Annotated in this window: 121 protein-coding genes, 3 tRNA genes, 1 pseudogene and 1 riboswitch (1 of these 126 only partly in view); of the genes and pseudogenes, 102 read left to right on the forward strand and 23 right to left on the reverse strand. The window is 62.7% G+C overall.

Going from position 1 to position 107,082, the window contains the following annotated elements; all coding sequences use genetic code 11:
• Positions 1-366 precede the first annotated feature (366 nt).
• From birA to bfr, 37 genes are all read left to right on the forward strand, one after another.
• Entirely contained in the window at positions 367-1,326 is a 960-nt protein-coding gene (birA, locus tag BVH03_RS03805; protein ID WP_075960124.1) for a bifunctional biotin--[acetyl-CoA-carboxylase] ligase/biotin operon repressor BirA, read from the forward strand.
• On the forward strand, positions 1,316-2,077 hold the full coding sequence (locus BVH03_RS03810) for a pantothenate kinase (protein WP_075959968.1): 762 nt from the start codon (positions 1,316-1,318) through the stop codon (positions 2,075-2,077). Before birA ends, BVH03_RS03810 begins: the two co-directional genes overlap by 11 nt.
• Positions 2,077-2,754 carry an SPOR domain-containing protein gene (locus tag BVH03_RS03815; protein ID WP_075959969.1) on the forward strand — a complete coding sequence of 226 codons (678 nt, stop codon included), beginning with the start codon at positions 2,077-2,079 and terminating at the stop codon, positions 2,752-2,754. Before BVH03_RS03810 ends, BVH03_RS03815 begins: the two co-directional genes overlap by 1 nt.
• Positions 2,755-2,899: 145 nt before the next feature.
• Positions 2,900-2,984 (forward strand) — tRNA-Tyr (locus tag BVH03_RS03820).
• Positions 2,985-3,009: 25 nt separating this feature from the next.
• Positions 3,010-3,083: transfer RNA gene (locus tag BVH03_RS03825), tRNA-Gly, on the forward strand.
• Positions 3,084-3,110: 27 nt separating this feature from the next.
• Positions 3,111-3,186: transfer RNA gene (locus tag BVH03_RS03830), tRNA-Thr, on the forward strand.
• Positions 3,187-3,270: 84 nt separating this feature from the next.
• Positions 3,271-4,464: an elongation factor Tu gene (gene tuf, locus BVH03_RS03835; RefSeq protein ID WP_070887119.1), complete on the forward strand. Its 1,194-nt coding sequence runs from the start codon at positions 3,271-3,273 to the stop codon at positions 4,462-4,464.
• Positions 4,465-4,647: 183 nt separating this feature from the next.
• Positions 4,648-4,959, forward strand: a complete 312-nt coding sequence (gene rpsJ, locus BVH03_RS03840; protein ID WP_013789756.1) for a 30S ribosomal protein S10 — start codon at positions 4,648-4,650, stop codon at positions 4,957-4,959.
• An 82-nt stretch (positions 4,960-5,041) separates the two neighbouring features.
• Positions 5,042-5,677, forward strand: a complete 636-nt coding sequence (gene rplC, locus BVH03_RS03845; protein WP_013789757.1) for a 50S ribosomal protein L3 — start codon at positions 5,042-5,044, stop codon at positions 5,675-5,677.
• A gap of 12 nt (positions 5,678-5,689) precedes the next feature.
• On the forward strand, positions 5,690-6,292 hold the full coding sequence (gene rplD, locus BVH03_RS03850) for a 50S ribosomal protein L4 (protein ID WP_013789758.1): 603 nt from the start codon (positions 5,690-5,692) through the stop codon (positions 6,290-6,292).
• On the forward strand, positions 6,289-6,591 hold the full coding sequence (gene rplW, locus BVH03_RS03855; RefSeq protein ID WP_013789759.1) for a 50S ribosomal protein L23: 303 nt from the start codon (positions 6,289-6,291) through the stop codon (positions 6,589-6,591). Before rplD ends, rplW begins: the two co-directional genes overlap by 4 nt.
• Before the next feature lie 14 nt (positions 6,592-6,605).
• Positions 6,606-7,430: a 50S ribosomal protein L2 gene (gene rplB / locus BVH03_RS03860; RefSeq protein ID WP_013789760.1), complete on the forward strand. Its 825-nt coding sequence runs from the start codon at positions 6,606-6,608 to the stop codon at positions 7,428-7,430.
• 16 nt (positions 7,431-7,446) lie between these two features.
• The gene (gene rpsS, locus BVH03_RS03865; protein WP_013789761.1) at positions 7,447-7,722 is read left to right on the forward strand and encodes a 30S ribosomal protein S19; all 276 of its coding nucleotides are present in this window, start codon (positions 7,447-7,449) and stop codon (positions 7,720-7,722) included.
• An 11-nt stretch (positions 7,723-7,733) separates the two neighbouring features.
• Positions 7,734-8,066 carry a 50S ribosomal protein L22 gene (gene rplV / locus BVH03_RS03870; RefSeq protein ID WP_003103908.1) on the forward strand — a complete coding sequence of 111 codons (333 nt, stop codon included), beginning with the start codon at positions 7,734-7,736 and terminating at the stop codon, positions 8,064-8,066.
• A 13-nt stretch (positions 8,067-8,079) separates the two neighbouring features.
• Complete coding sequence (rpsC, locus tag BVH03_RS03875) at positions 8,080-8,766, forward strand: 30S ribosomal protein S3 (protein ID WP_013789762.1); 687 nt, start codon at positions 8,080-8,082, stop codon at positions 8,764-8,766.
• A 12-nt stretch (positions 8,767-8,778) separates the two neighbouring features.
• On the forward strand, positions 8,779-9,192 hold the full coding sequence (gene rplP / locus BVH03_RS03880) for a 50S ribosomal protein L16 (protein WP_003243901.1): 414 nt from the start codon (positions 8,779-8,781) through the stop codon (positions 9,190-9,192).
• Positions 9,192-9,383, forward strand: a complete 192-nt coding sequence (rpmC, locus tag BVH03_RS03885) for a 50S ribosomal protein L29 (protein ID WP_013789763.1) — start codon at positions 9,192-9,194, stop codon at positions 9,381-9,383. Before rplP ends, rpmC begins: the two co-directional genes overlap by 1 nt.
• 2 nt (positions 9,384-9,385) lie before the next feature.
• On the forward strand, positions 9,386-9,652 hold the full coding sequence (gene rpsQ, locus BVH03_RS03890; protein WP_003243904.1) for a 30S ribosomal protein S17: 267 nt from the start codon (positions 9,386-9,388) through the stop codon (positions 9,650-9,652).
• A gap of 23 nt (positions 9,653-9,675) precedes the next feature.
• Entirely contained in the window at positions 9,676-10,044 is a 369-nt protein-coding gene (gene rplN / locus BVH03_RS03895; protein ID WP_075959970.1) for a 50S ribosomal protein L14, read from the forward strand.
• 11 nt (positions 10,045-10,055) lie between these two features.
• The gene (gene rplX, locus BVH03_RS03900; RefSeq protein ID WP_042552938.1) at positions 10,056-10,370 is read left to right on the forward strand and encodes a 50S ribosomal protein L24; all 315 of its coding nucleotides are present in this window, start codon (positions 10,056-10,058) and stop codon (positions 10,368-10,370) included.
• 19 nt (positions 10,371-10,389) lie between these two features.
• Complete coding sequence (rplE, locus tag BVH03_RS03905; protein ID WP_013789764.1) at positions 10,390-10,929, forward strand: 50S ribosomal protein L5; 540 nt, start codon at positions 10,390-10,392, stop codon at positions 10,927-10,929.
• Between the two features lie 13 nt (positions 10,930-10,942).
• A complete protein-coding gene (rpsN, locus tag BVH03_RS03910) occupies positions 10,943-11,248 on the forward strand; it encodes a 30S ribosomal protein S14 (protein ID WP_013789765.1) in 306 nt (101 codons plus the stop codon).
• 184 nt (positions 11,249-11,432) lie between these two features.
• Complete coding sequence (gene rpsH / locus BVH03_RS03915) at positions 11,433-11,825, forward strand: 30S ribosomal protein S8 (RefSeq protein ID WP_013789766.1); 393 nt, start codon at positions 11,433-11,435, stop codon at positions 11,823-11,825.
• 12 nt (positions 11,826-11,837) lie between these two features.
• Positions 11,838-12,371, forward strand: coding sequence for a 50S ribosomal protein L6 (gene rplF, locus BVH03_RS03920; protein WP_013789767.1), 534 nt, complete (start codon positions 11,838-11,840; stop codon positions 12,369-12,371).
• Positions 12,372-12,382: 11 nt separating this feature from the next.
• Positions 12,383-12,733, forward strand: coding sequence for a 50S ribosomal protein L18 (rplR, locus tag BVH03_RS03925; protein WP_003293038.1), 351 nt, complete (start codon positions 12,383-12,385; stop codon positions 12,731-12,733).
• 3 nt (positions 12,734-12,736) lie between these two features.
• Entirely contained in the window at positions 12,737-13,237 is a 501-nt protein-coding gene (gene rpsE, locus BVH03_RS03930) for a 30S ribosomal protein S5 (protein WP_013789768.1), read from the forward strand.
• Between the two features lie 2 nt (positions 13,238-13,239).
• The gene (gene rpmD, locus BVH03_RS03935) at positions 13,240-13,419 is read left to right on the forward strand and encodes a 50S ribosomal protein L30 (RefSeq protein ID WP_013789769.1); all 180 of its coding nucleotides are present in this window, start codon (positions 13,240-13,242) and stop codon (positions 13,417-13,419) included.
• Positions 13,420-13,422: 3 nt separating this feature from the next.
• Positions 13,423-13,857: a 50S ribosomal protein L15 gene (gene rplO, locus BVH03_RS03940; RefSeq protein ID WP_070887126.1), complete on the forward strand. Its 435-nt coding sequence runs from the start codon at positions 13,423-13,425 to the stop codon at positions 13,855-13,857.
• Positions 13,858-15,186, forward strand: coding sequence for a preprotein translocase subunit SecY (secY, locus tag BVH03_RS03945; protein ID WP_013789771.1), 1,329 nt, complete (start codon positions 13,858-13,860; stop codon positions 15,184-15,186).
• A 28-nt stretch (positions 15,187-15,214) separates the two neighbouring features.
• Complete coding sequence (rpmJ, locus tag BVH03_RS03950) at positions 15,215-15,331, forward strand: 50S ribosomal protein L36 (RefSeq protein ID WP_002555468.1); 117 nt, start codon at positions 15,215-15,217, stop codon at positions 15,329-15,331.
• 131 nt (positions 15,332-15,462) lie between these two features.
• The gene (gene rpsM / locus BVH03_RS03955) at positions 15,463-15,819 is read left to right on the forward strand and encodes a 30S ribosomal protein S13 (RefSeq protein ID WP_070887128.1); all 357 of its coding nucleotides are present in this window, start codon (positions 15,463-15,465) and stop codon (positions 15,817-15,819) included.
• A gap of 30 nt (positions 15,820-15,849) precedes the next feature.
• The gene (gene rpsK / locus BVH03_RS03960; protein ID WP_013789773.1) at positions 15,850-16,239 is read left to right on the forward strand and encodes a 30S ribosomal protein S11; all 390 of its coding nucleotides are present in this window, start codon (positions 15,850-15,852) and stop codon (positions 16,237-16,239) included.
• Between the two features lie 17 nt (positions 16,240-16,256).
• The gene (gene rpsD / locus BVH03_RS03965) at positions 16,257-16,877 is read left to right on the forward strand and encodes a 30S ribosomal protein S4 (RefSeq protein WP_075959971.1); all 621 of its coding nucleotides are present in this window, start codon (positions 16,257-16,259) and stop codon (positions 16,875-16,877) included.
• A 22-nt stretch (positions 16,878-16,899) separates the two neighbouring features.
• Entirely contained in the window at positions 16,900-17,901 is a 1,002-nt protein-coding gene (gene rpoA / locus BVH03_RS03970) for a DNA-directed RNA polymerase subunit alpha (protein ID WP_013789775.1), read from the forward strand.
• A 43-nt stretch (positions 17,902-17,944) separates the two neighbouring features.
• Positions 17,945-18,331, forward strand: coding sequence for a 50S ribosomal protein L17 (gene rplQ / locus BVH03_RS03975; protein ID WP_042552930.1), 387 nt, complete (start codon positions 17,945-17,947; stop codon positions 18,329-18,331).
• A gap of 171 nt (positions 18,332-18,502) precedes the next feature.
• Positions 18,503-20,794, forward strand: coding sequence for a catalase/peroxidase HPI (gene katG, locus BVH03_RS03980; RefSeq protein WP_075959972.1), 2,292 nt, complete (start codon positions 18,503-18,505; stop codon positions 20,792-20,794).
• Between the two features lie 143 nt (positions 20,795-20,937).
• On the forward strand, positions 20,938-21,402 hold the full coding sequence (bfr, locus tag BVH03_RS03985) for a bacterioferritin (protein ID WP_075959973.1): 465 nt from the start codon (positions 20,938-20,940) through the stop codon (positions 21,400-21,402).
• 94 nt (positions 21,403-21,496) lie between these two features.
• Here the strand turns inward: bfr and uvrA are convergent, their stop codons facing one another.
• Positions 21,497-24,331: an excinuclease ABC subunit UvrA gene (gene uvrA, locus BVH03_RS03990; protein ID WP_075959974.1), complete on the reverse strand. Its 2,835-nt coding sequence runs from the start codon at positions 24,329-24,331 to the stop codon at positions 21,497-21,499.
• A gap of 187 nt (positions 24,332-24,518) precedes the next feature.
• Here uvrA and BVH03_RS03995 point away from each other — a divergent pair, with 187 nt between their 5' ends.
• Together BVH03_RS03995 and BVH03_RS04000 are read left to right on the forward strand one after the other, a co-directional pair.
• The gene (locus BVH03_RS03995; RefSeq protein ID WP_075959975.1) at positions 24,519-25,907 is read left to right on the forward strand and encodes an MFS transporter; all 1,389 of its coding nucleotides are present in this window, start codon (positions 24,519-24,521) and stop codon (positions 25,905-25,907) included.
• Positions 25,908-25,922: 15 nt separating this feature from the next.
• A complete protein-coding gene (locus BVH03_RS04000) occupies positions 25,923-26,423 on the forward strand; it encodes a single-stranded DNA-binding protein (RefSeq protein WP_075959976.1) in 501 nt (166 codons plus the stop codon).
• A gap of 60 nt (positions 26,424-26,483) precedes the next feature.
• Here BVH03_RS04000 and BVH03_RS04005 read toward each other — a convergent pair whose 3' ends face one another.
• Complete coding sequence (locus BVH03_RS04005) at positions 26,484-26,831, reverse strand: hypothetical protein (RefSeq protein WP_075959977.1); 348 nt, start codon at positions 26,829-26,831, stop codon at positions 26,484-26,486.
• A 245-nt stretch (positions 26,832-27,076) separates the two neighbouring features.
• Here BVH03_RS04005 and BVH03_RS04010 point away from each other — a divergent pair, with 245 nt between their 5' ends.
• On the forward strand, positions 27,077-27,961 hold the full coding sequence (locus tag BVH03_RS04010) for a sugar nucleotide-binding protein (RefSeq protein WP_075959978.1): 885 nt from the start codon (positions 27,077-27,079) through the stop codon (positions 27,959-27,961).
• Positions 27,954-28,883 (forward strand): NAD-dependent epimerase/dehydratase family protein, encoded by a 930-nt coding sequence (locus BVH03_RS04015; RefSeq protein WP_075959979.1) that lies wholly within the window; start codon positions 27,954-27,956, stop codon positions 28,881-28,883. The genes BVH03_RS04010 and BVH03_RS04015 overlap by 8 nt, the downstream gene beginning before the upstream one ends.
• A gap of 168 nt (positions 28,884-29,051) precedes the next feature.
• Here the strand turns inward: BVH03_RS04015 and BVH03_RS04020 are convergent, their stop codons facing one another.
• From BVH03_RS04020 to BVH03_RS04040, 5 genes are all read right to left on the reverse strand, one after another.
• Entirely contained in the window at positions 29,052-29,744 is a 693-nt protein-coding gene (locus tag BVH03_RS04020) for an OmpW family protein (RefSeq protein WP_075959980.1), read from the reverse strand.
• A gap of 135 nt (positions 29,745-29,879) precedes the next feature.
• Complete coding sequence (locus tag BVH03_RS04025; RefSeq protein WP_075959981.1) at positions 29,880-30,401, reverse strand: DUF3299 domain-containing protein; 522 nt, start codon at positions 30,399-30,401, stop codon at positions 29,880-29,882.
• A gap of 57 nt (positions 30,402-30,458) precedes the next feature.
• Positions 30,459-31,721: an ABC transporter permease gene (locus BVH03_RS04030; protein WP_075959982.1), complete on the reverse strand. Its 1,263-nt coding sequence runs from the start codon at positions 31,719-31,721 to the stop codon at positions 30,459-30,461.
• Position 31,722: 1 nt separating this feature from the next.
• Positions 31,723-32,430, reverse strand: a complete 708-nt coding sequence (locus BVH03_RS04035; RefSeq protein ID WP_027904598.1) for an ABC transporter ATP-binding protein — start codon at positions 32,428-32,430, stop codon at positions 31,723-31,725.
• Between the two features lie 128 nt (positions 32,431-32,558).
• Positions 32,559-33,146: a DUF2796 domain-containing protein gene (locus BVH03_RS04040; protein WP_075959983.1), complete on the reverse strand. Its 588-nt coding sequence runs from the start codon at positions 33,144-33,146 to the stop codon at positions 32,559-32,561.
• A gap of 129 nt (positions 33,147-33,275) precedes the next feature.
• Here BVH03_RS04040 and BVH03_RS04045 point away from each other — a divergent pair, with 129 nt between their 5' ends.
• Positions 33,276-33,635, forward strand: a complete 360-nt coding sequence (locus BVH03_RS04045; protein ID WP_075959984.1) for a hypothetical protein — start codon at positions 33,276-33,278, stop codon at positions 33,633-33,635.
• A gap of 172 nt (positions 33,636-33,807) precedes the next feature.
• Here BVH03_RS04045 and trxA read toward each other — a convergent pair whose 3' ends face one another.
• The 3 genes from trxA to BVH03_RS04060 are packed head-to-tail and all read right to left on the reverse strand — an operon-like array spanning position 33,808 to position 35,827.
• Positions 33,808-34,680, reverse strand: a complete 873-nt coding sequence (gene trxA, locus BVH03_RS04050) for a thioredoxin (protein WP_075959985.1) — start codon at positions 34,678-34,680, stop codon at positions 33,808-33,810.
• 59 nt (positions 34,681-34,739) lie between these two features.
• Positions 34,740-35,393, reverse strand: coding sequence for a 50S ribosomal protein L11 methyltransferase (locus tag BVH03_RS04055; RefSeq protein ID WP_075959986.1), 654 nt, complete (start codon positions 35,391-35,393; stop codon positions 34,740-34,742).
• Entirely contained in the window at positions 35,390-35,827 is a 438-nt protein-coding gene (locus BVH03_RS04060) for a YbaY family lipoprotein (protein WP_075959987.1), read from the reverse strand. The genes BVH03_RS04055 and BVH03_RS04060 overlap by 4 nt, the downstream gene beginning before the upstream one ends.
• Positions 35,828-35,977: 150 nt before the next feature.
• Between BVH03_RS04060 and nrdR the strand changes: the two genes are divergently transcribed.
• The 11 genes from nrdR to BVH03_RS04115 all read left to right on the forward strand — a co-directional run bounded on the left by nrdR (position 35,978) and on the right by BVH03_RS04115 (position 44,735).
• A complete protein-coding gene (gene nrdR, locus BVH03_RS04065; RefSeq protein WP_013789794.1) occupies positions 35,978-36,442 on the forward strand; it encodes a transcriptional regulator NrdR in 465 nt (154 codons plus the stop codon).
• 1 nt (position 36,443) lies between these two features.
• Positions 36,444-37,562: a bifunctional diaminohydroxyphosphoribosylaminopyrimidine deaminase/5-amino-6-(5-phosphoribosylamino)uracil reductase RibD gene (gene ribD, locus BVH03_RS04070; RefSeq protein WP_075959988.1), complete on the forward strand. Its 1,119-nt coding sequence runs from the start codon at positions 36,444-36,446 to the stop codon at positions 37,560-37,562.
• A 599-nt stretch (positions 37,563-38,161) separates the two neighbouring features.
• Positions 38,162-38,456: riboswitch (FMN riboswitch) on the forward strand.
• Between the two features lie 92 nt (positions 38,457-38,548).
• Complete coding sequence (locus BVH03_RS04075; RefSeq protein WP_075959989.1) at positions 38,549-39,010, forward strand: 6,7-dimethyl-8-ribityllumazine synthase; 462 nt, start codon at positions 38,549-38,551, stop codon at positions 39,008-39,010.
• Positions 39,011-39,022: 12 nt separating this feature from the next.
• Positions 39,023-39,685, forward strand: coding sequence for a riboflavin synthase (locus BVH03_RS04080; protein WP_075935372.1), 663 nt, complete (start codon positions 39,023-39,025; stop codon positions 39,683-39,685).
• 13 nt (positions 39,686-39,698) lie between these two features.
• Complete coding sequence (gene ribBA, locus BVH03_RS04085; RefSeq protein ID WP_075959990.1) at positions 39,699-40,790, forward strand: bifunctional 3,4-dihydroxy-2-butanone-4-phosphate synthase/GTP cyclohydrolase II; 1,092 nt, start codon at positions 39,699-39,701, stop codon at positions 40,788-40,790.
• A 98-nt stretch (positions 40,791-40,888) separates the two neighbouring features.
• Entirely contained in the window at positions 40,889-41,365 is a 477-nt protein-coding gene (ribE, locus tag BVH03_RS04090; RefSeq protein ID WP_075931540.1) for a 6,7-dimethyl-8-ribityllumazine synthase, read from the forward strand.
• Positions 41,362-41,841, forward strand: coding sequence for a transcription antitermination factor NusB (nusB, locus tag BVH03_RS04095; protein WP_075931541.1), 480 nt, complete (start codon positions 41,362-41,364; stop codon positions 41,839-41,841). Before ribE ends, nusB begins: the two co-directional genes overlap by 4 nt.
• A gap of 5 nt (positions 41,842-41,846) precedes the next feature.
• Positions 41,847-42,812: a thiamine-phosphate kinase gene (gene thiL, locus BVH03_RS04100; protein WP_075959991.1), complete on the forward strand. Its 966-nt coding sequence runs from the start codon at positions 41,847-41,849 to the stop codon at positions 42,810-42,812.
• Complete coding sequence (locus BVH03_RS04105) at positions 42,805-43,338, forward strand: phosphatidylglycerophosphatase A (protein ID WP_075959992.1); 534 nt, start codon at positions 42,805-42,807, stop codon at positions 43,336-43,338. The genes thiL and BVH03_RS04105 overlap by 8 nt, the downstream gene beginning before the upstream one ends.
• Before the next feature lie 14 nt (positions 43,339-43,352).
• Positions 43,353-44,075, forward strand: a complete 723-nt coding sequence (locus BVH03_RS04110; protein ID WP_075960125.1) for an ABC transporter substrate-binding protein — start codon at positions 43,353-43,355, stop codon at positions 44,073-44,075.
• A 15-nt stretch (positions 44,076-44,090) separates the two neighbouring features.
• The gene (locus tag BVH03_RS04115; protein ID WP_075959993.1) at positions 44,091-44,735 is read left to right on the forward strand and encodes a TIGR02281 family clan AA aspartic protease; all 645 of its coding nucleotides are present in this window, start codon (positions 44,091-44,093) and stop codon (positions 44,733-44,735) included.
• A 33-nt stretch (positions 44,736-44,768) separates the two neighbouring features.
• On the opposite strand, the gene BVH03_RS04120 is transcribed toward BVH03_RS04115, so the two are convergent.
• Positions 44,769-46,043, reverse strand: coding sequence for a sodium:proton antiporter (locus BVH03_RS04120; protein WP_075959994.1), 1,275 nt, complete (start codon positions 46,041-46,043; stop codon positions 44,769-44,771).
• A 309-nt stretch (positions 46,044-46,352) separates the two neighbouring features.
• On the opposite strand from BVH03_RS04120, the gene BVH03_RS04125 reads away from it, so the two are divergent.
• Genes BVH03_RS04125 through BVH03_RS04140 form a run of 4 tightly spaced genes read left to right on the forward strand, consistent with a single transcriptional unit; the run spans position 46,353 to position 49,794 of the window.
• Positions 46,353-47,066, forward strand: coding sequence for an ABC transporter permease (locus BVH03_RS04125; protein ID WP_075959995.1), 714 nt, complete (start codon positions 46,353-46,355; stop codon positions 47,064-47,066).
• Positions 47,067-47,077: 11 nt separating this feature from the next.
• A complete protein-coding gene (locus BVH03_RS04130) occupies positions 47,078-47,968 on the forward strand; it encodes a glycine betaine ABC transporter substrate-binding protein (protein ID WP_075959996.1) in 891 nt (296 codons plus the stop codon).
• 1 nt (position 47,969) lies between these two features.
• Complete coding sequence (locus BVH03_RS04135) at positions 47,970-48,629, forward strand: ABC transporter permease (RefSeq protein WP_070887159.1); 660 nt, start codon at positions 47,970-47,972, stop codon at positions 48,627-48,629.
• Between the two features lie 10 nt (positions 48,630-48,639).
• Positions 48,640-49,794, forward strand: coding sequence for an ABC transporter ATP-binding protein (locus BVH03_RS04140; RefSeq protein WP_075959997.1), 1,155 nt, complete (start codon positions 48,640-48,642; stop codon positions 49,792-49,794).
• 51 nt (positions 49,795-49,845) lie between these two features.
• On the opposite strand, the gene BVH03_RS04145 is transcribed toward BVH03_RS04140, so the two are convergent.
• Entirely contained in the window at positions 49,846-50,205 is a 360-nt protein-coding gene (locus tag BVH03_RS04145; RefSeq protein WP_075959998.1) for a cupin domain-containing protein, read from the reverse strand.
• 248 nt (positions 50,206-50,453) lie between these two features.
• On the opposite strand from BVH03_RS04145, the gene BVH03_RS04150 reads away from it, so the two are divergent.
• Both BVH03_RS04150 and BVH03_RS04155 read left to right on the forward strand, forming a co-directional pair.
• Entirely contained in the window at positions 50,454-51,947 is a 1,494-nt protein-coding gene (locus tag BVH03_RS04150) for an aldehyde dehydrogenase (protein WP_075959999.1), read from the forward strand.
• 425 nt (positions 51,948-52,372) lie between these two features.
• Positions 52,373-53,515 carry an MFS transporter gene (locus BVH03_RS04155; RefSeq protein WP_075960000.1) on the forward strand — a complete coding sequence of 381 codons (1,143 nt, stop codon included), beginning with the start codon at positions 52,373-52,375 and terminating at the stop codon, positions 53,513-53,515.
• Here the strand turns inward: BVH03_RS04155 and BVH03_RS04160 are convergent.
• The gene (locus tag BVH03_RS04160) at positions 53,510-55,078 is read right to left on the reverse strand and encodes a phospholipase D family protein (RefSeq protein ID WP_371915338.1); all 1,569 of its coding nucleotides are present in this window, start codon (positions 55,076-55,078) and stop codon (positions 53,510-53,512) included. The genes BVH03_RS04155 and BVH03_RS04160 overlap by 6 nt on opposite strands.
• 47 nt (positions 55,079-55,125) lie before the next feature.
• A complete protein-coding gene (locus BVH03_RS04165) occupies positions 55,126-56,559 on the reverse strand; it encodes a PLP-dependent aminotransferase family protein (protein WP_075960002.1) in 1,434 nt (477 codons plus the stop codon).
• Positions 56,560-56,735: 176 nt separating this feature from the next.
• On the opposite strand from BVH03_RS04165, the gene BVH03_RS04170 reads away from it, so the two are divergent.
• The gene (locus BVH03_RS04170; protein WP_075960126.1) at positions 56,736-56,975 is read left to right on the forward strand and encodes a DUF1127 domain-containing protein; all 240 of its coding nucleotides are present in this window, start codon (positions 56,736-56,738) and stop codon (positions 56,973-56,975) included.
• A 73-nt stretch (positions 56,976-57,048) separates the two neighbouring features.
• On the opposite strand, the gene BVH03_RS04175 is transcribed toward BVH03_RS04170, so the two are convergent.
• Positions 57,049-58,362, reverse strand: coding sequence for an FAD-binding oxidoreductase (locus BVH03_RS04175; protein ID WP_075960003.1), 1,314 nt, complete (start codon positions 58,360-58,362; stop codon positions 57,049-57,051).
• A 152-nt stretch (positions 58,363-58,514) separates the two neighbouring features.
• Between BVH03_RS04175 and BVH03_RS04180 the strand changes: the two genes are divergently transcribed.
• Positions 58,515-58,868 carry a YkgJ family cysteine cluster protein gene (locus BVH03_RS04180; protein WP_075960004.1) on the forward strand — a complete coding sequence of 118 codons (354 nt, stop codon included), beginning with the start codon at positions 58,515-58,517 and terminating at the stop codon, positions 58,866-58,868.
• A 1-nt stretch (position 58,869) separates the two neighbouring features.
• Here the strand turns inward: BVH03_RS04180 and dadR are convergent, their stop codons facing one another.
• Positions 58,870-59,358 (reverse strand): transcriptional regulator DadR, encoded by a 489-nt coding sequence (gene dadR / locus BVH03_RS04185; protein ID WP_013789818.1) that lies wholly within the window; start codon positions 59,356-59,358, stop codon positions 58,870-58,872.
• A 156-nt stretch (positions 59,359-59,514) separates the two neighbouring features.
• On the opposite strand from dadR, the gene dadA reads away from it, so the two are divergent.
• From dadA to BVH03_RS04215, 6 genes are all read left to right on the forward strand, one after another.
• A complete protein-coding gene (gene dadA, locus BVH03_RS04190; protein ID WP_075960005.1) occupies positions 59,515-60,813 on the forward strand; it encodes a D-amino acid dehydrogenase in 1,299 nt (432 codons plus the stop codon).
• Positions 60,788-61,138: a RidA family protein gene (locus BVH03_RS04195; protein ID WP_075960006.1), complete on the forward strand. Its 351-nt coding sequence runs from the start codon at positions 60,788-60,790 to the stop codon at positions 61,136-61,138. Before dadA ends, BVH03_RS04195 begins: the two co-directional genes overlap by 26 nt.
• 135 nt (positions 61,139-61,273) lie before the next feature.
• On the forward strand, positions 61,274-62,347 hold the full coding sequence (alr, locus tag BVH03_RS04200) for an alanine racemase (RefSeq protein ID WP_075960007.1): 1,074 nt from the start codon (positions 61,274-61,276) through the stop codon (positions 62,345-62,347).
• Positions 62,348-62,443: 96 nt separating this feature from the next.
• A complete protein-coding gene (locus BVH03_RS04205; protein ID WP_075960008.1) occupies positions 62,444-62,992 on the forward strand; it encodes a cupin domain-containing protein in 549 nt (182 codons plus the stop codon).
• 137 nt (positions 62,993-63,129) lie between these two features.
• Positions 63,130-63,552 carry a cytochrome c5 family protein gene (locus BVH03_RS04210; RefSeq protein WP_075960009.1) on the forward strand — a complete coding sequence of 141 codons (423 nt, stop codon included), beginning with the start codon at positions 63,130-63,132 and terminating at the stop codon, positions 63,550-63,552.
• A 334-nt stretch (positions 63,553-63,886) separates the two neighbouring features.
• Positions 63,887-66,019, forward strand: a complete 2,133-nt coding sequence (locus BVH03_RS04215; RefSeq protein WP_075960010.1) for an acetyl-CoA hydrolase/transferase C-terminal domain-containing protein — start codon at positions 63,887-63,889, stop codon at positions 66,017-66,019.
• Here BVH03_RS04215 and BVH03_RS04220 read toward each other — a convergent pair.
• From BVH03_RS04220 to rep, 3 genes are all read right to left on the reverse strand, one after another.
• Positions 66,003-66,575 carry a xanthine phosphoribosyltransferase gene (locus tag BVH03_RS04220; RefSeq protein ID WP_013789825.1) on the reverse strand — a complete coding sequence of 191 codons (573 nt, stop codon included), beginning with the start codon at positions 66,573-66,575 and terminating at the stop codon, positions 66,003-66,005. The genes BVH03_RS04215 and BVH03_RS04220 overlap by 17 nt on opposite strands.
• Before the next feature lie 117 nt (positions 66,576-66,692).
• The gene (locus BVH03_RS04225) at positions 66,693-67,175 is read right to left on the reverse strand and encodes a UPF0158 family protein (RefSeq protein ID WP_075960011.1); all 483 of its coding nucleotides are present in this window, start codon (positions 67,173-67,175) and stop codon (positions 66,693-66,695) included.
• A 290-nt stretch (positions 67,176-67,465) separates the two neighbouring features.
• Positions 67,466-69,475 (reverse strand): DNA helicase Rep, encoded by a 2,010-nt coding sequence (gene rep / locus BVH03_RS04230; RefSeq protein WP_075960012.1) that lies wholly within the window; start codon positions 69,473-69,475, stop codon positions 67,466-67,468.
• A 256-nt stretch (positions 69,476-69,731) separates the two neighbouring features.
• Here rep and BVH03_RS04235 point away from each other — a divergent pair, with 256 nt between their 5' ends.
• Entirely contained in the window at positions 69,732-71,408 is a 1,677-nt protein-coding gene (locus BVH03_RS04235) for a bifunctional diguanylate cyclase/phosphodiesterase (protein ID WP_075960127.1), read from the forward strand.
• A gap of 326 nt (positions 71,409-71,734) precedes the next feature.
• Here BVH03_RS04235 and BVH03_RS04240 read toward each other — a convergent pair whose 3' ends face one another.
• On the reverse strand, positions 71,735-73,117 hold the full coding sequence (locus BVH03_RS04240) for a NorM family multidrug efflux MATE transporter (protein WP_075960013.1): 1,383 nt from the start codon (positions 73,115-73,117) through the stop codon (positions 71,735-71,737).
• 139 nt (positions 73,118-73,256) lie between these two features.
• Here BVH03_RS04240 and BVH03_RS04245 point away from each other — a divergent pair, with 139 nt between their 5' ends.
• From BVH03_RS04245 to BVH03_RS04280, 9 genes and pseudogenes are all read left to right on the forward strand, one after another.
• Complete coding sequence (locus BVH03_RS04245; RefSeq protein WP_075960014.1) at positions 73,257-74,177, forward strand: LysR substrate-binding domain-containing protein; 921 nt, start codon at positions 73,257-73,259, stop codon at positions 74,175-74,177.
• Between the two features lie 240 nt (positions 74,178-74,417).
• Positions 74,418-75,485, forward strand: a pseudogene (locus tag BVH03_RS27155) (Cache 3/Cache 2 fusion domain-containing protein); the annotation flags it as partial.
• A gap of 132 nt (positions 75,486-75,617) precedes the next feature.
• Positions 75,618-76,340, forward strand: a complete 723-nt coding sequence (locus BVH03_RS27160; protein ID WP_371915340.1) for a methyl-accepting chemotaxis protein — start codon at positions 75,618-75,620, stop codon at positions 76,338-76,340.
• A gap of 520 nt (positions 76,341-76,860) precedes the next feature.
• A complete protein-coding gene (locus BVH03_RS04255) occupies positions 76,861-78,024 on the forward strand; it encodes a type III PLP-dependent enzyme (protein WP_075931569.1) in 1,164 nt (387 codons plus the stop codon).
• A 136-nt stretch (positions 78,025-78,160) separates the two neighbouring features.
• Positions 78,161-80,629, forward strand: coding sequence for a Lon protease family protein (locus BVH03_RS04260; RefSeq protein ID WP_075960016.1), 2,469 nt, complete (start codon positions 78,161-78,163; stop codon positions 80,627-80,629).
• Between the two features lie 180 nt (positions 80,630-80,809).
• Entirely contained in the window at positions 80,810-81,151 is a 342-nt protein-coding gene (locus BVH03_RS04265) for a hypothetical protein (protein WP_075960017.1), read from the forward strand.
• 189 nt (positions 81,152-81,340) lie between these two features.
• On the forward strand, positions 81,341-81,829 hold the full coding sequence (locus BVH03_RS04270) for a TIGR00645 family protein (RefSeq protein WP_075931572.1): 489 nt from the start codon (positions 81,341-81,343) through the stop codon (positions 81,827-81,829).
• Positions 81,830-82,121: 292 nt separating this feature from the next.
• On the forward strand, positions 82,122-82,427 hold the full coding sequence (locus BVH03_RS04275) for a DUF6482 family protein (protein ID WP_075931573.1): 306 nt from the start codon (positions 82,122-82,124) through the stop codon (positions 82,425-82,427).
• 66 nt (positions 82,428-82,493) lie between these two features.
• Complete coding sequence (locus BVH03_RS04280; RefSeq protein ID WP_075960018.1) at positions 82,494-83,111, forward strand: FKBP-type peptidyl-prolyl cis-trans isomerase; 618 nt, start codon at positions 82,494-82,496, stop codon at positions 83,109-83,111.
• 69 nt (positions 83,112-83,180) lie between these two features.
• Here BVH03_RS04280 and BVH03_RS04285 read toward each other — a convergent pair whose 3' ends face one another.
• Both BVH03_RS04285 and BVH03_RS04290 read right to left on the reverse strand, forming a co-directional pair.
• Positions 83,181-83,408, reverse strand: a complete 228-nt coding sequence (locus BVH03_RS04285; protein WP_070887188.1) for a hypothetical protein — start codon at positions 83,406-83,408, stop codon at positions 83,181-83,183.
• A gap of 173 nt (positions 83,409-83,581) precedes the next feature.
• The gene (locus tag BVH03_RS04290) at positions 83,582-84,550 is read right to left on the reverse strand and encodes a polyprenyl synthetase family protein (protein ID WP_075960128.1); all 969 of its coding nucleotides are present in this window, start codon (positions 84,548-84,550) and stop codon (positions 83,582-83,584) included.
• Between the two features lie 271 nt (positions 84,551-84,821).
• Here BVH03_RS04290 and rplU point away from each other — a divergent pair, with 271 nt between their 5' ends.
• The 5 genes from rplU (at position 84,822) to BVH03_RS04315 (ending at position 88,616) form a co-directional block, all read left to right on the forward strand.
• A complete protein-coding gene (gene rplU, locus BVH03_RS04295; protein WP_013789840.1) occupies positions 84,822-85,133 on the forward strand; it encodes a 50S ribosomal protein L21 in 312 nt (103 codons plus the stop codon).
• A 38-nt stretch (positions 85,134-85,171) separates the two neighbouring features.
• The gene (gene rpmA, locus BVH03_RS04300) at positions 85,172-85,429 is read left to right on the forward strand and encodes a 50S ribosomal protein L27 (RefSeq protein ID WP_013789841.1); all 258 of its coding nucleotides are present in this window, start codon (positions 85,172-85,174) and stop codon (positions 85,427-85,429) included.
• Positions 85,430-85,641: 212 nt separating this feature from the next.
• On the forward strand, positions 85,642-86,865 hold the full coding sequence (gene cgtA, locus BVH03_RS04305; protein WP_075960019.1) for an Obg family GTPase CgtA: 1,224 nt from the start codon (positions 85,642-85,644) through the stop codon (positions 86,863-86,865).
• Between the two features lie 100 nt (positions 86,866-86,965).
• On the forward strand, positions 86,966-88,084 hold the full coding sequence (gene proB / locus BVH03_RS04310) for a glutamate 5-kinase (protein ID WP_075960129.1): 1,119 nt from the start codon (positions 86,966-86,968) through the stop codon (positions 88,082-88,084).
• Positions 88,085-88,157: 73 nt separating this feature from the next.
• Complete coding sequence (locus tag BVH03_RS04315; protein ID WP_075960020.1) at positions 88,158-88,616, forward strand: CreA family protein; 459 nt, start codon at positions 88,158-88,160, stop codon at positions 88,614-88,616.
• 268 nt (positions 88,617-88,884) lie between these two features.
• Here the strand turns inward: BVH03_RS04315 and rpsT are convergent, their stop codons facing one another.
• On the reverse strand, positions 88,885-89,160 hold the full coding sequence (gene rpsT, locus BVH03_RS04320; RefSeq protein ID WP_075931577.1) for a 30S ribosomal protein S20: 276 nt from the start codon (positions 89,158-89,160) through the stop codon (positions 88,885-88,887).
• 260 nt (positions 89,161-89,420) lie between these two features.
• Between rpsT and murJ the strand changes: the two genes are divergently transcribed.
• From murJ to hrpT, 20 genes are all read left to right on the forward strand, one after another.
• Positions 89,421-90,965 (forward strand): murein biosynthesis integral membrane protein MurJ, encoded by a 1,545-nt coding sequence (gene murJ / locus BVH03_RS04325; RefSeq protein ID WP_075960021.1) that lies wholly within the window; start codon positions 89,421-89,423, stop codon positions 90,963-90,965.
• 106 nt (positions 90,966-91,071) lie between these two features.
• Positions 91,072-92,022, forward strand: a complete 951-nt coding sequence (gene ribF / locus BVH03_RS04330) for a bifunctional riboflavin kinase/FAD synthetase (RefSeq protein WP_075960022.1) — start codon at positions 91,072-91,074, stop codon at positions 92,020-92,022.
• Positions 92,019-94,853, forward strand: a complete 2,835-nt coding sequence (gene ileS, locus BVH03_RS04335) for an isoleucine--tRNA ligase (RefSeq protein ID WP_075960023.1) — start codon at positions 92,019-92,021, stop codon at positions 94,851-94,853. Before ribF ends, ileS begins: the two co-directional genes overlap by 4 nt.
• 30 nt (positions 94,854-94,883) lie before the next feature.
• On the forward strand, positions 94,884-95,390 hold the full coding sequence (gene lspA / locus BVH03_RS04340) for a signal peptidase II (RefSeq protein ID WP_075960024.1): 507 nt from the start codon (positions 94,884-94,886) through the stop codon (positions 95,388-95,390).
• The gene (locus tag BVH03_RS04345; RefSeq protein ID WP_075960025.1) at positions 95,383-95,820 is read left to right on the forward strand and encodes a peptidylprolyl isomerase; all 438 of its coding nucleotides are present in this window, start codon (positions 95,383-95,385) and stop codon (positions 95,818-95,820) included. The genes lspA and BVH03_RS04345 overlap by 8 nt, the downstream gene beginning before the upstream one ends.
• Before the next feature lie 48 nt (positions 95,821-95,868).
• The gene (locus tag BVH03_RS04350) at positions 95,869-96,063 is read left to right on the forward strand and encodes a stability determinant (protein ID WP_075960026.1); all 195 of its coding nucleotides are present in this window, start codon (positions 95,869-95,871) and stop codon (positions 96,061-96,063) included.
• Positions 96,063-96,338, forward strand: a complete 276-nt coding sequence (locus tag BVH03_RS04355; RefSeq protein ID WP_075960027.1) for a type II toxin-antitoxin system RelE/ParE family toxin — start codon at positions 96,063-96,065, stop codon at positions 96,336-96,338. Before BVH03_RS04350 ends, BVH03_RS04355 begins: the two co-directional genes overlap by 1 nt.
• 36 nt (positions 96,339-96,374) lie before the next feature.
• Positions 96,375-97,319, forward strand: coding sequence for a 4-hydroxy-3-methylbut-2-enyl diphosphate reductase (gene ispH / locus BVH03_RS04360; protein ID WP_075960028.1), 945 nt, complete (start codon positions 96,375-96,377; stop codon positions 97,317-97,319).
• Positions 97,320-98,633: 1,314 nt separating this feature from the next.
• On the forward strand, positions 98,634-99,515 hold the full coding sequence (locus tag BVH03_RS04370; RefSeq protein ID WP_075960030.1) for a sigma 54-interacting transcriptional regulator: 882 nt from the start codon (positions 98,634-98,636) through the stop codon (positions 99,513-99,515).
• Between the two features lie 40 nt (positions 99,516-99,555).
• Positions 99,556-100,452, forward strand: a complete 897-nt coding sequence (locus tag BVH03_RS04375; RefSeq protein ID WP_075960031.1) for a sigma 54-interacting transcriptional regulator — start codon at positions 99,556-99,558, stop codon at positions 100,450-100,452.
• Complete coding sequence (locus tag BVH03_RS04380) at positions 100,449-100,868, forward strand: hypothetical protein (RefSeq protein ID WP_143485890.1); 420 nt, start codon at positions 100,449-100,451, stop codon at positions 100,866-100,868. Before BVH03_RS04375 ends, BVH03_RS04380 begins: the two co-directional genes overlap by 4 nt.
• 56 nt (positions 100,869-100,924) lie before the next feature.
• Entirely contained in the window at positions 100,925-101,875 is a 951-nt protein-coding gene (locus tag BVH03_RS04385) for a hypothetical protein (protein WP_075960033.1), read from the forward strand.
• Positions 101,876-101,978: 103 nt separating this feature from the next.
• Positions 101,979-102,344, forward strand: coding sequence for a type III secretion system inner rod subunit SctI (gene sctI, locus BVH03_RS04390; protein WP_143485891.1), 366 nt, complete (start codon positions 101,979-101,981; stop codon positions 102,342-102,344).
• A gap of 8 nt (positions 102,345-102,352) precedes the next feature.
• A complete protein-coding gene (gene sctJ, locus BVH03_RS04395) occupies positions 102,353-103,150 on the forward strand; it encodes a type III secretion system inner membrane ring lipoprotein SctJ (protein WP_075960035.1) in 798 nt (265 codons plus the stop codon).
• Positions 103,150-103,695 carry a type III secretion protein gene (locus BVH03_RS26300; RefSeq protein ID WP_168175597.1) on the forward strand — a complete coding sequence of 182 codons (546 nt, stop codon included), beginning with the start codon at positions 103,150-103,152 and terminating at the stop codon, positions 103,693-103,695. The genes sctJ and BVH03_RS26300 overlap by 1 nt, the downstream gene beginning before the upstream one ends.
• Positions 103,679-104,305, forward strand: a complete 627-nt coding sequence (gene sctL, locus BVH03_RS26305; RefSeq protein WP_075960036.1) for a type III secretion system stator protein SctL — start codon at positions 103,679-103,681, stop codon at positions 104,303-104,305. Before BVH03_RS26300 ends, sctL begins: the two co-directional genes overlap by 17 nt.
• The gene (locus BVH03_RS04410; RefSeq protein WP_075931591.1) at positions 104,302-104,526 is read left to right on the forward strand and encodes a type III secretion protein; all 225 of its coding nucleotides are present in this window, start codon (positions 104,302-104,304) and stop codon (positions 104,524-104,526) included. Before sctL ends, BVH03_RS04410 begins: the two co-directional genes overlap by 4 nt.
• Positions 104,513-104,926, forward strand: coding sequence for a hypothetical protein (locus BVH03_RS04415; RefSeq protein ID WP_075960037.1), 414 nt, complete (start codon positions 104,513-104,515; stop codon positions 104,924-104,926). Before BVH03_RS04410 ends, BVH03_RS04415 begins: the two co-directional genes overlap by 14 nt.
• Before the next feature lie 12 nt (positions 104,927-104,938).
• Complete coding sequence (gene sctC / locus BVH03_RS04420) at positions 104,939-107,038, forward strand: type III secretion system outer membrane ring subunit SctC (protein ID WP_075960038.1); 2,100 nt, start codon at positions 104,939-104,941, stop codon at positions 107,036-107,038.
• Positions 107,038-107,082 carry the 5' portion of an HrpT family type III secretion system protein gene (gene hrpT, locus BVH03_RS04425; protein ID WP_075931594.1) on the forward strand. It continues 165 nt past the right edge of the window, so the window shows 45 of its 210 coding nt (coding positions 1-45); it begins with the start codon at positions 107,038-107,040; the stop codon falls past the right edge of the window. Before sctC ends, hrpT begins: the two co-directional genes overlap by 1 nt.

Genomic DNA, 107,082 nt, shown 5'->3' on the forward strand with positions numbered 1-107,082 from the left:
TCACTTGCTTGACCGCTTCGATTTTGAATTCTTCGGGGTAACGCTGGTTGCTCATGGCACCTCCTAGTGGGCCTCATTATGAGGCTTGGAGGTGTCTACGAAACTAGGGGCGATTCACAGGCTACGGAGGTGCGTTTGTGGTGGAAGGGTGAAGCGTCTTCCAGCTTACGGTGCGTACAGAACTCTCGTAGCCTGGGTTAGCTGTAGACGTAACCCGGGGAGCGCACGGGGAGAATGGGCCGCTCAATCATCTCCTGCCCACGCGCAGCGAATCTCCCCGCTCATCATGATGAATGCGCCCTGGTCTTGTAGGCAGCAGCCGAGTGCATCGTTATCATGCGCTCCTTGAAGCAGGGCAGGTTAGACATGCAATCGTTGTTGCGACTTCTACAGGATGGGCAGTTTCACTCCGGTGAGGAGCTGGGGGCGGCTGTTGGCGTGAGCCGAGCCGCTATCTGGAAGCGTCTGCAGGCGCTCGAGGCCGAGTTCGACCTGCAGATCCACAAGGTTCGCGGCCGTGGCTATCGGCTCGAGACGCCCCTGTCACTGTTAACGGTTGATTCGCTTGCTGCGTCCTCGTCGTTCCCGGTCACTTTGCTGCAGCAAGTCGACTCCACCAACGCAGAAGCGCTTCGTCATCTGGCGTCCGGCGCCGTGCCGCCATTTCTGATCATTGCCGAGCAGCAGACTGCGGGGCGTGGTCGTCGCGGGCGGAGCTGGGCAAGCCCCTTTGGGGAGAACCTTTACTACAGCCTGGTACTGCGGGTCAGTGGTGGGATGCGACGGCTCGAGGGGCTCAGCCTTGTCGTGGGGCTTGCGCTCCTGCAGGCGCTTCGCGAGGTGGGCATCGAGGACGCCGGCTTGAAGTGGCCCAACGACTTGCTGGTCAGTGGCCGCAAGGTGGCCGGGATTCTGCTGGAACTCTCCGGTGACCCCGCCGACATTTGCCACGTGGTGATCGGTATCGGTGTGAACATCAATATGCGGATGGCGCCGCGGGGCGAGACTATCGATCAGCCCTGGACATCGTTGCGCCAGGTGCTGGGCGGTCAGATTGATCGTAACCAGTTCGTTGCCAGCCTTAACCGCCAGTTGGAGCGCTATCTCCAGCTACACCGGGTCGATGGTTTTGCCTCGCTGCGCGAACAGTGGGAGGCCAATCACCTTTGGCAGGGCCGGATGGCAGTGCTCGCGGCCGGAGCGCTGTCCGTTCATGGGCGCGTTCTCGGCGTTGACGATACAGGTGCGCTGCGGCTGGAAGTCGACGGCCAGGAAAAGGTATTCAGCGGCGGTGAGCTCAGTCTGAGGTTGCGTGATGATTCTTGAGCTTGACTGCGGTAACAGTTTCATCAAATGGCGTGTCTTGCCGCGGGTCGGCATTGGTGCAGTGGTCGCCAGTGGCGTAGCTGATAATGGTGAGGAGCTCATTGCTGCATTGGCTGATCGTTTTTCGCAGCAGCTGTCGGCCTGTCGCTTGGTGAGTGTGCGCGCCGATGATGAGACGCGCCTGCTTTGTGCCGCCTTGTCCGAGCGCTTCGCGATCGACTGCCAGTTAGCAGCGCCTGCGCAAGTCCTTGCCGGTGTACAGAACGGCTACCTGGATTATCAGCGCCTGGGTCTCGATCGATGGCTCGCGGTCGTCGGTGCCTACAGCCTGGAGCGGGGAGCTTGTCTGGTCCTGGACCTCGGTACTGCCATCACCTCGGATTTAGTGGGTGCAGATGGTGCTCACCTGGGTGGCTTCATTTGTCCGGGTATGCCGCTGATGCGCAGCCAGTTGCTCACCCATACCCGTCGTATTCGCTATGACAGCGCTGCTGCGGAGCACGCCGGCGACAGCCTGGTGCCGGGACGGTCTACCGCTGAAGCGGTGGAGCGTGGATGCCGGCTGATGCTGCGCGGTTTCGTGAATACCCAGATCGAACTGGCCCGCCAGCAATGTGCAGGTGATGTCGCTGTGTTTCTGACGGGGGGAGATGCGGCGATGGCCGCAGAGTGGGTGCCGGCTGCGCGCGTGGTGCCTGATCTGGTCTTCATCGGCCTGGCGATTGCCTGCCCGGTGGCGGGGGAGAAGTGATGCGCTGGATCTTCATGTTGTTGGTGGTGCTCAACGCCTTCTATTACGTATGGCATCAGCAGCAGGTGCCCATGCAGGCGAAAGAGGTGGCGCCGCTCTCTCTGTATCAGGACAGCAGGCGCGACATCCAGTTGCTCAGCGAGTCCAAGCCGCAAGAACGACGTGCCTCGGCGGTGAAAGAAGAGCAGCCTGAGCAGGCGGTGTGTCTGTTTCTCGGCCGTTTCGACGAGGAGGCTCAGGCGCAGCAGGTAGAGCAGCGATTGTTGAGTCTCGATATTCGTTCGCAGAGTCAGGTTGTCGAGTCGGCAGGCGCTGTCGATTACTGGGTATATCTTCCGCCCCTGGCGTCACGCCAAGCCTCCCTGAGGCAGCTGCGTGAGTTGCAGGCGCGAAAGATCGACAGCTACATCATCAGCCAGGGCGATTTGGCCAATGGTATCTCCCTGGGAATCTTCCCTCGTCACGATTCGGCCGATAGCGTGATCTCTCGCCTGCGCCGTGCAGGCTACGAGCCTCTGCTGCGTGAATTGCCCCGCGCCAATCGCAGTCACTGGGTACGCATCGCTCCGGAAAGCCGGCGTTTGGTCAATGATTCGCTGCTCGAACGTTTGTCTTTGGACTTCAATGGCTTACAACATCAATTAATGCCGTGCGAAGGGGTTGCAAGCGTTCGATAGAATGCATAGAATGGCGCCCGCTTCGCAGGGTGGTCATCTCTAGGGATGAAATGCGAAGTTGCTGTTAGTGACGCTAAGCTCAGGTTTTTAAATGAGAAAGTGCTTGACAGCAGGGTGGCAGATAAAGAGAATGCCGCCTCCCTATGGAGGGATTCCCGAGCGGCCAAAGGGATCAGACTGTAAATCTGACGTCATAGACTTCGAAGGTTCGAATCCTTCTCCCTCCACCAGATTTAAGCGCGAGCTTCAGGCTCCGCGGGCATAGTTCAGTGGTAGAACCTCAGCCTTCCAAGCTGATGATGCGGGTTCGATTCCCGCTGCCCGCTCCAGCTTTTGTTGTTCGTGCAATGTGTTTCGCTCATGTAGCTCAGTTGGTAGAGCACACCCTTGGTAAGGGTGAGGTCAGCGGTTCAAATCCGCTCATGAGCTCCATTTAATAAAGGCAGATATGAAAGTATCTGCCTTTGTTTTAATGGCGGTATCGCTAGCTGAATTCTTCGTTCGGGGACGGTCAAAATGGCTAAAGAAAAGTTTGAACGTAACAAACCGCACGTCAACGTTGGCACCATCGGTCACGTTGACCATGGCAAAACCACTCTGACCGCTGCTCTGACTCGCGTCTGCTCCGAAGTATTCGGTTCGGCCAAGGTCGACTTCGACAAGATCGATAGCGCTCCGGAAGAGAAGGCTCGTGGTATCACCATCAACACTGCACACGTAGAGTACGATTCGTCTGTACGTCACTACGCGCACGTTGACTGCCCGGGTCACGCTGACTACGTCAAGAACATGATCACCGGTGCTGCCCAGATGGACGGCGCGATCCTGGTTTGCTCGGCCGCTGATGGTCCGATGCCGCAAACTCGTGAGCACATCCTGCTGTCCCGTCAGGTAGGCGTTCCGTACATCGTTGTCTTCCTGAACAAGGCTGACATGGTTGACGACGCTGAGTTGCTGGAACTGGTCGAGATGGAAGTTCGCGATCTGCTGAGCACCTACGACTTCCCGGGCGACGACACGCCGATCATCATCGGTTCGGCGCTGATGGCTCTGAACGGCCAGGACGACAACGGCATGGGTACCACTGCTGTTAAGACCCTGGTTGAAACGCTGGACAGCTACATCCCAGAGCCGGTTCGTGCCATCGACCGTCCGTTCCTGATGCCGATCGAAGACGTATTCTCGATCTCCGGCCGCGGTACTGTAGTGACCGGTCGTGTGGAGCGCGGTATCGTCAAGATCCAGGAAGAAATCGAGATCGTTGGTCTGCGTGCTACCACCAAGACCACTTGCACCGGTGTCGAGATGTTCCGCAAGCTGCTCGACGAAGGTCGTGCGGGTGAGAACTGTGGCGTTCTGCTGCGCGGCACCAAGCGTGACGACGTGGAGCGTGGTCAGGTTCTGGCCAAGCCGGGCACCATCAAGCCGCACACCAAGTTCGAAGCTGAAGTGTACGTTCTGTCCAAAGAAGAAGGTGGTCGTCACACCCCGTTCTTCAAGGGCTACCGTCCGCAGTTCTACTTCCGTACCACTGACGTGACCGGTTCGTGCGAACTGCCGGAAGGCGTTGAGATGGTAATGCCGGGCGACAACATCAAAATGGTTGTCACCCTGATCAAGCCGATCGCCATGGAAGACGGCCTGCGCTTCGCCATTCGCGAAGGTGGTCGTACCGTCGGTGCTGGCGTGGTTGCCAAGATCGTCGAGTGATCGACTGATCTGATCCAAAAAAAGCCCCCGCCCAGCGGGGGCTTTTTTATGGGTGGAAGATATCTGCTGGTTATTTTCTAACCGGGTTGACACTCCCAGGGGGCGTCTATAGAATCACGCCTCCTTTTAACGGGCGTATTGCGTCCGTTAACTGGGAATCGCAGCTTGGAATCTGAGGTCAAAATGCAAAACCAACAAATCCGTATACGGTTGAAGGCTTTTGACCATCGCCTGATCGATCAATCAACCCAGGAAATCGTGGAAACCGCGAAACGTACTGGTGCTCAGGTGCGTGGTCCGATTCCTCTGCCAACTCGCAAAGAGCGGTTTACCGTTCTGACTTCGCCACACGTCAACAAAGACGCTCGCGATCAGTACGAAATCCGCACTCATAAGCGTGTACTGGACATCGTCCAGCCAACGGATAAAACCGTTGATGCTCTTATGAAGCTCGATCTTGCGGCTGGCGTGGAAGTGCAGATCAGCCTCGGCTAAAACCTGGCGGTTTTAGTCGTGTAACGCTCTGAAATGGGCGGCCATAGCGGGTGAAAGCCCCGTACACTCATGAGGTTACAACATGACTATTGGTGTAGTCGGTCGTAAGTGCGGCATGACCCGCATTTTCACCGAAGAAGGTGTCTCCATTCCGGTCACGGTCATTGAGATCGAGCCGAATCGCGTCACCCAGTTCAAAACTGAGGAGTCCGATGGCTATCGTGCAGTGCAAGTCACTGTCGGCGAGCGTCGCGTTTCTCGTGTCAGCAAGGCTCAAGCCGGTCACTTCGCCAAGGCGAACGTCGCGGCAGGTCGTACCGTTCTGGAATTCCGTCTTGAAGAAGGCGACTACCAGGCTGGCGATCTGATCAACGCTGAAATTTTCCAAGCTGGTCAACTGGTCGACGTGACCGGTCAGTCCAAAGGTAAAGGCTTCGCCGGTACCATCAAGCGTTGGAACTTCCGCGGCCAAGACAACACCCACGGTAACTCCGTGTCCCACCGCGTTCCGGGTTCGATTGGCCAGTGCCAGACGCCGGGCCGTGTATTCAAGGGCAAGAAAATGTCCGGTCACATGGGTGCTGAGCGCGTGACTGTGCAGTCCCTGGAAGTAGTGCGCGTGGATGCTGAACGCAACCTGCTGCTGGTCAAGGGGGCCGTTCCTGGCGCTACTGGCGGCAACCTGGTTGTGCGTCCGGCTGCCAAGGCTCGCGGTTAAGGGGAAGCTGACATGCAATTAAATGTAAATGGCGCTCAAGCGATCGAAGTCTCCGATGCGACTTTCGGTGGCGACTACAACGAGACCCTGGTTCACCAAGCTGTCGTCGCCTACATGGCTGGCGGCCGTCAGGGCAGCAAGCAGCAGAAGACTCGTTCCGACGTTTCCGGTGGCGGCAAGCGCCCGTGGCGTCAGAAGGGTACTGGCCGCGCGCGTGCCGGTACTTCCCGTGGTCCGATCTGGCGTGGCGGTGGTGTGACCTTCGCAGCACGTCCGCAGAACCATGATCAGAAGCTGAACAAGAAGATGTATCGCGCTGCGATCCGTTCGATTCTTGCTGAGCTGGTCCGTAGCGACCGTCTGGTAGTGGTTGAAGACTTCGCTGTCGAAGCTCCGAAAACCAAAGAGCTGCTGGGCAAGCTGAATGGTCTGGGTCTGAGCGACGTTCTGATCGTCTCCGACGCCGTAGATCAAAATCTGTACCTGGCTGCTCGCAACCTGCCACACGTCGACGTTCGTGATGTGCAGGGTTCCGATCCGGTCAGTCTGATCGCGTATGAAAAGGTACTGGTTACCGTTTCTGCCGTGAAGAAATTCGAGGAGCTGCTGGGATGAACCAGGAACGCGTATTCAAAGTGCTGCTTGGCCCGCACATCTCCGAGAAGGCCACGACTCTGGCAGACAAGAAAAGCCAGTTCGTTTTCAAAGTTGCGACTGACGCAACCAAGCTGGAAATCAAGAAGGCCGTCGAAAGCCTGTTCAGCGTGAAGGTTCAGCATGTCACTACCCAGAACGTTCTGGGCAAGAGCAAGCGCACCGCTCGCGGTCTGGGCAAGCGTAACGACTGGAAGAAGGCGATCATCTCCCTTCAGCCAGGCCAGGATCTCGATTTCGCCACCAGCAGTGCTGAGTAAGGAAGGGGTGCATCATGGCAATCGTTAAATGCAAACCGACTTCCGCGGGCCGCCGTTTTGTGGTCAAGGTGGTCAATCAGGAGCTGCACAAAGGCGCTCCTCATGCTCCACTGCTCGAGAAGAAGTCGAAGTCTGGCGGTCGTAACAACAACGGCCGTATCACCACCCGTCATATCGGTGGTGGTCACAAGCAGCACTACCGTCTGGTCGATTTTCGTCGCAACGACAAAGATGGCATTCCTGCCACTGTCGAGCGCGTTGAATATGACCCGAACCGTACCGCACACATCGCTCTGCTGAAATACGCCGACGGTGAGCGTCGTTACATCATCGCACCGAAGGGTGTGAGCGCCGGCGATCAGCTGGTTGCAGGTTCGATGGCGCCGATCAAGGCCGGCAACAGCCTGCCGCTGCGTAACATTCCGGTGGGTTCGACCGTTCACGGTATCGAGCTGAAGCCGGGCAAAGGTGCTCAAATCGCTCGTTCCGCTGGCGCTTCGGCTCAGCTGATCGCACGTGAAGGCGTCTACGTCACCCTGCGTCTGCGCAGCGGTGAAATGCGTAAAGTGCTGGCCGAATGCCGCGCGACCCTGGGTGAGGTCTCGAACTCCGAGCACAGCCTGCGTTCGCTGGGTAAAGCTGGTGCCAAGCGCTGGCGTGGCGTTCGCCCGACCGTTCGTGGTGTTGCCATGAACCCGGTCGACCACCCACACGGTGGTGGTGAAGGTCGTACCTCTGGTGGTCGTCATCCGGTGTCTCCATGGGGCTTCCCGACGAAGGGCGCGAAGACTCGTGGTAACAAACGCACCGACAACATGATCGTCCGTCGTCGCAAGTAACTAGAGGGATACGACAGTGCCACGTTCTCTGAAAAAAGGTCCTTTTATCGATCTTCACCTACTGAAGAAGGTCGAAGTGGCAGCAGAAAAGAACGATCGCAAACCGGTTAAAACCTGGTCGCGTCGTTCGATGATTCTGCCGCAGATGGTCGGTCTGACCATCGCCGTGCATAACGGTCGCCAACACGTCCCCGTTCTCGTGAACGAAGACATGGTCGGCCACAAACTGGGCGAATTTGCCGGCACCCGTACCTATCGTGGGCACGTGGCTGACAAGAAAGCCAAGCGTTAAGGGGTAAGGAAATGGAAGTAGCCGCTAAGTTGTCGGGCGCTCGCATCTCCGCCCAGAAAGCCCGCTTGGTCGCCGACCAGATCCGCGGGAAGAAGGTGGGCGAAGCGCTCAACCTGCTGGCTTTCAGCAGTAAGAAAGCCGCGGAAATCATGAAGAAAGTGCTGGAGTCGGCCGTGGCCAACGCCGAGCACAACGAAGGCGCCGACGTTGATGACCTGAAGGTCAGCACCGTTTTCGTCAACGAAGGGCGTTCGCTGAAGCGCATCATGCCGCGTGCCAAAGGCCGCGCTGATCGCATCGTCAAGCGGTCTTGCCATATCACTGTCAAGGTTGCGGACAAGTAACGGAGTCGATCAGATGGGTCAGAAAGTACATCCCACTGGCATTCGCCTGGGAATCGTCAAGGATCACACCTCCGTCTGGTACGCAGACGGCCGGACTTATGCGGACTACCTGTTCGCTGATCTGAAGGTGCGTGAGTATCTCCTCGACAAACTAAAAAGCGCGTCCGTAAGCCGTGTCGACATCGCTCGTCCGGCCCAAACCGCACGCATCACCATCCACACCGCTCGTCCCGGTATCGTGATCGGCAAGAAAGGTGAAGATGTTGAGAAGCTGCGTCAGGACCTGACCAAGCAAATGGGTGTGCCCGTGCACATCAATATCGAAGAGATCCGCAAGCCGGAGCTCGACGGTATGCTGGTTGCGCAGAGCGTAGCTCAGCAGCTGGAGCGTCGCGTTATGTTCCGTCGCGCCATGAAGCGCGCTGTACAGAACGCCATGCGTATTGGTGCCAAGGGCATCAAGATCCAGGTGAGTGGTCGTCTCGGCGGTGCGGAAATCGCACGTACCGAGTGGTACCGCGAAGGCCGTGTGCCGTTGCACACCCTGCGCGCTGACATTGACTATGCCACCTACGAAGCGCACACCACTTACGGTGTGATCGGTGTGAAGGTTTGGATCTTCAAGGGTGAGGTCATCGGTGGCCGCCATGAAGAGCTGAAGCCGCAAGCACCTGCGCCTCGTAAAGCTGCTAAGAAATAAGGAGTACGCATCATGTTGCAACCAAAGCGTACGAAGTTCCGCAAGCAGATGACCGGCCACAACCGTGGTCTGGCTCAGCGCGGTAGCAAGGTCAGCTTCGGCGAGTTCGCGCTGAAGTCCGTTGCCCGCGGTCGTCTCACCGCCCGTCAGATCGAGTCCGCTCGTCGTGCTCTGACTCGTCACGTCAAGCGTGGCGGGAAGATCTGGATTCGCGTTTTCCCGGACAAGCCGGTTACCAAGAAGCCTCTCGAGGTGCGTATGGGTAAAGGTAAGGGTGGCGTTGAATATTGGGTAGCCCAGATCCAGCCAGGCAAAGTCCTGTACGAGATCGAAGGCGTTTCCGAAGAGCTGGCGCGTGAGGCTTTCGCCCTGGCTGCTGCAAAGCTGCCGCTCGCCACCACCTTTGTTAAACGGACGGTGATGTGATGAAAGCGAAAGAACTTCGTGAAAAAAACGCAGAGCAGCTGAACGAGCAACTGCTCGGCCTGCTGCGCGACCAGTTCAATCTGCGCATGCAGAAAGCAACTGGCCAGTTGGGGCAGTCTCACCTGCTCTCGCAAGTTAAGCGCGACATCGCTCGTGTGAAAACTGTGCTCAACCAGCAGGCAGGTAAGTGATCATGGCTGAAGTTGAAAAAACAGTCCGTACGCTGACCGGCCGTGTCGTCAGCGACAAGATGGACAAGACCATCACCGTTCTGATCGAGCGTCGCGTAAAGCACCCGATCTACGGTAAATACGTCAAGCGTTCGACCAAGCTGCACGCTCACGACGAATCCAACCAGTGCAAGATCGGCGACAAGGTTTCCATCCGCGAAACCCGTCCGCAGTCCAAGACCAAGTCCTGGGCTCTGGTTGAAGTCGTCGAACGCGCCGTCGAAGTCTAAGAGCTAAGGGTCGGAGAAATTTTATGATTCAGACTCAATCCATGCTCGATGTGGCTGACAACAGCGGTGCACGTCGCGTCATGTGCATCAAGGTGTTGGGCGGTTCGCATCGTCGCTACGCCGGCATCGGCGACATCATCAAGGTCACCGTCAAGGAAGCAATTCCGCGCGGCAAAGTGAAGAAAGGTCAGGTCATGACCGCAGTGGTCGTTCGTATTCGTCACGGCGTTCGCCGTGCCGACGGTTCGATCATCCGCTTCGACGGCAACGCTGCTGTTCTGCTGAACAACAAGCAAGAGCCGATCGGTACCCGCATCTTCGGGCCAGTAACCCGTGAACTGCGTACCGAGAAGTTCATGAAGATCGTCTCGCTCGCCCCTGAAGTGCTTTAAGGAGATCCGACATGCAAAAGATTCGTCGTGACGACGAGATCATCGTGATCGCCGGCAAAGACAAAGGTAAGCGCGGTAAGGTGCTCAAGGTTCTCGCTGACGACCGTCTGGTCGTCGGTGGCATCAACCTGGTCAAGCGTCATACCAAGCCGAACCCGATGTCGGGCGTTCAAGGCGGTATCGTCGAGAAAGAAGCGCCACTGCACGCTTCCAACGTTGCCATTTTCAACGGCGAAACCAACAAGGCTGATCGCGTTGGTTTCAAAGTCGAAGACGGCAAGAAAATTCGTGTCTTCAAGTCCACCCAGAAGCCGGTTGGCGCTTGAGAATCATAGGTAAAACACCATGGCACGACTGAAAGAGATTTACCGGAAGGAAATCGCGCCCAAGCTGAAGGAAGAACTGAAGCTGGCGAACGTGATGGAAGTTCCGCGCATCACCAAGATCACCCTGAACATGGGCCTGGGCGAAGCGATCGGTGACAAGAAAGTCATCGAGAACGCCGTTGCCGACCTCGAGAAGATCACCGGTCAGAAAGTCGTTGTGACTCATGCCCGTAAGTCGATCGCAGGTTTCAAGGTTCGTGAAGGTTGGCCGATTGGCGTCAAGGTCACTCTGCGTCGCGAGCGTATGTACGAGTTCCTGGATCGTCTGCTGTCCATCTCCCTGCCGCGCGTGCGTGACTTCCGCGGCCTGAATGCCAAATCCTTCGACGGCCGCGGCAACTACAGCATGGGCGTGAAAGAGCAGATCATCTTCCCGGAAATCGATTACGACAAGATCGATGCGCTGCGTGGTCTGGACATCACCCTGACCACCACTGCCCGTACGGATGATGAAGGTCGCGCTCTGCTGCGTGCTTTCAAATTCCCGTTCCGCAACTGATTGGAGTAGGAACATGGCCAAGACGAGCATGAAAAACCGCGAGCTGAAGCGTCAGCGCACGGTTGCCAAGTACGCCAAAAAGCGTGCCGAGCTGAAAGCCATCATCGTGGATCAGAACGCAACTCCAGAAGCACGTTGGGAAGCCAGCGTCGCCCTGCAGAAGCAGCCACGTGATGCCAGCGCTTCGCGCCTGCGCAACCGCTGCCGCATCACCGGCCGTCCGCACGGTGTATTCCGTAAGTTCGGTCTGTCGCGTATCAAACTGCGTGAAGCAGCCATGCGCGGCGACGTACCAGGTCTGGTCAAAGCCAGCTGGTAAGCCGACGCGGCAAACGCCGGAGCTAGCTCCGGCGTGCAAGCAATATGAATCAAGCCCCTTTTGGGGCTTGATTCATTTTTGATCAGTCTCTAGAATGTCCGGCTCGCCTGAGCCCGGATTTCCGTGAGTTCTGGTGATTCTTAGCCGAGAGGCTAATTCTTTTTGTATCAGGAGCGTCTAGCCCATGAGTATGCAGGACCCGTTAGCGGACATGCTAACTCGTATCCGTAATGCCCAGATGGCTGAAAAGTCCGTCGTAAGCATGCCTTCTTCTACCCTGAAGGTGGCTGTAGCCAAAGTTCTGAAAGACGAAGGTTATATTGCGGGTTATCAGATCAGCGGCGAAGCAAAGCCGCAGCTGTCCATCGAGCTGAAGTACTTCGAAGGCCGTCCGGTCATCGAAGAAGTCAAGCGCGTCAGCCGTCCCGGCCTTCGCCAGTACAAATCCGTCGATGATCTGCCGAAAGTTCGCGGCGGTCTCGGTGTTTCCATCGTCTCCACCAACAAGGGTGTGATGACGGACCGCGCTGCGCGCGCTGCCGGTGTCGGCGGCGAAGTGCTTTGCACTGTGTTCTAAGGGGGGATAAGCATGTCTCGCGTTGCTAAGAACCCCGTCAAGCTGCCTGCTGGTGTAGAGATCAAACTCGCCGGTCAGCAGCTTTCGGTGAAGGGTGCCAAGGGCACTCTGGAACTGAACGTTCACTCGTCCGTTGAAGTGCTGCAGGAATCCGGTGAGCTGCGTTTCGCTGCTCGCAACGGCGACCAGCAGACTCGTGCGATGGCCGGTACTACCCGCGCTCTGGTCAACAACATGGTCATCGGCGTAAGCCAAGGCTTCGAGCGCAAGCTCCAGCTGATCGGTGTTGGTTACAAGGCGCAGGCCAAGGGTCAGGTGCTGAACCTGGCGTTGGGCTTCTCTCACCCTATCGACTACCAACTGCCGGAAGGCGTTGTGGCCGAAACCCCGAACCAGACCGAGATCCTGATCAAGGGTGTCGACAAGCAGCTGGTTGGTCAGGTTGCCGCGGAGATTCGTGACTTCCGCCGTCCTGAACCTTACAAGGGCAAAGGTGTTCGTTACGCTGACGAAGTCGTCCGCCGTAAAGAAGCCAAGAAGAAGTAAGGGGCTAGGAAATGACCGACAAAAAAGTTACTCGTCTGCGTCGCGCTCGCAAAGCACGCCTGAAAATGCACGAGCTCGAAGCCGTGCGTCTGTGCGTGTACCGCTCTTCGCAGCACATCTATGCCCAGGTCATCTCGGCCGACGGCAGCAAGGTTCTGGCCAGCGCCTCTACCTTGGACAAAGCACTGCGTGACGGCGCCACCGGCAACGTCGACGCGGCCAAGAAAGTTGGTGAGCTGGTTGCCGAGCGTGCGAAAGCCGCTGGTGTGACCCAGGTTGCATTCGACCGTTCTGGCTTCAAGTACCACGGCCGCGTCAAGGCGCTGGCTGATGCTGCTCGTGAAGGCGGGCTGGAGTTCTAAGTTATGGCAAATAACGACCAAAAGCGCGACGAAGGCTATATCGAGAAGCTGGTTCAGGTGAACCGCGTTGCCAAGACCGTTAAAGGCGGCCGTATCTTCACCTTCACCGCGCTGACCGTGGTAGGTGATGGTAAGGGCCGTGTAGGTTTCGGCCGTGGCAAATCCCGTGAAGTACCGGCTGCCATCCAGAAGGCGATGGAAGCTGCTCGTCGCAACATGATCCAAGTTGATCTGAACGGCACCACCCTGCAGTACGCCATGAAGTCCGCCCACGGCGCTTCGAAGGTTTACATGCAGCCTGCTTCCGAAGGTACCGGCATCATCGCTGGTGGCGCCATGCGTGCCGTCCTGGAAGTCGCTGGTGTTCAGAACGTTCTGGCCAAGTGCTACGGCTCTACCAACCCCGTGAACGTGGTTCATGCCACTTTCAAAGGTCTGAAGGCTATGCAGTCTCCGGATTCGGTTGCAGCCAAGCGTGGCAAGAGTGTCGAGGAGATTCTCTAACCATGGCTAACACCGTCAAAGTGACTCTGATCAAGAGCACCAATGGCCGTCTGGCCAATCACAAAGCCTGCGTCAAAGGCCTCGGCCTGCGTCGCATCAATCATACCGTCGAAGTTCTGGATACTCCGGAAAACCGCGGCATGATCAACAAGGCTTATTACCTTCTCCGTGTGGAGGGTTGATCCATGTACCTGAACGATTTGAGTCCAGCGCCGGGTTCCCGTCGCGAGAAGCACCGTCCGGGCCGTGGTATCGGTAGTGGTTTGGGCAAGACCGGTGGCCGTGGTCACAAAGGTCAGACCTCCCGCTCCGGTGGCACCATTGCTCCGGGTTTCGAAGGCGGCCAGCAGCCTCTGCACCGTCGTCTTCCCAAGTTCGGTTTCGTGTCTCTGAAGGCTATGGATCGCGCGCAAGTGCGTACTTCCGAGCTGAACAAGATCGAAGGCGACGTAGTTACTCTGCAGGCGCTGAAGGATGCCAACCTGATTAATCAAAACGTACAGCGTGTGAAAGTCATGCTGTCCGGTGAGATTACTCGTGCGGTCACCCTCAAAGGTATCGCCGCCACCAAAGGTGCGCGTGCGGCTATCGAAGCAGCTGGCGGTAAGTTCGAGGAATAAATGGCTAAGCAAGGTGCTCTCTCTGCTCTGGCTGGTGGCGGGTTGTCCGAACTCTGGGCTCGTCTGCGCTTTCTGTTCATGGCGATCATCGTCTATCGAATCGGCGCGCATATCCCAGTTCCCGGTATAAACCCTGACCGTCTGGCCGATCTGTTTCGACAGAATGAGGGGACCATTCTTAGCTTGTTCAACATGTTTTCCGGCGGCGCGCTGGAGCGGATGAGCATCTTTGCACTGGGGATCATGCCGTACATCTCGGCATCGATCATCATGCAGCTGATGACCGCCGTCAGCCCGCAGCTGGAGCAGTTGAAGAAGGAAGGTGAGGCTGGTCGTCGCAAGATCAGCCAGTACACCCGCTACGGCACCTTGGTTCTGGCTTTCGTCCAGGCTATCGGCATGTCCGTTGGTCTGGCGAGCCAGGGCGTAGCGTTCTCGGTCGATTTCGGCTTCCACTTCGTCGCAGTCACCACGTTCGTGGCGGGTGCGATGTTCATGATGTGGCTGGGCGAGCAGATCACCGAGCGCGGTGTTGGCAACGGTATTTCGATGCTGATTTTTGCGGGCATCGTAGCCGGTCTGCCGTCGGCGATCGGGCAGTCTTTCGAGTCTGCACGTCAGGGCGATATCAACATCTTCGCTCTCATCGCCATCGGTTTGCTGGCAGTAGCGATCATCGGTTTCGTGGTGTTCATTGAGCGTGGCCAGCGTCGCATCGCGGTGCACTACGCCAAGCGTCAGCAGGGCCGCAAGGTCTTCGCTGCGCAGACCAGCCACCTGCCGTTGAAGGTGAACATGGCGGGCGTAATCCCGGCCATCTTCGCCAGCAGCCTTCTGTTGTTCCCGGCCTCGCTGGGTGCCTGGTTTGGTCAGTCCGAAGGTATGGGCTGGCTGCAGGATATTTCACAGGCTATCGCTCCTGGTCAGCCGTTGAACATTTTGCTGTTTAGTGCAGGGATCATTTTCTTCTGCTTCTTCTATACAGCGCTGATGTTCAACCCGAAAGACGTAGCGGAAAACCTGAAGAAGTCCGGTGCCTTTATTCCGGGTATCCGTCCCGGTGAGCAGTCCGCACGCTATATCGATGGCGTTCTGACTCGCTTGACCATGTTCGGTGCTCTGTACATGACGGCCGTATGCTTGTTGCCCCAGTTCCTGGTGGTGGCGGCCAACGTACCGTTCTACCTTGGCGGGACCTCGTTGCTGATCGTGGTGGTGGTTGTGATGGACTTCATGTCGCAAGTACAATCGCACCTCGTTTCGCACCAGTACGAATCCCTGATGAAGAAAGCCAACCTGAAGGGCTACGGCAGCGGCATGCTCCGCTGAAGTGTCCATAAGGTTCGAGGAGTTGGTGATGAAAGTTCGTGCATCGGTGAAAAAGCTGTGCCGCAACTGCAAAATTATTCGCCGTGAAGGTGTAGTGCGAGTGATTTGCAGCGCGGAACCGCGTCACAAACAGCGCCAAGGCTGAATGTGATCGACGCTATAAGCCCGGCAGCTAGTGCGCTGCCGGGTTGATTATTTGTTTTTACAGCGATAATATCTCGCGCCCCATTTCTTGGCTTCCGGGGCGTAGGTAGCTGTCAATTGGAGTTCCACTGAATGGCCCGTATTGCAGGCGTTAACATTCCGGATAACAAGCACGCTGTTATCTCGCTGACCTACATCTTTGGTGTTGGTCGCACTACTGCACAGAAGATCTGTGCCGCTACCGGTATTAATCCGGCAGCAAAGATCAAGGATCTCTCTGACGAGCAGATCGAGCAGCTGCGTGGTGAAGTCGCCAAGGTGAATACCGAGGGTGATCTGCGCCGTGAAGTGAACATGAAAATCAAACGCTTGATGGATCTGGGTTGCTACCGCGGCCTGCGTCATCGTAAAGGTCTGCCGGTTCGCGGTCAGCGCACCAAGACCAACGCACGCACCCGTAAGGGCCCGCGTAAGCCGATCCGCAAGTAATCGCGTTCGCGAATCGACAGGAATTTAGTCATGGCAAAACCTGCTGCTCGTACTCGTAAGAAAGTCAAAAAGACGGTGGTTGATGGCATCGCCCACATCCACGCTTCTTTCAACAACACCATCGTGACCATTACCGACCGTCAAGGTAACGCCCTGTCCTGGGCTACTTCCGGTGGCTCGGGTTTCCGCGGTTCTCGCAAGTCCACCCCGTTCGCTGCCCAGGTGGCTGCTGAGCGTGCTGGTCAAGCTGCGCTGGAATACGGCCTGAAGAACCTCGACGTCAACGTCAAGGGCCCAGGTCCGGGTCGTGAGTCCGCTGTCCGTGCTCTTAACGGCTGCGGTTACAAGATCGCCAGCATCACCGATGTGACGCCAATCCCGCATAACGGGTGCCGTCCTTCGAAGAAGCGTCGCGTGTAATCAGGAGACAGTGAGAAATGGCTCGTTACATTGGTCCCAAATGCAAACTGTCTCGTCGTGAAGGCACTGATCTGTTCCTGAAGAGTGGCGTCCGCGCTCTGGAATCGAAGTGCAACATCGAAGCAGCCCCAGGTATCCACGGTCAGCGCCGTGGCCGTCAGTCCGACTACGGCACCCAGCTGCGTGAGAAGCAAAAAGTTCGTCGTATCTACGGTGTACTGGAGCGTCAGTTCAGCGGTTACTACAAGCAGGCAGCCAGCCAGAAAGGCGCTACCGGCGAAAACCTGCTGCAACTGCTCGAGTGCCGTCTGGATAACGTCGTTTACCGTATGGGTTTCGGCGCTACGCGTGCCGAGTCCCGTCAGCTGGTTTCGCACAAAGCGATCAGCGTGAACGGCAAGACTGTCAACGTACCGTCCTACCAGGTCAAAGCTGGTGACGTGGTTGCAGTTCGCGAGAAGTCGAAGAATCAGCTGCGCATCGTTCAGGCTCTTGAGCTGTGTGCTCAGCGTGGCCGTGTTGAGTGGGTAGATGTAGACACCGAGAAGAAATCCGGCGTGTTCAAAAGCGTTCCGATTCGTGGTGATCTCTCCGCTGACATCAACGAGAGCCTGATTGTCGAGCTCTACTCCAAGTAAGGGCTAGAAAATAGGTGCATCCATGCAGATTTCGGTAAATGAGTTCCTGACCCCCCGCCATATCGATGTGCAGGTGGTCAGTCAGACCCGCGCCAAGATCACTCTCGAGCCTCTCGAGCGTGGTTTCGGCCATACCCTGGGCAACGCGCTGCGTCGCATCCTGTTGTCCTCCATGCCTGGCTGTGCAGTAGTCGAGGCCGAGATTGACGGTGTACTCCATGAGTACAGCGCCATAGAAGGTGTTCAGGAAGACGTCATTGAAATCCTGCTCAACCTCAAAGGTCTGGCCATCAAACTGCACGGTCGAGACGAAGTTACACTGACTCTGGCGAAGAAGGGCTCTGGCGTCGTAACCGCTGCCGACATTCAGCTGGATCATGATGTTGAAATCGTCAACGGCGACCACGTAATCGCCAATCTGGCCGCTAATGGCGCGCTGAACATGAAGCTCGTCGTAGCTCGTGGTCGCGGCTACGAGCCGGCCGATTCGCGCCAGAGCGATGAGGATGAAAGCCGCAGCATTGGTCGCTTGCAGCTCGACTCTTCCTTCAGCCCGGTGCGTCGTGTGTCTTACGTGGTGGAAAACGCTCGCGTCGAGCAGCGCACCAACTTGGACAAGCTGGTTATCGATCTCGAAACCAACGGTACCCTGGATCCTGAAGAGGCCATCCGTCGTGCCGCTACCATCCTGCAACAGCAGCTGGCTGCATTCGTTGACCTGAAGGGCGACAGCGAGCCGGTTGTTATCGAGCAGGAAGACGAGATCGACCCGATCCTGCTGCGTCCGGTTGATGACCTTGAACTGACCGTCCGTTCGGCCAACTGCCTCAAGGCAGAGAACATCTACTACATTGGTGACCTGATCCAGCGCACCGAAGTAGAGCTGCTCAAAACGCCGAACTTGGGCAAGAAGTCCCTGACCGAAATCAAGGACGTTCTGGCTTCCCGTGGTCTGTCCCTCGGTATGCGCCTCGACAACTGGCCGCCGGCAAGTCTGAAGAAAGACGACAAGGCCACTGCCTGATCGTCATCATCACCGAACGTATAGTTTGGTAAGGAATTGAACCATGCGTCATCGTAAAAGTGGCCGTCACCTCAGCCGCACCAGCGCTCACCGCAAGGCCATGTTTCAGAACATGGCGGTATCGCTGTTCGAGCATGAGCTGATCAAAACTACTCTGCCGAAAGCCAAGGAACTGCGCCGCGTTGCCGAGCCGCTGATCACCCTGGCTAAGGAAGACAGCGTTGCTAACCGTCGTCTGGCTTTCGACCGTACGCGTTCGAAAGCTATCGTTGGCAAGCTGTTCAACGATCTGGGCAAGCGCTACGCCACCCGTCAGGGCGGTTACCTGCGCATCCTCAAGTGCGGCTTCCGCGCTGGCGACAATGCCCCGATGGCTTATGTTGAGCTGGTCGACCGTCCGGTCGGCGGCGCGGTAGAAGCTGCCGAGTAAGGCATCGTTGCAACAAGAACCGGGCTTAGGCCCGGTTTTTTATGTGTGCTTTTTAGTAAAAAACTATCGTGCTGAAAGTTCTTATTCATTTGTCGCCCCGCCTGTGCTCGTCGATACTCAAGGTTAATCCCGCCCAGTCGGGAACGATCAGGCCAGATAAGGAGATAGACGATGAGTGACAAGGCCGAGAGCAAATGCCCCTTCTCAGGGAAAGCCTCTGCGGAAAAGCCGAAACACGCCGCTGGTGGCGGTACCGGCAATCGTGATTGGTGGCCCAATCAGCTGCGCGTCGACCTGCTGCACCAGCATTCTTCCAAATCCAACCCGCTGGGTGAGGACTTCAACTATGCTGAAGCCTTCAACTCGCTGGACTACGAGGCGCTGAAGAAAGACCTGCGTGCCCTGATGACCGATTCGCAGGAGTGGTGGCCCGCCGACTTCGGCCATTACGGCCCGCAATTCATCCGCATGGCCTGGCACGCTGCCGGTACCTACCGCACGGGTGACGGTCGCGGCGGCGCTGGCCGTGGTCAGCAACGCTTCGCGCCTCTCAACAGCTGGCCGGACAACGTCAACATCGACAAGTCGCGCCGCCTGCTGTGGCCGATCAAGCAGAAGTACGGGCAGAAGATTTCCTGGGCCGATCTACTGGTACTGACCGGCAATGTTGCCCTGGAAACCATGGGCTTCCGCACCTTCGGCTTCGCCGGTGGCCGCGCAGATACCTGGGAGCCGGATCAGGACGTTTACTGGGGTACCGAAAAGACCTGGCTGGGCGGCGACGAACGCTACGGCAAGGGCGCGGCCGGCCATGAGGACGACCAGGGCGTCTTGGTTGCCGACGCAGAGCTGCATGGCCAGGAGCAGGATCGTACCGACAGCCAGGGCCGCCACCTGGAAAATCCGCTCGCTGCCGTGCAGATGGGCCTCATCTATGTGAACCCGGAAGGCCCCGAAGGCAATCCCGATCCGCTCGCTGCCGCCCACGACATCCGCGAAACCTTCGCGCGCATGGCGATGAACGACGAAGAAACCGTGGCGCTGATCGCTGGCGGTCATACCTTTGGCAAGACCCACGGTGCCGGCCCGGCCGATCACGTTGGCGCCGAGCCGGAAGCGGCTGGCCTGGAAGAGCAGGGCCTGGGCTGGAGCAGCTCGTTCGGTAGCGGCAAGGCCGGCGATGCGATCACCAGCGGCCTGGAAGTGACCTGGACCAGCACGCCCGCGCAGTGGGGTAACGAGTTCTTCGAGAACCTGCTCAAGTTCGAGTGGGAATTGACCAAGAGCCCGGCCGGCGCCCATCAGTGGGTGGCCAAGAACGCCGAGGCGATCATCCCCGATGCCCATGACCCGTCGAAGAAGCGCCTGCCGACGATGCTGACCACCGACTTGTCGCTGCGTTTCGACCCCGCCTACGAGAAGATCTCGCGGCGCTTCCTGGATAATCCGCAAGCCTTCGCCGAAGCGTTCGCCCGCGCCTGGTTCAAGCTGACCCACCGTGATCTCGGGCCGAGGTCGCGTTACCTGGGCCCCGAAGTGCCGAAAGAAGAGCTGCTGTGGCAAGACCCGCTGCCGGCTGTTCATCATCCGCTGATCGACGACGCGGACGTGGCGACCCTCAAGGCACAGGTGCTGGCTTCTGGCCTGTCGGTGGCCGAGCTGGTCGGCACTGCCTGGGCTTCGGCTTCGACCTTCCGTGGGTCCGACAAGCGCGGTGGTGCCAATGGCGCCCGTATTCGCCTGGCACCACAGAAGGATTGGGCGGCCAACCAGCCCGAGCAGCTGGCCAAAGTGCTGGCGAGGCTGGAAGGCATTCGCGGCGAGTTCAACCGCTCCGCTATCGGCGGCAAGCAGGTGAGCCTGGCCGACCTTATCGTACTGGCCGGTAATGCCGGTATCGAGCAGGCCGCCAGCAAGGCGGGTCGTACCGTGAAGGTGCCGTTTTCGCCAGGCCGCAGCGATGCGTCCCAGGCGCAGACCGATGTCGAGTCCTTCGCGGTGCTCGAACCGATCGCCGATGGCTTCCGCAACTACCTCAAAGGCCGCTACAGCGTGCCAGCCGAGGCGCTGCTGATCGACAAGGCGCAACTGCTGACCCTGACGGCGCCGGAACTGACGGTACTGGTCGGCGGCCTGCGAGCGATAAACATCAACGTGGAGGGTACGAGCCACGGTGTATTGACCGACAAGCCTGGCGCGCTGACCAACGACTTCTTTGTCAACCTGCTCGACATGGGCACTGCTTGGAAGGCAGCGGCCGGTGACGGCAATCTGTTCGAGGGGCGTGACCGCAAGAGCGGCGAACTGAAGTGGACGGGCACCCGGGTGGATCTGGTGTTCGGCTCCAACGCCATTCTGCGTGCCCAGGCCGAAGTCTATGCCAGCGCCGACGCGCGTTTCATTGACGACTTCGTGGCCGCCTGGACCAAGGTCATGAACCTCGACCGCTTCGACCTCGCCTGATCCATGGCCGGGCGCATGCGCCCGGCTCGGTGAGCGGCTCAAGCCAACGCCTCCTTTCGGAGGCGTTGTGCTTTTTGCTTGACCCCGACGGGTGATGGGCCGAGCATTCACCTATTCCATTCGCTGCACCAAGGATTCCGCGCATGAAGGGCCACATCGAAGTCATCGACTACCTCAAAATCCTGCTCAAAGGGGAGCTGGCCGCGCGCGATCAGTATTTCATCCACTCGCGTCAGTACGAAGACTGGGGCTTCAGCAAGCTCTACGAACGCATCAACCACGAGATGGAGGAGGAGACCCAGCACGCCGATGCCCTGCTCAAGCGGATTCTGTTCCTGGAAGGCGTTCCGGACATGGTGCCGGATGCCTTCACCTTCGGGCAGACCGTGCCGGATGCCCTGAAACTGGATCTGGCTCTCGAGTATCAAGTGCGTGCGGCCCTGAGCAAGGGCATCGAACTGTGCGAGCGCCATCAGGATTATCAGACCCGCGATATCCTGCTGCTGCAACTCAAGGATACCGAGGAAGACCATGCTTACTGGCTGGAGATCCAGCTGCAGCTGATCGACAAGCTGGGCCTGGAGAAATACCTGCAGAGCCAGATGTAAGGCGCTGGCTACAGGCTCTGGGTCTCAGGCTGCAGGCCGTCTATGCTCAGCCTGTAGCCTGTAGCCTGTAGCCTGTAGCCTGTAGCCTGTAGCCTCAAGCCCTATCTCGTTCCAGCAGCGGCTTGAGGAAGTGCCCCGTGTGGGACTGCGGCATCTCGGCCACTTCTTCCGGCGTGCCGACGGCGATGATCTGTCCGCCTTTGGAGCCCCCTTCGGGCCCCAGATCCACCAGCCAGTCGGCGGTCTTGATCACGTCCAGGTTGTGCTCGATCACCACCACGGTGTTGCCGTGGTCGCGCAAGCGGTGCAGAACGTCGAGCAATTGCTGGATATCCGCGAAGTGCAGGCCGGTGGTCGGTTCGTCGAGGATGTACAGGGTCTTGCCGGTGTCACGCTTGGAGAGCTCGCGGGACAACTTGACCCGCTGCGCCTCGCCACCGGACAGAGTGGTCGCCGACTGGCCGAGCTTGATGTACGAAAGGCCCACGTCCATCAGCGTCTGCAGCTTGCGCGCAAGGGCCGGTACGGCATCGAAGAACGCGCGGGCGTCCTCGATGGTCATTTCCAGCACCTCGTGGATGCTCTTGCCCTTGTATTTGATCTCCAGGGTTTCGCGGTTGTAACGCTTGCTCTTGCACACGTCGCAGGGCACGTAGATGTCCGGCAGGAAGTGCATCTCCACCTTGATCAGGCCATCGCCCTGGCACGCCTCGCAGCGCCCGCCCTTGACGTTGAACGAGAAGCGCCCCGGGCCATAGCCGCGTGAGCGTGCTTCCGGCACGCCGGCGAACAGCTCGCGGATCGGCGTGAACAGGCCGGTGTAGGTCGCCGGGTTGGAGCGCGGCGTACGGCCGATGGGGCTCTGGTCGATGTCCACCACTTTGTCCAAGTGCTGCAGGCCGTCGATGCTGTCGTGGGCAGCGGCTTCCAGCGTAGTGGCGCCGTTCAGTGCGGTGGCACTGAGCGGGAACAGGGTGTTGTTGATCAGCGTCGACTTGCCCGAGCCGGAGACCCCGGTCACGCAGGTCAGCAGGCCGATGGGGATTTCCAGGTTGACGTTCTGCAGGTTGTTGCCACGAGCACCCTTGATCTTCAGCGACAGCTTCTTGTTGCGCGGTGTGCGCTTGGCCGGCGCGACGATCTTGGTGCGGCCGGACAGATACTTGCCGGTGACCGAGTCCGGGTGCGCCATGACTTCCTCAGCCGTGCCCTCGGCGACGATCTGCCCGCCGTGTACGCCAGCACCCGGGCCGATGTCGACCACGTAGTCGGCCATGCGGATGGCGTCTTCGTCGTGCTCGACCACGATCACCGTGTTGCCAATGTCGCGCAGGTGGCGCAGGGTGCCGAGCAGGCGCTCGTTGTCACGCTGATGCAGGCCGATGGACGGCTCGTCGAGGATGTACATGACGCCCACCAAGCCGGCGCCGATCTGGCTCGCCAGGCGGATGCGCTGGGCCTCGCCGCCGGACAGCGTGTCGGCGCTGCGGTCCAGGGTCAGGTAGTCGAGGCCGACGTTGACCAGGAACTGCAGACGTTCGCAGATTTCCTTGAGGATCTTGCTGGCGATCTCGCCACGACGACCGTCCAGAGTCAGGCTGCCAAAGTAGTCGGTGGCCGCGCCAATCGGCAGGCCAGTGACGGCCGGCAGGGTTTTCTCGCCTACCCACACATGGCGTGCTTCGCGACGCAGGCGGGTGCCGCGGCAGTCGGGGCAGGGCTGAGTGCTGAGAAACTTGGCCAGCTCCTCGCGCACGCTGGTCGACTCGGTTTCGCGGTAACGGCGCTCGAGGTTGGGCACGATGCCTTCGAACGGGTGCGAGCGCTTGACGATATCGCCACGGTCGTTGAGGTACTTGAAGTCGACGTTCTGGGAACCGCTGCCGCCGAGAATGACCTTCTGGTGCTCGGCGTCGAGTTCGGCGAACGGCTTGTCCAGGCTGAAGCCATAGTGCGACGACAGTGAGCCGAGCATCTGGAAGTAGTAGACGTTGCGCCGGTCCCAGCCGCGTATGGCGCCTTCGGCCAGGGTCAGCTCGCCGTTGACCAGGCGCTTGGCGTCGAAATACTGCTTCACGCCCAGGCCGTCGCAGGTCGGGCAGGCGCCAGCCGGGTTGTTGAAGGAGAACAGCTTGGGCTCCAGCTCACTGATCGAATGGCCGCACACGGGGCAGGCGAAGCGCGCGGAGAAGATGATCTCTTCGCCTTCTTCGCCATCCATGGGCGCGATCAGCGCCAGGCCGTCGGCCAGCTTGAGCGCCGTCTCGAAGGATTCGGCCAGACGCTGCTGCAGGTCGCCGCGGGCCTTGAAGCGGTCGACCACGGCGTCGATGCTGTGCTTCTTCTGCTTGTCGAGCTTGGGCAGTTCGTCCAGCTCGTACAACTTGCCGTCCACCCGCACGCGCACGAAGCCCTGGGCGCGCAGCTCGTCGAACACCGCCAGGTGCTCACCCTTGCGCTCGCGAATCACCGGGGCCAGCAGCATCAGTTTGCTGCCTTCGGGCATGGCCAGTACCTGGTCGACCATCTGGCTGACCGTCTGGGCTTCCAGTGGCAGGTCGTGATCGGGGCAGCGCGGTGTACCGGCGCGGGCATAGAGCAGGCGCAGGTAATCGTAGATCTCGGTGATGGTACCGACCGTCGAACGCGGGTTGTGCGAGGTGGACTTCTGCTCGATGGAGATGGCCGGCGACAGGCCTTCGATGGTGTCGACATCGGGCTTTTCCATCATCGACAGGAACTGCCGGGCATAGGCCGACAGCGACTCCACGTAGCGACGCTGACCTTCGGCGTACAGCGTGTCGAAGGCCAGGGACGACTTGCCCGAACCGGACAGGCCGGTGATCACGATCAGCTTGTCGCGTGGCAGCGTCAGGTCGATATTCTTCAGGTTGTGGGTACGGGCCCCACGAATCAGGATCTTGTCCAAAAGGAACCTCTAAGCTGACTGGGTTTTCGTCGCTGTCTTTACCGGAGGCCCTTGTCACAGCCTCGCTTGGCGGGCGAATAAACCGCCGAGTATACGGGCGGCAACAAGCGTGCGGCAAAGCGCCGCTGCTGTGCCAGTAGGGTTTTGACTGGTAGAATCGCCGGCTTGTTTCAACAGGTTATCGACGATGCGCGATTCGCACAGCGAACGCATGAGTGGCGCGGAAACTTGTGCAGCCGGTGGGCTGGCGTTGGTGTTCGCATTCCGCATGCTGGGCATGTTCATGGTGTTGCCGGTATTGGCTACTTATGGGCAGGAGCTCGCCGGTTCAACCCCGGCCCTGATCGGCCTGGCGATCGGTGCCTACGGCCTGACCCAGGCCTTTCTGCAGATTCCCTTCGGGGTCATCTCCGATCGCATCGGTCGGCGCCCGGTGATCTACTTCGGCCTGGTGATCTTTGCCGCCGGCAGCCTGCTGGCGGCCAATGCCGACTCCATCTGGGGTGTGATCGCCGGGCGCGTGCTGCAGGGCGCCGGGGCGATTTCCGCGGCGGTGATGGCGTTGCTCTCCGACCTTACCCGCGAGCAGCATCGCACCAAGGCCATGGCCATGATCGGCATGAGCATCGGCCTGTCGTTCGCTGTGGCGATGGTGGTCGGCCCCTTGCTGACCCGCGCCTTTGGCCTGTCCGGCTTGTTCCTGGTTACTGGTGCCATGGCGCTGCTGGGCATCGTCATCGTCGCTGGTCTGGTGCCTTCGAGTGCCGGCCCGCTGCAGCATCGCGAATCCGGCGTCGCCAGGCAGGCCCTGTGGCCGACTCTCAAGCACCCGGACCTGCTGCGCCTGGACTTCGCCATCTTCGCCCTGCACGCCATCCTCATGGCCAGCTTCATCGCCCTGCCGCTGGCCCTGGTGGAACAGGGCGGCCTGCCCAAGGAGCAGCACTGGTGGGTGTACCTGACTGCGCTGCTCGGCGGCTTCTTCCTAATGGTGCCATTCATCATCTATGGCGAGAAAAAGCGCCAGATGCGCCGTGTACTGGTCGGCTCGATCCTCGTGCTGCTCGGCTGCGAGCTGTTCTTCTGGGCGTTCGGCCATGGCCTGCGCAACCTGGTGCTGGGTATCGTGGTGTTCTTCACCGCGTTCAACCTGCTGGAGGCCTCGCTGCCCTCGCTGATCAGCAAGGTGGCGCCAGCGGGCGGCAAAGGCACGGCCATGGGCGTGTATTCGACCAGCCAGTTCCTCGGCTCGGCCTTGGGTGGCATTCTCGGCGGCTGGCTGTATCAGCATTACGGGCTGGCCGGTGTGTTCGGCGGCTGTGCACTGTTGACGGTTCTCTGGCTGGCCTTTGCTGTTACTATGCGTGAACCGCCGTACGTGACCAGCTTGCGGTTGCCGCTTTCCAGCGCGGCGTTGCAGGAAGCGGGGCTGGCGGAGCGAATTCAGGCAGCGCCGGGAGTGGCAGATGCCGTAGTGGTGGTCGAAGAGGCCGCCCTCTATGTGAAAGTGGATACCCAACAATTGGATCGCACGTCGCTGCAGCGCTTGATCGAAGCGGCGCCGGTGACGTGCTGAAAGTAGGAGAGCGTTATGGCCCGTGGGGTTAACAAAGTCATTCTGGTCGGTACCTGCGGACAGGATCCGGAAACGCGCTATCTGCCCAGCGGCAATGCCGTGACCAACCTGAGCCTGGCTACCAGCGAACAGTGGACGGACAAGCAGAGCGGTCAGCGTGTCGAGAAAACCGAGTGGCACCGTGTGTCGCTGTTCGGCAAGGTCGCCGAGATCGCTGGTGAGTACCTGCGCAAGGGCTCCCAGGTGTATATCGAGGGCAAGCTGCAGACCCGTGAGTGGGAAAAGGATGGCGTGAAGCGCTATACCACCGAGATCATCGTCGACATGCAGGGCACCATGCAGCTGCTCGGCGGTCGTCCGGACAACGCCGGCGGCGGTGATTCCGCTCCGCGTCAGTCGCGCCCGGCACCGCAGCGCGAGCCGCAGCAGCAAGCGCCGCGCCAGTCCGCGCCACAGCAGCAGAAGCCGCAGCCTGCCCAGGACTACGACAGCTTCGACGACGACATTCCGTTCTGATCGTCAGCTGACAGCAAGAGGCCCCGCACTGCGGGGCCTTTTCATTTCTGCCGACGCGGCTCAGGCCGGCTTGAAGAAATGCTTGCGCAGCAGGCCCTGGCAGATCCACAGCACCAGCGCCAGGCTGATGCCGCAGAGGTTGGCCAGTACGTCCAGCGGGCTGAACTCGCGTACCGGCTGGATCACATGCTGCAACCATTCCAGCAGCGGCGCCTGGATGTACAGCAGCGGCCATAGCAGCCAGCCGGGCGTGCTGGGAAAGGCGATACGGGTAACCAGAGACAGGCCGCCAAAGGCGATCAGATGGAGGAATTTGTCCGACTCGTCGAACAGGTCGGGTGGTGGCTCAGGGCGGAACAGGCCGTAGGCGAGTACCGCACAGCAGGCCAGGAACAGCAGTTTTCTCACGTTTCTCTTCCTTCGCTTCTCTATCGGCTCGCCATTGAGACCCGCATCGCGCCGCAGGGTTGCCCACTGCGTGCCTTCGCCGGGCGCTGGTGCGTCAAGATGAAGCCCGGTGGTGACGCCGCGGGGTAAAAACAGCAAAATGCAGGCCATGGGGCTGAACCGTTCGGGCTCTGCCAAGAGTCGACTACCCAGGCACCGTTGCCGGGTGTCGGCTCAAATCTGATTGTGGAGCTTCTAGTTTCGTTATGCGCATGCGCCTGTTGTTGCTGGGTGGTGGCAGTACGCTGGGTCGGGCGTTGATTCGCCTGGGGGCCGAAGAAGATATCGGTTTCCTCGCCCCGCGCCCGCCTGCCCAGGGTTGGGATGCCGCCAGCCTCACTCAGTTGGTCGACGATACCCGCCCTGATGCGGTGATCAACCTCGCCTATTATTTCGACTGGTTTCAGGCCTCCAAGGTCAGCGAAGAGCGTTTCGCCGCCCAGGAGCGCGCTGTCGAGCGCCTGGCCGAGCTCTGCCAGCACCACGACATTCGCCTGCTGCAGCCGTCCAGTTACCGGGTGTTCGATGGCGCGCGGGCGACCGCCTACAACGAGAAGGACGAAACCCAGCCGCTGAGCATGCGCGGCCAGGTGCTGGTGCGCATGGAGCAGAGCGTGCGTGCCCTGTGCCCGCGTCACGTGCTGCTGCGCTTCGGCTGGATCCTCGACGACAGCCCGGACGGCCTGCTGGCACGCTTTCTGGTGCGCGCCGAGCGTGACAAGGCGCTGTACCTGGCCGATGACCGACGTGGCAACCCGACGCCGGTGGACGATGCCGCACGGGTGATTCTCGCCGTGCTCAAGCAGCTCGACTGCGCCGCGCCGTTGTGGGGCACCTATCACTACGGCGGCCACGAGGCGACCACGGCGCTGGCGCTGGGCCAGGCGATGCTCAGCGAGGCCCGGCACCTGCGCCAGAACCTGCTGGAAGAGATCTGCGGGCAGGCCCACGCCGCCAGGGGCGATGCCTCGGAAGAGCCGCAGCACGGCGTACTGGCGTGCAAGAAGATCCTTCACACCTTCGGCGTCAAGCCGCGCGCCTGGCGTGCTGGCCTGCCGAGCCTGCTGGAGCAATATTACCGCCATGTCTGATCAACCCATTCTCGTCACCGGCGGTGCCGGTTTCATTGGTTCCAACCTGGTCGATGCCCTGCTGGCGCGCGGGCACAGCGTGCGTGTGCTGGACAACCTGTCCATGGGCAAGCTGAGCAACCTGCCGCTCGATGATGCTCGCCTGACCTTCATCGAAGGCGACGTAGCCGATGCGGCACTGGTCAGTCGCTCGGTGGCTGGCTGCAGCGCCGTTGTGCACCTGGCCGCCGTGGCGTCGGTACAGGCTTCGGTGGACGATCCGGTCAGCACCCACCAGAGCAACTTCATCGGCACCCTGAACATTTGTGAAGCCATGCGCGAGCACGGCGTGCGTCGCGTGGTGTTCGCTTCCAGCGCCGCGGTGTATGGCAACAATGGCGAAGGCGTGGCCATCGACGAAGCCACCGCCAAGGCACCTTTGACGCCTTACGCGTCGGACAAGCTGGCCAGCGAGCACTACCTGGAGTTCTATGCGCGTCAGCATGGTCTGGAGCCGGCGATTTTTCGTTTCTTCAACGTGTTCGGCCCACGCCAGGATCCATCCTCGCCCTATTCGGGGGTGATCAGCATCTTCACCCAGCGCGCCCAGCAGGGCCTGCCGATCAGCGTGTTCGGTGACGGTGAGCAGACCCGGGATTTCTTCTACGTCGCCGATCTGGTCGCACTGCTGCTGCAGGCGCTGGATGCCAAGCAGCCGCCTGCTGGCGCGGTGAACGTCGGTTGGAACGAGTCGGTAAGCCTCAAGCAGTTGCTGACGCAGATCGGTGAGCTGCTCGGCGGCCTGCCGCCGGTGACGCATCTGGACGCACGAGCCGGCGATATCCGCCATTCCCGTGCCGACAATGGCCACCTGGCGAACGAGTACCGGCTGCCGGTGCAGACGTCGCTGCGTGATGGGCTGGCGGCACTGCTCAACAGTTGAGGCGCTAATTGCAGAACAGCAAAAAGCCGGCAATGCCGGCTTTTTTCGCTCGTGTGGCCCGCAGACTGAACGCTGTTCCTGTGGGAGCGGGCCATGCCCGCCAATTCGCGGGCATGGCCCGCTCCCACAAAAAGCTGATCGCTGTCAGCCCGCACCTTCGAGCGGTCCTTAGAACTTGTAACCCAGCCCCACCATGTACACGAACGGATCCACATCCACGTCGACCTTGGCGCGCACGCCCAGGGCGGTGTTGTCCACATAGGCGGTGGTGTCGATGTCGATGTAGCGAGCCTGGGCGTTGATCATCAGGTTGTCGGTGAGCATGTAGTCGGCACCGATCTGCCAGGCCAGGCCCCAGGAGTTCTTGGCGCGGAAGTTGTCGAAACCGGCTGACGAGGCGCCGCTGCCCACGTGTTCGTCGTAGATCCAGGTGTAGTTGATGCCGCCGCCGACGTAGGGCTGGAAGGCCGACTTGGCGTTGAGCGGGTAGTACACCAGGCTCAGGGTCGGTGGCAGGTGCTTGAGGGTACCGAGTTTGCCGTTGGCAGCGTCCAGCACGGTGCCCTTGATCTTCACGTCATGCTCGAACGGCGTGGCGGCGAGCAGTTCGACGCCCAGATGGTCGGTCAGCATGTAGGCGAAGTTGAGGCCCAGCTGGGTGTCGCTGCTCATGGTCGCCTTGCCGCCCAGATCGGTGCCCGCCAGGCCGCCGCGGTCGACCTTGACCGAGGAGCTGTCCGCATCGGGATTGACGGTGATGGCGCCGGCGCGCACGAGGATGTCACCGGCCTGGTGCGCCTGGGCAACGGGAGCCGCCAGCGCCAGGGCGATCAGCGAGGCAGAGAACAGCGACTTGTACATGGTGAACTCCTAACGGTCATTCGAATCATCTCGGATGGCGTCAGGGTAAGGCGGTGGGCGCAGCGCCTGTTGACTCAGCTCAATGGCTGGCTAAGCAAGGGTGCGACGGTTTGTCACGATACGCGTCAACAGACCCTAATTGGCCGGTAGTTCGTAGGAATAGATTTTGTCCGCCGCCAGCTGATAGCCGACCTCGGCCAGTTCGCTGCTGCTGTGCTCGACCTTGAGCGGGCCTTCGACCCAGAAGGGCTGGTACAGCGCGTCGAGCAACACGCCCAGTTCGGTGTTGACGTGGATGATCTGGTTGGACGGCGGTGGCGGCACGTGGATGCACGCGCCGAAGTAGGGCACCAGCAGGAACTCGGTTACGCGGCCTTCTTCGGTGACGTCCAGCGGTACGATGTAACCGGGGATCTTGACGTTCTGGCCGTCCATCTCCTTGACCACCGGCGCCGACGGGAACTGTTGCAACGAGGCGGCACCGCCCTCGGACAACGCGTCGCCCAACTGCGACATGTCGTGCATCGGCGTCATCTGCGGCACCTGTGGCGGTGCGTCCTTGGGGATCAGCTCCTGCCAGTTCAGGGTACGCAATTCGGCAGCCCAGAGCGGCGAAACCAGGGTGAGGAGCAGAGCGGTAAGCAGGGCGCGACGCATGACACTACCTTTGAATTGGAAAACGAAGCCGGGCTGATCAGGCCCGGCTTCGCGCAGTCACAGCCGAATGGAAAGCCCATCGGCCAGCGACTGCCGATACGCACGCCAGGCCGGCACGCAGCCCATCAGCAGGGCGGCCGCCAGAATAGCGCCGAGCAGCTTCCACTCATAGGGCGTTGGTGCGCTGAGCGGCAAATACAGGCCATAGTTGGCCTGCACGTAGCCTTGCGCAGCGGCGATGCCGGCATACAGCAGCGCCGTGCCGGCCACCACGCCAGCCACCGCCAGCGAGAATGCCTCGAGTACCAGCAGGCTGGCGACGTGCCAGGGCCGCGCGCCGACCGAACGGAGGATGGCCATTTCCCGGCGCCGCTCATTGAGGCTGGTGAGAATCGCCGTGAGCATGCCGATCAGCCCGGTCAGCACCACGAACAGCGAGACCACGAACAGCGCCTTTTCAGCCGTGCCCATCAGGCTCCACAGCTCCTGCAGGGCGACACCGGGGAGAATCGCCAGCAGCGGCTCGCCGCGGTATTCGTTGACCTCGCGCTGCACGGCGAAAGTGGCGATCTTGCTCTTCAAACCGAGCATCGCCGCGGTGATCGCCTTGGGCTGCAGGTCCATATGCCGCGCCTGCTCGGCGCTGACCTTGCCGGCGCCGCGAGCGGGAACGCCGTTCTGCCAGTCGACGTGCAGCGCTTCCATGCCTTCCAGGGAAATGTGCAGGGTGCGATCCACCGGCGTGCCGGTGCGGGCGAGGATGCCGCTGACCACGAACGGCTTGTCGTCGTGCTGCTGCAGGCTGACCGTCGCCACGCCGTGGGACAGCACCAGCTGGTCGCCCAGCTTGTAGTTCAGTGCCCGGGCTACCTCGGCGCCGAGCACCACGTCGAACAGGTCGTGGAAGCGTTCGCCCTGGGCCAGCTGCAGGGATTGCCCACGGCCGTAATGGTAGTGGTCGAAGTAGCCCTCGTCGGTGCCCATCACTCGATAGCCGCGGTGCGAGTCGCCTAGGGAAATGGGGATCGCCCAGTCGACCTGGCGGTGCGCGGCGAGCTTCTCGAAGCTGTCCCAGCGGATGTTGTTGGTGGCGTTGCCGATGCGGAACACCGAGTAGAGCAGCAGGTTGACGCTGCCGGAGCGGGCGCCGACGATCAGGTCGGTGCCGCTGATGGTGTTGGCGAAGCTGGCGCGCGCTTCGGTGCGCACCCGCTCCACCGCGAGCAGCAGGCACACCGACAGGGCGATGGCGAATACCGTGAGCAGGGCGGTGAAACGGCGGTTGGTCAGGCTGGCCAGGGCGAGTCGTAACAGGAACACTTCAGACCTCCTGGGGCTTGCTGGCGCGGTTGAGTTCACCCAGCGACAGGCTGCGGTCGAACAGTGCGGCCAGGCTCTGGTCATGGCTGACGAACAACAGGCTGGCGCCGACGTCGCGGCATTCGCCGAACAGCAGCTCGAGAAATGCCTGGCGGGCATCGGCATCCAGCGCCGAGGTCGGCTCGTCGGCGATCACCAGCTCCGGTTGGCCGATCAGCGCGCGGGCGGCAGCGACGCGTTGCTGCTGGCCGATGGACAGCGAGTCGGCGCGGCGTTCGAGCAACTCCGGGCGCAGGCCCAGGTGCTCCAGCAGCTTGCCGGCGGCCTGGTCGACGCTGCCGTAGCGCTGGGCGGCACGCTCGGCCCGCAGGCGTGAAAAGCGGCACGGCAGCTCGACGTTGTCGCGCACGCTCAAGAATGGCAGCAGGTTGAACTGCTGGAAGATGTAGCCGGTGTGGTCGACGCGAAAGCGATCCCGACGCGCCGCCGAGAGCGTGGCGAGGTCTTCGCCGAGCAGGCGGATGGTGCCACGGCCAGGTTTCTGCACGCCACCGAGCAGGCCGAGCAGGGTGGTCTTGCCGCTGCCGCTGGGGCCCTTGAGAAACAGGGTCTCACCGCGTTGCAGGTGAAAATGGGGGATGTCCAGAAGCTCGTCCTGGCCGGGCCAGGCGAAGCCGAGGTCAGTGAGTTCGATCAGTGCTGTGGTCATGGGGACTGCTGGCGCTGGAGGGAAAGGCAGCAAGTGTGCCAGTCATGGCCACGAAATGCTGAGCCAGAGGGTGTTGCCGAACGTGTGTAACGGCGGATGCCGCCTTGTGGCGGCATCCCCGTGGTCGCTCAGAATGTCAGGCGCGGGTTGGCTGGGGTCGACTCGACGCCCTGCTGGCCGCTCGGACCGATCAGCTGCACGTTGATCTTCTCGGTGGCCGGGAATTGCTTGTAGAACGCCGACAGGTCGAGGGTTTTCAGCTCACCCGGCTGTTTGCAGGTGAAGCTGTAGTCGGCATCGATATCGCTGTGCTCATGGTGATGGTCGTCGCCGTCAGCATGCTTGCCGTGGTCATGGCCATGGTCGTGGTCGGCTTTGGCGTTGCCGAACAGCGGGCTGCGTACTTCGTGTTCGCTCAGAGTACAGCCGGCAGCGGAGGGCAGGCCGAACAGGGCCAAGGGTTTTTCAAGCAGCGCACGGGCGGCGGCGAGGGTCTTCTTGTCGGCATCGCTGGTGGCTGCATGCTCGAAGCCGACGATGTTCATGGCCGGGCTTTCCAGTTCGATTTCCAGGGTGCTGCCTTCCAGCGCCACGTTCAGCGTGGCGACGCCGTGTTCGTGTTTGCCAAGGCTGCCGTGATCATGATCATGATCGTGGGCCTGAGCAGCAGCCAGGGGCAACAGGGCGAAGGGCAGGGCGAGCAGCAGGTGGCGCATGGGAGGCTCCGGTCGGGTGAGTGCTGGAATGGATTGATACGTTATAACAAATTTATGTGGGGTGGTAGAGCAGCTTGGTTTGCCTGGCCGCCCGTGGGAGCATGGTGCATCGATTGGATGGAGAAAGGCATGGTGCGTATTCGCGGGCGGATCGGCGATTGGCCGGTGGATCTGACAGTGGACCTTGATCCGCAGGATTGGGCGCAGTTGGCGGCGGCAGTGACGGTGCCTCCAGGGCAGGTACCGACTGCAGTGGCGCCAGCCCCGGCGCAGGCGGATCAAGATGGCCAATGGCAGACGGTACTGGAGCTGTTACGCCGCGCCGGGCGTATCGAAGGGCCCCAGCTCATGGCGCAACTGGCGGCGCTGGCCGGCGGTGAAGTGGCGGGCAAGCGCCTGCTGGTCCGCTTGCGCCATTGTGACCAGGTGCGCATGGAAACCGGCGCCGATGCGCCGGTTTACTGCTGGGTTGGGCAGCCAGAAGCCTAGGGTTGAGGCGGGCAAGTAGCGTATTCACGCACGGCACGGGGCGCACCTGTAGTCCGCAGTTGAGCGCAGCGATACCCGGGAAAATGGCTCTCGCCCAGGCTACGTGCTGATGGGTGCCCTGGGTATCGCTGCGCTCAACGCCAGGCTACGTCAGCGGGCACGCTTGAAAGACTCAATACAGCGCCTGGTAGACCCGACGACGGTAGGTGGTGACCAGCGGGTTATCGTTGCCGAGCAGGTCGAATACCTGCAGCAGGGTCTTGTGTGGCAGGCCGTCGGCGTAATTGCGATTGCGCACGAACAGCTTCAGCAGCCCGTCCAGCGCCGGCTCGTATTGCTGGCGAGCGAGCTGCTGGATGGCCAGTTGATAAGCCGCTTCGTCGTCCTCGCCGTTCTGCGCCAGGCGGCTTTTCAGGGTGGCAGCGTCCGGCAGGTCGGCAGCCTGGCGCAGGAAGGTGATCTGCGCCCGGGCACCGGCGAGTGCCTGCTTGTGCTCATCACCTTTCACGGCGCCCAGCACCTGCTCGGCCTCGCTCAGCTCGCCCCGTTCTGCCACGCAGCGGGCGTAGAGAATCAGCGCGGCGGCGTTCTCGTTGTTTTCCGTCAGCAATTCCTTGAGCGCGGCTTCGGCTTCACCGATGCGGCCGTCGGCGAAGGCCGTCTGGGCCACTTCCAGCAAATCGGCCTGGGGCGCCGGTGGTTCGGCGACATGGGGCTGCAGCAGGGCGCGAATCGCCGACTCCGGCTGGGCGCCCTGGAAGCCGTCGACCGGCTGGCCGTTCTTGAACAGCACCACGGTCGGCAGGCTGCGAATGCCGAAGCGCGCGACGATATCCTGCTCGATGTCGCAGTTGACCTTGGCCAGCAGCAGCTCGCCCGCGTAACCCTCGGTGATCTGCGCCAGTACCGGCATCAGCGCCTTGCAGGGGGCGCACCACTCGGCCCAGAAGTCGACGAGCACCGGCTTGCTGAACGAATTCTCGATCACCAGTTGCTCGAATTGGGCGGCGCCATTGATATCGAAGATGTAGGGGGTGTCGCTCATGGTCGGTCTCTGTCCGCGCGAAAAGTGGTGTGACTATAAATGTGGTCGCCGCCGCAAGGCTACAAGGCCCCGCGATACAGGCTGACGTAGCGGAAGGCTTCCGGTTCGGCCAGGTCGGGCCAGGTGCAGCCCTCCAGAGCGGCGATGCGCTGGTAGCGCGGGTGGTTGAAGTCGCGCACTCGTGAATCGGCGACCAGAACCTCGCGGGCGTGCTCGAGCACCCGGTCGAGCAGCGGCAGGTTGCTGCGGTCGTAGAGCACATCGGCGACGATCGCCAGATCATAGTCGCGGGGTTCGCTGAGCAGGTCGCTCGAGTAGGCCAGCGCCACTTCATTGAGTGCAGCGTTGGCGCGGCAGGCCGCCAGCGCCTGGGGATCCAGGTCGCAGGCCACCACCTGCGCAGCGCCCGCGCGGGCGGCCGCGATGGCCGCCACGCCGGAGCCGGTGCCCAGGTCGAGCACGCGCTTGCCGCGCACCCACTCGGGATGGCGCGCCAGCCAGTCGACCAGCACCAGGCCACTGGCCCAGCAGAAGCACCAGTACGGCGGTTCTTCGAGAATGCGCCGGGTCTCTTCGGGGCTGAAGCAGCGGTCCATGTTCGCCGGGTCGATCAGCCACAGGCGCAGGTCGGTGCCTGGCAGCGTGGTGACGGTCAGCCGAGCATCGCCGAGCAATTCGTCCAGAGCGGTCTGCAGGTGCGACGGTGGCGTCACAGCGCTGGGGTCACGCGGACTTCACCGAGGGTTTGGCTTTGCGGCTCGCGGATCAGCTGGCTCGGCATGTGCAGCACCAGCTTGCCGGATTGATGCACCCGGCCGCGTAGCTCGACGCGAATGCCCTGGTGGAAATTCTCCGGGTTGAACTGCAGGCGAAACGGCAGGGGCGCGCCGGTGCCACGCAACTGGATGTTGCCGAGCAGCTTGTGCGGCAGACCGCGGTCGCTGATGGTTAGCAGCGCCAGTTCCACATCGGCGCCGGCAGGTACGTCGAGCAGGGTGCCGGTGAGTTCGCGCAGATGAGCCGGCGTCGGTGCCGGTTGCTCGCTCTTGACCGCAGGCGGGGCGGGCGGAGCGGGTGGCGGCGTTTCCCCGGCGCAGGCGGCGAGCAGGGCGACTAGGCAGAGCGGGGCAAGCGGGCGCAATGGCATCGGATGATCCTGGCAGACGGGCAATGCTCGGATTCTCGCCATAGCCGGCGGTTAATGCAAAGGAAAGCGCCGCCTGCGTCCGCGCGCTTGGCGCCGGGCCGCGCGGATGCGCTACCATGCGGGCTTTATCGCCTGCGACCGTTTTCAGCCATGCATTGCCCGTTCTGCTCCGCCAACGACACCAAAGTCATCGATTCGCGTCTGGTCGCCGAGGGTGATCAGGTGCGCCGTCGCCGCGAATGCCTGGCCTGTGGCGAGCGCTTCACCACCTTCGAAACCGCCGAGCTGGTGATGCCGCGCCTGATCAAGCAGGACGGCAGTCGTCAGCCTTTCGACGAGGACAAGCTACGGGCCGGCATGCAGCGCGCGCTGGAAAAGCGTCCGGTCAGCGTCGAGCGGCTGGAAGCGGCCATCGCTCACATCAAGCATCGGTTACGCGCCACCGGCGAGCGCGAGGTCAAGTCCTTGGTGCTCGGTGAGCTGGTGATGACCGAGCTGCAGAAGCTCGACGAGGTGGCCTACATTCGTTTCGCCTCGGTGTACCGCCGATTCCAGGATCTCAACGAATTCCGTGAGGAAATCGACCGCCTTTCCCGCGAGCCGAACCAGGACTGAGATGAGCAGCAACGATCACGCATTCATGGCGCGGGCCCTCGAGCTGGCGCGCAAGGGCCTGTATTCCACCCATCCCAATCCGCGTGTCGGCTGCGTGATCGTGCGTGACGGCAAGGTCGTCGGCGAAGGCTGGCACGCCAAGGCCGGCGAACCCCACGCCGAGGTGCACGCGTTGCGCCAGGCCGGTGACAAGGCCCGTGGCGCCACCGCCTACGTCACGCTGGAGCCATGCAGCCACCATGGTCGTACACCGCCTTGCGCCGATGCACTGGTCACGGCTGGTGTGACGCGAGTGGTCGCGGCCATGCAGGATCCCAATCCCCAGGTAGCCGGACGCGGTTTGCTGCGCCTGATGAACGCCGGTATTTCCGTACAGGGCGGCGTGCTAGAGGCTGAGGCGCGAGCGCTCAACGCGGGCTTCATCAAACGCATGGAAAGCGGCCTGCCGCTGGTGCGTGTGAAATTGGCGATGAGCCTGGACGGGCGCACCGCCATGGCCAGTGGCGAAAGCCAATGGATCACCGGGCCGGCGGCGCGTGCCGCAGTGCAACGCCTGCGTGCGCGCTCCAGCGTGGTGCTCAGTGGCGCCGATACGCTGCTGGCCGATGGCGCGCGCCTCACCGTCCGCCCCGACGAGCTGGGCCTGGGTGCCGAGCTGACTGCCCTGGCTCAAGCGCGGTCGCCGCTGCGCGTGCTGGTCGATGGGCGCCTGCGGGTGCCACTCAGCGCACCCTTCTTCCAGGCCGGCCCGGCGCTGGTCGCCACCTGCGCGGCGGCCACCTCGCGCTGTCGTTATCTGGATGACGGCCACGAATTGCTGGCCATACCCGGTAGCAACGGCCATGTCGACCTGCGCAAATTGCTGCTGGAGCTGGCCTCGCGTGGCGCCAATGAGGTGCTGGTCGAGGCCGGGCCGAAACTGGCGGGTGCCTTTGCCCGGCTGGGGCTGGTGGACGAGTATCAACTGTTCGTCGCGCCCAAGTTCCTCGGCTCCAGCGCGCGGCCGCTGCTCGACCTGCCGCTGGCGCGCATGGCCGAAGCGCCAGCCCTGAAGATCGTCGACATGCGCGCCGTTGGCGACGACTGGCGCATCATCGCCGTGCCCGATCGTTCTAGCTGAATGCGCATCGCCTGGAGTCCGTTCTCGATCTTTCTGGGCATGTGTACGGGCAGCTACAAGGCAGAAGCGGACACTCAGCGATTGGGTAGGAGAGGCTTTAGCCGCGAACTCTTTGCGCCCCACATGCGATACGTGAGCTGTGGTTTTCCATCGTTATCGCGTTGCTCATACGTCCGGTTCCGCTCTGCCGAGCGGGTTTCTTTTGGCATCGCCCGGATGGCCGGCCCCGCCAAAAGAAACCAAAAGGTCTAGCCCCAGCATACGGCCCCAGCTTCGCTGGGGTTCCCTCGCTCCATCATCGCTCCGAGGGCACGCCTCGAAGGGCCATCCCTGGCCCATCGCGGCTCTCGCGGCATCCATGCCGCTCAACCCTTTCCACGACGATTACGATCGGCCTCCTGAAGGGGCGATTGGTGTCGCCTGCCAATTTTGTGGCATGAGGAGCACCAAAAGGCAAAGCGGCCGATCGGCCGCTCCCGTCACGCTGCAGTCAAATAACTGAAGCCCGGCACGAAGATCGTGAACATGCTCTTGGGCAGAGCCGCCGTGCGCTGGCGCGGCAAGTGTGGTAAAACGCCTGTCGGCTGCGACAAGCAGCCACACGTTCTCAGGGCGGGGTGTAATTCCCCACCGGCGGTAATGGTGTCAAGAACCTGTTTTAGATCTGCTGCGCGTCGGCCATACGGCGTTGAAATTGGGCTCGGGCTGCTCATTTACAGCCTGTAAACTCCGCGCCCTCGCCCAATTTCGCCTTGTCTGGCGCTAGTTCGCGAGATCTAAACTCAGGTTCTACCTAGCCCGCGAGCGCCCGGTACGGCACCAGCCGCCCGGGGACGAGCAGACCCGGTGCGATTCCGGGGCCGACGGTATAGTCCGGATGAAGAGAGAGCGGGATTGCCTGGTCAGGCAGCCCTCGTGCTGCTGCATGTCCGTACCATCCCTATCGATCCAAGCTGCCCTGTTTTAACCATAAACAGGAGTCGAACATGTCCATCTCTAACAGCGTACGTCGGGTCGCCTTCGTGCAGGCCTGCTGGCACCGCGAAATCGTCGATCAGTCGCGTCACGCCTTCATCGAAGAAATGCAGCGCCAGGGTTATGCGGCCAGCGAAATCGATTGTTTCGAAGTCGGCGGCGCCTTCGAGATCCCCCTGCACGCCAAGCGCCTGGCCAACAGCGGCCGCTACGCCGGCATCGTCGCTGCCGGGCTGGTGGTCGATGGCGGTATCTATCGCCACGAGTTCGTTGCCCAGGCGGTGATCGAGGGCCTGATGCAGGTGCAACTGGACACCGACGTGCCGGTGTTCTCGGCGGTGCTCACGCCCCATCATTTCCATGCCGGCGAAGAGCATCAGACGTTCTTCCGCGAGCATTTTCTGGTCAAGGGCGCCGAAGCGGCGCGCACTTGCGCCGACACGCTGCGCAAACTCAAAGAATTGCCGGTCTGACGAGGAGTTCTCATGTTCACCGGAATCATCGCATCCATCGGCAGCATCGCCGCCATCACGCCCAAGGGCGGTGATGTGCGGGTCTACGTGAAGACCGGCAAGCTGGATCTGGGCGACGTCGTCCTGGGCGACAGCATTGCGGTCAACGGCGTGTGCCTGACCGCCGTCGAACTGCCGGGTGACGGCTTCTGGGCCGACGTCAGCCGTGAAACCCTGGCGCGTACCGCCTTCATCGACCTGAAGAGCGGCAGCCGGGTCAACCTGGAAAAGGCCCTGACGCCGACCACGCGCCTGGGCGGCCACCTGGTCAGCGGGCACGTCGACGGCGTTGGCGAGATCGTCTCCCGCGAAGAGAATGCCCGCGCCATCCAGTTCAAGGTGCGCGCGCCGCGCGAGCTGGCCAAGTACATCGCCCACAAGGGCTCGATCACCGTCGATGGCACCAGCCTGACGGTCAACGCCGTCGACGGCGCCGAGTTCGAACTGACCATCGTGCCGCACACCCTGGCCGAAACCATCATGGCCGACTACCGCCCCGGGCGTCGCGTCAACCTCGAGGTCGACCTGCTGGCCCGTTACCTGGAGCGCCTGCTGCTCGGTGACAAGGCCGCCGAGCCAAGCAGCTCCGGGCTGACCGAAGGTTTTCTCGCCGAACACGGCTACTTGAAGCATTAAGGACACCGCCACCATGGCACTCAACAGTATCGAAGAGCTGGTCGAGGACATCCGCGCCGGCAAGATGGTCATCCTCATGGATGACGAAGACCGCGAGAACGAAGGTGACCTGATCATCGCCTCCGAATGCGTGACCGCCGAGCACATCAATTTCATGGCCCGCTTCGCCCGCGGCCTGATCTGCATGCCGATGACCCGCGAGCGCTGCGAAACCCTCAAGCTGCCGCTGATGGCGCCGCGCAATGGCTCCGGTTTCGGCACCAAGTTCACCGTGTCCATCGAGGCGGCCGAAGGCGTCACCACCGGCATTTCCGCTGCCGACCGCGCACGTACCGTGCAGGCCGCGGCGGCCAGGCACGCGGTGGCCGAAGACATCGTCAGCCCTGGCCACATCTTCCCGCTGATGGCCCAGCCCGGCGGCGTGCTGGCCCGGGCCGGCCATACCGAGGCGGCCTGCGATCTGGCGCGCATGGGCGGCTTCGAGCCGAGCGGGGTGATCTGCGAGATCATGAACGACGACGGCACCATGGCCCGTCGCCCGGAGCTGGAAGAATTCGCCGCCAAGCACGGCATCAAGATCGGCACCATCGCCGACCTGATCCACTACCGCATGCTCCACGAGCGCACCGTGCAGCGCATCACCGAGCAGCCGCTGGACAGCGAAGTGGGCCAGTTCAACCTGGTGACCTACCGCGACTCGGTGGAAGGCGACGTGCACATGGCCGTAACCCTGGGCACCATCTGCGCCGAAGAACCGACCCTGGTGCGCGTGCACAACATGGACCCCATGCGCGACCTGCTGATGGTGCGTCAGCCGGGGCGCTGGAGCCTGCGCGCGGCGATGACCGAAGTGGCCGAGGCCGGCAGCGGCGTGGTGCTGCTGCTCGGCCATTCGCTGGGCGGCGACGAGGTGTTGGCGCATATCCGCGAAGCGGACGGCGCCAGCACCAGCAAGATGCCGAGCACCTACAGCACGGTCGGTGCCGGTTCGCAGATCCTGCGTGACCTCGGCGTGCGCAAGATGCGCCTGATGAGCGCGCCGATGAAGTTCAACGCGATATCCGGTTTCGACCTGGAAGTTGTAGAATACCTGCCGCCCAAATAAGCGCGGCGACCGCGATGGAGCCTCGGCTCCCATCGCCTATATTTTCGGGGCCTGCCATGGCAGGCCCTGGCTCTTTAAAGACAGCTCGAGAACTCGCTATGACACTCAAGACCATCGAAGGTACTTTCATCGCTCCCAAGGGCCGCTTCGCCCTGGTGGTCGGCCGCTTCAACAGCTTCGTGGTCGAAAGCCTGGTCAGCGGCGCGGTCGATGCCCTGGTTCGCCACGGCATCAGCGAAGACGACATCACCATCATCCGCGCTCCGGGTGCCTTCGAGATTCCCCTGGTCGCCCAGAAAGTCGCCCAGCGCGGCGAGTACAGCGCCATCATCGCCCTCGGCGCAGTGATCCGTGGCGGCACCCCGCACTTCGAATACGTGGCCGGTGAGTGCACCAAGGGCCTGTCCCAGGTCTCCATGGAGTTCGGCGTGCCGGTCGCCTTTGGCGTGCTGACCGTCGACTCCATCGAGCAGGCCATCGAGCGTTCCGGCACCAAGGCCGGCAACAAGGGCGCCGAAGCTGCCCTGTCCGCTCTGGAAATGGTCAGCCTGCTGGCGCAGTTGGAGGCCAAGTGAGCCAGAACGACAACAAGCCAGCCAAGAAAGGCCCGAGCCCCAAGCTGCTGGCTCGCCGTCAGGCACGCACCCTGGCCATGCAGGCCCTGTATTCCTGGCACATCGCGGGCCAGGCGCTCAACGAGATCGAGGCGCAGTTCCGCGTCGACAACGATTTCAGTGCGGTCGACGGCGCCTACTTCCACGAGATCCTGCACGGCGTGCCGCGCCAGAAGAGCGAGATCGACGGCCTGTTCGAACCGCTGCTCGACCGCCCGCTGGACGAGATCGACCCGGTCGAGCTGTCCATCCTGCGCCTGTCCACCTACGAGCTGCGTAACCGCATCGACGTGCCGTACCGCGTGGTGATCAACGAAGGCATCGAACTCGCCAAGGTGTTCGGCGCCACCGACGGTCACAAGTTCGTCAACGGCGTGCTCGACAAGCTGGCGCCGACCCTGCGCGCCGACGAAGTCCGCGACTTCAACAAGCGCTGAGTGTTTTGGGCGAGTTCGAGCTGATTCGTCATTACTTCGCCGCAGCCGCCTGTGCACAGGTGGGCGATGGTGTAGTGCTGGGAATCGGCGACGACTGCGCCCTGCTCGAGGTGCCCGCTGGCGAACAACTGGCGGTGTCCACCGACACCCTGGTCGCTGGCGTGCATTTTCCGGCCAACGCGCCGGGACGCCTGCTCGGCCAGCGCGCCCTGGCCGTTTCGGTCAGTGACCTGGCCGCCATGGGCGCTGCGCCCCTGGCGTTCACTCTGGCGCTGACCCTTCCCGAGGTTTCCCCCGACTGGCTGGCCGAATTCACGGCCGGGCTGGAAAGCATGGCGCGTCAATGTGGCGTGCGTCTGGTCGGTGGCGATACCACCCGCGGGCCGCTAAGCCTGACCCTCACCGTCTTTGGCCGCGTTCCGGCTGGCCAGGCGCTGACCCGCGCGGGTGCCCGCCCGGGCGACTTGCTGTGCGTCGGCGGCCCGTTGGGCAATGCGGCCGGCGCGCTGCCGTTCGTGCTGGGCGAGCGGGCCGAGCAGCCGGGCACTGCCGAGCTGCTGGCGCATTACTGGTCACCGGCACCGCAACTGCAGTTGGGACAGGCCCTGCGTGGCATGGCCACGGCTGCGCTGGACATCTCCGACGGCCTGCTCGCCGACTGCGGGCACATCGCCCGGGCGTCCGGCGTCGCGCTGTTCGTCGAGCAGCAGCGCCTGCCGCTGTCGGCCGCTCTGCTGGCCTGCGTGGATGATGAAAGCGCACGTCAGCTGGCGCTTGGGGGTGGCGACGACTACGTGCTTGCCTTTACCCTGCCCGTCGAGAAACTGGACGCGCTGCGCACCATGGGCCAGCCTGTACAGGTGATCGGTCGGGTCGAGGCCGGACAGGGCGTGCACCTGCTGGACGCCAGCGGCCACGCCATCGAGCCACGGTACAGTGGCTACCAACATTTCGGAATGCACCGTGACTGATCATCCCAAGCAAGTCCCCGCCGAGTTCGTGCCACCTTCCGTGTGGCGCAACCCGTGGCATTTTCTGGCCTTCGGCTTCGGCACCGGCACCATCGCCAAGGCGCCGGGTACCTGGGGCTCGCTGGCCGCCGTGCCGTTCATCCCGCTGTGGCAGATGCTGCCGGACTGGGGCTACTGGCTGCTGCTGGGTGTGACGATGGTGTTCGGCGTATGGCTGTGCGGCAAGGTTGCCGACGACCTGCGCGTGCATGACCATGAAGGCATCGTCTGGGACGAGATGGTCGGCATGTGGATCACCCTGTGGCTGGTACCCGAGGGCTGGGGCTGGGTGCTGGTGGGGTTCCTGATGTTCCGCTTCTTCGACATTCTCAAGCCGTGGCCGATCCGCTGGATCGATCGCCACGTGCACGGCGGTTTCGGCATCATGCTCGACGACGTTTTGGCCGGAGTCTTCGCCTGGCTGGCCATGCAGCTGCTCGTCTGGGGCTGGGCCAATGGCCTGGCCACCAGCCTGGGCTTTGGCTGATCGGGAGACACATGATGCGTGCGCTATGGCTGGCTCTGTTGTTGTCCTTCGGTGTCTGCGCTCAGGCGAGCAGTGACGTACCGGCTAGCATCCGTATGGCCAGCGACGTGTGGGTCGATCGCATCAACCCCGACGGTACCGGTATGTCCTGGGACATCCTGCGCATGGTCTTCGAGCCCGCTGGCGTCAAGCTGGAGATGCAGATCGTGCCCTACACCCGCTCCATCGGCCTGGTGAAGCGCGGTGAGGCGGACGCCTGGGTCGCTTCCTACCAGAACGAGGTCAGCGGCGGGGTGGTGTACCCGAGCTGGCACTACGATTCCGACCTGATCAGCGCCCTGAGCCTGGCGGCCAAGGCCGCGCCGGATCAGGCCGAGTTGCGTCGCTCGCGTCTGGTGTGGATGCGCGGTTACGAGTACCAGCGCTACATCCCCGGGCTCACCCACTACAACGAGCTGCAGCGGCGCAGCGGTATCCTGTCGATGCTCGATCAGGGCCATGCCGATTACTACATCGATGCCCGTCCCGAGGTCGAACAGACCCTCGCCGGCGCCACCGATCCCGGCAAGTACCGGGTGACCGACCTGCTGCGCCTGCCGCTTTACATCGGCTTTTCCGACACGCCGCGTGGACGCGCGCTGGCCAAGCTGTTCGATCAGCGCATGGCCGAGCTGGTCGAAAAAGACGAGTTGCGCGCGGTTTTCGAGCGCTGGGGCCAGCATTATCCTTTCGAATAGCCGGGAGAGGCACGGATGCGTCGAGTGATGATGGTCATGGCAGGCTTGTTGGCTGCGCCGCTATTGCTGGCAGCCACACCGGTTCAGGTGGTCGGCCTGTTTCCCGGCGCGGCGGTGGTTTCGGTCGACGGTCAGCGCAAGCTGGTACGCGTCGGTCAGACCGGCCCCGGCGGCGTGCAGGTTGTCAGCGTCGACAGCCGCAGCGCGGTGCTGCGCGTCGATGGCGTGGAACGCAGCTACGGCCTGAGCCGCGAATACAACACCGAGGGTTTTGCGGCGCCTCAGAAACAGACTCTCAGCATCGCCCGCAGCAATGGCGGCCACTATTGGGCCGAAGGCGCGATCAATGGCCGCGCCCAGCAATTTCTGGTCGATACTGGCGCCACATCGGTGGCTCTCAATGAAAATCACGCCCGCCGCCTGGGCATCGACTACCGCACCAGCGGCCAGCCGATCCAGGTCAGTACTGCCAGCGGCACGGCTCGGGGCTGGCGGGTGACCCTCGACAAGGTCAGCGTCGGCTCCCTGCAGGTCATGGGCGTCGAGGCAGTGGTGCTCGAGGGCGCCTCGCCCACCGAAGCGCTGCTGGGTATGAGCTTTCTCAATCGCGTTGGCTGGCGGGTGGAGAACAACCTGCTGGTGCTCGAGTCGCGCATCTGAATCGCGGCGCCCGGAGCGGGCACCGCAGCTTTCTCAATGCGAGTCGTCGCTGGTGGTTTGTGGCGTACCGCGGTATAGCCGGCTGACCAGCGGGCCGATGGACAAGCCCTGTAGCAGGATCGAGGTGAGCACGACGATGTAGGTCAGGCTCAGCAGCAGGTCGCGTTCCTCGCCGAGTGGCAATGACAGCGCCAGCGCTACCGACACGCCACCGCGCAGCCCACCCCAGGTGAGGATGCGGATCGCCCCGTGGGACACCTGGCGGCGTCCACCGGCACGCCGGCGCATCACCAACACCGCTGGGGCCACCGTCAGCAGGCGCGCTACCAGCACTGCGCCGCCAAGCACGAAAGCGGCGATGATGTGCAGCCAGGAGAACGGCAGGAGCAGCAGCTCCAGGCCGATCAGGGCGAACAGCAGGGCGTTGAGGATCTCGTCGATCAGCTCCCAGAACCCATCCACGTAGCGGCGCGATTCGTCCGACATGGCGTGCTTGCGGCCCAGGTTGCCGATGATCAGGCCGGCCACCACCATGGCGATCGGCCCGGAAACGTGCAGCCGCGCCGCCAGTGCCGCGCCACCGAATACCAGCGCCAGGGTCAGCATCACCTCGACCTGATACTGGTCGATGCTGCGCAGCATCAGCAGCACGCCATAGCCCAGCGCGGCGCCGAACAGCAGGCCGCCCACCGCTTCGTGGACGAACAGCCAGCTCACCGTACCCAGGGTCGGCGTGCTGCCCAGTTGCAGAATGCCGAGCAGGATGGTGAACACCACCACCGCGGTGCCGTCGTTGAACAGCGACTCGCCGACGATGGTGGTGGCCAGCGGTTTCGGCGCGCCGGACGACTTGAGAATCCCCATCACCGCGATCGGGTCGGTCGGCGAGATCAGCGCGCCGAACAGCAGGCAGTAGATGAAGTCCACGTGCCAGCCGAACAGGGCGAAGATGTAGAACGCCAACGTGCCGATCACGCTGGTGGCGATCAGCACGCCGAAGGTGGCCAACAGGCCGATGGGCCATTTGTAGCTGCGCAAGTCGTGCAGGTCGACGTGCAAGGCGCCAGCGAACAGCAGGGCCGGCAGGAACCAGGTCATCAGGATGTCGGAGAAGTCGATGCGGCGGATGATTTCCTGCGCCTCGATCTCGATCAGTGGATAACCGAGCTGGCTCAGGCCCTGGGCGATCAGCGAGAAGATCAGCGCGGTGGCCATTACGCCGATGGTTGGCGGCAGGCGGATGAAGCGGTAGTTGACGTAGGTGAGCAGGGTGGTGAGGACGATGAAGGCGGCAACGAGGTCGAGCACGGGGTCTCCTTTGGCGGCTGATGTTCGCCATCCTGACGAACACCCTGGAGCCCTGATGATACCTGGCTTGTAACTGAATGTGTGACGCCATGGGCCTGGCGGGCCATGGCAGAACGATGGCAAAAAAGCGGAACCGAAGCGGCAAGGCAGGGTCGAGTAGGACATGGGTCGGAAGGCTGCAGGGCATATGTGTCCTGGCAAGAGGGGCGTCGCGTAGCGATGTTCCAGCCCCCCGGCATTGGAGGGCCGATGCGCAATGTATCCGGCCAGCTCGACACGCCAACGGCGGTCGTAAACTGGAGTCGAAATATGCTGAAGAGCTTCGGCAAGGTGCTGCTGGGCGCTGTTGCGCTGATCGCGGTACTGGCCTTGCTGGTCCATTGGATCACCCCGGCGGTGCTCACGCAGCACCGCGAAGACCTCATCTACTACCTGCAGGCGCATCTGTTCCTGGTGTTCGTGTCGATGCTGGCGGCCCTAGCAGTTGGCATTCCGGCCGGCATCCTGCTCAGCCGCCCCGGCCGCGAGCACAACGCCGAGCGCTTCATGCAGGTGTTCAACGTGGGCAATACCGTGCCGCCGCTGGCCGTGCTGGCCATTGCGCTGTCAGTGGTCGGCATCGGCAACGGTCCAGCGATCCTCGCCCTGTTCCTCGCCTCGCTGTTGCCCATCGTGCGCAATACCTACGAAGGCCTGCGCAATGTGCCGGGTTCGCTGAAAGAGGCCGCCACCGGTATTGGTATGACGCCACGGCAGGCGCTGTGGCGGGTCGAGCTGCCCAACGCGGTGCCGATCATCGTCGGTGGCATCCGCGTGGCGCTGGCGCTGAACGTCGGTACGGCGCCCCTGGTGTTTCTGATCGGCGCCAACAGCCTTGGCAGTCTGATCTTTCCCGCCATTGCCCTGGAAAACCAACCGCTGTTGATTCTTGGCGCCGCTGCCACGGCTTTGCTGGCGTTGCTGCTCGATGGCCTGGTGGCTGCCACCAGTCGTTTCTGGTTCGAGCGTGGGGTGGCCCGTTGAAGGAAACAATGATGAAGTCTCTTGTTCTGTGCCTCGGTCTGCTGCTGGCTGCGACCAGCCAGGCTGCGCAAATCCGTATCGGTGCCAAGGTATTCACCGAGCAGGTGATCCTCTCCGAGCTCACTGCTCAGTACCTGCGCCCCCATGGTTATCAGGCGCGCATCGTTGGCAACCTGGGCAGCACCATCGCCTGGAACGCCATGAAGAGCGGCCAGCTGGACCTGACCTGGGAGTACACCGGCACCTCCCTGGTGGCCTATAACAAGGTCACCGAGCGCCTCGACAAAGAGGCCGCCTACCAGCGCGTCAAGGAGCTGGATGCCAAGAACGGTGCGATCTGGCTGACGCCCTCGCGTTTCAACAACACCTACGCCCTAGCGCTGCCGGAAGAGGTCGCTGAAGAGCATCCGAACATCCATACCATCAGCGATCTCGCCCAGGCCCTGAAAACGCCGGGCAAGGGCAACCGCCTGCTGGCGTTGGACATCGAATTCGCCAATCGCTCCGATGGCCTGGCCGGGCTGGTCAAGGAATACGGCCTGACCTTTACCCGCAACGAAGTCCGCCAGATGGACCCGGGCCTGGTCTACACCGCACTGCGCAACGGCCAGGTGTTCGTCGGCCTGGTGTACACCACCGACGGCCGCCTGGATTCCTTCGGCCTGCGCCTGCTCGAGGACGACCGCAAGTACTTCCCGGATTACACCGCTGCGCCGGTGGTCAATGCCGACTACCTCAAGCAGCACCCGGAACTCGAAGCGCTGCTCAAGCCGCTCGCCGAGCGCCTTGACGACGCCACCATGCGTCGCCTCAACGCCCGCGTCGATGTGGATCGCGAAACGCCCGCTGCAGTGGCCGCCGACTTCCTGCGTCAGGAAAAACTGATCGGGGAGGGCAACTGACATGGATTTCATGACCGCTTTCCAGCATATCGACTGGAGCCAAGTGCTCAGCCTGACCGTCGAGCACATCGCCCTGGTCGGCATCGCCGTGGGCCTGGCAATCCTCATCGGCGTGCCGCTGGGCATCCTGATGACTCGCTTCCCCTGGCTCGCCGGGCCGCTGCAGGGCCTGGCCACCGTGGTGCTGACGCTGCCGGCCATCGCCCTGTTCGGCCTGCTGTTGCCGTTCTACTCACAGTTCGGCCAGGGCCTGGGGCCATTACCGGCGGTGACCGCAGTATTCCTGTACTCGCTGCTGCCCATCCTGCGCAACACCTACCTGGCGCTGACCAGCGTGGAACCGGGTATTCGCGAGGCCGGCAAAGGCATCGGCATGAGTTTCTGGCAGCGCCTGCGCATGGTCGATCTGCCGATCGCCGTGCCGGTGATCCTGGCGGGCGTGCGCACCGCCGTGGTGATGAACATCGGCGTGATGACCATCGCCGCCACCATCGGTGCCGGCGGCCTCGGCGTACTGATTCTCACCGCCATCAGCCGTAGCGACATGGCGACCCTTTTCGTTGGTGCGGTGCTGGTGAGCCTGCTCGCCATCGTCGCCGATCTGTTTTTGCAGTGGCTGCAGAAAACGCTCACTCCCCGTGGCCTGAAAGCCGCCCACTGAGGACTCGAACATGATTCAACTCGACAAACTGACCAAGAAATTCCACCAAAAAGGCAAGGACGTCATCGCCGTCAACGAAGTCAGCCTGACTGTCGACGAAGGCCATATCTGCGTGTTCCTCGGCCCCTCCGGCTGCGGCAAGAGCACCACCCTTAAGATGATCAACCGGCTGATCGAGCCGACCTCCGGGCGCGTGCTGATCAACGGCGAAGACACCACCGGCATCGACGAAGTGACCCTGCGTCGCAACATCGGTTACGTGATCCAGCAGATCGGTCTGTTCCCCAACATGACCATCGAGGAGAACATCACCGTGGTGCCCAAGTTGCTCGGTTGGGACAAGAAGCGCTGTCATGAGCGCGCCGTGGAGCTGATGAGCATGGTGCAATTGGAGCCCAAACAATATCTGTCGCGTTATCCCCGCGAACTCTCCGGCGGCCAACAGCAGCGTATCGGCGTGATCCGCGCCCTTGCCGCCGATGCACCGGTGTTGCTGATGGACGAACCCTTCGGTGCGGTCGACCCGGTCAACCGCGACGCGATCCAGAACGAGTTCTTCCAGATGCAGCGCGCGCTGAACAAGACCGTGATCATGGTCAGTCACGATATCGACGAGGCCATCAAACTGGGTGACAAGATCGCCATCTTCAAGGACGGCACACTGCTGCAGTTCGATCACCCGGACACCCTGTTGGCGCACCCGGCCGACGATTTCGTCAGCGGTTTCGTCGGCCAGGACAGTACCCTCAAGCGCCTGCTGCTGATTCGCGCCGAGGACGCCGCCGACGATGCACCCTCGATACTGGCCGAGACCAGCATCGCCGATGCCGTGGAACTGATGGAGGAGCATGACCGCCGTCATCTGGTGGTCACCGATGCCGGCAAGAAGGCCCTGGGCTACGTTCGCCGTCGCGATATGCGTGGGCAGGGCGGCTCGGTACAACCCTTCGTGCAACCCTTCAACGCCACCGCCGCCCACGACGAACACCTGCGCATCCTGCTGTCGCGCATGTACGAGTTCAATCGCTCGTGGCTGCCCGTGCTCAGCGCGGAGAACGACTTCCTCGGCGAAGTCACTCAGGAGTCCATCGCCGACTACCTCAGCTCCGGTCGCTCGCGGGGCAAGAGCAATATCGTTTCGCCGGCGGAGCAGGTCGCCAGCTGAGGCGTCGCCCCGAGCCGCTCATATCGATCGGCTCGGGGGTGGCTGGTGCCCTCAGGCCTGCTCGAAGATCACGTAGACCTTACGGCACGGCTCCAGCACTTCCCAGGTGCCGGTGAAGCCGGCCGGAATCACGAAGCGGTCGCCGGCGCGCACGGTCTTGGCATTGCCGTCGCCGTCACGCAGCACCGAGACGCCCTGGAGGATCTCGCAGTATTCGTGCTCGGTGTAGTTCACCGTCCACTGGCCAACCTCGCTCTCCCAGATACCGGTGTTGAATTGCCCACAGGGGCTGGCGTAGTGGTTGCGCACCTGCTGCTGCGGGTCGCCCTTGAGGATCTTTTCGGCAGCGGGGCGGTAGCTTTCGGTGCTGCCGGTGCTTTGCGCGAAATCGACGATCTGCTGGATATTCATACTCGCTTCCCTGGTCAACGTGAACGTACGTCGATCTTCCCATGGTCACTGCAGGCCAGGGGCGGCGCGGCGTAACGATTTGTTCGAGTCTATGTTTAAAAAAATGAACGCGGCAAGAGCGTTTGCCCACCAAGTGTCAAGAATATTGAAAATGCTGCGAGCGCTGGTTTAGTGTGGCTCGCAGTTTTCGGCCCATGGCGGCCACCGTAGGCGCCCACGCGCTTCCACCGACGAAAGAGGATGATCAGATGACCCGTTTGACCCGTACCGACTGGGACCAGCGTGCAAAGGATCTGAAAATCGAGACCCGCGCCTTCGTGCAGGGCGAATACCAGGCTGCACAGAGCGGTGAAACCTTCGAATGCATCAGCCCGGTCGACGGCCGGGTACTCGGCCAGGTCGCCAGTTGCGACCTGGCGGACGCCGAGCTGGCGGTGAAGTCGGCGCGCGCCGCCTTCGATTCCGGCGTGTGGTCGCGCATCGCGCCGGCCAAACGCAAGGCCAAGATGATCCGCTTCGCCGAGCTGCTGATGGCCAACGCCGAGGAGCTGGCGCTGCTGGAAACCCTCGACATGGGCAAGCCGATCAGCGATTCGCTGGGCATCGACATTTCCGCTGCGGCCAACGCCATTCGCTGGAGCGCCGAGGCGATCGACAAGGTCTACGATGAAGTCGCGCCGACGCCCCACGACCAGCTTGGCCTGGTCACCCGCGAGCCGGTCGGGGTGGTGGCGGCCATCGTGCCGTGGAACTTCCCGCTGCTGATGTCCAGCTGGAAGCTCGGCCCGGCCCTGGCCACCGGTAATTCGGTGATTCTCAAACCGTCCGAGAAATCGCCGCTGACCGCCATTCGCGTCGCCGCCCTGGCCGTGGAGGCCGGTATTCCGGCTGGCGTATTCAACGTGCTGCCCGGCCATGGCCATACCGTGGGCAAGGCCCTGGCCCTGCACATGGACGTCGACACCCTAGTATTCACTGGCTCCACCAAGATCGCCAAGCAGCTGATGATCTATGCCGGCGAATCGAACATGAAGCGCGTGTGGCTGGAGGCAGGCGGCAAGAGCCCCAATATCGTCTTCGCCGATGCGCCAGACCTCAAGGCCGCCGCCGAATCCGCCGCCAGCGCCATCGCCTTCAACCAGGGCGAGGTGTGCACCGCGGGCTCGCGCCTGCTGGTGGAGAACGCCATCAAGGAGCGCTTCCTGCCCATGGTGGTCGAGGCCCTGAAAGGCTGGAAGGCCGGCAACCCGCTGGACCCGGACACCAACGTCGGCGCGCTGGTCGATACCCAGCAGATGAATACCGTGCTGCGCTACATCGAAGCCGGCCACAAGGATGGCGCCAAGCTGCTGATCGGCGGCAAGCGCACCTTGGAGGAGAGCGGCGGCACCTACGTCGAGCCGACCATCTTCGACGGCGTGACCAATGCCATGACCATCGCCCGCGAGGAAATCTTCGGGCCGGTACTCTCGGTGATCGGCTTCGACAGCGCCGAGCAGGCCGTGCAGATCGCCAACGACACCGTGTACGGCCTGGCCGCCGCGGTGTGGACGGCGGATATCTCCAAGGCGCACCTCACCGCCCGCGCCCTGCGCGCCGGCAGCGTGTGGGTCAACCAGTACGACGGCGGCGACATGACCGCGCCGTTCGGTGGCTTCAAGCAGTCGGGCAATGGCCGTGACAAGTCGCTGCACGCCTTCGACAAATACACCGAACTGAAAGCCACCTGGATCAAACTCTGATCCAGCACGGATGAGGCTCGTCGGTCGGCGAGCCAGAGCAGACCGGCGGCCGGGCTCCTAGGGTCTGTTGCCATTTCAACGCGAGCCGCGTTGCCGCGATAAATCCCGCCAGGCGAGGCGGAGGACGCAGGGAATGGTATTCCCTTTTCAAGTCCTCCAACGACGCCTGGTGAGATTTATCGCACAGCCTAGGCGGCCCCACCCTAAGGGCCGGGCCCATTTTGCCGCGATACTGCGTTTCTCGCCGGCTCATTTAACCCATTAAACTTCGCGGCGGTGTGACCCACATGGATGTGGGAAATGCCGCAAGCCCGCAGGGAGCGGGCGCGGCCCTTGCCTCGCGGCAAAACGGGCTCCGGCGCGGCCGTGCGTGAAACGGCAACAGACCCTAGAGTCCGGCCGTTGTGCTTTTACTGGAGTCAGTGATGCGTTGGGGAACCTACTTCGCCGTTTGTGCGGCGGTGATCAGTATCGGCCTGGCCATGGGCGTGACCATGCCGCTGGTGTCGCTGCGCCTGGAGAGCTGGGGCTATGGCTCGTTCGCCATCGGCATCATGGCGGCCACGCCGGCCATCGGCGTGCTGCTCGGCGCCTCGTTGGCCGGTGGGCTGGCCTCGCGCTGCCCGACGCCGCGGCTGATGCAGTTCTGCCTGCTGGCCGGCGCGCTGTCGGTCAGCGGCCTGGCGCTGCTGCAGAGTTACCCGGTGTGGATCGTGCTGCGTCTGTTGCTGGGCGTGACCCTGACCGTGGTGTTCATCCTGGGTGAAAGCTGGATCAACCAGCTGGCCGTCGAGAAGTGGCGCGGCCGTCTGGTGGCGCTGTATGGCACGGGCTACGCGCTGAGCCAGTTGTGCGGGCCGCTACTGCTCAGCGTACTGGGTACCGATACCGACCTCGGCTTCTGGTTTGGCGTATCGTTGCTGATCGGCGGATCACTGCTGTTGATCGGGCGCACCGGCGCGCCGGTGGTCGATGCCCACAGCGCTTCCGGGCGTGGCCTGCTGGTGTTCTGCCAGCGTATGCCGGCAATCGCCTGGGCGGTGATGCTGTTCGCGGCCTTCGAAGCCATGATGCTCACGCTGCTGCCGATCTACGGCCTGCGTCAGGGCTTTACCCAGGAAGTGGCGTTGTTCATGGCCAGCGTCGTGGTGGTCGGTGATGCCGCGTTGCAATTGCCCATCGGCCTGCTGGCCGATCGTATTTCGCGGTTCACGTTGTTCCGGGCCTGTGGCGTGGTGCTGCTGTTCTCCAGCCTCGGTATCCCGCTGCTGTTGCACACGCCGATGATCTGGCCGGTGCTGGTGCTGTTCGGCGCCAGCGCGGGCGGCCTGTTCACCTTGTCGCTGATTCTCGTCGGCGAGCGCTTTCGTGACGACCAGTTGGTGCGCGCCAATGCCCACGTGGCGCAGCTGTGGGGCATCGGTTGTCTGATCGGGCCACTGGCCACTGGCGCGGTGAGCCAATGGGTCAGCGGGCATGCGCTGCCGATGTTGATGGCAGTCGGCGCTGCGGTGTTCATCTGGCTGGCCTGGCGGCCCCGTGCCTTCGACGAACAGGTGGCGCTATAGCATCTTCTCCAGACCGATGGCCCGGGCGAACCAGGCGTTGAAGCGCCGCCAGCGATTGCCAGGCTCTTCGGTCAGCACGAATTCCTTGCCGTCTTCCTCGCCGACCCAGACCATGCGCGTCGCGCCGTTGGCGTCGTGCTGCAGACGCACTTCGTAGCTGACCGATGGCTTCATGCCCTGCAACGCCAGTTCGCGCAGGTAGGCAGCGAGCTTGGGGCTGTCGACCAGCACGCCGACCTCGGTATTCCACAGCACCGAACGGGGGTCGACGTTAAAGGAACCGACGAAGGATTTCTGCTTGTCGATGACGATGGCCTTGCTGTGCAGGCTGGAGTTGGAGCTGCCGCTGAAGCTGTAGGCCGGTGGTGAGTCCGCACCCGGCTGGCTGCGTAGCTCGTACAGGCGCATGCCGTGCTCGAGCATCTCCTGGCGATAGGGCGCGTAGCCACCGTGCACGGCGGGCACATCGGTGGCTTCCAGAGCATTGGTGAGCAGGCGGATCTCCACGCCGTTGTCGGCCAGGCCGATCAGGTACTGCAGGCCGGCGGGGGCGGGTACGAAGTAGGCGGAGACCATCACCAGATCGTGCTTGGCGCCCTGCAGGTGCGGCGCCAGCTGGGTGGTGAGCAGCAGCTGTGGGTCCGGTTTGCCGCTGGCCAGCACCTTGCTCGGCGCATCCCACAGGGCGATGCCTGGCGCCCAGATCAGCTCGTCGAGCCACACCTTGAGCTTGGGGTCGTGCTGATAGGCGAGCAGGCGATCGTACAGCTCCGGCTGTTCGACGCGGGCGGCGTCCAGGTAGCCGCGCAGGCCCTTGCGCGCCTTGTCGAGTTCTTTGCGCGAGGGCTGACGCCAGACGAATTCCTCGATGGGTTTGCTCAGCCGGCTGTTCCAGTACTGGTCGAAACTCTGCGCCAGGTCGCGGGCGACCGGGCCGATGGCGAGCATGTCGATGTCGGTGAAATTCATGTTCGGCTCGGCATCGAAGTACTCGTCGCCCAGGTTGCGCCCGCCGACGATGGCCGCGGCGCTGTCGGCCAGCCACAGCTTGTTGTGCATGCGTCGGTGTTGTTGCGAGAGATTCAGGCCGCGGCCGATCACCCGGGTGACCCCCGTCAGGCGGCCCAGGTGCAGCGGGTTGAACACGCGAATCTGGATGTTCGGGTGGGCAGCCAGCCGGGCGATCCTGTAGTCCTCGCCGTCGCTGGTGGTGTCGTCGAGCAGAATGCGGATGCGCACGCCGCGATCGGCGGCCTGCAGCAGCTCCTTGACCAGTGCGCGGGTGCTCAGGCCGTCATGCACGATGTAGTACTGCAAATCGAGGCTGTGCTGCGCTGCGCGAATCAGCTCGGCGCGGGCAGCGAAGGCTTCGTTGCTGGCCGGCAGCAGGCGAAAGCCGGAGTGGCCCTGATGCTCGGCGGCGCGCGCTTCGAGCCCGGCGCCGAACGCTGACTTGGCGGCTGGAATTGCCTGGCTGGGCACGATTGGCACCTGGTTGGTACAGCCGCCAAGAATCAGCAGGGCGATAAAAAGCACGCGCAAGGGCACAGTTGCAGCCTCCAATCGGCTGTCCGGATGTGCTGATAGGACGCCGCTGTGCTGGGAAAGATTCAGTTTCTCGGCGGCGGTGACTCTTGCAGCATGGCCGCCACGGTTTCACCCACCTTGCGCACCGCAGCCTCGATGATCGGGCTGGGGCGCGAGGCGTAGTTCATGCGCAGGCAATTACGGTATTTGCCAGCGGCAGAAAAGATGCTGCCCGGTGCGACCTGGATCTTGTGCGCGGCCAGTTCGCGGTTCAGGCGCTGGCTGTCGAAGCCTTCGGGCATCTCCACCCATAGCATGAAGCTGCCCTGGGGGCGGCTGACCCGCACCGAAGGTGGGAAGTAACGGCTGACCCAGTCGCTCATCTGTTCCAGATTGCGCGCGTACTGGCCGCGCATGCGGCGTAGGTGCGGCTCGTAATGACCGCCTTCGATGTACTCGGCCAGCGCCAGTTGCGGCAACTGTGCGGTGGCGCCGGTGCCCATGTATTTCATGTGCAGCACTTGGTCGAGATAGCGGCCGGGCGCGATCCAGCCAACGCGAAAACCGGGCGCCAGGGTCTTGGAAAACGAGCTGCACAACAGCACCCGACCGTCGTCATCGTAGGATTTGATGGTGCGCGGGCGCGGATAGTGAAAGGCCAGCTCGCCGTACACGTCGTCTTCGATGATCGCCACGTCGTGGCGCTGGGCCAGGGCCAGCAGGGCGCGCTTGTTGGCCTCGGGCATGATGTAGCCCAGCGGGTTGTTGCAGTTGGGGGTGAGCTGGATGGCCTTGATCGGCCACTGTTCCAGAGCCAGCTCCAGCGCCTCGAGGCTGATGCCGGTGAGCGGGTCGGTGGGCAGCTCCAGAGCCTTCATGCCGAAGCCCTTGAGCGCCTGCATCACGCCGTGGAAACTCGGCGAATCGACGGCAACGATATCGCCCGGCACGCAGATCGCCCGGATCGCCGCTGACAGCGCCTCGTGGCAGCCGGTGGTGATGACGATGTCCTCGTCGGTCAGCTGGCAGCCGGAGTCCAGGGTCAGGCGGGCGACCTGCTCGCGCAGGCGGGGGTCGCCGTAGATGCTGCCGTAGGTGAGGGTGTGCAGATCCTGCTTGCGGCTCAGCCGTGACAGCGCGCGTAACAGGGGCTTGAGCGTCGGGCTGTCGATGTCCGGGCGGCCGCGACCGAGCTGGACGAAATCATTGCGTGGTGAAGGGGCGATCTGTTCCAGCACCTGGTCCCACTGCGAGACGTCCACGGGGCGTTGCGGCGCCCGGCTGATCTTCGGCAGCGCCGGCTTGTCCCGCCCCTGCGGCACGAAATAGCCGGATTTCGGTTTTGGCAGCGCCAGGCCACGGTCTTCCAGATGGCGATAGGCCTGCTGCACGGTGCTCAGGCTGACTCCGTGCTCCTGGCTCAGGGCGCGCACCGAGGGCAGGCGGTCGCCCGGTCGGTAAAGGCCCTGCTCGATGCGTTCGCCGAGCAGGTCGGCCAGATTGGTGTAAAGAGTCATGTTTGCACGCCGGTACGAAAGAGAACAGCTGAACCATACAGATGGCCTTGGCAGGGATCATTCAGTTCAGCGTGGGGTGGATCTGTATGAATTTAATTCCCTTTCTTTGCATCTGTCATGCTTTTTTGCCAGCCGCCATCATGATCTCCCGTGACCTGAATGCGCAGGAGAGCGACATGAACGGGCTGAGCGATGTGCGATTGACCTTGAGAGGCAGCGAACTGGAAGGTGGTAGCGGGGGGCGACTGGCCGTGGTGCCGGCGCACATCGCGATGACGCATCGCTGGCAGCGTTTCATCCGTCGCCTTACCACCCGGCGCGCGTTGCTCGAGCTCAGCGACGCGCAACTGCAGGACATCGGCTTGAGCCGCGAACAGGCGCAGTGCGAAGCCACGCTGCCGTTCTGGAAACTCTAGACAGGTAGCGCAGCGATACCCGGGACTCATTTCCCTGGGTATCGCTGCGCTTAACCGCAGGCTACCGGCGCTATCAGGCCAGTTCCTTGAGGCGGTGCCAGAGCATGCCCAGCGCCAGCAGGGGCGAGCGCAGGTGGCGACCGCCGGGAAAGGTCATGTGCGGCACCTTGGCGAACAACTCGAAGCCGCCGCCAGCTTGCCCGGCGATGGCTTCGGCGAGCAGCTTGCCGGCCAGGTGCGTGGCATTCACGCCATGGCCCGCGTAGGCCTGGGCGTAGAACACGTTGGGATGATCCTTGAGTTGACCGATCTGCGGCAGGCGGTTGGCGCCGATGCCGATCATCCCGCCCCACTGATAGTCGATGCGCACGTCCTGCAACTGCGGGAACACCGCGAGCATTTTCGGGCGCATGTAGGCGGCGATATCGGCAGGGTCGGTGCCGGAGTAGCGACAGGCTCCGCCGAACAGCAGGCGGCGGTCGGCGGAAAGCCGGTAGTAGTCGACGGCCACCCGTTGGTCGCAAAGCGCCATGTTCTGCGGGATCAGCCCGCCGGCCTGCGCTTCGCTCAACGGCTCGGTGGCGATGATGTAGCTGCCCGCCGGCAGCACCTTGCCGCCCAGGTTCGGGTTCAGGTCGCGGATGTAAGCGTTGCAGGCCAGCACCAGTTGCGCGGCGCGTACCACGCCCTGGGCGGTGTGCACGCGGATCTCGCTGCCATAGTCGATGCGCGTGGCCGGCGAATGCTCGAACAGGCGCACGCCCAGGCTGCGTGCGGCAGCAGCCTCGCCGAGTGCCAGGTTGAGGGGGTGCAGATGCCCGGAGCCCATATCGATCATGCCGCCGACATAGCGGCTCGAACCGACCACTTCATGCATCTGTTCCGGTTGCAGCAGGCGCAGCTCGTGGCGATAACCGAGGCTCTGCAGTTCGGCGGCATCCTCGGCGAAACCGGCCAGGTCGCGCGGCTTGTTGGCCAGGTCGCAGTAGCCCCAGGTCAGGTCACAGGCGATCTCGAACTGGGCGACTCGCCGGCGTACCAGCTCCACCGCTTCCAGGCCCATCAGTTTCAGCTCGCGCACGCCCTCCTTGCCGATCACCGATTCGAACTGCTCGACGCCATGGCCGACCCCGCGAATCAGTTGCCCGCCGTTGCGCCCGCTAGCGCCCCAACCGATGCGATGCGCTTCGAGCAGCACCACCGACAGACCTTTCTGGGCCAGCTCGATGGCCGTGTTCAGGCCCGAGAAACCGCCGCCGACGATGCATACGTCGGCGCGCTGCTCGCCTTGCAGAGCCGGCAGGTCGAACTGCTGGTTGACGCTGGCGGCGTAGTAGGAGGGCGCATGCTCGGCGCTATTAACCGGCGGGTGGGCACGGGCGGTCATGTGCGAAATCCTGATTTCGGTGTGGGTAAAAATTGACGAAGCATAAGCGCGCAATCCGCTGTGAGCCAACCGCCGATTGCCGAGCAGGCCGAGCTTTGCCTGGCCTGGGCTCGGCTGTACCATGCCCGCCTGCCGTTCCAGAGCCACTGACCATGAGTTGTATCAGCCGCAAGATCGACCTGTTGCGCCGCCAGATTCCGCGCTTCGAGTGTGTGCCGGGCTGTCACGATTGCTGCGGCCCGGTGACCGCCTCCTCCGAGGAAATGGCGCGCCTGCCGCGCAAGACTCGCGCCGAGCAGGACGCCGCCCTGACCGCGTACGATTGCGTGCACCTGGGGCCGAACGGCTGCCAGGTGTACGATCAGCGCCCGCTGATCTGCCGGCTGTTCGGCACCACGCCGACCCTGCCGTGCCCCCATGGGCGCGGGCCCGAGCAGCCCGTCGAGGCACATGTCGAACGGCAGGTGCACCAACTGATCGCCTCGACGCGGCAGGTGCTCGTCTAGGTCACTCCGGTACGGGCAGCGCCAGGCTCTCCTTGACCTCTTCCATCACGATGTAGCTCTTCGACTCGCGCACGTGGGGCAGCTTGAGCAGGATGTCGCCGAGCAGCTTGCGGTAGCTGGCCATCTCGTTGATGCGCGCTTTCACCAGGTAGTCGAAGTCGCCGGACACCAGGTGGCATTCCAGCACGTGTGGCAGTTTGAGTACGGCGCGGCGAAAATCCTCGAAGGTGTCGCCGGACTTGTAGTCCAGGCTGATCTCCACGAACACCAGCAGGCTGGCCTTGAGGTTCTGCGGGTTGAGGCGGGCGTGATAGCCCATGATGATGCCCTCGCGCTCCAGGCGGCGGACCCGCTCGGTGCACGGCGTGGTCGACAGCCCGACCCGTTCGCCCAGCTCGGTGAAGGAGATGCGGCCATCCTCCTGGAGGATGCGCAGGATGTTGCGGTCGATCTTGTCCAGCTCGCGGCGGCTCTGGTGTTGCGTACGCATGCTCGGCACCTCTCCGTGAAAGGCTGATAAAGCCAGAATTCCCTTCGAATATACGAGTGTATACAGTGAAAAGCACTGCCATCCACTTTCTATACTGTATGCATCGACTTCTCAAATCGTAATACGCCAGTGCATCGTCGCGGCGAGGAGAACATCATGCGGGTTCTGGTGCTTGGTAGCGGTGTGATCGGTACGGCCAGTGCGTATTACCTGGCCCGCCAAGGCTTCGAGGTGGTCGTCGTGGATCGCCAGAGCGGCCCGGCCATGGAAACCAGCTTCGCCAATGCCGGCCAGGTATCGCCGGGTTATGCCTCGCCCTGGGCGGCGCCGGGCATCCCACTGAAGGCGATGAAGTGGCTGCTGCAAAAGCATGCGCCGCTGGCCATCAAGCTGACCGGCGATATCGACCAGTACCTGTGGATGGCGCAGATGCTGCGCAACTGTACCGCTGCACGCTATGCGGTAAACAAGGAGCGCATGGTGCGCCTGTCCGAGTACAGCCGTGATTGCCTCGACGAGCTGCGGGCGGAAACCGGCATTGGCTATGAAGCCCGCCAGCTCGGCACCACCCAGTTGTTCCGTACCCAGGCACAACTGGACAACGCCGCCAAGGACATCGCCGTGCTCGAGCGGTCCGGCGTGCCCTACGAGTTGCTCGACCGTGCCGGCATCGCCAAGGTCGAACCGGCCCTGGCCAGCGTTACCGACAAGTTGGCGGGCGCCCTGCGTCTGCCCAACGACCAGACCGGCGATTGCCAGTTGTTCACCCGCAAGCTGGCCGAGATGGCCACCGCGCTGGGCGTGCAATTTCGTTTCGGCAAGAACATTCAGCGCCTGGACGTCGCCGGTGACCGCATCAACGGCGTATGGATCGACGGCAAACTGGAAACCGCCGACCGCTATGTGCTCGCCCTGGGCAGCTACAGTCCGCATCTGCTCAAGCCACTGGGCATTCGTGCGCCGGTCTATCCGCTCAAGGGTTACTCGCTGACCGTGCCGATCACCAACCCGCACATGGCGCCGACCTCGACCATCCTCGATGAAACCTACAAGGTCGCCATCACCCGCTTCGACCAGCGTATCCGCGTGGGCGGCATGGCCGAGATCGCTGGCTTCGACCTGAGCCTCAACCCGCGTCGTCGCGAAACCCTGGAGATGATCGTCGGTGATCTGTATCCCCAGGGCGGTGACCTGAGCCAGGCGGATTTCTGGACCGGTCTGCGCCCGGCGACCCCCGATGGCACGCCCATCGTTGGCGCCACCCCCTATCGAAACCTGTTTCTGAACACCGGACACGGTACCCTTGGCTGGACCATGGCCTGCGGCTCCGGTCGCCTGCTGGCTGATCTGATCGCCAGGAAGCGCCCGCAGATCAGCAGCGAAGGCCTGGATATTTCCCGTTACGGTAGCCCCAAGGAGTTGAACAACCATGTCCATACAGCGCCTGCGAACTGAGCCGCGCCTGAGCGAAATCGTCATTCACAACGGTACCGTCTACCTGGCTGGCCAGTTGGACGAAAACCACAGCGACGGCATCGAAGCGCAGACCAAGGCAACCCTGGACAGCATCGATGCCTTCCTGGCCGAGGCGGGCACCGACAAGACGCGCATCCTGTCGATCACCATTTTTCTCAAAGACATCGATGATCGCGATGGCCTGAACAAGGTCTGGGATGCCTGGGTGCCAGCTGGCCACTCGCCGGCGCGCGCTTGCGTCGAGGCCAAGCTGTATTCGCCTGATGTGCTGGTGGAAATGACGGTGATCGCTGCGCTGCCTTGAGCTGAAGGTTTAGTCATTCCCCTGTGGGAGCGCGCCACGCGCGCGAAAAATCGCGGGCATGGCCCGCTCCCACAGATAGGAGTCAGCTTGGCATCTTCACCAGATGTATGTCTTCTTTCGCCCTTCGAGATAACCATGCGCCCCGCCCGTGCCCTGATCGATCTGCAAGCCCTGCGTCACAACTACCAACTGGCCCGTGAACTGGCTGGCGCCCGCGCGCTGGCGGTGGTCAAGGCCGACGCCTACGGGCACGGCGCGGTACGTTGTGCCCAGGCGCTGCAAGCGGAAGCCGACGGCTTCGCCGTGGCCTGTATCGAAGAGGCGCTGCAACTGCGCGCGGCGGGCATCAGCGGGCCCATTCTGTTGCTCGAAGGGTTCTTCGAGGCCAGCGAGCTGGCGCTGATCGATGAGCATGACCTGTGGTGCGTGGTTCACGCTGATTGGCAGTTGGAGGCCATCGATCGGGCAGACCTCAAGCGCCCGTTGAACGTCTGGCTCAAGCTGGACAGCGGCATGCACCGCGTCGGTTTCCACCCGTCCGACTATCAGGCCGCCTACCGGCGCCTGCTGGCCAGCGGCAAGGTGGTGAAGATCGTGCTGATGAGCCACTTGTCCCGCGCCGACGAACTGGGCTGCAGCCGCAGCGACGAGCAACTGGCGGTGTTCCAGCAGGCCCGCGAAGGCCTGGTCGCCGAGGTCAGCCTGCGCAATTCGCCGGCCCTGCTGGGTTGGCCGAGGATTCCCAGTGACTGGTCGCGGCCCGGCATCATGCTCTACGGCGCCACGCCGTTCGAACAGGCCCAGGACGTCGCCGCCCGGCTGCAGCCGGTGATGACCCTGGAGTCGCGCGTCATCAGCGTACGTGATCTGCCAGCCGGCGAGCCGGTCGGCTACGGCGCGCGCTTCGTCAGTGAGCGTGCGACGCGGGTCGGCGTGGTCGCCATGGGCTATGCCGACGGCTATCCGCGTCACGCGCCGACCGGCACGCCGGTGCTGATCGACGGCCAGCCATCGCGCATCATCGGTCGCGTGTCGATGGACATGCTCACCGTCGACCTCAGCGACCTGCCAGGCGCTGGCCTGGGCAGCCGCGTCGAGTTCTGGGGCCGTGGCGTGCTGGCCAGCGATGTCGCCATCGCCGCCGGCACCATTCCCTATCAGCTGTTCTGCAATGTACGGCGGGTGCCGCTGATCTACAGCGAAGCCTAGGCGCGCTGCGACCTCAAGTGTTCGGACTGTTGTAAATACTGAACACTGTCGCCATGATAAGACCACTTTCCATGGCTTCATTGAGGGTATCCAACATTGGACGTCGGTCTTCGCCTGCAATCGATCCGCAAGCAAAAGGGACTCTCCCAGCGTGAACTCGCCAAGCGGGCGGGGGTTACCAACAGCACCATCTCGATGATCGAGAAGAACAGCGTAAGCCCGTCGATCAGCTCACTGAAAAAGGTACTGGCCGGTATTCCGATGTCGCTGGTGGAGTTCTTTTCCCTGGAAGCCGAACAGGACAGCCAGGTGCAGGTGGTTTACCGCGCCAGCGAGCTGACCGACATCCACAGCGGCGCGATCACCATGAAGCTGATCGGCAAGGCCCATCCCAGCCGCGCCATTTCCTTTCTCGACGAAACCTATCCGCCGCACAGCGACACCGGCCTGGAGATGTACGCACACGAGGGCGAGGAGACCGGCATGCTGGTCGAAGGGCGCCTGGAGCTGACCGTCGGTGACGAGGTATTCGTTCTCGAGAGCGGCGACAGCTACTACTTCGAGAGCAGCAAACCGCACCGCTTCCGCAATCCCTTCGATCAGCCGGCCAGGTTGATCAGCGCCACCACGCCCGCCAATTTCTAAACCGGCGCGGGCAATCTGCGCCGCCGTTGATCTGCGTCATGGGTCCGCTGATCCCGCCGTTTCAGCCAGTCGGTATACTTTGCCGGCTTGCGAAACCGTGGCCGCGAGCGTGATTAGCCATTCATGAGGGCATCTGAGTGAACCCAATTAGCAGCATGCTGGTAGCGCCGGCCATCGCCCTAGCGCTATGGGCCGTGACGGCTCAGGCGAACACCGACGAGGCGATCGCCGAGCGGATCAAGCCCGTCGGGCAGGTGTGCATCGCCGGTCAGGAATGCAAGGGTGTGGAGGCCGTGACAACCGCAGCCGTGGGTGCCGCGCGCAGCGCCGACGACATCATCGCCAGGCACTGTACCGCCTGCCATACCACGGGCCTGTTGGGCGCGCCGAAAATCGGCGACACCGCGGCCTGGAAGGACCGTGCCGATCACCAGGGCGGGCTGGACGGCATTCTCGCCGCGGCCATCAACGGCATCAATGCCATGCCGCCGAAGGGCACCTGTGGCGACTGCTCGGACGACGAGTTGCGCGCTGCCATCGAAAAGATGTCCGGCCTCTGAGGCGAGACATTCTTTGCTCTAAGAGTTTGTGCAAAGTCTTGTATGCGCATGTGGCGGCAATTACAAGGCAGAAGCGGTCGTCCCCGGTCACTGTGGGAGCGCGCCATGCGCGCGAAAAAACGCGGGCATGGCCTAGGCGTCCCCGCCCGCTCCCATAGGTACTGCGCCCTACCTAGCTGTCAAATCGCCGAACTTCGGCTTGAAGACGTTGAACAGGTTCTAAAAACGCCGCCGCCAGGCGGCTTTGTTGTTTCAGGCTGATGACGACATGCAGCAAAAGGCGCAGCGGGGGAGTCCAACAGGGACGATCCCGACCGTTGGCCTGGAGAACCGCATGCCCCAATCCCGTACCCTCGAGCAAGCTGTCGACCATGTGCTGAGCACCATCGAAGGGCCGATTCATCTCGGTTTGCCCCTCGGCCTTGGCAAGCCCAACCGCTGGGTCAACGCGCTGTATGCGCGGCTGCGTGAGATGCCCGAACGGCAGCTGACCATCTACACGGCGCTGTGCCTGGGGCGCCCGCGAGCTGATCAGGAGCTGCAGCAGCGCTTTCTCGACCCCTTCGTCGAGCGGGTCTACGGCGATTACCTGGAGCTGGATTTTCTCGCCGACCTGCAGGCCGACAGGCTGCCGCCCAACGTGCGTATCGAGCAGTTCTTCCTGCAGCCCGGCAGCCTGCTCGACAGCGCGCCGACCCAGCAGGACTACACCAGCAGCAACTACAGCCACGCTGCCCGCGACCTGAACGCCAAGGGCGTCAACGTGGTGGCCCAACTGGTCGCGGTTGACGCCGCGCGCCCCCAGCACTTCAGCCTCAGCTGCAACCCGGACATCACCCTCGACCTGCTGCCGATGCTGCAGGAGCGGCGTGCCCGCGGCGAAACCATCCTCTGCGTGGCCCAGGTTCACGAGCAGTTGCCGTACATGGCGGGCGATGCCGAGCTGCCCCGCGAGGTCTTCGATATCCATCTGCAGGAGAGCGAAGCCAGCACGCTGTTTTCCACGCCTAACATGCCGGTCACCGTGCAGGATCATTGCATCGGCCTCTATGCCAGCACCCTGGTACGCGATGGCGGCAGCCTGCAGATCGGCATTGGCGCGATGGGCGATGCGGTCAGCGCCGCGCTGCTGCAACGCCATGGCGATAACCCGGCGTACCGCGCGGCGCTCGATGACCTGCAGAGCGGTCAGATGCACCCGCTCTGCACTACGTTGGGTGATCTGCAGCCGTTTCGAACCGGGCTGTACGGCTGCAGCGAAATGTTCGTCAACGGCCTGCTGGACCTGACCGAGGCCGGGGTGATTCGTCGTGTCGTCTACCCGGACGTACGCGTGCAGCGCCTGGCCAGTGCCGGCGCGCTGGATGCCAGTGGCCAGCCGCGCAGTATTCAAGCGATGCTCGATGCCGGCCTGCCCACGCGCCTGGACGATGCCGCGCTGGCCTGGATGCAGGAGGGCGGCCTGCTGGATGCCAACCTGAAGATGCAGGGCGAGAACCTGCTGCTGCCCACCGATCAGCAGTGCTCGACCGACCTGGCCGATCCGCTCAGCCAGTCAGCCCTGCGTGATTACCTGGCGCCCGCTCGGCATGGCGTGGTGGTCCATGGCGGCTTCTTTCTCGGGCCGCAATCCTTCTACGAGCGCCTCAATGCCATGACGCCGGAGCAGCGCAGCCGTTTCGGCATGACCGGTATCGGCTTCATCAACGAGCTGTACGGGCAGGAAGAACTCAAGCGGCTGCAGCGCGTGGATGCCCGCTTCATCAACAGCGCCTTTACCGTCACCCTGCTCGGCGCGGCGGTGGCCGATCAGCTGGAGGATGGCCGTGTGCTCAGTGGCGTTGGCGGGCAGTACAACTTCGTCGCCCAGGGCCATGCGCTGCCCGGCGCCCGCTCGGTCCTGCTGCTGCGTAGCTGGCGCGAATCGGCCGGTGAGGTCAGCTCCAACATCGTCTGGGAATACGGCCACGTGACCATTCCCCGCCACCTGCGTGACGTGGTGATCACCGAGTACGGTATTGCCGACCTGCGCGGCAAGACCGACTCGCAAGTGATCGAGGCGCTGCTGGCCGTGAGTGATTCACGCTTCCAGGACGAGCTGATGGAGCAGGCCATCGATGCCGGCAAGTTGCCGAAGGATTTTCGCCTCGACGCACGCTACGCCGACAACACGCCCGAGCGCCTCGAACGGATCGCCGTGGATCATCGGCCGGTGTTCGCCCAGTACCCGCTGGGCAGCGATTTCAGCGAGGAGGAGCAAGCACTGTTGCGCGCGCTGACGTGGTTGAAGGGCAAGTTTCGCTTGAGCGAAGTGCTGGAGTTGGGCAAGGCGGCGTTCGACGCGCCGCCTGCCGAGGCATTTGCAGAGGCCCTTCGCCGCATGGGCCTGGAGCAGCCCGAGGGGTTGCGCGAAGAACTGTACCAGCGCCTGGTACTGACCGGGCTGCAGGCTACTCGAGAAAGGTGACCTTGCCGCCTTCCAGGGACTTGATGCGCGCCAGGGATTCGATCCGGTAGCCCTGGGCGTCCAGGGTGCTACGGCCACTCTGGAACGACTTCTCGATCACCACGCCGATACCGGCGATGCTGGCACCGGCCTGGCCGACCAGGTCGATCAGCGCCTTGGCGGCATGGCCGTTGGCCAGGAAGTCGTCGACCAGCAGCACGTGATCATTGGCGTTCAGGTGCTTGGAGGAAATCGCCAGGGTGCTCTCGGTCTGCTTGGTGAAGGAGAACACCTTGGAAATGTACAGGTTGTCCTTCAGCGTCAGTGACTGGTACTTGCGGGCGAAGATCACCGGCACGCCCAGTTCCAGGCCGGCCATCACCGCCGGTGCGATACCCGAGGCCTCGATGGTGACGATCTTGGTGATGCCCTGACCCTTGAAGCGCTCGGCGAACTCGTGGCCGATCTCCTGCATCAGCTTGGGATCGATCTGGTGATTGAGAAAGGCATCGACCTTGAGCACCTGCTCGGAGAGGACGGTACCTTCACTGCATATCTTTTGTTTCAACGACTCCACGATCGATCCTCTGGGCTCTAGAGCAAAGCGGCGGATTTTCGCTCAAATTGCCGATCATTTGTAGCGAAAACACAGTGCGCGCCATCCGCTCGTCCATTGCCGGGCCGCGCCGGGCGCTCAGGCGCTGCGGGTCAGCCGGCGCAGGATGTCCCGCGGAATGCCACGTGGGTCCAGCGGCAGCTTGTCCGGTGCCGGCTCCAGGCCCAGCTCGAACAGCCAGTTGAGGGCGTATTCGCGCAGTTGCTTCTGCTCGTATTCCTGCCATTGCTGGCGCAGAACCGGGAAGTAGTCGATCTCGTAATCGAAGGCCTTGAGCGGCTTACGACCGGTCAGTGCGGCGCTGAGCAGCGGGTGCGCGTTGAGGTCGTTGAGGGTGAACAGAAAGGATTCGCGCATCGCCACGCGTTGGGCCACGTCGAGGTTGGGCACGTGGGCGTAGCGGTCGGGGTTGAGCTGCACCTGCTGGCGCTCATCGCTGCCCTGGTCTTCCGGCGACAGGGTCAGCAGCGTGCCGGCTTCCATGTCGAGCCAGTGTTCGAGGGTTTCGCGGCCGTTGATCAACTGGGTCAGGGTGTCGAGGTCGAGAGTGAGCGTGCGCATGGTGCCGGGCCTCTGCAAGGGGAGCTGACGATGACGGAGCCGGCTGCTGGAGCCGGCCTTTCACTCTGACTACGAAATGTTGCACTGGTGCCCGTCGGGATGGTGGGCTCGGTGAAAAGGTCGCCTGGGCTGAACCGCGCCATACCTATGTCAATTTCCCGGGTGGCGCTACGCTCGACCCGGGCTACGGATCGCACGCTTTACCAAGGGTAGCCTGGGTTGAGCTGGGCGATACCCAGGTCGATTTCCCGGGTGTCGCTGCGCTCGGCCCGGGCTACCGATTCATGCTTTCAGCGCTTGAGCATCGCCCGCATGCTGGCCAGAGCGTCGTTGCCGCGAGCCGCCTTGACCTCCACCGGCGCCTCTTCCTGGCCCTCCCAGACCAGATCCTCCGGCGGCAGCTCGTCGAGGAAACGGCTTGGCGTGCAGTCGATGATCTCACCGTACTGCTTGCGTTTGGCGGCGAAGGTCAGCGCCAGGTTGCGCTTGGCGCGGGTGATGCCCACATAGGCCAGGCGGCGCTCTTCCTCGATGGTGTCAGATTCGATGCTGGAACGGTGCGGCAGGATTTCCTCTTCGAAGCCGATGATGTATACCGATGGAAACTCCAGGCCCTTGGAGGCGTGCATGGTCATCATCTGCACGCCGTCGGCGCCTTCCTCCTCCTCCTGCTGGCGTTCGAGCATGTCGCGCAGCACCAGTTTGCCGATGGCATCCTCGATGGTCATGTCACCCTCTTCGTCCTTGTCGAGGGTGTTCTTCAGGGCATCGACCAGAAACCACACGTTGCCCATGCGCGCGTCGGCGACCTTGTCGCTGGAGGCGTTCTGGCGCAGCCAGTTCTCGTAGTCGATATCCATGACCATGCTGCGAATCGCGGCGATCGGCTCGTTGACCACGCACTGCTCGCGCACGCCGTCCATCCAGCGCTTGAAGCGCGCCAGGCGCTCGGTATAACGGCTGTCCAGGTGCTCGCCGAGGCCGATCTCGTCGCTGGCCGCGTACATGCTGATCTTGCGCTCGTTGGCGTAGTTGCCGAGTTTTTCCAGGGTCGTGGAACCGATCTCGCGGCGCGGCACGTTGATCACCCGCAGGAAGGCGTTGTCGTCGTCCGGGTTGACCAGCAGGCGGAAGTAGCTCATCAGATCCTTCACTTCCTGGCGGGCGAAGAAGCTGGTGCCGCCGGACAGGCGATAGGGAATCTGGTGGTGCTGCAACTTCAGCTCCATCAGCTTGGCCTGGTAGTTACCGCGGTAGAGGATGGCGAAATCGCTGTAGGGCCGCTGGGTGCGCAGGTGCTCGGTGAGAATCTCCAGGGCCACGCGTTCGCACTCGGCGTCTTCGTTGCGGGTGCGGATCACGCGGATCTCGTCGCCCATGCCCATCTCGCTCCACAGCTGCTTCTCGAAGGCGTGGGGGTTGTTGGCGATCAGCACGTTGGCGCACTTGAGGATGCGGCTGGTGGAGCGGTAGTTCTGCTCGAGCATCACCACCTTGAGCGACGGGTAGTCTTCCTTGAGCAGGTTGAGGTTCTCCGGCCGCGCACCGCGCCAGGCGTAGATCGACTGATCGTCGTCGCCGACCACGGTGATCTGGTTGCGCATGCCCACCAACAGCTTCACCAGCAGGTATTGGCTGGAGTTGGTGTCCTGGTATTCGTCGACGAGCAGGTAGCGGATGCGGTTCTGCCACTTTTCCAGAATGTCCTGATGCTCCTGGAACAGCTTGACCGGCAGCAGGATCAGGTCGTTGAAGTCCACCGCGTTGTACGCCTTGAGCGTGCGCTGGTAATGCAGGTAGACGATCGCCGCGGTCTGCTCCTTCGGCCCGCGGGCGTTGGCCAGGGCTTCGTCGGGCAGGATCAGGTCGTTCTTCCAGCTGTCGATGTAGTTTTTCACCTCATCGGCGCCATCGTCGCCGGCGTACTCCTTCTGCATGATGTCGGTGAGCAGGGCCTTGATGTCACCATCGTCGAAGATCGAGAAACCAGGCTTGTAGCCCAGGCGCGCATACTCCTTGCGGATGATGTTCATGCCCAGGTTGTGGAAGGTCGACACCGTCAGGCCGCGTGCTTCGGCGCCCTTGAGCAGGGTGCCGACGCGCTCCTTCATCTCGCGCGCGGCCTTGTTGGTGAAGGTCATGGCGACGATGTGCTGGGCGCGAATGCCGCAGTTCTGCACCAGATGGGCGATCTTGCGGGTAATCACGCTGGTCTTGCCGGAGCCTGCGCCGGCGAGCACCAAAAGAGGGCCGCCGACGTAGTTCACGGCTTCCTGTTGCCGGGGGTTGAGTCGGGACATCGTGTCTATCGCAGAAGAAAATGGCCGCGCATTTTAGCTGAAAGTCGGCGGCCATTTCGTGGCTTTGCTGCAGCAGCCGACAACCGTGCTCGAAAGCACGTTCACGGCGCCTGTTTGTGCCGGTGGGCTTGTCGTTTACCGGGTTTTTGTCGCAGGATGTTCGCCGATTTACACGGAAGTGATTGATTTGACGCCGGATATGGCGCACTCAGAAGCGCCGCGGGCGCTCATCTTTTCGTGCATCGGGGGACTTTTCTTGAGCGCATTCGTCGAGCCGTTGCGCCTGGTACTGCTGGCGGAAACGCCGCAGTGGAGCGAGCTGCTGCGCGAGCGCCTGGATGCCGTGAGCGGGCCGATGCCCCTGAGCTGCGCCGCCAACTGGCCGGATGCCCGACAACTGCTCGACGCCGGCGCCGATGCGGTATTGCTGACCACCCCGGCACACCTGCCGGACTTGCGGCGCTGCACGGCGCCAATCATCCTGTTGCTGGAACAGGAGCCGGCCGACACGCCGCCCCAGGTCTGCGACTGGCTGGTGCGCGATCAACTGAGCCCCGATGTGCTGCGCCGCAGCCTGCGTTACGTGCGCGAGCAGGGCCGTCTGCGCCTGACCGTGCAGCGCCTGGCCGAACAGGACGCGCTCACCGGCATCGCCAACCGGCAGGGCTTTCACACCCTGCTGGCGGCGCGCCTGGCCGAACAAGGCCGTCGCGGCGTGGCGCTGATCCAGCTGGACCTGGACAACTTTCGCCAGGCCAACGACGCCCTTGGTCATCGCGCTGGTGACCAGCTGATCCAGCAGGTGGTGGCGCGGCTCAAGCAGTACCTGCATCGCGGTGATCAGATGGCGCGCCTCGGTGGCGACGAATTCGCCCTGCTGCTCGACAGCCACGATGATATCGAACGCCTGCACGGCCGCGTGCAGCATCTGCTCGAAGCGCTGGGCGAGCCGTACTGGCTGGAGGGCGAGAGCCTGCTGCTTGGTTGCAGCCTCGGCGTGGCCCTGGCCAAGCCGGCGAGCACCGCCGATAGGCTGATGTGGCACGCCCACGTCGCCATGCAGCAAGCCAAGAGCCGCCATGGCTGCACCTACCATCTGTACGACGAACGCCTGGACCACGGCATGCGCAGCCAGGTCGACTTGCAGCGCGAGCTGCGTCGGGCACTGCGCAAGGGAGAGTTGCAACTGCATTATCAGCCCAGGTACTGCCTGCGCAGTGGCCGCATCGTTGGTCTGGAAGCCCTGGTGCGCTGGCAGCACGAACGGCATGGGCTGTTGATGCCCGGCGAGTTCGTGCCGCTGGCCGAGGAATGCGGGCTGATCGTGCCGCTCGGCTACTGGGTGATCGACCGCGCGATGCGCGACATGCAGTGGCTGCGCGAGCGTGGCCATCCGCCGTTGCACATGGCGGTCAACCTGTCGTTTCGCCAGTTCCAGGACGGCCAGCTGTTGCCGACCCTGGAGCGACTCATCGACAGCTGCGGCATCGACAGTCACTGGCTGGAGTTCGAGCTGACCGAAACCGCGGTGATGCGCCGCAGCGAATACGTGCTGCAGACCATGCGCCGCCTGGGCCACCTGGGCGTGCGCTTCTCCCTGGACGACTTCGGCACCGGATTCTCGTCGTTCGAGCACCTGAGCAATCTGCCCATCGCCCTGCTGAAGATCGACCGCAGTTTCGTCACCGGCATGGAGCAGCGCCCGCAGAGCCAGCGGCTGGTGCAGGCAATGATCAGCCTGGCCCACAACCTTGACCTGCAGGTGGTCGCCGAAGGGGTGGAAAACCAGGAGCAACTGCGCCTGCTGCGCGAGTTCGGCTGCGATCAGGTGCAGGGGTACCTGATCAGCCGCGCCGTGCCCCGCGCCGAGCTGGACGGCGTGCTGACCCAGGCGCAGGTGTCGCCGCCCGGTTCACGGCAACGCGACGGCTGACTTTACGCTAGGGTCTGTTCCCGTTTCACGCACGGCCGCGCCGGAGCCAGTTTTTGTGCGAGGCAAGGACCGCGCCCGCTCCAGGCGGGCTTGCGGCATTTCCCACATCCATGTGGGGCACACAGATGTGAAGTTTGGCGGGCCAAATGAGCCATCGAGTAACGCCGCATCGCACAAAAAACTGGCCCGGCCCTTGGGGTTGCGCGGGAAATGGCCTCCGCTGTCGTTGCAGGACTTGGCAAGGGAGCAACCATTCCCTGCGTCCTGCGCCTAACCGGAGGCCATTTCTCGCAGCAACGCGGCTCGCGCTGAAACGGGAACAGACCCTAGGTCAGGCAGGGTGCTGCGCCGGCACTTTGCACCCGCTGCAGGCGTGTGGTCTTCCAGCGAAAGCCCAGTACCAGGCCGGTCGCCGTCACGGCCAGCCCGGCGGCCAAGCCCCACCACACGCCATGGGCGCCCCAGCCGAGAGGGAAGGCCAGCAGCCAGGCCAGCGGCGCGCCGACGCACCAGTAGCCGGTCAGGCCGATCACCAGGGTCAGGCGGCCGTCGTTGAGGCCGCGAATCGCGCCCATGGCGACGCTCTGCAGGCCATCGAACAGCTCGAACCAGGCGGCGATCGCCAGCAGGCTCACCGCCAGGGTGACGATATCGGCGAACGCCGGATCGTGGCGGTCGAGGAACAGGGCGATGATAAACTCCGGCAGCAACCAGAACGCCAGGGCGAACATCAGCATCAGCGCGGCGCCCATGCCCATGCCCAGATGACCGGCCAGGCGTGACAGGTGCAGGCGACCCGCGCCGTAGTGCATGCCGACGCGGAAGGTCACCGCATAGGACAGGCCATGGGGCACGATGAAGGCCAGGGCGACCGACTGCATGGCAATCTGGTGCGCCGCCAACTGCACGCTGCCCAGGGCACCCATGCACAGCGTGGCGAAGGTGAACAGCCCTTGCTCGGCGGCGTAGGTGCCACCGATCGGCAGGCCGAGGCGGAGCAGGTCGCGGATTTCGGCGCGTTGTGGGCGACCCAGCCCGCCGCGCAGCCGATAGCGCTGATAGGTTGGCGAAATGAGGATGTGCAGCCCCAGGGCCAGGGCCATGGCGCTGCTGACCAGCGCGGTGGTCAGGCCGATACCGCTCAGGCCCAGGTCCACGCCCAACCAGCCCTTGATCAGCGCATAATTGATGACGAAGTTGGCAAGGGTGCCGACGATGCTGATGGTCATCACCGGGCCGGGATGGCCGATGGCGCTGGTGAAACCGCGCAGGGCCATGAAACAGAGGTAGGCGGGCAGGCCCAGCGATAGGGGACGCAGGAACGTCATGGCCTCGCTGGCAGCGGCCGGGTCCTGCCCCAGGTGCGGCAATAGCGGGCCCAGGCCATTGAGGCACAAGGCACTGACCACGCCGAGCAGCATGGCCAGCCACAGGCCATTGCGGAGCAGGCGGGTCACGCCGCTCACGTCACCGGCGCCATGGCGGATGGCGGCCAGGCTGCCGACCGCTGCGATCACGCCCGTGCAGAAAATCGAGAAGATGAAGTAGCAGGTCGCGCCCAATGCACCGCCGGCCAGCTGGCCAGGGCCGAGCATGGCCATCATCAGCGTGTCGGTGAAAATCATCAGTGCGTGGGCCAGCTGCGCGGAGATCAGCGGGCCGGCTAGGCGCAACAGGGCGCCCAGCTCGTGACCAAGTGGATTCTTCATGATGAGTAAAACTTCGGCAGGGTAGGCATCCCCGGTCTTTCGGGGAAAGCGCGATAACGGCTATTCTCCGGTTTGTAACGAGTGGCCACAAAAGGAAAATAGCCATGTCAGGCATGAGTAAGACTCATGGGGCGGTGCGGTGAGCCGTCGCCTGCCACCGCTCTATGCACTACGCGCCTTCGAGGCCGCTGCGCGTCATCTGTCCTTTACCCGCGCCGCCGATGAGCTGGCGATCACTCAGAGTGCCGTCAGTCGGCACATTCGCACCCTGGAAGAGCATTTCGCCTGCCGACTGTTCGAGCGCCGCGGACGGGCGCTACACCTGACCGAGCCGGCGAGCATGCTGCTGCCCGGGGTACACGAGGGGTTCGAGTCACTGGAACGAGCCTGTGCGACCCTGCGTGTGGAGGATGGCACCCTGCGCCTCAAGGCACCTTCGACCCTGACCATGCGCTGGTTGCTGGCGCGCCTGTCGCTGTTTCGCGCCCGGCAGGCCGATCTCGAGGTGCAACTCACCAGCGCCTGGATGGATCTCGACCGTGTGGATTTCCTGCACGAGCCCTTCGACTGTGCCGTGCTGCTGGGCGTCGGTTCTTTCAGTGACGAGTGGCACAGCGTGCGGCTGTTCGAGGAATGGCTGATCCCGGTTTGCGCGCCTGGCGCCTCCGGCGAGCCTCCTTGGGATGTCGGCCGGCTGCAACGGGCCGAGCTGGTGCATCCCACACCCGATCGTCGCGACTGGCGGCGCTGGCTGCAGGCCATGGGCCTGGCCGATCAGGTGTCGCTCAGGGGCGGCCAGGTGTTCGACACCCTGGAGCTGGGCATCGTCGCCGCCGCCCGGGGTTACGGCGTGTCGATCGGCGATCTCGCAATGGTCGCCGAGGACGTGCTGCTGGGCCGTCTGGCGCTGCCCTGGCCGACCGCCGTGTCCAGCGGCGAAAGCTATTACCTGGTGTGGCCCAAGGCGCGCCGCGGCCAGGAGCGTTTCGAGCGGTTGGCCGAGTTTCTGCTCGCGGAAGTCGCGGCCATGCAGTTGCCCGACGTACAACTCAGGCGCTAGAAAATCGCTGAAAACGTGCACCTGCGAGACGTTTTTCGTTACTTAGGGTAAAAATTGGAGTGATAGCGTCACGATGGCCATTGACGCACTAAAACTCTCAAGTATTCTCCGCGCTCGCCGACCTACAGGCTGATCATTATTTATTCAATCCCTCCATACAGGGACGATGGAGCTCGGAGATGTTTCATGAACCAACCTCGTTCCCGTATCGCCTGGCAACTGGCGACGGCCCTGGCCGCCATGCTGGTGCTGCTGATCAGTGTGAGTACCGTATTCGCCCTGCGCTCGCTGAGCAGCGCCAACCTGGTGACGCGCGAGGAGCACCTGGGCAGCGAAGCACGCTTGCTGGCCGATCAGCTGAGCACCTTCCACGAGAGCCTGCGCGAAAGCACGCAGCGCCTGGCCGGCCTGTTCGAGCGCCGCTTCAGCAGCGGCCTGCGCGTCAGCCCGGACGAGCGAGTGAGCGTCGGCGGCCTGCAAGCGCCCGCCCTGTACCTGGGCAGCACCCAACTGAACAACGATTTCAGCGAAGTCGATGAATTTCGCCGCCTGACCGCCGGTGTGGCGACCATCTTCGTGCGTGATGGCGAAGATTTCGTGCGCGTTACCACCTCGCTGACCAAGCAGGACGGCGGCCGTGCCATCGGCACCGTACTCGATCGCAAGCACCCGGCTTATGTACGCCTGCTGGCCGGCGAAAGCTATGTGGGCCGCGCGCTGCTGTTCGAGCGCTTTTACATGACCCAGTACACGCCGGTACGCGACAGCGCCGGGCGGGTCATCGCCGTGCTGTTCGTCGGCTTCGACTACACCGATGCGCAGAACGCCCAGTTCGCCAACCTGGAGCGCTTCCGCATCGGCAGCACCGGTTCCCTGGCCCTGCTCGACGACCAGAACAAATGGCTGGTGGCACCCTATGGTGCGCAACGTCCCGAGCAACTGACCGCCAACATGACCAATGTGCTCGGCACCCCGGGCAAGGGTGGTTTCTGGAGCGACGGCGCCCAGGAGTTCTACAGCGTCGCCGTGCCGTTCGCTGGCGGGCCGTGGACCGTGGTGGCGAGCATGCCGGAAGAAGAGATCCAGGCCGTAACCTGGCGCGTTGGCAGCCAACTGGCGATCGGCAGCCTGGTGACCCTGGTGCTGGCCGTGCTGGCGGTGATCTGGCTGCTGCGTCGCAAGCTGCGTCCGCTCGGCGACCTGGTACGTCAGGCCCAGGCCCTGGGTGCCGGCGACCTCAGCGTACGCCTGCAGGTCAGCAGCCATGACGAGATCGGCGAGCTGTCGCGCAGCTTCAACCAGATGAGCGAAGCGCTGTCGACCATGGTCGCGCGCATTCGCAGCGCTGCCGGCAACGTCAGCCAGCGCGCCGAGGCGCTGTCCGGCCTGTCGCGTGGTGCCTATGACGGTATCGAGCAGCAGTCCGGCGAGATCAGCAGCATGGCTGGCGCGGTGGAAGAGTTCAGCGCCACTTCGCTGAACATCGCCGACAACATGCGCAGCACCGAGCGCATGGCCAGCGAGAACGCCAGCCAGACGCGCATCGGCCGCACCTCGATGGAAGAGGCGTCCAATGCGCTGGAGCAGATATCCACCTCGCTGAACAGTGCGGCCAAGGTCATCGATAGCCTGGGCCAGCGTTCCCAGGAGATCGGCGGCATTCTCAGCGTGATCACCTCGATCGCCGACCAGACCAACCTGCTGGCACTCAACGCGGCCATCGAAGCAGCACGCGCGGGTGAGCAGGGTCGCGGCTTCGCCGTGGTTGCCGATGAAGTGCGCAGCCTGGCCGGTCGCACCCGTGAAGCGACCACCGAGATTTCCAGCATGATCGGCAGCATCCAGGGGGAGACCAGCAGCGCGATCAGCACCATGGAGCAGGGCCGCCAGCTGATGCAGAACGGCCTGGAGCTCAACGCCAAGGTCGCTGCGGCGCTGACCCAGATCGCCGAGCAGACCAGCGCCGCTGGCGAGCAGTTCGCCGCCATCACCACCGCTACCAGCGAGCAGAGCAGCACCGCCACGGTGCTGAGCAGCAACCTGCAGAGCATCGCCCTGGCCAACGGCGAACAGCGTGAAGTGATCGCCAACCTGGCGCACACCTCCAGGGAGCTGGAAACCCTGGCCACCGACCTGCACCGCGAAGTCGAGCGCTTCCGCTAAGCCCGCCCTCTACGGCTGGCGCTACCTACTGGCGCCAGCCGCCTTGCGAGCCCCGATTCCGGGGCTCGTCTACGCTTGAAGTCATCATCCTGAAAAGCCTCGCTGCCAGGCTGTCGCCCCGGTGTGGTGAGTGCTCGTGCAGCCCGCGGCCGTGCAGCATTTCGCCGCGCTTCGTGTGGAATCCGAAACGCCTGGAAAATCAGTTTCCGTCACGGGCAATTTTTGATTGATCTGAGCGAGTCATGGTCTTAAAGTCCGCGCCCGAACGTCCATGCTGGCAACGATCCATTCGGCTCAAGTACTGACGACGAGAGGTTGTCCGGCCTGTTTCAGGCCATGCAATTCTCGGCGACATGCCTTGGGAAGTAGGCGAACCAAAGTGGGGAAACTGATCAGACGTTCCTGGCCTGGCAGCAGGCTTTCCGGTCGATTGCGAAATCGACCGCCCCCGATGTTGAACCTGTGCCCGGTTCAACTGCCCGAATCCTAGTGTTCATGGTTTAGCCATTTGGAGACCCGCATGTCGATCAAGGTCGAAGACTACTACCCACGCGAAACCTTCAACAAAATGAAGGCCTTCGCCGACCAGCAGGAAACCCCGTTCGTGGTGATCGACACCGCGATCATCAGCCAGGCCTACGACGACCTGCGCGCCGGTTTCGAATTCGCCAAGGTGTACTACGCCGTCAAGGCCAACCCGGCGATCGAGATCATCGAGCTGCTGCGCGACAAGGGCTCGAGCTTCGACATCGCCTCGATCTACGAGCTCGACAAGGTGCTGTCCGCTGGCGTCGGCCCGGAGCGCATCAGCTACGGCAACACCATCAAGAAAGCCCGCGACGTTCGCTACTTCTATGAAAAGGGCGTGCGCCTGTTCGCCACCGACTCCGAAGCCGACCTGCGCAACATCGCCAAGGCGGCGCCGGGCTCGAAGATCTACGTGCGCATCCTCACCGAGGGCTCGACCTCGGCCGACTGGCCGCTGAGCCGCAAGTTCGGCTGCCAGCCGGACATGGCCCTGGATCTGCTGATCCTCGCCAAGCAACTGGGTCTGGTGCCCTACGGCATTTCCTTCCACGTCGGTTCGCAGCAGCGTGACATCGACGTATGGGATGCGGCCATCGCCAAGGTCAAGGTGATCTTCGAGCGCCTCAAGGAAGAAGACGGCATCGAGCTGCAGATGATCAACATGGGTGGCGGCTTCCCGGCCAACTACATCACCCGTACCAACAGCCTGGAAACCTACGCCGAGGAAATCATCCGTTTCCTCAAGGAAGACTTCGGCGACCAACTGCCGGAAATCATCCTCGAGCCTGGCCGTTCGCTGATCGCCAATGCCGGCGTGCTGGTCAGTGAAGTGGTGCTGGTGGCGCGTAAGTCGCGCACCGCCGTCGAGCGCTGGGTGTACACCGATGTGGGCAAGTTCAGCGGCCTGATCGAAACCATGGACGAGTCCATCAAATTCCCGATCTGGACCGAGAAGAAGGGCGAGATGGAAGAGGTGGTGATCGCCGGCCCGACCTGCGACAGCGCCGACATCATGTACGAGCACTACAAGTACGGCCTGCCCCTGAACCTGGCCAGTGGCGACCGCCTGTACTGGTTCTCCACCGGTGCCTACACCACCAGCTACAGCGCCGTGGAATTCAATGGCTTCCCGCCGCTGAAAGCCTTCTACCTGTAAGCCCTGCTGCATCGCCAAGCGCCCGCACCCGTTGCGGGCGTTTTGCTTTCTGCGCCAGTCGGCACTGGTGCCTTGCCAGCGGGAAGTGGGCAGCGCGAGAATGCAGGCAACTCTCCGCGGTATTTAAGGATCCCCGATGCCCGATCCCGTTGCAGCCGGCCTGCGCCTGGCGCCCGATGCACTCACCCGTCCCTTCTCGCCCACGCAGTTCGCCTTCACCACCACCGATGACCTGGAGCCCTTCCGCGGTGTGCTCGGTCAGGAACGCGCCGTGCAGGCGCTGCAGTTCGGCGTGGCGATGCCGCGCCCCGGATACAACGTGTTCGTCATGGGCGAGCCGGGCACCGGCCGCTTCTCGTTCGTCAAACGCTACCTGCAGGCCGAAGGCAAGCGCCTGGAGACGCCGCCGGATCGAGTCTACGTCAACCACTTCGACGAACCCCGCGAGCCACGTGCCGTGGAGCTGGTGCCCGGTACGGCGGGCGAGTTCATCGCCGACATCAACGCGCTGATCGACAACCTGCTGGCGACCTTCCCGGCGGTGTTCGAGCACCCGTCCTTCCAGCAGAAGAAGAGTGCCATCGACCGCGCCTTCAACAAGCGCTACGACCAGGCGCTGGACGTCATCGAGCGCCTGTCCCTGGAGCGCGGCATCGCCCTGTACCGCGACAGCACCAACATCGCCTTCACGCCGATGCTCGACGGCAAGGCCCTGGACGAGGCCGAGTTCGCCCAACTGCCGGAAACCGATCGCGAGCGTTTCCACGCCGATATCGCCGCCCTGGAGGAGCGCCTCAACGAGGAGCTGGCCAGCCTGCCGCAGTGGAAGCGCGAGTCCAGCAACCAGTTGCGTCAGCTCAACGAAGAAACCATCACCGTCGCCCTGCAGCCGCTGCTGGCGCCACTGTCGGAGAAGTACGCCGAGAACGCTGGCGTGTGTGCCTACCTGCAGGCCATGCAGGTGGACCTGCTGAAAAGCGTGATCGACCTGCTGACCGAGGTGGAAAAGCCCGACGCCCAGACCCGCAAGCTGCTCGAAGAGCTGTACTGTCCGAGCCTGATCGTCGGCCACCATGTCGATGGCGGCGCGCCAGTGGTGTTCGAGCCGCACCCGACCTACGACAACCTGTTCGGCCGCATCGAGTACAACACCGATCAAGGCGCGCTCTACACCAGTTATCGGCAACTGCGCCCCGGTGCGCTGCATCGCGCCAACGGCGGTTTCCTGATCCTCGAGGCGGAGAAATTCCTCAGCGAACCGTTCGTCTGGGAGGCGCTCAAGCGCGCCCTGCAGTCGCGCAAGCTGAAGATGGAGTCGCCGCTGGCCGACCTGGGGCGCATCGCCACCGTGACCCTGAATCCGGAAACCGTACCGCTGCAGCTCAAGGTGGTGATCATCGGTTCGCGCCAGCTGTATTACGCGCTGCAGGACGCCGATCCGGACTTCCAGGAGATGTTCCGGGTGCTGGTCGACTTCGACGAGGACATCCCGCTGGCCGACGACAGCCTGGAACAGTTCGCCCAACTGATGAAGACCCGCACCACCGAGGAGGGCATGGCGCCGCTCACCGCTGCCGCGGTCGCGCGTCTGGCCACCTACAGTGCGCGCCTGGCCGAACACCAGGGGCGCCTGTCGGCACGCATCGGCGACCTGTTCCAGCTGGTCAGCGAGGCGGACTTCATCCGCAACCTGGCCGGTGAAGCGGTGACCGACGCCGATCATATCGAGCGTGCGCTGAAGGCCAAGGCCACCCGCACCGGGCGCGTCTCGGCGCGGATCATCGACGACATGCTCGCCGGCATCATCCTCATCGATACCGTCGGCGCGGCCATCGGCAAGTGCAACGGCCTGACCGTGCTGGAAGTGGGCGACTCGGCGTTCGGCGTGCCGGCGCGCATCTCCGCCACCGTTTATCCGGGCGGCTCGGGCATCGTCGACATCGAACGTGAGGTCAACCTCGGCCAGCCGATCCATTCCAAGGGCGTGATGATCCTTACCGGTTTTCTCGGCAGCCGCTACGCTCAGGAATTTCCCCTGGAAATCTCGGCGAGCATCGCCCTGGAGCAATCCTACGGCTACGTCGATGGCGACAGCGCCTCGCTCGGCGAGGTGTGTACGTTGATCTCGGCACTGTCGCGCACGCCGCTCAAGCAGTGCTTCGCCATTACCGGGTCGATCAACCAGTTCGGTGAGGTGCAGGCGGTCGGTGGCGTCAACGAGAAGATCGAAGGCTTCTTCCGCCTCTGCGAGGCCCGCGGGCTGACCGGTGAGCAGGGGGCGATCATCCCGCATTCCAACGTGTCCACCCTGATGCTCGACGAGCGTGTGCTGCAGGCCGTGCGCGCCGGGCATTTCCATATCTACGCCGTGCGCCATGTGGATGAGGCGTTGAGCCTGCTGGTCGGTGAGGATGCCGGCACGCCAAACGACAAGGGTCACTTCCCCAAGGGCAGCGTCAACGCACGGGTGGTCGAGCGCCTGCGCGAGATCGCCGAGATCGGCATGGGTGAGGAAGAAAAGCCCGAACAGGCCAAGGAAGCGCTCACCGCGGCGCTGCCGGAGAAGCCCAACAAGCCCCGGGCGAAAAAGCCGACGGCGGAGTAGGGCAGCAGGCGAGCTGATCAATCGCTGATCGGCTCGCCTGTCACCCTTGGGTCGGCAGCATACAGGTGCTTGCGCACCTGTCATGCACAAGGTTATCCACAGCTTGTGTGTATAAACCTGCCTTTGCCGGCAGGCGTTACGGGTGTAGGCTGCAGGTCTGTCTCTGCGAGGATCGCCGCCATGTCGCGTAGCCTCTGCCTGACCCGTGATTGTCTCGGCGTGACCACCCGCATCGAATGCACGGTGCTACCCCTGGCGGGGGAGCAAGGGCTGTGGACGCTGATCTGCGTTGCTGGCCTGTCTGCCCGTCAACCCTCCGCCGTCAAGGCGCAAGGCCCATTCCACGGGCCTCTGGTGGTCGAGCAACTGATCGACGACATCGCCGAAAGCCTGGCCGGCCAGGGTTACGGCACCTGCCACGAGCCCATGATCTGGCGCCTGCACGCTCAGGCGCAATTGCGCCGCTTGAACAGCGCGCGTAGCGCCTCTCGCGGCGTATCCCTGTCGTTGCCCGATAGTTGAGTGGGCTGGCCCGACGCGCCCGCGGCGCGATCCATCGATTAGCCTGCGACCCCTGGCCGCAGATCTTATCCACAATCGCCCAGGCACCGCATTCGGCCTGTTTCAGCGCTGCCGTCGACGAACCCGCCGGCTTGCCTGCGGTCGGACGCTGGGTATACTCGCTCGCCTGTTCATTACCTGTGAGAGTCCATGGAACGCTTTATCGAGAACGCGATGTACGCATCGCGCTGGCTGCTGGCCCCCATCTATTTCGGTCTGTCGCTGGGCCTGTTGGCGTTGGCCCTGAAGTTCTTCCAGGAAATCTTCCACATCCTGCCCAATATCTTCTCCATGGCCGAGGCGGATCTGATTCTGGTGCTGCTGTCGCTGGTCGACATGGCGCTGGTCGGCGGCCTGCTGGTGATGGTGATGATGTCCGGCTACGAGAACTTCGTTTCGCAGCTGGATATCGACGACAACAAGGAAAAGCTCGCCTGGCTCGGCAAGATGGACTCCAGCTCGCTGAAGATGAAGGTAGCGGCTTCCATCGTGGCGATTTCCTCGATCCACCTGCTGCGGGTGTTCATGGATGCCCGCAACCATGATCCCGAGCACCTGAAGTGGTACGTGATCATCCACATGACCTTCGTGATCTCGGCTTTCGCCATGGGTTACCTGGACAAGCTGACCAAGCACTGAGAGCCTGTTCAAGGTCTGCTGCGCGTCGGCACTGCGGCGTTAAAACAGGCTGGATTGCCAGCCCAGTCGGACTGCTCATTTACAGCTCGTAAAGTCGGGCGCGACCCCGACCGGTCCTCGCCTGTTTTTGCGGGGGCGCCTAACCCTTGCATTGCTCTAGCTCGCGAGACTTTGAACAGGCTCTGAGTCCGGCGCCCTGTGAACGCCCGGCCCTCCCCGAGAAGCGCCGGGCGTTTTGTTATCTGCGCAGCGACAATCGTATAGTGGTACCTCTTGCCTGCGAGGACATGCCATGACCTTACCCGAATTGCTGCGAGCGGCTCGCGATGGTGCGGTGAGCGAGCTCGAACTGATTTCTCTGGAAGGCGGCATCTACCTGCTGCAGATCCTCGGCGCCGAGCAGCGCGCCTACCTGCGTGACGACGCAGGGCGCAACCTGCACCTGCGCTCGGTTGAGCATGCTCGCGATCTGCTCGAAGAACTGCCGGACGTGCCGCTGTTTCTGGTGCATGCCTCGGCCTACGACGAGATGTGCGGTTTGCCGAGCGGCACCCGCGACGCCCTGCGTGTACCGGTCGGCCTGCGCAGCCGCTGGTAAGGCACGGGCGGCGGATGGAACCGTGATAGGCTAGCCGGCCTTTTTTCCTGCTAGCGGAGCGGCGACATGTCCGAACTCGATCTTTCCACTGACGAAGCGCGCGTCAGCTACGGTATTGGCCGTCAACTGGGTGGCCAACTGCGTGAAAACCCGCCACCAGGCGTGAGCCTGGATGCCGTTCTGGCTGGCCTGGCCGATGCGTTCGCCGGTCAGCAGAGCCGTGTCAGCGAAGCCGAGTTGTCGGCCAGCTTCAAGGTCATCCGCGATGTCATGCAGGCCGAAGCCAAGGCCAAGGCCGACGCGGCCGCCGGTGCCGGCCTGGCCTTCCTGGCCGAGAACGCCAAGCGCGATGGTGTCACCGTGCTGGCCTCCGGCCTGCAATACGAAGTGCTGACCGCGGGCGAGGGCGCCAAGCCATCGCGCGACGACAGTGTGCGTACTCACTACCACGGCACCCTGATCGACGGCAGCGTGTTCGACAGCTCCTACGAGCGCGGCCAACCGGCCGAATTCCCGGTGGGCGGCGTGATCGCCGGCTGGACCGAGGCCCTGCAGCTGATGGGCACCGGCAGCAAATGGCGCCTGTACGTGCCGAGCGAGCTGGCCTATGGCGCCCAGGGCGTTGGCAGCATCCCGCCGCACAGCGTGCTGGTGTTTGATGTCGAGCTGCTGGACATCCTGTAAGCGCTAAAGCTTGGGCCCTGAGGAGTCAAAAACTCCCAGGGTTCGAGCTCGCGAGCCTTCGGATAAGTGTCACGGGCGCAAGGCTCGGGCATAGCAGTACAGGAACAGGCTGCGCACCAGTTCCTTGAGGATCAGCGGCTCGCTCGAGCTCAGTTCGTGCAGATCCAGGTCACCCTGCTTACGCAGTTCGTCCAGCGCCTCTTCTTCGAGTACGGCGCAGACTTCGCCGGTTTCGCGGTGCAGGATGCGCAGGTAGGGATGAGGGCGGTCCAGCCAGGCGTCTATTAGATAAGTCATGCTCGCATCTCCCTGAGTGATTGGTAGATATGAGAATAATTCTTATTACGTTAATAGCAAGTATTAATCGCGCTTTTCGTCGAATGGTTGCCGCTACGCCTGGCTCGGAGATGTGACGGGCATGAAAAAGCCCGTCGCGGGGACGGGCTTCGGGTCATGCGGCTTTCGCTGAATCAGTGCGTGCGCGCCACGGCGAAATGGCTCAGCTCGACCAGGGCGTTGCGGTAGGCGCTGGCGGGCAGCACTTCCAGGCAGGCGATGGCGCGTTCCGCGTATTCACGGGCCAGGTTGGCGGTGTAATCCAGGGCGCCTGCCGCCTGCACGGCTTCGCGGATGCTTTCCAGGTCTTCCAGGCCGCCTTTCTGAATGGCCTTGCGTACCAGAGCGGCCTGCTCGGCGCTGCCTTCACGCATGGTATAGATCAGCGGCAGGGTCGGCTTGCCCTCGGCCAGGTCGTCACCGACGTTCTTGCCCAGCGTGGCGGCGTCACCCTTGTAGTCGAGCAGGTCATCGACCAGCTGGAAGGCAACGCCCAGATGGTCACCGAACAGGCGCAGTGCCTCGTTCTGCTCGGCGCTCGCTTCGGCCAGGGCGGCGGCGCTCTGGGTCGAAGCCTCGAAGAGCATGGCAGTCTTGCCGCGGATGACTTCCATGTAGGTTTCCTCCGTGGTGCTGGCGTCGCGAATCTTCGACAACTGCAGCACCTCGCCCTCGGCAATCACCCGGGTAGCCTTGGAGAGGATCTTCATCACCGGCATCGAGCCAAGCTCGACCATCATTTCGAACGAGCGCGAATAAAGGAAATCGCCGACCAACACGCTGGGCGCGTTGCCCCACTGCGCGTTGGCCGTGCTGCGGCCACGGCGCATGTCGGACATGTCGACCACATCGTCGTGCAGCAGGGTGGCGGTGTGCAGGAACTCGATGGTGGCAGCCAGCAGGCGCAGGCGCTCGTCGTTCAGACCCAGGGCCTTGCCACTGAGCAGAACCAACAGCGGGCGCAGGCGCTTGCCGCCAGCGGAGATGATGTAGTCGCCGATCTTCTCGACCAGCGGGACGCGGGATACCAGTTGCTGACGGATAATGCCGTCAACAGCGGTGAAATCATCCGCCACCACACTGTAAAAAGCCTGAGGTTGCATCAGCGACATATGCTCCTTTAGTAGGGACTATTGACGTTAATAGACCCTATTGGCGCGGCATGCTAGGGGGCAGGGTGGGGGCTGTCAAGGCGATGGCAGGCGGCGCTTGCGCTGTCCCGGTGGCTTGCGTACAATCGCGCACCCTGAACTTCCCCCTGGGTATTTCCCTGCCTTACGCAATTGCAAGGGTGTCCATCCGGCCCCGAGCAGCCATGCCAGCCGATACTATTCCCATAAAGCGCTGGGTGAGCAGGATCAACGGAGATTTACCATGTACGCAGTAATTGTTACTGGTGGCAAGCAATACAAAGTCACCGAAGGCGAATTCCTCAAGGTCGAGAAACTGGAGCTGGCCGCTGGCGAAGCGCTGACTTTCGACCGCGTGTTGCTGGTTGGCAACGGTGATGACGTCACCATCGGCGCTCCTGTCGTCGAAGGCGCCAAGGTATCGGCTGAAGTCGTTTCGCAAGGTCGTCACGATAAAGTCACCATCATCAAGTTCCGTCGTCGTAAGCACCACATGAAGCGTCAGGGCCACCGTCAGTGGTTCACTGAGATCAAAATCACCGGTATTCAGGCCTGATTCATTTCGCTTGAACCCTTTATAGGAGTATTGAACTCATGGCACACAAAAAAGCTGGCGGTAGTACCCGCAACGGTCGCGACTCAGAAGCCAAACGCCTTGGCGTGAAGATGTATGGCGGCCAGAAAATCGTTCCTGGCAACATCATCGTGCGTCAGCGCGGCACCCAGTTCCACGCTGGTTACGGCGTTGGCATGGGCAAGGATCACACCCTGTTCGCCAAGATCGAAGGCGTGATCAAGTTCGAAGTAAAAGGTGCCTTCGGTCGCCGTTACGTAAGCGTCGTCGCGGCCTAATCGCGAAGTTGCTGGAAAAGCCCCGTCCTGCGACGGGGCTTTTTTGTTTCTGTATCCTGTTGCGCTCGCTTCGTCCGATTCGAATGCCGCACGCGCACCGTGTGGGTTCTTGCCAAACTGTCCTGGGTTGACGCGGGTGGTTTCAGGGCAATTTCGCAAGCACCCGGTGTTTCCTGTTTCAGTGACCCGCGATTATGGCGGGAGGTGTACCCATGAAATTCGTCGATGAAGTATCGATTTCTGTAAAGGCCGGCGATGGTGGCAACGGCATGATGAGCTTCCGTCGCGAGAAGTTCATCGAAAACGGTGGCCCCAACGGTGGTGATGGTGGCGACGGTGGCTCGATCTACATCGAGGCCATGGCCAACCTCAATACCCTGGTGGACTACCGCTACACCCGGCGTTTCCAGGCGCCCAATGGGGAGAAGGGCGGCAGCACCGACTGCACCGGGGCCAAGGGCGAAGACCTGGTCCTGCCGGTACCGATCGGCACCACGGTCATCGATGCCGGTACCCAGGAAGTGATTGGCGACCTGACCAAGGCTGGGCAGCGCCTGATGGTGGCCCAGGGGGGCTGGCATGGCCTGGGCAATACCCGCTTCAAATCCAGTACCAACCGTGCGCCACGCCAGACTACCCCCGGCAAGCCGGGTGAGGCGCGTGACCTCAAGCTCGAATTGAAGGTACTGGCGGACGTCGGTCTGCTCGGTTTGCCGAACGCGGGCAAGAGCACCTTCATTCGCTCGGTGTCGGCGGCCAAGCCGAAGGTCGCCGATTACCCGTTCACCACGCTGGTGCCGAATCTGGGTGTGGTCAGCGTCGACCGCTACAAGAGTTTCGTGGTCGCCGACATTCCCGGGCTGATCGAAGGTGCCTCCGAAGGTGCTGGGCTGGGGATTCGCTTCCTCAAGCACCTGGCGCGTACGCGCTTGCTGCTGCACCTCGTCGACATGGCGCCGCTGGATCTGACCGATCCGGCCGAGGCCGCGGCCACCATCGTCGCCGAGCTGACCAAGTTCAGCCCGGCACTGGCTGATCGTGAGCGCTGGCTGGTGCTCAACAAGGCCGACCAGATCCTCGATGAGGAGAAGGCGCAGCGCGTCGCCGAGATCGTTGCGTGCCTCGACTGGGAAGGCCCCGTCTACGTGGTTTCCGCCCTGGCGCGCGAAGGCACCGAGCAGCTCTGCTACGACATCATGGATTTCCTCGAGGCACGCGCCGAGCGCATCCAGGAGAACCCCGAGTATGCCGCCGAGCTTGCCGAGCTCGATCAGCGCATCGAAGATGAAGCGCGTGCTCAGCTGCAGGCGCTGGACGACAAGCGTGCGCTACGCCGCTCTGGCGTGCGGGCCGTGGGCGACGTCGATGAGGACGACAGCTTCTGGGACGAGGAAGACGAAGAGGACGGCCCGGAGATCATTTACGTCCGGGATTGATGGGACGACAGACGCCGCTTTTTAGCGGCGTTTTTGTAGGTTTGGCCGTTGCTGCTGGTGATGGCTTGCGAAAATGTGCTTCTGGCTGGGGTTGGAAAACATGCGTGACAAGGTGAGTGGTGCGCAGCGCTGGGTAGTGAAGATCGGCAGTGCCTTGCTGACCGCCGATGGCAAGGGGCTGGATCGCGGCGCCATGGCGGTGTGGGTCGAGCAGATGGTGGCGCTGCGGGCGCAGGGCGTCGAGCTGGTGCTGGTATCGTCCGGCGCGGTGGCGGCGGGGATGAGCCGCCTTGGCTGGACGGCGCGGCCGAGCGCCATCCACGAGCTGCAGGCGGCTGCGGCGATCGGCCAGATGGGCCTGGTGCAGGCCTGGGAGTCGAGCTTCGGCGAGCATGGTCGGCGCACCGCGCAGATCCTGCTCACTCACGATGACCTGTCAGACCGCAAGCGTTACCTGAATGCGCGCAGCACCCTGCGTACCCTGGTCGAGCTCGACGTGGTGCCGGTGATCAACGAGAACGACACCGTGGTCACCGACGGTATCCGTTTCGGCGACAACGACACTCTGGCCGCGCTGGTGGCCAATCTGGTCGAGGCGGATCTGCTGGTGATCCTCACCGACCGTGACGGCATGTTCGATGCCGATCCGCGCAACAACCCTGACGCCCAGCTGATTCACGAAGCGCGCGCTGACGATCCGGCTCTGGATGCGGTGGCCGGTGGTGTGGGTGGCGCGCTTGGTCGCGGTGGCATGCAGACCAAACTGCGCGCAGCGCGCCTGGCGGCCCGTTCCGGGGCACACACGGTGATCGTTGGTGGCGCCATCGAGCAGGTGCTGGCGCGCCTCAAGGCGGGTGAGCTGCTCGGCACCCTGCTGGTGCCCGAGCGCGGCATGCTGGCAGCGCGCAAGCAATGGCTGGCCGGCCACCTGCAGACCCGCGGCACCCTGGTGCTGGACGATGGTGCGGTGAAGGCGCTGGTTTCCGATCGCAAGAGCCTGCTGCCGGTCGGCGTCAAGGCCGTGCAAGGCAGCTTCCGTCGCGGCGAAATGGTGGTCTGCGTGGCGGCGGATGGTCGAGAAGTGGCCCGCGGTCTGGTCAACTACAGTGCCCTGGAGGCGCAGAAGATCATCGGTCGTCCGTCGGACGAGATCGAGCGACTGCTCGGTTACGTCGACGAGCCGGAGCTGGTGCACCGCGATAATCTGATTCTGGTTTAGGGGCCGCTGCAGGCTGCAGGCTGCAAGCGAAAAGCGAAGAGCGGTTCTGTCGGTATCCATCGAAGGGGGGCGTATGAAGGCAAGATGGCTGGGCTTGCTGTGTCTTTTGCCGCTGTGGGTGTCTGCCGAGGAAATCGGCCAGGTCTCCACGGTATTCAAGTGGCTCGGCCCGAACGACAAGATCGTCGTCGAGGCCTTCGACGATCCCAAGGTGGCAGGCGTGACCTGCTACCTGTCGCGCGCCAAGACCGGTGGCGTGAAGGGCGGCCTCGGCCTGGCCGAAGACCGCGCCGAAGCCTCGATCGCCTGCCGCCAGGTCGGGCCGATCAGCTTTGCCGGCGACCTGAAGGATGGCGAGGAAGTATTCCGCGAGCGTACCTCGCTGGTGTTCAAGACCATGCAGGTCGTGCGCTTCTTCGATCGGAAGCGCAACACCCTGGTTTACCTCGTATACAGCGACCGCATCATCGAGGGCAGCCCACAGAATGCGGTGACAGCCATCCCGATTCTGCCCTGGCCGCAGGGTAACTGAGGCGGCGGTCGCTGTTCGGGCAGGCTCGTCAGTGGGGCTGCTTCGCTGTGCCTGGGCAATTCGGGAAGCGTATTTGTGTGGCTCCGCTGGTTTGATGTCGCCTTTGCAGCTTTGTGAAGCCTGTAGGCGTTCAGGCAGACTGGCTCGTGTGTGGATTGTCGGCTGGGGCATCAGTGCTCGCGCGGAGAAGGGTTGATGCGAAGGCCGGTACTTTTCTCCGGGCAATAAAAAACCGGCCCTGGGGCCGGTTTTTCATGAAGCGGTACGCTTAGGCAGCAGCTTGGCTGAGTGCCTTGACGTGACCGTTCAGGCGGCTCTTGTGGCGAGCGGCCTTGTTCTTGTGGATGATGCCCTTGTCGGCCATACGGTCGATGACAGGCACAGCCAGCGTGTAAGCAGCTTGTGCTTTCTCGTGGTCCTTGGCGTCGATAGCCTTGACTACGTTCTTGATGTAGGTACGAACCATGGAGCGCAGGCTGGCGTTATGGCTACGACGCTTCTCAGCCTGTTTTGCGCGTTTTTTGGCAGAAGGTGTATTGGCCACCGTCAAGCTCCTCGAAAACTATGGGGTTACTGACAAATAAGGCCGCGAATCATGAAGGCGAGCGCGGCACTTGTCAAGGTCGATACTGCGTCAGTCGTCGCAGGGCGGATAACACGAAGGATGCTTTATCGCGCCAGCGATTCTACACTCCCGGCCGCACTGGCGCCTTCGCACCTTCACGGGCTGGCGCGGTCTGTTGCTGGCGCGTGACGCGCGCGCCGAAAACGATCCAGTAAACGCCGATTGAGCATCCCTGCCGAATGAATCTTCTCAAGTCGCTGGCCGCGGTCAGTTCCATCACCATGTTGTCGCGGGTTCTGGGTTTCGTGCGCGACACCATCATGGCCCGGATCTTCGGTGCGGGTATCGCCTCGGATGCCTTCGTGGTGGCCTTCAAACTGCCCAACCTGCTGCGCCGCATCTTCGCCGAGGGGGCGTTCTCCCAGGCCTTCGTGCCGATCCTGGCAGAATACAAGACGCAGAAGGGCGAGGAGGCGACGCGTACCTTCGTCGCCTACGTGGCCGGACAGCTGACGCTGATCCTGGCGCTGGTGACCCTGCTCGGCGTACTGGCTGCGCCCTGGATCGTCTGGGCCTCGGCGCCGGGTTTCAGCGATAACCCGGAGCGCTTCGAGCTGACCAGCGATCTGCTGCGGGTGACCTTTCCTTATATTCTGCTGATCTCCCTGTCGTCCTTCGCCAGCGCGCTGCTCAATACCTGGAACCGTTTTGCAGTACCGGCTTTCGTGCCGACCCTGCTCAACGTCAGCATGATCATCTTCGCGCTGTTCCTGACCCCGTATTTCGACCCGCCGATCATGGCCATGGGCTGGGCGGTGCTGGTTGGCGGCCTGTTGCAGCTGCTCTATCAATTGCCGCACCTGCGCAAGATCGGCCTGCTGGTGCTGCCGCGCCTGAACCTGCGCGACAGTGGCGTGTGGCGTGTGCTGCGGCAGATGGGCCCGGCGATTCTCGGCGTATCGGTGGCGCAGATCTCGCTGATCATCAACACCATCTTCGCCTCCTTTCTGGTCGCAGGCTCCGTGTCATGGATGTACTACGCCGACCGTCTGATGGAACTGCCGTCCGGCGTTCTGGGGGTCGCCCTGGGCACCATTCTGCTGCCATCGCTGGCCAAGACTCATGCCGCCGAGGACCCGGCCGCCTACTCGAAACTGCTCGACTGGGGGCTACGCCTGTGCGTCCTGTTGGCGCTGCCCTGCGCCCTGGCGCTGGCGCTGCTGGCCGAGCCGCTGGTGGTGTCGCTGTTCCAGTACGGTAACTTCACTGCCACCGACGCCGAGATGACTCAGCGTGCCTTGCTGGCCTATTCACTGGGGCTGTTGGGCATGCTGCTGGTCAAGGTGCTGGCGCCGGCCTTCTATGCGCGCCAGGACATTCGCACGCCAGTACGCATCGCCATGTTCACCCTGCTGATGACCCAGGTGATGAACGTGCTGTTCATCTTCGTCATCCCCTTGGCCCATGCCGGCCTTGCCCTGTCCATCGGCCTGGCTGCCTGCCTGAATGCCGGGATGCTGTTCTGGAAGCTGCGCGCCCGCGGTTTCTACCAGCCGCAACCGGGTTGGGGGATGTTCGCCAGCAAGCTGCTGGCGGCGCTGCTGGTGATGATCGTGGTGCTGACCGGCATGCTCTGGCTGATGCCGGCGTGGAGCGACGGCAACATGCTGGCTCGCCTGCTGCGCCTGGGCGCGTTGGTGGCCGCTGGTGCGCTGAGCTATTTCGCGGTGCTGGGCATCCTTGGTTTCCGCCTGCGCGACTTCTCCCGGCGCTCGGTGGCCTGAGCCGCCGCCGTGTTGACGACCGGCGCCTGTAACAGAGCGCCGTATCCGCTACCCGGCGCCAGCCGCTGTGCGTATAATTGGCCACTTTGTGAGCAAGAAGCGCGTTATGCAGCTGGTTCGAGGCCTTCATAATCTGCGGCCCCAGCATCGGGGCTGTGTCGCCACCATCGGTAATTTCGACGGCGTTCACCGTGGCCACCAGGCGATTCTGGCGCGTTTGCGTGAGCGTGCGGCAGAGCTGGGCGTGCCGAGCTGCGTAGTGCTGTTCGAGCCGCAGCCGCGTGAATACTTCGACCCCGAAGGCGCGCCGGCACGTCTCAGCCGCCTGCGTGACAAGCTCGCCCTGCTGGCTGCCGAAGGCGTCGACCGGGTGCTGTGCCTGACCTTCAACCCGCGTTTGCGTGAGTTGAGCGCCGCTGAGTTCGTGCAGCACGTGCTGGTCGACGGGCTCGGCGTGCTGCATCTGGAGGTGGGCGACGATTTTCGTTTCGGTTGCGACCGCGCCGGTGACTTCGCCTTTCTGGCCGAGGCCGCGCAGCGTGAAGGCTTCAGCGTTGAAGCGGCCAAGACCGTGGTGATCGACGGGCAGCGGGTGAGCAGCACGCGAGTACGCGAGGCCCTGGCCAGCGGTGACTTCACCGTCGCCGAAGGCATGCTCGGCCGGCCCTTCCGCATCGTCGGGCGAGTGCTGCATGGCCAGAAACTGGGCCGTCAGCTCAATGCACCGACCGCCAACGTGCAGCTCAAACGCAAGCGTGCACCGCTGACCGGGGTGTATCTGGTCAGCGTCGAGATAGATGGCCAGCCATGGCCGGGCGTCGCCAACATTGGTGTGCGCCCCAGCGTGGCCGGTGACGGAAGCGCCCACCTCGAGGTGCACCTGCTGGATTTTGCCGGTGACCTGTATGGCCGGCGTTTGACGGTGGCTTTCCACCACAAGCTGCGCGATGAGCAGCGTTTCGCCTCGCTCGAGGCATTGAAGACGGCCATTGCGGCCGACATTGCCGCTGCCCGCGACCATTGGCAGCGCCAACCGCTGATGAAGAGCCCGACATGACCGATTACAAAGCCACGCTGAACCTGCCCGATACTCCCTTCCCGATGAAGGCTGGCCTGCCGCAACGCGAGCCGCAGACCCTGCAGCGCTGGATTGATATTGGTCTGTACGAAAAGCTGCGCAAGGCCGGTGAAGGCCGCCCGAAATTCGTGCTGCACGACGGCCCGCCCTATGCCAACGGCAGCATCCATATCGGTCACGCGCTGAACAAGATCCTCAAGGACATCATCACCCGTTCCAAGACCCTGGCCGGCTATGACGCGCCGTATGTGCCGGGTTGGGATTGCCATGGCCTGCCGATCGAGCACAAGGTCGAGACCACCTTTGGCAAGAACCAGCCGGCCGACCTGACCCGCGAGCGTTGCCGCACTTACGCGGCCGAGCAGGTCGAGGAGCAGAAGGCCAACTTCATTCGCCTCGGTGTGCTGGGTGACTGGAACAATCCGTACCTGACCATGAATTTCGCCAACGAGGCCGGCGAGATCCGCGCCCTGGCAGAAATGGTCAAGAACGGCTTCGTGTTCAAGGGCCTCAAGCCGGTCAACTTCTGCTTCGACTGTGGCTCGGCCCTGGCCGAGGCCGAGGTCGAGTACCAGGACAAGAAGTCCGAAGCCATCGACGTGGCGTTCCCGGTCGAGGAAGCCGACAAGCTGGCCGCCGCCTTCGGTCTGGCCAGCCTGAGCAAGCCGACCGCCATCGTCATCTGGACCACCACGCCGTGGACCATTCCGGCCAACCAGGCACTGAACGTGCACCCGGAATTCACCTACGCGCTGGTGGACGTGGGCGATCGCCTGCTGCTGCTCGCCGAGGAAATGGTCGAGAGCTGCCTGCAGCGCTTCGGCCTCGAAGGCCAGGTCGTCGCCACCGCCCAGGGCTCGGCGCTGGAACTGATCAACTTCCGTCATCCGTTCTATGACCGCCTGTCGCCGCTGTACCTGGCCGAGTACGTCGAGCTGGGCGCCGGTACCGGTGTCGTCCACTCCGCGCCGGCCTACGGCGAGGACGACTTCCAGAGCTGCAAACGCTACGGCATGAGCAACGACGAAATCCTCAACCCGGTGCAGAGCAACGGCGTGTACGTCGACTCGCTGCCGTTCTTCGGCGGCCAGTTCATCTGGAAGGCCACGCCGGCCATCGTCGCCAAGCTCGAAGAAGTGGGGGCGCTGCTCAAGCACGCCACCATCAGCCACAGCTACATGCACTGCTGGCGCCACAAGACGCCGTTGATCTACCGCGCCACCGCGCAGTGGTTCGTTGGCATGGATAGCAAACCGAAGGAGGGCGGCACCCTGCGTGAGCGCTCCCTGGCAGCCATCGAAGACACCAAGTTCGTTCCGGCCTGGGGGCAGGCGCGCCTGCACAGCATGATCGCCGGGCGTCCGGACTGGTGCATCTCGCGTCAGCGCAACTGGGGCGTGCCGATCCCGTTCTTCACCCATAAGGAGAGCGGCGAGCTGCACCCGCGCACCGTCGAGCTGATGGAAGAAGTCGCCAAGCGCGTCGAGCAAGAGGGCATCGAAGCCTGGTTCAAGCTGGACGCCGCCGAGCTGCTCGGTGCCGAAGCCGACCAGTACGACAAGAGCCGCGACACCCTGGACGTGTGGTTCGACTCCGGCACCACCCACTGGCACGTGCTGCGCGGCTCCCATGCCGAGCTGGCGCACACCAGCGGCCCGGTTGCCGATCTGTACCTGGAAGGCTCCGACCAGCACCGCGGCTGGTTCCATTCCTCGCTGCTGACCGGCTGCGCCATCGATGGCCATGCACCGTACAAGGAGCTGCTGACCCACGGCTTCACCGTCGACGAGCAGGGCCGCAAGCAGTCCAAATCCCTCGGCAATGTGGTCGCGCCGCAGAAGGTCATCGACAGCATGGGCGCCGACATCCTGCGCCTGTGGGTCGCCTCCACCGACTACTCTGGCGAGATGGCGGTTTCCGACCAGATCCTGCAGCGCAGCGCCGATGCCTACCGGCGCATCCGCAACACCGCGCGCTTCATGCTGGCCAACCTCAATGGCTTCAATCCCGCCACCGACCTGCTGCCGGCCGAGCAGATGCTCGATCTGGATCGCTGGGCCGTCGATGCCGCTGCGCGCCTGCAGGACGAGCTGACCGAGGCCTACGGTGAGTACCGTTTCTGGAACGTGTATTCCAAGGTGCACAACTTCTGCGTGCAGGAGCTGGGCGGCTTCTACCTGGACATCATCAAGGACCGTCAGTACACCACCGCGCCGGACAGCGTTGCCCGCCGTTCCTGCCAGAGCGCGCTGTTCCACATCTGCGAGGCGCTGGTGCGCTGGATCGCCCCGGTGCTGGCTTTCACCGCCGAGGAAATCTGGCAATTCCTGCCGGGCGAGCGCGCCGAGTCAGTGATGCTGGCAACCTGGTACGAGAACCTGGCCCGCCTGCCGGAAAGCTTCGAACTGGACAACGCCTATTGGGAGCGCGTCATGGCGGTCAAGGGCGCGGTCAACAAGGAGTTGGAAAACCTGCGCGCGAGCAAGGCCATCGGTGCCAGCCTGCAGGCCGAAGTCACGCTGTTCGGTGACGACGCCCTGCGTTATGACCTGGCCAAGCTCGGTGACGAACTGCGCTTCGCGCTGATCACCTCCGCTGCCGCCACCGCACCGCTGAGCGATGCACCGGCCGATGCCGTGGTCACCGAGGTCGAAGGCCTGAAGCTGAAGATCGTCAAGTCTGCCCACGCCAAGTGCGGCCGTTGCTGGCACCTGCGCGCCGATGTCGGTACGCACGCCGAGCATCCGGAACTTTGCGGCCGCTGCATCAGCAACATCGAAGGTTCGGGCGAGGTGCGCCACCATGCGTAAGGCTTTTGTCCGCTGCCTGGAGATGCAGCCATGAGCGCGCGTTTCGGCAAACTCGGCTGGGTGTGGCTCAGCATCGTGGTGTTTGTGGTCGATCAGGTCACCAAGTACTGGTTCGACAACAACCTGCAGATGTACGAGCGCATCACCGTCATTCCCGACTACTTCAGCTGGACGCTGGCCTACAACACCGGCGCTGCCTTCAGCTTCCTGGCCGGCGCGTCCGGCTGGCAGCGCTGGCTGTTCACCCTGATCGCCGTGGTGGTCAGCGTGATTTTGGTGGTGTGGATGAAGCGCCTGAAGTCCGACGAAACCTGGCTGGCCGTCGGCCTGGCCCTGGTGCTCGGCGGCGCCCTGGGCAACCTGGTGGACCGCGTGGTGTTCGGCCACGTCGTCGACTTCATCCTGGTGCACTGGGAGAACCGCTGGTACTTCCCGGCCTTCAACCTGGCCGACAGCGCGATCACCGTCGGTGCCGTGTTGCTGGCGCTGGACATGTTCAAGAGCAAGAAGCCTGAAGAAGAGGTGGCACGTGACTGACGTACGTATCGGCCCGGACCGGCAGGTGACCCTGCATTTCGCGCTGAAGCTGGATAACGGCGATGTGGTCGACAGCACCGAAGGCAAAGCTCCGGCCACCTTCAAGGTCGGCGACGGTAACCTGCTACCGGGGTTCGAGGCGGCCCTGTATGGCTTCAAGGCCGGCGACAAGCGCAGCCTGGCCGTCGAGCCCGAGCAGGGCTTCGGCCAGCACAACCCGCAAAACGTGCAGGTGATGCCGCGCTCCCAGTTTCAGGACATGGAGTTGTCGGAAGGGCTGCTGGTGATCTTCAACGACGCCGCCAATACCGAGCTGCCAGGCGTGGTCAAGGCGTTCGACGACACCCAGGTGACCATCGATTTCAACCACCCGCTGGCCGGCAAGACGCTGACCTTCGATGTCGAGATCATTGAGGTCAAAGCCGTCTAGGCAGTGTAGGATGAGGGCCTTGTCGCCCGCTAAAACGGAGGCCGCACCATGAGCGTACAGCGTTCCCCCATCGTGTCGGAGTTCGAGACTCAGGAATTGGCGGACAGCCACGACGGCTGGTTTCGCCGCAAGGTCGCGGAATCTCTCGCGGACTCTCGCGGTGTGGTTGCTCATGATCAGGTGATGGCCGATGTCGAGGCCGTCATCAGCGAGGCAGAGGCACGGCGGCGGAGTAAGGGTTGATGCTGCCGATCGTCTGGCGCGCCACTGCCAGGGACGATCTTTTGCAGATCATTCGCTACATCGCCGATGAAGACCCCAAGGCTGCCAGGCAGCTAAAAGAGCGACTGGAGTCGGTTGTGCTGCCGTTGGCCGAGCATCCCTATCTGTATCGTTTTGGTCGGGTGCCCGGAACACGCGAGCTGATCGCTCATCCAAACTACATTCTGGTTTACCGAGTAGCCGCTGACGCTGTGGAAGTGGTGAATGTTCTTCATGCTCGCCAACAGTATCCTTGAGCCCCTGTTCGGCGCCGCGCAATCGAGACCACCATCATGCATATCAAACTCGCCAATCCCCGCGGTTTCTGCGCCGGTGTCGACCGCGCCATCGAGATCGTCAATCGCGCCCTCGAGGTGTTCGGCCCGCCGATCTACGTGCGCCATGAAGTGGTGCACAACAAGTTCGTGGTCGAGGACCTGCGCAACCGTGGCGCGGTGTTCGTCGAAGAACTGGACCAGGTGCCCGATGACGTGATCGTCATCTTCAGCGCCCACGGCGTGTCCCAGGCGGTGCGCAACGAAGCCGCCAACCGCGGCCTGAAAGTGTTCGACGCCACCTGCCCGCTGGTCACCAAGGTACACCTGGAAGTGGTGCGCTACAGCCGCGATGGCCGCGAGTGCATTCTCATCGGCCATGAAGGCCACCCGGAAGTCGAAGGCACCATGGGCCAATACGACGCCAGCAATGGCGGCGCGATCTACTTGGTCGAAGACGAAGAAGACGTCGCCACGCTGCAGGTACGCGATCCCGACAACCTGGCCTTCGTCACCCAGACCACCTTGTCGATGGACGACACCAGCAAGGTCATCGACGCCCTGCGCGCGCGCTTCCCGAACATCGGCGGGCCGCGCAAGGACGACATCTGCTACGCCACCCAGAACCGCCAGGATGCGGTCAAGCAACTGGCCGACGAGTGCGACGTCCTGCTGGTGGTCGGCAGCCCGAACAGTTCCAACTCCAATCGCCTGCGTGAGCTGGCCGAGCGCATGGGCACTCCGGCCTACCTGATAGACGGCGCCGAAGACCTCAAGCGCGAGTGGTTCGAGGGAGCCAAGGGCGTCGGCATCACGGCCGGCGCCTCGGCTCCGGAAGTACTGGTGCGTGGCGTGATCGACAAGCTCGGCGAGTGGGGCGCCAGCAACGTCCAGGAGCTGGACGGCCGGCCGGAGAATGTAACGTTCTCCATGCCCAAGGAGCTGCGGCTCAAAGCGGTTTAGCACGGCTGTCGACTGCGTCCTGCGGGTTGGCGCCAGACGCAGATCGGGGCTCGGCGTACTCAGTGGGGCGTAGCGTCGAGACAGTGGATCGCCAGCTTGTGCATGGCCGCCAGCCAGTTTGAATGACTCGGGCCACTGCCCTGTCGGACCTGCGTCGCTCATCGAGTGCTTTCTAGCAAGATTCCACCAGCTTGCGGCTCTGGCAGGCAATTTTCCGCTAGCTGATTGCGTTCGTGGGCGGCTTCTGATGCTCTACATAGGGCTCTTGGCTTGCTGGCACAGCATCTGCAAAGGAATGCACTCAGTGCCCGTCGTGGCGTACAACTATAATGACAAGCGTGAGGTTCCGTCATGGAAAGCACCAGCACGTGGTCTGCCTCTGTGCCTACAGGCACTGCATCCCGGCGCATTTACTCGATCTTCAACGTCATGGTCAGGCAAGCTGGCTGGACGGTGCGACCGTTCTCTCCCTGCAATCAGCCTATGATCAGGTGCTCGCCCACCGACATGATCGCGTACATAAATCCGATGACCATTTATAGATGCTGATTGCATCGGCGCACAGGTATCGCTCAGGGAAGGGCGTCTGTAGGTACATGTATCAATTTGTTTCAATTAAGGGATGGCAGTCCATCTGCGTACTTCGATAGTCGCGAAATATATACTTTTTTGCTTTTCTGCCGCTTGAAATCAAGGTGAAACAGTAATTCTCCAAACTGCAATGTGTATTTAATTGACTGGGGAGGCGCGGACGTCTGGCTATTCAAACGATTTGCTAGTGGAATTAATAATTATCCGAATTAAGTGTTTTTTTACCGGTTTATTTCTTGCTGAAGCGAGCGTTACACTGTTGGCGTCAATATCCGGTCTTCGTCGGAGGCCTTGCAGCAGAGCGCGTGGAGCTTGTTTAAGTGGTATCGCATAGTTCGGTTTTTCGGGGCCATTCGTATCGGGTGAATGGATTAAAAAGACCAGCGGTATGGCATTACGTCGGAGCGCTATTTTTTTAAACCCCCATTGAACTGATCCTTTTAGGAGTAGTCATTACTTCGGGTAAAAGCAAAAGCGTTCCAAAGGTGGTTATCGATTGCAGCCGCGCGTTGCGAGATTCCCGCCGAAAAAATAATCATAATGTCGATACTGTTCGCTCTTCGAAAGTTAGCGGCTGAGAGGCGTATTGTCTGTTCGACCTGCCTCTTGAGAATGTGCCGCGTATCGGCGGGAACTGTGAGAGGCTTTTTGATGATCGAAACAATCTCCCATTGCCAGGAGCCATGCAGGTGTCTAAGTGACACTCTGAAATTGGGCGTTTCCATGCCGGCCATCAGTCAGAATGTCGATATTCTCGTTTGCGGGGAAACCGGCACGGGAAAAGACATGCTGGCGCAACTCATCCATAAACACTCTGGACGCTCTGGTGCCTTTGTAGGACTCAACTGCGCAGCCATCCCGGAATCGCTCGCTGAAAGCCAGCTCTTCGGTGCCGCCAGCGGTGCCTATACCGGGGCTTTGCGCGCGCGGTCGGGTTATATAGAGGCCTCCGACAAGGGCACCTTGTACCTGGATGAGATCGACAGCATGCCCCTGGCGCTGCAGGCCAAGCTCCTGCGTGTTCTGGAAGAGCGCGGCGTGGGTCGGCTAGGCAGTACGGACTCCATTGCCCTCGATCTGAGAGTCATCGCCTCCGCCCAGCGGCCATTGGCGAAGTTGGTGAAACAAGGACGTTTCCGCAGTGATCTGTTCTTTCGTCTTAATGCCGTGACTGTTCGACTTCCCCCATTGCGCGAGCGGCGCGGCGAAATATTGCCATTGTTCGAAAGTTTCGCGCGCAAGGCTGCAACCCGACTTAAGCGAGAGGTGCCCGTTCTCGAGGCTCCCGTTGCGATGCTACTACTCGGTCATTCCTGGCCCGGTAATGTTCGTGAATTGCAGTCGGCGGCCAAACGTTTTGTGATGGGCTTCTCGTTGCTGAGCCCTGGTGCGTTGGCAATGGAACATGTTCGCACTCATAGCGGTTTGAGAGTGCAGATGAAACGAATTGAAAAAGCACTTATCACCGATGCTTTACACCGTCACGGAGGGCGCCTGGACGCCGTTGCCAAAGAGCTTAGTGTTCCCAAGCGAACGCTGCATTTTCGTATCAGGGAACTGGCGTGTGCCAGCGGTGCGCTCAAGGAACATTCACTCAAGGGTTGACTAACCGCATAGGTAATATTCCAGTGGTCGGGGATGAAGTATGGAGTCCGCTCTAGATCTGTTGGTGCTCGAAAATGGAATTTCGAGTTTGGACGTATTAGGACAGAGTATTTCCGAGTTGGGTATTGATGTACTGCTGTTGGGGGAAACGGGCACTGGCAAGGATACCGTTGCGCGACATCTACACAAGCTTTCAAGGCCCAAGGGGCCCTTCGTCGCGGTGAATTGCGCGGCCATCCCGGAAACCTTGTTCGAGAGCGAACTGTTCGGTGTCAGTGCCGGGGCGTTCACCGGGGCGGATCGGGACCGCAGCGGCTACTTCGAAGCGGCACACAGGGGCACGCTTTATCTCGACGAGATCGACAGCATGCCCCTCAATCTGCAGGTCAAGCTGCTGAGGGTTTTGGAGAGCCGCCAGGTTGAGCGCTTGGGATCGACCCGAGCCATACCTCTGGATATTGGCGTTGTGGCCTCCGCGCAGCGTTCTCTCGACCTGCTGATGGAAGGGGGGTTGTTTCGTCGCGATCTGTATTACCGGCTCAGTGTGATGAGTCTCAGCCTGCCGCCGTTGCGTCAGCGTCCCAGCCATGTCGTGTCGGCTTTCAGGCATTTCGTTGCCACCGCCGAGGTCGAGCTCAACATGCCTGCCCCGGCGCTCGATGAGCGGGTCGAAGAGCTGCTGCTCAACCACGGTTGGCCTGGCAATTACCGCGAGCTCAAATCCGCGGCTCGACGCCACGTGCTCGGCATGCCTCTGATCGACGACGACCCGGACGACTCCTCGGAAACTGGCCTCAAGAACCAGTTGCGGCTGATCGAGAAGACCCTCATCCAGCAGTCGCTGAAGCGCAATGACCACTGCATTGCCGCCGTCACCAGTGAGCTGGATATCCCCCGCCGTACCCTCTACCAGCGGATGAAGGATCTCGATGTATGAAGGGCCATTGCCCGGAAAAGTTCGCCGCGCTGGTGGAACCGATTGGCTTACCGACGCCACCCAGGCTGTACAACGATAAACGTTGTGACCACCTACAGAGGATAGACGCCATGTCTCTTACCGGTATCCAGAACCTTTTCAACAACGGGCTGCAGAATTTCAATGAGTTCGGCTCGCGTCAGGACGGCGCGAACGCGCTTCGTAATGCCAGTACCAACAACAAGACACTCGATGAAACGGTCAAGCAGGGGGAGCTGGATGACCAGGCCGGCGCCCAGCGCAAGGCGGTCGTAAGCGAGGCCGCGCGCAAGAACGCCGATGTCGCCGCCGCCGACGGTATCAAGTCGATGGCGCAGGACACGGCCAACAAGAGCATCAGTTCCGCCATTACCGCCGGCAAGGGTATCCAGTACTGAGACCTCTGCCGAGGCACGTGACTGCCTATTCATCTTAATGGGGGCGTAGAGCCGATATGAACATGATAAGCAACAACCTGGCCCTGGATACCAGTAACCGGGTGGGTTTCTCCGACAGATCCATGGGCCAGAACCAGACGCAGAGTCTGGACGACGTCATCAAGAAACTGGTGCAACTGCTGATGAAGGCCGGCGGAGGCGACTCCGGTCTCGGGCAGATGGTCAACGACAAGCTCGGCGGCCAGGGTGGCCAGGGTGGCGGTCTAGGCGGGCCGGGTGGTGGCCTGGGTGGTGCCGGTGGGCAAGGCGGTGACCTGCAGCAACTGCTGACCAAGCTGCTGGAGCAACTTATCGGTGAGAAGCTCGGCAAGGATTTCGGCCAGTCGCAGTCGCCAGGAGGCGGCTGTGGCGGTGGCGGTGGCGCGCCTGGTATGGGCCAGCAGGGCGGCTCCAACCTGATGGACCAGGTGCTCAGCGGCCTGGCCAAGTCCTCCCTGGATGGCATGCTCAAGCCTGAAAGTGGTGGGGAAGGCTCGACGTTCGAGCAGAAAGACGCCGGCATGATGATGGATGTCGCCAAGTTCATGGACGCCAACCCCAAGCAGTTTCCACCGCCGGATGCCGGTTCCTGGGGCAAGGAGCTGATCGAGAACAAACACCTCGACAAAGGCGAGACCGAGGCGTTCAAGTCGGCCATCGGCATGATCGGCCAGCAACTCGATGCGCGGTCTGCCGGGCAGGTGCCTGGCGGTGGCATGGGGCAGGGCGCGCAGTCGACGCAGGATTCGCTGGGCGGTAACGGCGGACTGGGCAGCCCGTCGGGGGCACCGTCCCAGGCCGGTGGCGACATCCTCAAGCAACTGAGCGAGGCGATTGGCGGCGTGATGGGCGAGCTGCAAAACCTCAGCAAGAAGCTCGACATGCAGAGCCTTGGTCAGGGGGCGGCAGAAGCGGCCAACTCGATCGTCAATCAGATGTTGCCCGGCGGTGGCAGGCAGCAGGTCTGATCGACACTTCGCAGGCTCCATACAGGGATGCATGGAGCCGAACTCATGACGGCGTCGCGTTGCGCACGCCGAGCCAGCACTGGAGATTTGCCCAATGAGTATCATGGCAATCGATGACCTCAACAAGGTCGCCAAAAAGGGTGGGATTGAGCTCGAACAGGGGTTGGTCAACGAACCTTCCAGGGCGGACATCGAACTGTTCGCCTCGCTGATGCATGACCGTGATGCCGACGAACCGACCCGTAGCGGGGCCTTCCTGGCCGAGGCGGTGGGCGGACGCATGGGTTCGCTGGAGCAGCTGACCCAGGATGCCAAACGGGGTATGAAAGAGGTGATCAACGTCAACGATCCCTCGTCGATCGCCGACGTGAGCAGGGCTCTGTCTCGCTATTCGCTGGAGATGGCGGTGACTACCAAAGTCATAGGCAAGGGTGGTCAGGCCCTCGAAAAACTCACCAACATGCAATAGGCCAGCCCGTGAAGAAGCGACTTGCCCTGTGGTTCTGCGTGTTGATGCTGGTCGGCTGTAGCGAGCAGACCGACCTGTTCAGCGGTTTGTCTGAACAGGATGCCAACGACGTGATCGCCTCCTTGGGCGATTACCGGATCGACACGGGGAAGCGCACGGAAAAAAGCGGCATCGTCGTCTCCGTGGATCGTGCTGATACCAACCGCGCCATTCGTATCCTGGAGTCCGCCGGTCTGCCGCGCCGTGCCCGTACCAGCATCGGTGAAATCTTCAAGAAAGAGGGCGTCATCTCCACGCCGTTGGAGGAGCGGGCGCGTTACATCTATGCCTTGTCCCAAGAACTGGAGTCAACGCTGTCGCAGATCGATGGCGTCATCGTCGCCCGTGTACACGTGGTGTTGCCGGAGCGGGTTGCGCCCGGTGAGCCCGTGCAGCCGGCGTCGGCTGCGGTATTCATCAAACATTCGCAACGGCTGGAGCCGGATGCCGTGCGTCAGCGCATCCAGATGATGGTGTCCAGCAGCATTCCTGGCATGGCCGACACGGTCAGTGTCGACTCCGGAAAGTTTTCCATCGTCTTCGTACCGGCAGCGGCCTTCGACGACGCCGAGCCCCTGGTCAAGTTCGGACCCTTTCTGCTTGAGGAACACCAGCTGGGCTTCTGGCAGCGGGTCCTGTGGGGGGCGCCAGCGGTGCTGATACTGTTGCTGCTGATCATCGCTCTGGTCGCGCGTGCCGACTGGCGACAGGCGTTGTTTTCGCGATTTGCGCCGCGGCGCTCCACCACCTTGCCGAGCCGCACCTGATGGACGGGTTGGCAGCCGGCTGGATTCGCTGGTGGTATGCGGCCGGTGACCCCGCTTCCCCGGGATGGGCCGTCGGTGCCAACGCCGAGCACGTGGCCCTGGCCCTTCGCTCACCCATCAGCCGCCATGCGAACATTGCCGAAAGCCGCGGGGTGCGACTGGCGCAACCCCCGGAGCCCCACCAGGGGCTGTTGCGCTGGGTCGGTTTGTCCGAAGCCGAACAGGTCTTCACGCTGCATCTCGTCGAAGGCGTGTGCGCGTTGTCGCGCTCCTGCAACGCACTGCCAAGTGTTGACGAGCATTGGTGCCGCAGCCTGGCGAAGGCGTTACGCCCCGGCCTCTGGCTACCCGCCGAGCCGGTCGACGCGCGCCTTCTGCTGGGCGCCTGGGTCGGGCCGCAGCGCTGGGCAAGGGTACGGCTGCAGTGGCCCTCTGCAGCGCTCGACGGGCTTCCGCACGGGCTGCCGGGCCACCGTCTGGATACGCTCTGGTCAGCGGTTCTATGGCGCGTGGCGCGGGGAGGTGACCATGCTGGTCAAGCGTAGGCTGGCGGTGCCCGAGCAGATGCTGCACGAGCCGCTGCTGCGTCGTGAAACCATCGATGAGGTGCTGCGTGCCGAGCAGTTGCTCGAGCAGGCCAGGCAGCAGGCGGATGAACTGCTGCAGGCTGCAGAGCGGCAATGTCAGCAGTTTCTGCAAGACGCCCAGGCGGCTTTCTGGGAACAGGCGAATCTCCAACTGCAGGCTTTCGCCGACGAGCACGCGGCGCTTCAGCACGAGGTGCTGGCCAGTCTCGACCGCCTGCTGAGCCAGACCCTGAGTCGTCTGCTCGACGAGACGGACCTGCCCCAGCGTATCCACGCCGTGCTGCGCAATCTGGGCGCCAGTCCGGCTGCCCAGGCCACCGCCACGCTCAGTTGTCATCCGCAGCAGGCGCAAGCGGTGCGGGCCTGGCTGGACGCTTCGCCATTCGCCAGCCTGTGGAGCGTGCACGAGAGCCCCCAGCTCGGGTTGCAGGCGCTACGCCTGAGCCATGCCCAAGGGGCGCTGGAACTCGATTGGGACGGCTTGCGCAGCTCGCTCGCCGGCCAGCCAGCGGCGGATGCGGCGGCGCATTCATCGATGCATCCACATCAACAAGGAGATCAGGCATGACCAGTATCAACGCGTTACGCAACGGCTTGGACCGTGTCAACAAGGAGGCCAAGGAGGGAATGATGGATGCCCTGCACCAGGCCATGGACACGGCCAGCGTAGACGACATCAATGCATACAACGATGCGGCCCGCCGGGCGCAGTTGACCGGTGCGATGGTGGGCGAGGAACTGCGTGCCCAGCATGGCCTGACCAAAGCCATCATCGATGGCATACAGTGATTTCAGCCAGGCGTTCGCGGCATGGTGTGGCGAGGGGTATCCGGCAAGCCTCGAGTGCTGGGTCGATGATGCTTCGTTCCAGACGAGCCTGCATGGCGCAGGCCTGCGCTGTAGCCTGGAGATCTGTCAGGGCTGGGACCCCACGCGAATTGCCGTCTTGCTGGGTGAGGCAGGCGCTGGGCTGGCCTGTGGCTGCCGGGGAGCCCTGGCTTTCGATCCCCAGGCGCATGCCCTGATGCTGGTGGAGTGGTTACCGCTGCCCGTCCAGGCCGCACAGATTCTGACGGCCCTGGAAAACCTGGCCAACCAACGGGCTGCAATGCTCAGCCTGGCCAATGCTCGCACGTTCGATTTTACCGATTCCACCCCATTCAACCCGAAGGGCATTGAAGCCCGCTGACAGGAGTAACCGATGCGCAAGGCCCTGAGATGGCTACCGTGGTTGTATTTCGTTGTCGCGATGCCCGCACTCGCGCTCCCGCCGGAAAGCTGGAAGCGCACGGCCTACGCCTATGACGCTCAGCAGGCGGAGTTGATGACCGCGCTGGGTGATTTCGCCCGCGAGTTCGGCTTGGCCCTCGACATGCCGCCCATGGACGGCGTGATCGACGGGCGCATTCGCGCCGACAATCCCCAGGGGTTTCTCGACCGGCTGGGCCGCGAGTACCACTTTCAGTGGTTCGTCTTCAACGAGACCCTGTACGTCAGTCCCACCCAGGAACAGACCTCGGCACGCATCGATGTGTCCTCGGAGGCGGTCGACGACCTCGAGGCGGCGCTGAGCAAGATCGGCCTGCTCGATCCGCGCTTCGGCTGGGGGCTGTTGCCGGACGAAGGCGCAGTACTGGTACGCGGCCCGGCCAAGTACGTGCAGTTCATCCGAGACTACGGCGAAAAGGTCGAGGAGCCGGAAGAGGCGGAGAAGCAGGATGTCATCGTGTTCCCGCTCAAGTACGCCAACGTTGCCGATCGCACAATCCGCTACCGGGATCAGGAGTTGCAGGTGGCCGGCGTGGCACGCATTCTCCAAGAGCTGTTGGACGCCCGTGCGCAGACCGGCATGCGCGGCGCGGTGGATGCGGGGGCCAGCCTGAATGGGTTGCGGGCCGGCGCCGGCAGCCGCGACTCGTCCTCCCTGGTCCAGGACGCGCTAGCCAACTCGGGCCTCGAAGGCTCCGGCTATGGTCCTGATCTGGGGGCCATGATTGGCTTGGCGCCGGTACCATCCTCGAGTGGCAAGAGCCGCGAGCGAGGTGGCAAGATTCGTGTCAGCGCCGATGTGCGCAACAACGCGGTGCTGATCTATGACCTGCCGGCGCGCAAGGCCATGTACCAGGGGCTGATTGCCCAGCTGGACGTGCCGCGCAATGTGATCGAGATCGATGCGGTGATCCTCGACATTGATCGCAACGAGCTGGCGGAGCTGTCCAGCCGCTGGTCGCTCACGGCCGGCAGTGTGACGGGCGGTGCCAACCTCCTCCAGCCAGGCGCACCCTCGACGCTGTTTATCCAGGATGCCGGGCGCTTCTCCGCCGACCTCCGAGCGCTTGAAGGCAATGGCGCTGCCTCGATCGTCGGCAATCCGTCGATCCTGACGCTGGAAAACCAGCCGGCCGTCATCGATTTCAGCCGCACCGAATACCTCACCGCACTGGCCGAACGTGTCGCCAATATCGCACCCATCACCGCTGGCACCAGCCTGCAGGTGATTCCACGTTCGCTGAACCACAACGGTCGCTCCCAGGTTCAGTTGATCGTCGATATCGAAGATGGGCAGATCGTCGAATCGCAGATCAAGGACGAACAGCCGTCCGTGCGTCGTGGCAACGTCAGCACCCAGGCGGTGATCGCCGAGCACGGCTCCCTGGTGATCGGCGGTTTTCACGGCGTGGAGGCCAATGACCGGCTCAACAAGGTTCCACTGCTGGGCGATATTCCCGTCATCGGCAAGCTGCTCTTCCAGTCGCGCAGCCGTGAATACACCCAGCGCGAGCGGCTGTTCATCCTCACCCCGCGGTTGATCGGTGACCAGGTCAATCCAGCGCGCTACGTGCAGCACGCCAACCCCCATGACCTCGATCGCCAGCTCAAGGAAGTGCAGGCGCGTCGCGGTGTCACCGACCGGCCGACGCGCAACGATGTTCGCCAGGCATTCGAAAACCTGGTCGCCGGCACGCTGCCGCAGGGCTTCAGTGCTGCCAGGGCCTCGTTTCAGCACAACACCCTGTGTCGGTTCGACCCAGGGCTGACGGTCAATGCCGAGCACTCCCAGTGGTTCGTCCGCAAGGACTGGGGCGTGGCGGTGGTGGCTGTGCGCAACGACTCGGATATGCCCATGCGTATCGACGAGAGCCAGTGCGGCGGTCGCTGGGTCTTGGGCGTGAGCGCCTGGCCGCAAGCTTGGCTGCAGCCGGGCGAGCAGAGCGAGGTTTTCATCGCCATGCGCCAGGCCAAGGCCCTCGACCCTTCCCTCGAACTTCGCCCCTCGCTGCTAAGCGATAAGGAACCATGATGATGTTTCGCGTATTGGCCGTTGTGTCGATTGTCGGCGTGCTG

It is taken from the genome of Pseudomonas sp. PA15(2017) (assembly GCF_001945395.1).
Classification (GTDB): domain Bacteria; phylum Pseudomonadota; class Gammaproteobacteria; order Pseudomonadales; family Pseudomonadaceae; genus Aquipseudomonas.

What these genes read in the sequence shown, in the direction of transcription:
- BVH03_RS04080 (WP_075935372.1), top strand. Translation starts at nt 39,023, where the DNA reads ATGTTCACCGGAATCATCGCATCCATCGGCAGCATCGCCGCCATCACG.
- birA (WP_075960124.1), top strand. Translation starts at nt 367, where the DNA reads ATGCAATCGTTGTTGCGACTTCTACAGGATGGGCAGTTTCACTCCGGT.
- BVH03_RS04045 (WP_075959984.1), top strand. Translation starts at nt 33,276, where the DNA reads ATGGTGCGTATTCGCGGGCGGATCGGCGATTGGCCGGTGGATCTGACA.
- BVH03_RS04415 (WP_075960037.1), top strand. Translation starts at nt 104,513, where the DNA reads ATGGCATACAGTGATTTCAGCCAGGCGTTCGCGGCATGGTGTGGCGAG.
- BVH03_RS04130 (WP_075959996.1), top strand. Translation starts at nt 47,078, where the DNA reads ATGAAGTCTCTTGTTCTGTGCCTCGGTCTGCTGCTGGCTGCGACCAGC.
- BVH03_RS04145 (WP_075959998.1), bottom strand. Translation starts at nt 50,205, where the DNA reads ATGAATATCCAGCAGATCGTCGATTTCGCGCAAAGCACCGGCAGCACC.
- BVH03_RS04025 (WP_075959981.1), bottom strand. Translation starts at nt 30,401, where the DNA reads ATGCGTCGCGCCCTGCTTACCGCTCTGCTCCTCACCCTGGTTTCGCCG.
- BVH03_RS04135 (WP_070887159.1), top strand. Translation starts at nt 47,970, where the DNA reads ATGGATTTCATGACCGCTTTCCAGCATATCGACTGGAGCCAAGTGCTC.
- rplB (WP_013789760.1), top strand. Translation starts at nt 6,606, where the DNA reads ATGGCAATCGTTAAATGCAAACCGACTTCCGCGGGCCGCCGTTTTGTG.
- BVH03_RS04115 (WP_075959993.1), top strand. Translation starts at nt 44,091, where the DNA reads ATGCGTCGAGTGATGATGGTCATGGCAGGCTTGTTGGCTGCGCCGCTA.
- trxA (WP_075959985.1), bottom strand. Translation starts at nt 34,680, where the DNA reads ATGAGCGACACCCCCTACATCTTCGATATCAATGGCGCCGCCCAATTC.
- rplR (WP_003293038.1), top strand. Translation starts at nt 12,383, where the DNA reads ATGACCGACAAAAAAGTTACTCGTCTGCGTCGCGCTCGCAAAGCACGC.
- rpsE (WP_013789768.1), top strand. Translation starts at nt 12,737, where the DNA reads ATGGCAAATAACGACCAAAAGCGCGACGAAGGCTATATCGAGAAGCTG.
- BVH03_RS04240 (WP_075960013.1), bottom strand. Translation starts at nt 73,117, where the DNA reads ATGAAGAATCCACTTGGTCACGAGCTGGGCGCCCTGTTGCGCCTAGCC.
- dadR (WP_013789818.1), bottom strand. Translation starts at nt 59,358, where the DNA reads ATGCGTACGCAACACCAGAGCCGCCGCGAGCTGGACAAGATCGACCGC.
- murJ (WP_075960021.1), top strand. Translation starts at nt 89,421, where the DNA reads ATGAATCTTCTCAAGTCGCTGGCCGCGGTCAGTTCCATCACCATGTTG.
- rplQ (WP_042552930.1), top strand. Translation starts at nt 17,945, where the DNA reads ATGCGTCATCGTAAAAGTGGCCGTCACCTCAGCCGCACCAGCGCTCAC.
- rpsH (WP_013789766.1), top strand. Translation starts at nt 11,433, where the DNA reads ATGAGTATGCAGGACCCGTTAGCGGACATGCTAACTCGTATCCGTAAT.
- rpmJ (WP_002555468.1), top strand. Translation starts at nt 15,215, where the DNA reads ATGAAAGTTCGTGCATCGGTGAAAAAGCTGTGCCGCAACTGCAAAATT.
- BVH03_RS04015 (WP_075959979.1), top strand. Translation starts at nt 27,954, where the DNA reads ATGTCTGATCAACCCATTCTCGTCACCGGCGGTGCCGGTTTCATTGGT.
- ribD (WP_075959988.1), top strand. Translation starts at nt 36,444, where the DNA reads ATGAGCAGCAACGATCACGCATTCATGGCGCGGGCCCTCGAGCTGGCG.
- rpsQ (WP_003243904.1), top strand. Translation starts at nt 9,386, where the DNA reads ATGGCTGAAGTTGAAAAAACAGTCCGTACGCTGACCGGCCGTGTCGTC.
- rplW (WP_013789759.1), top strand. Translation starts at nt 6,289, where the DNA reads ATGAACCAGGAACGCGTATTCAAAGTGCTGCTTGGCCCGCACATCTCC.
- BVH03_RS04410 (WP_075931591.1), top strand. Translation starts at nt 104,302, where the DNA reads ATGACCAGTATCAACGCGTTACGCAACGGCTTGGACCGTGTCAACAAG.
- rplN (WP_075959970.1), top strand. Translation starts at nt 9,676, where the DNA reads ATGATTCAGACTCAATCCATGCTCGATGTGGCTGACAACAGCGGTGCA.
- BVH03_RS27160 (WP_371915340.1), top strand. Translation starts at nt 75,618, where the DNA reads ATGGCTGGCGCGGTGGAAGAGTTCAGCGCCACTTCGCTGAACATCGCC.
- BVH03_RS04035 (WP_027904598.1), bottom strand. Translation starts at nt 32,430, where the DNA reads ATGACCACAGCACTGATCGAACTCACTGACCTCGGCTTCGCCTGGCCC.
- rplE (WP_013789764.1), top strand. Translation starts at nt 10,390, where the DNA reads ATGGCACGACTGAAAGAGATTTACCGGAAGGAAATCGCGCCCAAGCTG.
- sctI (WP_143485891.1), top strand. Translation starts at nt 101,979, where the DNA reads ATGGCAATCGATGACCTCAACAAGGTCGCCAAAAAGGGTGGGATTGAG.
- BVH03_RS04155 (WP_075960000.1), top strand. Translation starts at nt 52,373, where the DNA reads ATGCGTTGGGGAACCTACTTCGCCGTTTGTGCGGCGGTGATCAGTATC.
- rpsD (WP_075959971.1), top strand. Translation starts at nt 16,257, where the DNA reads ATGGCTCGTTACATTGGTCCCAAATGCAAACTGTCTCGTCGTGAAGGC.
- secY (WP_013789771.1), top strand. Translation starts at nt 13,858, where the DNA reads ATGGCTAAGCAAGGTGCTCTCTCTGCTCTGGCTGGTGGCGGGTTGTCC.
- rpsJ (WP_013789756.1), top strand. Translation starts at nt 4,648, where the DNA reads ATGCAAAACCAACAAATCCGTATACGGTTGAAGGCTTTTGACCATCGC.
- BVH03_RS04350 (WP_075960026.1), top strand. Translation starts at nt 95,869, where the DNA reads ATGAGCGTACAGCGTTCCCCCATCGTGTCGGAGTTCGAGACTCAGGAA.
- rplO (WP_070887126.1), top strand. Translation starts at nt 13,423, where the DNA reads ATGTACCTGAACGATTTGAGTCCAGCGCCGGGTTCCCGTCGCGAGAAG.
- BVH03_RS04075 (WP_075959989.1), top strand. Translation starts at nt 38,549, where the DNA reads ATGTCCATCTCTAACAGCGTACGTCGGGTCGCCTTCGTGCAGGCCTGC.
- BVH03_RS04290 (WP_075960128.1), bottom strand. Translation starts at nt 84,550, where the DNA reads ATGCAACCTCAGGCTTTTTACAGTGTGGTGGCGGATGATTTCACCGCT.
- rpsK (WP_013789773.1), top strand. Translation starts at nt 15,850, where the DNA reads ATGGCAAAACCTGCTGCTCGTACTCGTAAGAAAGTCAAAAAGACGGTG.
- BVH03_RS04260 (WP_075960016.1), top strand. Translation starts at nt 78,161, where the DNA reads ATGCCCGATCCCGTTGCAGCCGGCCTGCGCCTGGCGCCCGATGCACTC.
- nrdR (WP_013789794.1), top strand. Translation starts at nt 35,978, where the DNA reads ATGCATTGCCCGTTCTGCTCCGCCAACGACACCAAAGTCATCGATTCG.
- rpmA (WP_013789841.1), top strand. Translation starts at nt 85,172, where the DNA reads ATGGCACACAAAAAAGCTGGCGGTAGTACCCGCAACGGTCGCGACTCA.
- ribE (WP_075931540.1), top strand. Translation starts at nt 40,889, where the DNA reads ATGACACTCAAGACCATCGAAGGTACTTTCATCGCTCCCAAGGGCCGC.
- BVH03_RS04020 (WP_075959980.1), bottom strand. Translation starts at nt 29,744, where the DNA reads ATGTACAAGTCGCTGTTCTCTGCCTCGCTGATCGCCCTGGCGCTGGCG.
- BVH03_RS04280 (WP_075960018.1), top strand. Translation starts at nt 82,494, where the DNA reads ATGTCCGAACTCGATCTTTCCACTGACGAAGCGCGCGTCAGCTACGGT.
- BVH03_RS04110 (WP_075960125.1), top strand. Translation starts at nt 43,353, where the DNA reads ATGCGTGCGCTATGGCTGGCTCTGTTGTTGTCCTTCGGTGTCTGCGCT.
- rpmD (WP_013789769.1), top strand. Translation starts at nt 13,240, where the DNA reads ATGGCTAACACCGTCAAAGTGACTCTGATCAAGAGCACCAATGGCCGT.
- rpmC (WP_013789763.1), top strand. Translation starts at nt 9,192, where the DNA reads ATGAAAGCGAAAGAACTTCGTGAAAAAAACGCAGAGCAGCTGAACGAG.
- BVH03_RS03815 (WP_075959969.1), top strand. Translation starts at nt 2,077, where the DNA reads ATGCGCTGGATCTTCATGTTGTTGGTGGTGCTCAACGCCTTCTATTAC.
- BVH03_RS04275 (WP_075931573.1), top strand. Translation starts at nt 82,122, where the DNA reads ATGACCTTACCCGAATTGCTGCGAGCGGCTCGCGATGGTGCGGTGAGC.
- BVH03_RS04270 (WP_075931572.1), top strand. Translation starts at nt 81,341, where the DNA reads ATGGAACGCTTTATCGAGAACGCGATGTACGCATCGCGCTGGCTGCTG.
- tuf (WP_070887119.1), top strand. Translation starts at nt 3,271, where the DNA reads ATGGCTAAAGAAAAGTTTGAACGTAACAAACCGCACGTCAACGTTGGC.
- BVH03_RS03995 (WP_075959975.1), top strand. Translation starts at nt 24,519, where the DNA reads ATGCGCGATTCGCACAGCGAACGCATGAGTGGCGCGGAAACTTGTGCA.
- proB (WP_075960129.1), top strand. Translation starts at nt 86,966, where the DNA reads ATGCGTGACAAGGTGAGTGGTGCGCAGCGCTGGGTAGTGAAGATCGGC.
- BVH03_RS04370 (WP_075960030.1), top strand. Translation starts at nt 98,634, where the DNA reads ATGCCGGCCATCAGTCAGAATGTCGATATTCTCGTTTGCGGGGAAACC.
- rplU (WP_013789840.1), top strand. Translation starts at nt 84,822, where the DNA reads ATGTACGCAGTAATTGTTACTGGTGGCAAGCAATACAAAGTCACCGAA.
- BVH03_RS04195 (WP_075960006.1), top strand. Translation starts at nt 60,788, where the DNA reads ATGTCCATACAGCGCCTGCGAACTGAGCCGCGCCTGAGCGAAATCGTC.
- bfr (WP_075959973.1), top strand. Translation starts at nt 20,938, where the DNA reads ATGAAGGGCCACATCGAAGTCATCGACTACCTCAAAATCCTGCTCAAA.
- BVH03_RS26300 (WP_168175597.1), top strand. Translation starts at nt 103,150, where the DNA reads ATGGACGGGTTGGCAGCCGGCTGGATTCGCTGGTGGTATGCGGCCGGT.
- BVH03_RS04215 (WP_075960010.1), top strand. Translation starts at nt 63,887, where the DNA reads ATGCCCCAATCCCGTACCCTCGAGCAAGCTGTCGACCATGTGCTGAGC.
- BVH03_RS04355 (WP_075960027.1), top strand. Translation starts at nt 96,063, where the DNA reads ATGCTGCCGATCGTCTGGCGCGCCACTGCCAGGGACGATCTTTTGCAG.
- ribBA (WP_075959990.1), top strand. Translation starts at nt 39,699, where the DNA reads ATGGCACTCAACAGTATCGAAGAGCTGGTCGAGGACATCCGCGCCGGC.
- BVH03_RS04315 (WP_075960020.1), top strand. Translation starts at nt 88,158, where the DNA reads ATGAAGGCAAGATGGCTGGGCTTGCTGTGTCTTTTGCCGCTGTGGGTG.
- BVH03_RS04385 (WP_075960033.1), top strand. Translation starts at nt 100,925, where the DNA reads ATGAACATGATAAGCAACAACCTGGCCCTGGATACCAGTAACCGGGTG.
- rplX (WP_042552938.1), top strand. Translation starts at nt 10,056, where the DNA reads ATGCAAAAGATTCGTCGTGACGACGAGATCATCGTGATCGCCGGCAAA.
- rpoA (WP_013789775.1), top strand. Translation starts at nt 16,900, where the DNA reads ATGCAGATTTCGGTAAATGAGTTCCTGACCCCCCGCCATATCGATGTG.
- rplF (WP_013789767.1), top strand. Translation starts at nt 11,838, where the DNA reads ATGTCTCGCGTTGCTAAGAACCCCGTCAAGCTGCCTGCTGGTGTAGAG.
- ileS (WP_075960023.1), top strand. Translation starts at nt 92,019, where the DNA reads ATGACCGATTACAAAGCCACGCTGAACCTGCCCGATACTCCCTTCCCG.
- rpsC (WP_013789762.1), top strand. Translation starts at nt 8,080, where the DNA reads ATGGGTCAGAAAGTACATCCCACTGGCATTCGCCTGGGAATCGTCAAG.
- rplP (WP_003243901.1), top strand. Translation starts at nt 8,779, where the DNA reads ATGTTGCAACCAAAGCGTACGAAGTTCCGCAAGCAGATGACCGGCCAC.
- BVH03_RS04175 (WP_075960003.1), bottom strand. Translation starts at nt 58,362, where the DNA reads ATGACCGCCCGTGCCCACCCGCCGGTTAATAGCGCCGAGCATGCGCCC.
- BVH03_RS04000 (WP_075959976.1), top strand. Translation starts at nt 25,923, where the DNA reads ATGGCCCGTGGGGTTAACAAAGTCATTCTGGTCGGTACCTGCGGACAG.
- rplC (WP_013789757.1), top strand. Translation starts at nt 5,042, where the DNA reads ATGACTATTGGTGTAGTCGGTCGTAAGTGCGGCATGACCCGCATTTTC.
- BVH03_RS04375 (WP_075960031.1), top strand. Translation starts at nt 99,556, where the DNA reads ATGGAGTCCGCTCTAGATCTGTTGGTGCTCGAAAATGGAATTTCGAGT.
- BVH03_RS04170 (WP_075960126.1), top strand. Translation starts at nt 56,736, where the DNA reads ATGAACGGGCTGAGCGATGTGCGATTGACCTTGAGAGGCAGCGAACTG.
- ispH (WP_075960028.1), top strand. Translation starts at nt 96,375, where the DNA reads ATGCATATCAAACTCGCCAATCCCCGCGGTTTCTGCGCCGGTGTCGAC.
- rplD (WP_013789758.1), top strand. Translation starts at nt 5,690, where the DNA reads ATGCAATTAAATGTAAATGGCGCTCAAGCGATCGAAGTCTCCGATGCG.
- rplV (WP_003103908.1), top strand. Translation starts at nt 7,734, where the DNA reads ATGGAAGTAGCCGCTAAGTTGTCGGGCGCTCGCATCTCCGCCCAGAAA.
- sctC (WP_075960038.1), top strand. Translation starts at nt 104,939, where the DNA reads ATGCGCAAGGCCCTGAGATGGCTACCGTGGTTGTATTTCGTTGTCGCG.
- rpsN (WP_013789765.1), top strand. Translation starts at nt 10,943, where the DNA reads ATGGCCAAGACGAGCATGAAAAACCGCGAGCTGAAGCGTCAGCGCACG.
- katG (WP_075959972.1), top strand. Translation starts at nt 18,503, where the DNA reads ATGAGTGACAAGGCCGAGAGCAAATGCCCCTTCTCAGGGAAAGCCTCT.
- rep (WP_075960012.1), bottom strand. Translation starts at nt 69,475, where the DNA reads ATGTCCCGACTCAACCCCCGGCAACAGGAAGCCGTGAACTACGTCGGC.
- BVH03_RS04060 (WP_075959987.1), bottom strand. Translation starts at nt 35,827, where the DNA reads ATGCCATTGCGCCCGCTTGCCCCGCTCTGCCTAGTCGCCCTGCTCGCC.
- BVH03_RS04040 (WP_075959983.1), bottom strand. Translation starts at nt 33,146, where the DNA reads ATGCGCCACCTGCTGCTCGCCCTGCCCTTCGCCCTGTTGCCCCTGGCT.
- BVH03_RS04380 (WP_143485890.1), top strand. Translation starts at nt 100,449, where the DNA reads ATGAAGGGCCATTGCCCGGAAAAGTTCGCCGCGCTGGTGGAACCGATT.
- BVH03_RS04180 (WP_075960004.1), top strand. Translation starts at nt 58,515, where the DNA reads ATGAGTTGTATCAGCCGCAAGATCGACCTGTTGCGCCGCCAGATTCCG.
- dadA (WP_075960005.1), top strand. Translation starts at nt 59,515, where the DNA reads ATGCGGGTTCTGGTGCTTGGTAGCGGTGTGATCGGTACGGCCAGTGCG.
- BVH03_RS04265 (WP_075960017.1), top strand. Translation starts at nt 80,810, where the DNA reads ATGTCGCGTAGCCTCTGCCTGACCCGTGATTGTCTCGGCGTGACCACC.
- BVH03_RS04165 (WP_075960002.1), bottom strand. Translation starts at nt 56,559, where the DNA reads ATGACTCTTTACACCAATCTGGCCGACCTGCTCGGCGAACGCATCGAG.
- BVH03_RS04285 (WP_070887188.1), bottom strand. Translation starts at nt 83,408, where the DNA reads ATGACTTATCTAATAGACGCCTGGCTGGACCGCCCTCATCCCTACCTG.
- BVH03_RS04140 (WP_075959997.1), top strand. Translation starts at nt 48,640, where the DNA reads ATGATTCAACTCGACAAACTGACCAAGAAATTCCACCAAAAAGGCAAG.
- rpsM (WP_070887128.1), top strand. Translation starts at nt 15,463, where the DNA reads ATGGCCCGTATTGCAGGCGTTAACATTCCGGATAACAAGCACGCTGTT.
- ribF (WP_075960022.1), top strand. Translation starts at nt 91,072, where the DNA reads ATGCAGCTGGTTCGAGGCCTTCATAATCTGCGGCCCCAGCATCGGGGC.
- BVH03_RS03810 (WP_075959968.1), top strand. Translation starts at nt 1,316, where the DNA reads ATGATTCTTGAGCTTGACTGCGGTAACAGTTTCATCAAATGGCGTGTC.
- BVH03_RS04010 (WP_075959978.1), top strand. Translation starts at nt 27,077, where the DNA reads ATGCGCATGCGCCTGTTGTTGCTGGGTGGTGGCAGTACGCTGGGTCGG.
- BVH03_RS04255 (WP_075931569.1), top strand. Translation starts at nt 76,861, where the DNA reads ATGTCGATCAAGGTCGAAGACTACTACCCACGCGAAACCTTCAACAAA.
- lspA (WP_075960024.1), top strand. Translation starts at nt 94,884, where the DNA reads ATGAGCGCGCGTTTCGGCAAACTCGGCTGGGTGTGGCTCAGCATCGTG.
- alr (WP_075960007.1), top strand. Translation starts at nt 61,274, where the DNA reads ATGCGCCCCGCCCGTGCCCTGATCGATCTGCAAGCCCTGCGTCACAAC.
- BVH03_RS04125 (WP_075959995.1), top strand. Translation starts at nt 46,353, where the DNA reads ATGCTGAAGAGCTTCGGCAAGGTGCTGCTGGGCGCTGTTGCGCTGATC.
- cgtA (WP_075960019.1), top strand. Translation starts at nt 85,642, where the DNA reads ATGAAATTCGTCGATGAAGTATCGATTTCTGTAAAGGCCGGCGATGGT.
- sctL (WP_075960036.1), top strand. Translation starts at nt 103,679, where the DNA reads ATGCTGGTCAAGCGTAGGCTGGCGGTGCCCGAGCAGATGCTGCACGAG.
- BVH03_RS04225 (WP_075960011.1), bottom strand. Translation starts at nt 67,175, where the DNA reads ATGCGCACGCTCACTCTCGACCTCGACACCCTGACCCAGTTGATCAAC.
- BVH03_RS04150 (WP_075959999.1), top strand. Translation starts at nt 50,454, where the DNA reads ATGACCCGTTTGACCCGTACCGACTGGGACCAGCGTGCAAAGGATCTG.